This is a genomic window from Rhodanobacter sp. sgz306013 (assembly GCF_057031145.1).
Window position 1 is genome coordinate 612,250 of the sequence record NZ_JBXCIJ010000003.1, and the last position, 115,343, is coordinate 727,592.

The 115,343-nt window shown below is 66.9% G+C and carries 82 protein-coding genes and 2 pseudogenes (2 of these 84 only partly in view); 45 read left to right on the forward strand and 39 right to left on the reverse strand.

The features are described 5' to 3' along the window. Positions 1-91 carry the 5' end (the start) of a hypothetical protein gene (locus AC2EWF_RS12445; RefSeq protein WP_483639679.1) on the reverse strand. It extends 197 nt beyond the left edge of the window, so 91 of the gene's 288 nt are visible here — the first part of the coding sequence; it begins with the start codon at positions 89-91; its stop codon lies off the left edge, out of view. Positions 92-171: 80 nt separating this feature from the next. After that, on the reverse strand, positions 172-2,964 hold the full coding sequence (locus AC2EWF_RS12450; protein WP_483639680.1) for an AMP-binding protein: 2,793 nt from the start codon (positions 2,962-2,964) through the stop codon (positions 172-174). A gap of 276 nt (positions 2,965-3,240) precedes the next feature. Here AC2EWF_RS12450 and groL point away from each other — a divergent pair, with 276 nt between their 5' ends. From groL to AC2EWF_RS12465, 3 genes are all read left to right on the forward strand, one after another. Next, complete coding sequence (gene groL, locus AC2EWF_RS12455) at positions 3,241-4,860, forward strand: chaperonin GroEL (protein ID WP_483639681.1); 1,620 nt, start codon at positions 3,241-3,243, stop codon at positions 4,858-4,860. A 300-nt stretch (positions 4,861-5,160) separates the two neighbouring features. Beyond that, positions 5,161-6,798, forward strand: a complete 1,638-nt coding sequence (locus tag AC2EWF_RS12460; protein ID WP_483639682.1) for a sensor histidine kinase — start codon at positions 5,161-5,163, stop codon at positions 6,796-6,798. Continuing rightward, positions 6,795-7,190, forward strand: a complete 396-nt coding sequence (locus AC2EWF_RS12465) for a response regulator (RefSeq protein ID WP_483639683.1) — start codon at positions 6,795-6,797, stop codon at positions 7,188-7,190. Before AC2EWF_RS12460 ends, AC2EWF_RS12465 begins: the two co-directional genes overlap by 4 nt. Here AC2EWF_RS12465 and glgX read toward each other — a convergent pair. Genes glgX through glgP (AC2EWF_RS12480) form a run of 3 tightly spaced genes read right to left on the reverse strand, consistent with a single transcriptional unit; the run spans position 7,187 to position 15,151 of the window. Next, a complete protein-coding gene (gene glgX, locus AC2EWF_RS12470; RefSeq protein WP_483639684.1) occupies positions 7,187-11,170 on the reverse strand; it encodes a glycogen debranching protein GlgX in 3,984 nt (1,327 codons plus the stop codon). The genes AC2EWF_RS12465 and glgX overlap by 4 nt on opposite strands. A gap of 5 nt (positions 11,171-11,175) precedes the next feature. Further along, the gene (glgB, locus tag AC2EWF_RS12475; protein WP_483639685.1) at positions 11,176-13,398 is read right to left on the reverse strand and encodes a 1,4-alpha-glucan branching protein GlgB; all 2,223 of its coding nucleotides are present in this window, start codon (positions 13,396-13,398) and stop codon (positions 11,176-11,178) included. Further along, positions 13,391-15,151 (reverse strand): alpha-glucan family phosphorylase, encoded by a 1,761-nt coding sequence (glgP, locus tag AC2EWF_RS12480; RefSeq protein WP_483639686.1) that lies wholly within the window; start codon positions 15,149-15,151, stop codon positions 13,391-13,393. The genes glgB and glgP (AC2EWF_RS12480) overlap by 8 nt, the downstream gene beginning before the upstream one ends. A gap of 11 nt (positions 15,152-15,162) precedes the next feature. On the opposite strand from glgP (AC2EWF_RS12480), the gene AC2EWF_RS12485 reads away from it, so the two are divergent. From AC2EWF_RS12485 to glgP (AC2EWF_RS12500), 4 genes are read left to right on the forward strand one after another with little or no spacing between them, the layout of a single operon-like run. Next, entirely contained in the window at positions 15,163-15,303 is a 141-nt protein-coding gene (locus AC2EWF_RS12485) for a hypothetical protein (RefSeq protein ID WP_483639687.1), read from the forward strand. 47 nt (positions 15,304-15,350) lie between these two features. Then, positions 15,351-16,928: a glycogen synthase GlgA gene (gene glgA, locus AC2EWF_RS12490; RefSeq protein WP_483639688.1), complete on the forward strand. Its 1,578-nt coding sequence runs from the start codon at positions 15,351-15,353 to the stop codon at positions 16,926-16,928. A gap of 18 nt (positions 16,929-16,946) precedes the next feature. Then, the gene (locus AC2EWF_RS12495) at positions 16,947-17,162 is read left to right on the forward strand and encodes a DUF2934 domain-containing protein (RefSeq protein ID WP_483639689.1); all 216 of its coding nucleotides are present in this window, start codon (positions 16,947-16,949) and stop codon (positions 17,160-17,162) included. A gap of 13 nt (positions 17,163-17,175) precedes the next feature. After that, entirely contained in the window at positions 17,176-19,671 is a 2,496-nt protein-coding gene (glgP, locus tag AC2EWF_RS12500) for an alpha-glucan family phosphorylase (RefSeq protein ID WP_483639690.1), read from the forward strand. Between the two features lie 20 nt (positions 19,672-19,691). Here glgP (AC2EWF_RS12500) and AC2EWF_RS12505 read toward each other — a convergent pair whose 3' ends face one another. After that, positions 19,692-21,779 (reverse strand): ABC transporter permease, encoded by a 2,088-nt coding sequence (locus AC2EWF_RS12505; protein ID WP_483639691.1) that lies wholly within the window; start codon positions 21,777-21,779, stop codon positions 19,692-19,694. 15 nt (positions 21,780-21,794) lie between these two features. Continuing rightward, entirely contained in the window at positions 21,795-23,036 is a 1,242-nt protein-coding gene (locus AC2EWF_RS12510; protein ID WP_483639692.1) for an efflux RND transporter periplasmic adaptor subunit, read from the reverse strand. A gap of 208 nt (positions 23,037-23,244) precedes the next feature. On the opposite strand from AC2EWF_RS12510, the gene AC2EWF_RS12515 reads away from it, so the two are divergent. The 7 genes from AC2EWF_RS12515 (at position 23,245) to AC2EWF_RS12545 (ending at position 31,828) form a co-directional block, all read left to right on the forward strand. Further along, positions 23,245-24,228 carry an HlyD family secretion protein gene (locus tag AC2EWF_RS12515; protein WP_483639693.1) on the forward strand — a complete coding sequence of 328 codons (984 nt, stop codon included), beginning with the start codon at positions 23,245-23,247 and terminating at the stop codon, positions 24,226-24,228. Then, positions 24,225-25,163, forward strand: coding sequence for an ABC transporter ATP-binding protein (locus AC2EWF_RS12520; protein ID WP_483639694.1), 939 nt, complete (start codon positions 24,225-24,227; stop codon positions 25,161-25,163). Before AC2EWF_RS12515 ends, AC2EWF_RS12520 begins: the two co-directional genes overlap by 4 nt. Then, entirely contained in the window at positions 25,160-26,116 is a 957-nt protein-coding gene (locus AC2EWF_RS12525) for an ABC transporter ATP-binding protein (RefSeq protein WP_483639695.1), read from the forward strand. The genes AC2EWF_RS12520 and AC2EWF_RS12525 overlap by 4 nt, the downstream gene beginning before the upstream one ends. Next, entirely contained in the window at positions 26,113-27,249 is a 1,137-nt protein-coding gene (locus AC2EWF_RS12530; RefSeq protein ID WP_483639696.1) for an ABC transporter permease, read from the forward strand. The genes AC2EWF_RS12525 and AC2EWF_RS12530 overlap by 4 nt, the downstream gene beginning before the upstream one ends. A 5-nt stretch (positions 27,250-27,254) precedes the next feature. Continuing rightward, on the forward strand, positions 27,255-28,388 hold the full coding sequence (locus AC2EWF_RS12535; protein WP_483639697.1) for an ABC transporter permease: 1,134 nt from the start codon (positions 27,255-27,257) through the stop codon (positions 28,386-28,388). A gap of 138 nt (positions 28,389-28,526) precedes the next feature. Next, positions 28,527-31,112, forward strand: coding sequence for a magnesium-translocating P-type ATPase (gene mgtA / locus AC2EWF_RS12540; protein ID WP_483639698.1), 2,586 nt, complete (start codon positions 28,527-28,529; stop codon positions 31,110-31,112). Positions 31,113-31,456: 344 nt separating this feature from the next. Further along, positions 31,457-31,828 (forward strand): YciI family protein, encoded by a 372-nt coding sequence (locus tag AC2EWF_RS12545; protein WP_483639699.1) that lies wholly within the window; start codon positions 31,457-31,459, stop codon positions 31,826-31,828. A gap of 336 nt (positions 31,829-32,164) precedes the next feature. Here the strand turns inward: AC2EWF_RS12545 and AC2EWF_RS12550 are convergent, their stop codons facing one another. The 3 genes from AC2EWF_RS12550 to AC2EWF_RS12560 all read right to left on the reverse strand — a co-directional run bounded on the left by AC2EWF_RS12550 (position 32,165) and on the right by AC2EWF_RS12560 (position 34,812). Beyond that, positions 32,165-33,565 carry a nitrilase-related carbon-nitrogen hydrolase gene (locus AC2EWF_RS12550; RefSeq protein ID WP_483639700.1) on the reverse strand — a complete coding sequence of 467 codons (1,401 nt, stop codon included), beginning with the start codon at positions 33,563-33,565 and terminating at the stop codon, positions 32,165-32,167. After that, the gene (locus tag AC2EWF_RS12555; protein ID WP_483639701.1) at positions 33,562-34,140 is read right to left on the reverse strand and encodes a TetR/AcrR family transcriptional regulator; all 579 of its coding nucleotides are present in this window, start codon (positions 34,138-34,140) and stop codon (positions 33,562-33,564) included. The genes AC2EWF_RS12550 and AC2EWF_RS12555 overlap by 4 nt, the downstream gene beginning before the upstream one ends. A 72-nt stretch (positions 34,141-34,212) precedes the next feature. After that, complete coding sequence (locus AC2EWF_RS12560) at positions 34,213-34,812, reverse strand: class I SAM-dependent methyltransferase (protein WP_483639702.1); 600 nt, start codon at positions 34,810-34,812, stop codon at positions 34,213-34,215. Between the two features lie 194 nt (positions 34,813-35,006). On the opposite strand from AC2EWF_RS12560, the gene AC2EWF_RS12565 reads away from it, so the two are divergent. Next, a complete protein-coding gene (locus tag AC2EWF_RS12565; RefSeq protein ID WP_483639703.1) occupies positions 35,007-35,570 on the forward strand; it encodes a TetR/AcrR family transcriptional regulator in 564 nt (187 codons plus the stop codon). A gap of 248 nt (positions 35,571-35,818) precedes the next feature. Further along, a pseudogene (locus AC2EWF_RS12570) lies at positions 35,819-36,028 on the forward strand (metal-sensing transcriptional repressor); the annotation flags it as partial. Between the two features lie 87 nt (positions 36,029-36,115). On the opposite strand, the gene AC2EWF_RS12575 reads toward AC2EWF_RS12570, so the two are convergent. The 6 genes from AC2EWF_RS12575 to AC2EWF_RS12600 form a co-directional block, all read right to left on the reverse strand. Continuing rightward, on the reverse strand, positions 36,116-37,108 hold the full coding sequence (locus AC2EWF_RS12575) for a YncE family protein (RefSeq protein ID WP_483639704.1): 993 nt from the start codon (positions 37,106-37,108) through the stop codon (positions 36,116-36,118). 161 nt (positions 37,109-37,269) lie between these two features. Next, entirely contained in the window at positions 37,270-38,502 is a 1,233-nt protein-coding gene (locus tag AC2EWF_RS12580; RefSeq protein WP_483639705.1) for a TolC family protein, read from the reverse strand. A 95-nt stretch (positions 38,503-38,597) separates the two neighbouring features. Further along, entirely contained in the window at positions 38,598-41,624 is a 3,027-nt protein-coding gene (locus AC2EWF_RS12585) for an efflux RND transporter permease subunit (RefSeq protein WP_483639706.1), read from the reverse strand. Then, a complete protein-coding gene (locus tag AC2EWF_RS12590) occupies positions 41,624-42,625 on the reverse strand; it encodes an efflux RND transporter periplasmic adaptor subunit (protein WP_483639707.1) in 1,002 nt (333 codons plus the stop codon). The genes AC2EWF_RS12585 and AC2EWF_RS12590 overlap by 1 nt, the downstream gene beginning before the upstream one ends. A gap of 185 nt (positions 42,626-42,810) precedes the next feature. Then, positions 42,811-44,244, reverse strand: a complete 1,434-nt coding sequence (locus AC2EWF_RS12595) for a heavy metal sensor histidine kinase (RefSeq protein ID WP_483639708.1) — start codon at positions 44,242-44,244, stop codon at positions 42,811-42,813. Further along, positions 44,234-44,917 (reverse strand): response regulator, encoded by a 684-nt coding sequence (locus AC2EWF_RS12600; protein ID WP_483639709.1) that lies wholly within the window; start codon positions 44,915-44,917, stop codon positions 44,234-44,236. The genes AC2EWF_RS12595 and AC2EWF_RS12600 overlap by 11 nt, the downstream gene beginning before the upstream one ends. A gap of 774 nt (positions 44,918-45,691) precedes the next feature. Between AC2EWF_RS12600 and AC2EWF_RS12605 the strand changes: the two genes are divergently transcribed. The 6 genes from AC2EWF_RS12605 (at position 45,692) to AC2EWF_RS12630 (ending at position 59,130) form a co-directional block, all read left to right on the forward strand. Then, positions 45,692-48,649: a TonB-dependent receptor gene (locus AC2EWF_RS12605; RefSeq protein ID WP_483639710.1), complete on the forward strand. Its 2,958-nt coding sequence runs from the start codon at positions 45,692-45,694 to the stop codon at positions 48,647-48,649. Positions 48,650-48,804: 155 nt separating this feature from the next. Then, complete coding sequence (locus AC2EWF_RS12610) at positions 48,805-51,045, forward strand: sialidase family protein (RefSeq protein WP_483639711.1); 2,241 nt, start codon at positions 48,805-48,807, stop codon at positions 51,043-51,045. Between the two features lie 88 nt (positions 51,046-51,133). Beyond that, the gene (locus AC2EWF_RS12615) at positions 51,134-52,771 is read left to right on the forward strand and encodes a DUF5597 domain-containing protein (protein ID WP_483639712.1); all 1,638 of its coding nucleotides are present in this window, start codon (positions 51,134-51,136) and stop codon (positions 52,769-52,771) included. 107 nt (positions 52,772-52,878) lie between these two features. Further along, the gene (locus AC2EWF_RS12620; RefSeq protein WP_483639713.1) at positions 52,879-55,419 is read left to right on the forward strand and encodes a glycoside hydrolase family 3 C-terminal domain-containing protein; all 2,541 of its coding nucleotides are present in this window, start codon (positions 52,879-52,881) and stop codon (positions 55,417-55,419) included. 83 nt (positions 55,420-55,502) lie between these two features. Next, the gene (locus AC2EWF_RS12625) at positions 55,503-57,854 is read left to right on the forward strand and encodes a glycoside hydrolase family 31 protein (protein WP_483639714.1); all 2,352 of its coding nucleotides are present in this window, start codon (positions 55,503-55,505) and stop codon (positions 57,852-57,854) included. A gap of 49 nt (positions 57,855-57,903) precedes the next feature. Next, a complete protein-coding gene (locus AC2EWF_RS12630; RefSeq protein WP_483639715.1) occupies positions 57,904-59,130 on the forward strand; it encodes an SGNH/GDSL hydrolase family protein in 1,227 nt (408 codons plus the stop codon). A 154-nt stretch (positions 59,131-59,284) separates the two neighbouring features. Here the strand turns inward: AC2EWF_RS12630 and AC2EWF_RS12635 are convergent, their stop codons facing one another. The 3 genes from AC2EWF_RS12635 to AC2EWF_RS12645 form a co-directional block, all read right to left on the reverse strand. Then, positions 59,285-60,880 (reverse strand): family 43 glycosylhydrolase, encoded by a 1,596-nt coding sequence (locus tag AC2EWF_RS12635; RefSeq protein ID WP_483639814.1) that lies wholly within the window; start codon positions 60,878-60,880, stop codon positions 59,285-59,287. Between the two features lie 86 nt (positions 60,881-60,966). Further along, positions 60,967-62,625 carry an alpha-L-fucosidase gene (locus AC2EWF_RS12640; RefSeq protein ID WP_483639716.1) on the reverse strand — a complete coding sequence of 553 codons (1,659 nt, stop codon included), beginning with the start codon at positions 62,623-62,625 and terminating at the stop codon, positions 60,967-60,969. 515 nt (positions 62,626-63,140) lie between these two features. Continuing rightward, complete coding sequence (locus AC2EWF_RS12645) at positions 63,141-64,382, reverse strand: XylR family transcriptional regulator (protein WP_483639717.1); 1,242 nt, start codon at positions 64,380-64,382, stop codon at positions 63,141-63,143. A gap of 252 nt (positions 64,383-64,634) precedes the next feature. On the opposite strand from AC2EWF_RS12645, the gene xylB reads away from it, so the two are divergent. Genes xylB through AC2EWF_RS12660 form a run of 3 tightly spaced genes read left to right on the forward strand, consistent with a single transcriptional unit; the run spans position 64,635 to position 68,989 of the window. Beyond that, a complete protein-coding gene (xylB, locus tag AC2EWF_RS12650; RefSeq protein WP_483639718.1) occupies positions 64,635-66,134 on the forward strand; it encodes a xylulokinase in 1,500 nt (499 codons plus the stop codon). 39 nt (positions 66,135-66,173) lie between these two features. Next, complete coding sequence (gene xylA, locus AC2EWF_RS12655; RefSeq protein ID WP_483639719.1) at positions 66,174-67,514, forward strand: xylose isomerase; 1,341 nt, start codon at positions 66,174-66,176, stop codon at positions 67,512-67,514. Positions 67,515-67,561: 47 nt separating this feature from the next. Then, complete coding sequence (locus AC2EWF_RS12660) at positions 67,562-68,989, forward strand: sugar porter family MFS transporter (RefSeq protein WP_483639815.1); 1,428 nt, start codon at positions 67,562-67,564, stop codon at positions 68,987-68,989. A gap of 133 nt (positions 68,990-69,122) precedes the next feature. On the opposite strand, the gene AC2EWF_RS12665 is transcribed toward AC2EWF_RS12660, so the two are convergent. After that, positions 69,123-70,463, reverse strand: coding sequence for a glycoside hydrolase family 27 protein (locus AC2EWF_RS12665; RefSeq protein ID WP_483639720.1), 1,341 nt, complete (start codon positions 70,461-70,463; stop codon positions 69,123-69,125). Between the two features lie 340 nt (positions 70,464-70,803). Here AC2EWF_RS12665 and AC2EWF_RS12670 point away from each other — a divergent pair, with 340 nt between their 5' ends. The 4 genes from AC2EWF_RS12670 (at position 70,804) to AC2EWF_RS12685 (ending at position 75,271) form a co-directional block, all read left to right on the forward strand. Beyond that, positions 70,804-73,275 carry a glycoside hydrolase family 31 protein gene (locus AC2EWF_RS12670; RefSeq protein WP_483639721.1) on the forward strand — a complete coding sequence of 824 codons (2,472 nt, stop codon included), beginning with the start codon at positions 70,804-70,806 and terminating at the stop codon, positions 73,273-73,275. Positions 73,276-73,456: 181 nt separating this feature from the next. After that, positions 73,457-73,819, forward strand: a complete 363-nt coding sequence (locus AC2EWF_RS12675; RefSeq protein ID WP_483639722.1) for an ArsR/SmtB family transcription factor — start codon at positions 73,457-73,459, stop codon at positions 73,817-73,819. After that, the gene (locus tag AC2EWF_RS12680) at positions 73,797-74,297 is read left to right on the forward strand and encodes an SRPBCC family protein (RefSeq protein ID WP_483639723.1); all 501 of its coding nucleotides are present in this window, start codon (positions 73,797-73,799) and stop codon (positions 74,295-74,297) included. Before AC2EWF_RS12675 ends, AC2EWF_RS12680 begins: the two co-directional genes overlap by 23 nt. 119 nt (positions 74,298-74,416) lie before the next feature. Beyond that, the gene (locus AC2EWF_RS12685) at positions 74,417-75,271 is read left to right on the forward strand and encodes an alpha/beta fold hydrolase (protein WP_483639724.1); all 855 of its coding nucleotides are present in this window, start codon (positions 74,417-74,419) and stop codon (positions 75,269-75,271) included. Between the two features lie 243 nt (positions 75,272-75,514). Here AC2EWF_RS12685 and AC2EWF_RS12690 read toward each other — a convergent pair whose 3' ends face one another. The 4 genes from AC2EWF_RS12690 to AC2EWF_RS12705 all read right to left on the reverse strand — a co-directional run bounded on the left by AC2EWF_RS12690 (position 75,515) and on the right by AC2EWF_RS12705 (position 83,119). Then, positions 75,515-76,915 carry an MFS transporter gene (locus AC2EWF_RS12690; RefSeq protein ID WP_483639725.1) on the reverse strand — a complete coding sequence of 467 codons (1,401 nt, stop codon included), beginning with the start codon at positions 76,913-76,915 and terminating at the stop codon, positions 75,515-75,517. A 148-nt stretch (positions 76,916-77,063) separates the two neighbouring features. Beyond that, complete coding sequence (locus AC2EWF_RS12695; protein WP_483639726.1) at positions 77,064-80,048, reverse strand: TonB-dependent receptor plug domain-containing protein; 2,985 nt, start codon at positions 80,046-80,048, stop codon at positions 77,064-77,066. Positions 80,049-80,172: 124 nt separating this feature from the next. Beyond that, positions 80,173-81,258: a YncE family protein gene (locus tag AC2EWF_RS12700; protein WP_483639727.1), complete on the reverse strand. Its 1,086-nt coding sequence runs from the start codon at positions 81,256-81,258 to the stop codon at positions 80,173-80,175. A 10-nt stretch (positions 81,259-81,268) separates the two neighbouring features. Next, entirely contained in the window at positions 81,269-83,119 is a 1,851-nt protein-coding gene (locus AC2EWF_RS12705; RefSeq protein ID WP_483639728.1) for a YncE family protein, read from the reverse strand. A 312-nt stretch (positions 83,120-83,431) separates the two neighbouring features. Here AC2EWF_RS12705 and AC2EWF_RS12710 point away from each other — a divergent pair, with 312 nt between their 5' ends. The 3 genes from AC2EWF_RS12710 (at position 83,432) to AC2EWF_RS12720 (ending at position 86,024) form a co-directional block, all read left to right on the forward strand. Then, positions 83,432-84,091, forward strand: coding sequence for a response regulator transcription factor (locus AC2EWF_RS12710; protein ID WP_483639729.1), 660 nt, complete (start codon positions 83,432-83,434; stop codon positions 84,089-84,091). After that, positions 84,088-85,467 carry an ATP-binding protein gene (locus AC2EWF_RS12715; protein WP_483639730.1) on the forward strand — a complete coding sequence of 460 codons (1,380 nt, stop codon included), beginning with the start codon at positions 84,088-84,090 and terminating at the stop codon, positions 85,465-85,467. The genes AC2EWF_RS12710 and AC2EWF_RS12715 overlap by 4 nt, the downstream gene beginning before the upstream one ends. 77 nt (positions 85,468-85,544) lie before the next feature. Then, entirely contained in the window at positions 85,545-86,024 is a 480-nt protein-coding gene (locus tag AC2EWF_RS12720; RefSeq protein ID WP_483639731.1) for a DUF2127 domain-containing protein, read from the forward strand. Positions 86,025-86,155: 131 nt separating this feature from the next. Here the strand turns inward: AC2EWF_RS12720 and AC2EWF_RS12725 are convergent, their stop codons facing one another. The 5 genes from AC2EWF_RS12725 to AC2EWF_RS12745 form a co-directional block, all read right to left on the reverse strand. Continuing rightward, positions 86,156-88,321: a TonB-dependent receptor gene (locus tag AC2EWF_RS12725; RefSeq protein WP_483639732.1), complete on the reverse strand. Its 2,166-nt coding sequence runs from the start codon at positions 88,319-88,321 to the stop codon at positions 86,156-86,158. A gap of 743 nt (positions 88,322-89,064) precedes the next feature. Then, entirely contained in the window at positions 89,065-92,112 is a 3,048-nt protein-coding gene (locus tag AC2EWF_RS12730) for a hypothetical protein (RefSeq protein WP_483639733.1), read from the reverse strand. A 647-nt stretch (positions 92,113-92,759) separates the two neighbouring features. Then, on the reverse strand, positions 92,760-93,749 hold the full coding sequence (locus AC2EWF_RS12735; protein ID WP_483639734.1) for an aldo/keto reductase: 990 nt from the start codon (positions 93,747-93,749) through the stop codon (positions 92,760-92,762). Positions 93,750-93,840: 91 nt separating this feature from the next. Continuing rightward, complete coding sequence (gene mug, locus AC2EWF_RS12740; RefSeq protein WP_483639735.1) at positions 93,841-94,368, reverse strand: G/U mismatch-specific DNA glycosylase; 528 nt, start codon at positions 94,366-94,368, stop codon at positions 93,841-93,843. A gap of 150 nt (positions 94,369-94,518) precedes the next feature. Further along, complete coding sequence (locus AC2EWF_RS12745; protein WP_483639736.1) at positions 94,519-95,439, reverse strand: LysR family transcriptional regulator; 921 nt, start codon at positions 95,437-95,439, stop codon at positions 94,519-94,521. 138 nt (positions 95,440-95,577) lie between these two features. On the opposite strand from AC2EWF_RS12745, the gene AC2EWF_RS12750 reads away from it, so the two are divergent. The 5 genes from AC2EWF_RS12750 (at position 95,578) to AC2EWF_RS12770 (ending at position 99,656) form a co-directional block, all read left to right on the forward strand. Beyond that, complete coding sequence (locus AC2EWF_RS12750; protein WP_483639737.1) at positions 95,578-96,813, forward strand: MFS transporter; 1,236 nt, start codon at positions 95,578-95,580, stop codon at positions 96,811-96,813. A gap of 53 nt (positions 96,814-96,866) precedes the next feature. Then, positions 96,867-97,283 carry a VOC family protein gene (locus AC2EWF_RS12755; protein WP_483639738.1) on the forward strand — a complete coding sequence of 139 codons (417 nt, stop codon included), beginning with the start codon at positions 96,867-96,869 and terminating at the stop codon, positions 97,281-97,283. A gap of 313 nt (positions 97,284-97,596) precedes the next feature. Then, complete coding sequence (locus tag AC2EWF_RS12760) at positions 97,597-98,496, forward strand: LysR family transcriptional regulator (RefSeq protein ID WP_483639739.1); 900 nt, start codon at positions 97,597-97,599, stop codon at positions 98,494-98,496. 160 nt (positions 98,497-98,656) lie between these two features. After that, positions 98,657-99,367, forward strand: a complete 711-nt coding sequence (locus AC2EWF_RS12765) for an SDR family NAD(P)-dependent oxidoreductase (RefSeq protein ID WP_483639740.1) — start codon at positions 98,657-98,659, stop codon at positions 99,365-99,367. 52 nt (positions 99,368-99,419) lie between these two features. Beyond that, a complete protein-coding gene (locus AC2EWF_RS12770) occupies positions 99,420-99,656 on the forward strand; it encodes a tautomerase family protein (protein ID WP_483639741.1) in 237 nt (78 codons plus the stop codon). A 295-nt stretch (positions 99,657-99,951) separates the two neighbouring features. On the opposite strand, the gene AC2EWF_RS12775 is transcribed toward AC2EWF_RS12770, so the two are convergent. Both AC2EWF_RS12775 and AC2EWF_RS12780 read right to left on the reverse strand, forming a co-directional pair. After that, on the reverse strand, positions 99,952-101,736 hold the full coding sequence (locus AC2EWF_RS12775; protein ID WP_483639742.1) for an ABC transporter ATP-binding protein: 1,785 nt from the start codon (positions 101,734-101,736) through the stop codon (positions 99,952-99,954). A gap of 300 nt (positions 101,737-102,036) precedes the next feature. Beyond that, positions 102,037-102,912: an SDR family oxidoreductase gene (locus AC2EWF_RS12780; protein WP_483639743.1), complete on the reverse strand. Its 876-nt coding sequence runs from the start codon at positions 102,910-102,912 to the stop codon at positions 102,037-102,039. A gap of 114 nt (positions 102,913-103,026) precedes the next feature. Between AC2EWF_RS12780 and AC2EWF_RS12785 the strand changes: the two genes are divergently transcribed. Continuing rightward, the gene (locus AC2EWF_RS12785; RefSeq protein ID WP_483639744.1) at positions 103,027-103,914 is read left to right on the forward strand and encodes a LysR family transcriptional regulator; all 888 of its coding nucleotides are present in this window, start codon (positions 103,027-103,029) and stop codon (positions 103,912-103,914) included. A 128-nt stretch (positions 103,915-104,042) separates the two neighbouring features. On the opposite strand, the gene AC2EWF_RS12790 is transcribed toward AC2EWF_RS12785, so the two are convergent. Next, positions 104,043-105,008 carry a GlxA family transcriptional regulator gene (locus AC2EWF_RS12790; RefSeq protein ID WP_483639745.1) on the reverse strand — a complete coding sequence of 322 codons (966 nt, stop codon included), beginning with the start codon at positions 105,006-105,008 and terminating at the stop codon, positions 104,043-104,045. Between the two features lie 122 nt (positions 105,009-105,130). Here AC2EWF_RS12790 and AC2EWF_RS12795 point away from each other — a divergent pair, with 122 nt between their 5' ends. The 6 genes and pseudogenes from AC2EWF_RS12795 to AC2EWF_RS12820 all read left to right on the forward strand — a co-directional run bounded on the left by AC2EWF_RS12795 (position 105,131) and on the right by AC2EWF_RS12820 (position 109,141). After that, positions 105,131-105,814: an alpha/beta hydrolase gene (locus AC2EWF_RS12795; RefSeq protein WP_483639746.1), complete on the forward strand. Its 684-nt coding sequence runs from the start codon at positions 105,131-105,133 to the stop codon at positions 105,812-105,814. A gap of 89 nt (positions 105,815-105,903) precedes the next feature. Then, on the forward strand, positions 105,904-106,776 hold the full coding sequence (locus AC2EWF_RS12800; RefSeq protein ID WP_483639747.1) for an alpha/beta fold hydrolase: 873 nt from the start codon (positions 105,904-105,906) through the stop codon (positions 106,774-106,776). A 144-nt stretch (positions 106,777-106,920) separates the two neighbouring features. Further along, complete coding sequence (locus AC2EWF_RS12805; RefSeq protein ID WP_483639748.1) at positions 106,921-107,679, forward strand: MBL fold metallo-hydrolase; 759 nt, start codon at positions 106,921-106,923, stop codon at positions 107,677-107,679. 437 nt (positions 107,680-108,116) lie between these two features. Continuing rightward, the gene (locus AC2EWF_RS12810; RefSeq protein ID WP_483639749.1) at positions 108,117-108,545 is read left to right on the forward strand and encodes a hypothetical protein; all 429 of its coding nucleotides are present in this window, start codon (positions 108,117-108,119) and stop codon (positions 108,543-108,545) included. 145 nt (positions 108,546-108,690) lie between these two features. Then, positions 108,691-108,855, forward strand: a pseudogene (locus AC2EWF_RS12815) (hypothetical protein); the annotation flags it as partial. A 16-nt stretch (positions 108,856-108,871) separates the two neighbouring features. Further along, complete coding sequence (locus AC2EWF_RS12820; protein ID WP_483639816.1) at positions 108,872-109,141, forward strand: DUF2127 domain-containing protein; 270 nt, start codon at positions 108,872-108,874, stop codon at positions 109,139-109,141. A 91-nt stretch (positions 109,142-109,232) separates the two neighbouring features. Here AC2EWF_RS12820 and AC2EWF_RS12825 read toward each other — a convergent pair whose 3' ends face one another. Then, positions 109,233-109,655 (reverse strand): OsmC family protein, encoded by a 423-nt coding sequence (locus AC2EWF_RS12825; protein ID WP_483639750.1) that lies wholly within the window; start codon positions 109,653-109,655, stop codon positions 109,233-109,235. Between the two features lie 481 nt (positions 109,656-110,136). Here AC2EWF_RS12825 and AC2EWF_RS12830 point away from each other — a divergent pair, with 481 nt between their 5' ends. Continuing rightward, entirely contained in the window at positions 110,137-110,667 is a 531-nt protein-coding gene (locus tag AC2EWF_RS12830) for a substrate binding domain-containing protein (protein WP_483639751.1), read from the forward strand. Between the two features lie 53 nt (positions 110,668-110,720). Here the strand turns inward: AC2EWF_RS12830 and folE2 are convergent, their stop codons facing one another. The 6 genes from folE2 to AC2EWF_RS12860 all read right to left on the reverse strand — a co-directional run. Then, positions 110,721-111,641, reverse strand: a complete 921-nt coding sequence (gene folE2 / locus AC2EWF_RS12835; protein WP_483639752.1) for a GTP cyclohydrolase FolE2 — start codon at positions 111,639-111,641, stop codon at positions 110,721-110,723. A gap of 40 nt (positions 111,642-111,681) precedes the next feature. Continuing rightward, the gene (locus tag AC2EWF_RS12840) at positions 111,682-112,968 is read right to left on the reverse strand and encodes a S8 family serine peptidase (protein WP_483639753.1); all 1,287 of its coding nucleotides are present in this window, start codon (positions 112,966-112,968) and stop codon (positions 111,682-111,684) included. Further along, complete coding sequence (locus AC2EWF_RS12845) at positions 112,965-113,618, reverse strand: zf-HC2 domain-containing protein (RefSeq protein WP_483639754.1); 654 nt, start codon at positions 113,616-113,618, stop codon at positions 112,965-112,967. Before AC2EWF_RS12845 ends, AC2EWF_RS12840 begins: the two co-directional genes overlap by 4 nt. After that, positions 113,615-114,199 (reverse strand): RNA polymerase sigma factor, encoded by a 585-nt coding sequence (locus tag AC2EWF_RS12850; RefSeq protein ID WP_483639755.1) that lies wholly within the window; start codon positions 114,197-114,199, stop codon positions 113,615-113,617. Before AC2EWF_RS12850 ends, AC2EWF_RS12845 begins: the two co-directional genes overlap by 4 nt. A 46-nt stretch (positions 114,200-114,245) precedes the next feature. Continuing rightward, positions 114,246-115,010 carry a TorF family putative porin gene (locus AC2EWF_RS12855; RefSeq protein WP_483639756.1) on the reverse strand — a complete coding sequence of 255 codons (765 nt, stop codon included), beginning with the start codon at positions 115,008-115,010 and terminating at the stop codon, positions 114,246-114,248. A 148-nt stretch (positions 115,011-115,158) separates the two neighbouring features. After that, on the reverse strand, positions 115,159-115,343 hold the final stretch of the coding sequence (locus tag AC2EWF_RS12860) for a c-type cytochrome (RefSeq protein WP_483639757.1). The gene runs 523 nt beyond the window's last position; the window shows 185 of its 708 coding nt (coding positions 524-708); the start codon falls outside the window, past its right edge — the gene reads right to left on this strand; the stop codon is at positions 115,159-115,161.

Below are 115,343 nucleotides of genomic sequence, written 5' to 3' on the forward strand. Positions count from 1 at the left end.
CATCCAGGGCGTGCAGCATGTTCATCAGCGTCTCGGCCCGTGCCTCGTCGCCAATGATGCGGATTCTCATGGTGTGCATGGCTGCGTCCATCGTCGTTCTGCGGGTGTGCGGTCATTCGATGCCCGGCGCAACGCCGGCATATTGATCGTCGTCAACTCGGAGCGGGTCGCTCAGGGCAGCTCCAGGCGCACGTCGGCGGCATCGGGCTCGCCGCAATGCGTGAGCATGCTTGCCCTTGCCGCAGCGGCAAGCCGCAGGGCTTCATGCCAGGAGTCGCCCGTGTCGCCGGGGTGGATCGCCGCGTCCACCGTCACGGCGACGGCACCCGGATGCGGGAGCCATTCGCCGTCAGGGAGCACGGCCCGGGTTCCCCGCAAGGTCACCGGCACCACCGGCATGCCGGTGGCGGCGGCCGCAGCGAAGGCGCCCAGCCGGAAATGCAGCAGGCCTGGCATGTGCCTCAACGTGCCTTCGGGAAAGAACAGCAGGTCACCGGCGACGGTCTGCGCAGCCTCCACCGCATGCGTGCCCGCGAGGACGTCGGACCGCGCCACGAACATGACGCCGAAACGCCGCAGGGCCCAGCCCAGCACGGGCAGCGCGGCCAGTTCCTGCTTGGCCACGAACGTGGCCGGCCTCGGCAGCGCGCACAACAGCACCAGCGCGTCGACGTAGCTGGCGTGATTGCAGACGAAGACGCAAGGGCGATCGGGCAGCGCTTCCGCCAGGCTGGCGTGGATGCCGATGCCCACGGCGGCGGCCACCATCCGCAGGATCTGCCGCAGGGCGCGCCATCGCGCGGCGCGCGACAGCGGCAAGGCCATGCAGGCGAGCATGGGGAGCGCGGCCAGGCCGAGCAGTGTCCATGCGTACGCGCCGTAGGCCCGCAGGGCGGCGTGGCGGCCCAGGCGCCGCAGGCGGTCGCGCTGCGCGCCGGCAAGGACGCGCCACAGCTGCCACCGTCCGGAGGTATCCAGCCGCCCGGTTTCGTAGGCGGAACGGCAGGCGGAACGGCGCAGCTTGCCGCTCGAGGTTTTCAGCACCGCTCCCGGCGCCGCGAGCACGATGTCGTCCGCCGGCGCTCCGGTGCATGCCAGCACCGCCGCGTTGACCGCCTGTCGCAGCGCGTCGCGCCCGGCCGCGTCGGCCACGCGTGTTTCGGCGACGACGATCAGCCGCTCGGTGCCGCCGCCGTGCGTGCCGAAGGCCGCCACGCGGCCGCGCCGCACGCCGGGCACGTCGCCGACCGCCTGCTCGATGCCCTGCGGATGCAGGTGCTGGCCGGCACGGATGATCACGTCTTTCACGCGGCCGCTGAGATACAGCTCGCCGTCCGCGAGAAAGCCCAGGTCGCCGGTGTCCCGCCAGTCGCCGTGCAGCAGTTGCCGGGTCGGCGACGGGTTGCGGAAATACCCCGCGGTGGCGGACGCCCCGCGGAACTGCACATGGCCTTGGCGGCCATCCGGCCGCTCGTGGTCGTTGTCGTCGACGACGCGCAGCTCGTTCCCGGGCAAGGGCGCCCCGCAGGACACGAACCGCAGCGACGGCTCGGCGGGGTCCTCGGTGGCGACGGCGTCGCCGTCGCGCAGGAAACGGTCGCGACGGACGCGAAGCACGCGCAGGCCCCGCCCGGGCGGCGGGAAGGTGAGGCCCAGGCTGTTCTCCGCCAGGCCATAGACGGGCAGCAGCGCGCCCGGCGACAGGCCGAAGCGGCCGAAGCGCGCGACGAAACGTTCCATGGTTTCCGGCACCACCGGTTCGGCGCCGCAGAAGCAGATGCGCAGGCGGCTGAGGTCCAGTCCGTCCAGCGCGCGGTCATCGACCCGGTGCAGGCACAGCTCGTAGGCGAAATTGGGCGCGGCCGACAGGCTGGCGCCGAACCGATGCAGCGCGCGCAGCCATCCGTCCGGATGCAGCAGGAACGACTGCGGCGGCATCAGCACCAGCGAGGCGCCGAAATACAGGCTGCCCAGCCATGCGCCGATCAACCCCATGTCATGGTAGAGCGGCAGCCAGCTCACGCAGACGTCCTTCGCCGACGCGCCGGCCACGCGGCCCATGGCGAGGATGTTGGCGAGCAGGTTGGCGTGGCTGAGCATCACGCCCTTGGGATCGGCCGTGCTGCCGGAGGTGTACTGCAGCATGGCCAGGTCGCCGCCCTGGCGCGGCACCGGTTCGGGCCGCGCCTGCGCCTGCCGCAGCAGCGGCACGGTCAGCAGCCGCTCCACGCTGCCGGCCAGCGCGCCGATCGCGTGGCGACGCTCGTACAGCCCGGGCGCGACCACCATCAGGCGCGCGCCGCAATTGCGCAGGATGCCGCCCTGGCGGCGCCAGTACTCGCCCAGTTCGCCGGGACGCAGCGGCGGATAGAGCGGCACCGGCACGCCGCCGGCCAGCATCACGCCGAAGAAGGCGATCAGCAGGTCGGGATGGGTCGGGAACATCAGCGCCACCGCGTCGCCCGCGCGCAGGCCGGCCCGCTGGAGTCCGCCCGCCGTCTCGCCCGCGGCTGCCTGCAACTGCGCATGGGTCAAGCTGGCGCCATCGACGTCGCCGCCGGCGAAACGCACGTGCACCCGCTCCGGATACCGCGCGGCGTGCCATGCCAGCACTTCCGGAAGCGTGCGGGCGCTGTCCGGCACGGGGATGTCCTGCTCCGCCGGCAGGATCGCGGCTTCCTCGGCGGCCGGCGCGGACTGTAGCGGTGCGCGCGCGATGGCCCGCAACAGGTCGGCGGCCGTCTGCGCCTCGACCGCCAATTGTTCGGGAATAGTGGTGTGCAAGCGCCGCTCCAGTCGCCCCAGCAACTCCATGCGCGACAGGCTGTCCAGGCCCAGGTCGCGGTCCAGCCGCGCGTCGATCCGCACGGCGGGCACCGGTTCGCCGCTGGCGTGCAGCTCGCGCAGCAGGCCGGCGATCTCGTCGAGTACGGCGTCGCGCGAAGACGGCGGTGCATCGTTCATCGTGGCCTGACCTTGGCGGGGCACGGCAGGGCAGCTGCAGGCCGGAACGGATAGATCACCACGCGGTCCCGCGTATTGATCTGGCTCAACCGCGCCGGCCGTGCACGGAGGCGTCCGCCGCATCGCCCGCGAGGGCGCCCATCTGCGGTCGGGTTGACCTGCCTCAATGGATGTCCTGCGGATGCCGGTAGCTTCGGGGCGGTCGCGACGTTCGTGGCGTGGGGCCACGGGCGTTCCCGTCCCGGCGTCTCGACGCGGATGAAGGCGAGGGTGGCCATGGCGCACAAACGCATCCTGTTCCGGTCCGAGGCGCGCGAGCGCATCCTCAGCGGCGCGACGGCCCTTGCCGACGCCGTGCGGATCACCCTCGGGCCGAAGTCGAAATCCGTGCTGATCCAGCGCGCGTGGGGCACGCCGATCGTGTGCAACGACGGCGTCACCATCGCCAAGGAGTTCGACCTGCCCGAGGCGGAACGGAACCTCGGCGCGCAGATGCTGCGGCAGGCGGCGGAAAAGACCGGCGAAGCCGTCGGCGACGGCACCAGCACCTCCACGCTGCTGGCGCAGGCGATGTTCGCCGACGGCGTCCGCAACGTGGTCGCCGGCGCCAGCGCGGTCGACATCCGGCGCGGCTTCGAGCGCGGCCTGCAGGCGGCGGTGAAATGCCTGCGCGAAATGTCGGTGCCGGTGCCCGGCGCACGCGAGCAGGCGCAGGTCGCCGCCATCGCCGCGCACAACGATGCGACCATCGGCGAGATGGTGGCCCAGGCCATGGCCAAGGTCGGCGGCGAGGGTGTCATCACGGTCGAGGAATCCCGGACCACCGACACCGTGCTGGAGGTTGTCGAGGGCATGCGCTTCGACCGCGGCTACATTTCGCCGTACTTCGTCACGCGCCCGGAGAAGATGGAAGCGGTGCTCGAGGATGCCTACGTGCTGGTGTGCGAGCAGCGCATCGGCGCGATGCAAGACCTGGTTCCGCTGCTGGAGCAGGTGGCCAAGAGCGGGCGTTCCATCCTGTTCGTCGCCGAAGACGTGGAGGGCGAGGGCCTGGCGACCCTGGTGGTCAACCAGATCCGCGGTGTGCTCAGGAGCGTCGCAGTCAAGGCGCCGGGCTTCGGCGACCAGCGCCACGAACTGCTGCAGGACATCGCCGTGCTCACCGGCGCCCAGGTGGTATCCGGCCAGACCGGCATCCGCCTGGAGGCCGTGCGGCCGGAACAGCTGGGGCGTGCCTCGCGCGTCGTCGTCGACAAGGACAGCACCACCCTCATCGGTGGCATGGGCGATCGCGTCCTGATCGAAGGGCGGCGGCAGCAGATACGCCACCAACTGGAAAACCCGGCCAGCGACTACGAGCGGGAGAAACTGCAGGAGCGCCTGGCCAGGCTGGCCGGCGGCGTGGCGGTGATCCGCGTCGGCGCGCCGACCGAGGCCGAGATGAAGGCCCGGCGCGAGGCGCTGGACGATGCCATCCACGCCACCAAGGCCGCGGTGGCCGAAGGCATCGTTCCGGGCGGCGGCCTGGCGTTGATCCGCTGTTCGGCCGCGGTGGCGGCGCAGGAGGCGCTGTGCGAGGGAGACGAGCGCACCGGCGTGCAGATCCTCGGCCGCGCGCTGCAGGCGCCCGCACGGCAGATCGCGGAAAACTCGGCCGTCGACGGCGGCGTGGTGGTGGAGCGGATGCTGGCCGGCCAGGGCAGCCTGGGATTCGACGCGGCAAAAAAGTGCTACGTGGACCTGATGGACGCCGGCATCGTGGACGCCACCAAGGTGGTGCGGATCGCGCTGGAAAACGCCGTGTCGGTGTCCAGCGTGCTCCTGCTCACCGAAGCCGTGATGACCGAGCTTCCCGAGCCCAAGCCGGAAAGCCGGGCCGCCGAGGCCGAACCCTGACACGGGCGATGCGTCGGCGACGCGTTGCCCGGTTGCCACGGCATGCGGGCAGGATTTTCACCGGATTTTCTCCCCGCCACGGAAACAGGGACGGGGCGGTGAATCCGTCATTGCCGCAAAGCGTTTCGAGGCTGCTGCAAGAGGCTTTAATTTCCCGTGCCGGGAAAATGCGCGGCGGAAATGTAAAGTAATACCGAATTAACGGAAAAATATCGCGGCGATCATTCGGATCGAAAAGAATATGGTTGTTTTAGTCGCGCTCCATTGCCTGAGAAGAGTCGCCATCTGCGGGGAGGGGAGATGGTCGCCAACCCGGCAAATACCGGTGTTCCGGAGTCGGTGCCGACCTCGTCACCCGCCAGTTACGCCGCGGGGGACGGCGGTGTTGTATTGCCTTCGCAGCCGGGTACCCACGCGGAGCTGCGTTCGCTCAATCGCCTGAACGAGGCAGGCAGGCGCCTGTGGCAGGCGAGAAGCCTGGCGCAAGGGCTGCAGGAGATGCTCGTCGCGACCATCGACCTGCTCGGGGCCGACATGGGCAACGTGCAGGTCTTCGATGCCGAACGCCACGTGTTGCACATCGCCGCCCAGCAGGGCTTCGACGAGGACTTCATCGAATTCTTCCGCGAGGTTTCGGCCGAAGACGACAGCGCCTGCGGCAGGGCGCTGCGAAGTTTGCAGGCGGTGGTCATCGAGGACATCGAACAGGAGGACTCCTACTCGCGTTATCTGGATGCGGCGCGTGACGCGGGATATCGCGCCGTGGTGTCCGTGCCTTTCTGCAGCTTCCGCAGTGAAGTGCTGGGGGTGCTCTCCGCGCATTTCCGATCACCCCGGCGGCCGACGGCATTCGAACTTCACCAGCTGGCCTTGTACGGCCGGCTCGCGGCGGCCTTCGTGGAGCGCTGGCAATCCGACGAGCAGGCATTGCGCGAGAACGAGGAGCGGCTTCGCCTCGCGCTCGACACCGGCGGCCTATCCACCTGGGACTGGCATATCGCCGACGATGCTTCCGTCTGGAATGCGCAGCATTACGAGCTGCTGGGGTACCGGCCCGACGCGGTACCGGCCAGCTATGACGCCTGGGTAGAGCGCCTGCATCCCGACGACCGCGCGATGGTCGTCCGCGACTGGCAGGCGGCGGCGCGTGACCACCGCGAGTTCGCGTTGCCATACCGGATCCTGCGGCCGGACGGCGCCCTGCGCTGGTGCGCGATCCGGGGGCGGTTCTTCTACGGGGCGGAGGGACGCGCGGTGCGCATGATCGCCGTGGTGGACGACATCACCGAACGGCGGTGCGCGGAAGAAGCCCAGCGGGTGCTGGTCGCCGAATTGCAGCACCGCAGCCGCAACCTGTTGACGGTGGTGCAATCGATTGCCGTGCAGACCAGGGAGACGACCGCGACGCGCGACGAGTTCGAGGAAGGTTTCCTGCAGCGGCTGCACAGCCTGGCGCGGGTCCATGGCCTGCTGTCGAACGAGAACCGTGCGCCGGTCACGGTCGGCGACCTGCTGAAGGTGGAGTTCGACGCGTTCTGCTCGGAGTTCGATTACCTGAAGATCGAACTGTCGGGACCCGAGGTGGCCCTGGAATACCGCACGGCCCAGGCGCTGGCGCTGGGCATCCACGAGCTGGCGACGAATGCGCTCAAGCATGGGGCGCTGGCCGCGCATTGCGCGCGGGGCAGGCTTGCCGTCGCCTGGCAGCTGGAGGGCGTGGGTCCCGACCGCCGCCTGGTCTTCGAGTGGCGCGAAGACGGGCTGCTGCCGCCTCGGGGGATGGATGGCAAAGCGCACGGCTACGGCCGCACGCTCATCGAGGAAGACCTGCCCTACAGCCTCTCGGCGCAGACGAAGTTCGAACTGTCTCGCGACGCCCTGTACTGCCGGATCAGCGTCCCGTTCGGGCAGGGGGCGCGGGAAGGGGAGCGCGCATGAACACGGGGGCGTTGCCGCTCGAAGGGTGGCGGATCCTGCTGGTCGAGGACAATTTCGGCATCGCCAAGAGCCTGGCCATGCTCTTCAGGCGCTATGGCGCCAGCGTCGTCGGGCCCGCGGGCACCGTCGAGGACGCCATGGCGCTGGTCGAGGCGGAGCCGCGCATCGACGGTGCCGTGCTCGACGTCAACGTGCGCGACCGGCTGGTCTATCCGGTCGCCGACGCCCTGCGCAGGCGGCAGGTACGCATGGTGTTCGTCACCGGCTACGACCGGGATTACATCGCGCCGGATTTCGCCGATGCCCCTTGCATGCTGAAGCCGTGGAATGCGGAGCGGCTGATGAAAGTGCTTCGCGGTTGCGACGAAGCCGATCCGCCCCCGCTTGCCTAGCGGCACCGCCTCCGCAAAGCGGTGTCCGCGCGGCGGCGCGGCGAAAGCGCCTCCGCCGTGTCGCGCAGCCGCGCATCCGTCGCCAGCGCTTCCAGGTCCACCGTCAGGCGCTGGCGCCAGTTGGGCGCCACGTCGCCCAGGCCCGGCAGGTTCGCTTGGCGCGGCATGCCGATGACGTCCTCGATCTGCACCACGGCCAGGCGGCTGGCGCAGGCGGCGAGGAAGCGGTGCGCGGCGAGCGGTTCCAGCGGATCGCCGTCGCCCTGCGCATACGGAGCGAGGGCCGCCGCCAGCATGTCCACGGCGCGGCGCCGCCCGTCGCGCGCCGCATGCGCCTGCCACGGGGTTTCGTACAGGCCCAGGGCCTCGCGTTCCTCGATGTCCCGGCCCGCGGCGAAGCCGGCCAGGGTCGGCAAGTCGTGGGTCGACACCACGGCCATGCTCAGCGGGGTGTAGTCCCCCGGGGCGGTGAAGCGCCCGGCGCGGTCGCGCTCGAAGTACATCACGCGGTAGCCAAGCATGTTCGCGTCGCGCATGCGCTCGCGCAGGCCGGCCGGCACCACGCCCAGGTCCTCGCCGATCACCGCGCAGCGATGCCGCAGGCTTGCCTGCGCCACCCGGCGCAGCAGCGCATCGAAGGGATAGCCCATATAGGCGCCGTGCGTGGCGTCTTCGCCGCGCGGCACCCAGAACTGGCGCAGCAGGCCCATCACGTGATCCAGCCGCACGGCGCCGGCATGCCGCATCGCCGCGGACAGCAGCGCGTCGAACGGCGCGAAATCCAGCTCGGCCAGGCGCTGCGGGCGCCACGGCGGCACGCCCCAGGTCTGGCCGCGCGCGGCGAAGGCGTCGGGCGGCGCGCCGAGCTCGGCGTCGAGCGCCACCAGGCCGGGCCATTGCCAACACTCGGAGCCGTCCGCCACTGCGCCCAGCGCAAGGTCCGTGATCATGCCCAGCTGCATGCCGGCGGCGCCGGCGCAGGCGGCGGCATGGCGCCACTGCCGGCTGGCGAGCCACTGCAGGTAGATGTGGAAGTCCACTTCGGCGGCATGCTGGTGCGCGAAGCTCGCGACCTCGGCCGAGCCGGGATCGCGCAGCGGCGGCGGCCATTCCGCCCATGGCACGGGCCGGCCGGCGCGCTGTTCAATGTCGCCGCGCAAGGTCTCGAATACCGCGTGCCGCAGCAGGAGTACGCCGCCTTCGCAGCGGAAGCGCTCGAACGCCATGCCTTCCGCGCTGAGCTGCGCCTGCAGGTGCTCGCGGCGGAAGTCCTGGTACAGCAGCTCCAGCGCGTGGTGTTTCAGCGCGCCGGCCGCCGCGCGGTCGACCAGGGAAGCGCTGCGCAGCCGCGCCAGCTCGGCGCGCGTGTCCGCGCGGTCGAGCCAGGCCAGGTAGTCGCGCGGCGGATCGGCGCCCGCCGCCTGCGGCACCGCGATGAACAGCGGATCGAGCCACAGCCGGTTGCAGGGTGCGTAGGGTGAGGCCTGCCGCGGGCGGTGCAGCGACAAGGCATGCAGCGGGCCGAGCTGGATGCCGTCGGCGCCCAGGCCGGCCAGGGTCTCGGCGAGGCGGGCCAGGTCGTCGAAGTCGCCGATCCCCCAGTTCTGTTTCGAGCGCAGGCTGTACAGCTGTACGGACAGCGCCCAGCGGCCGGGCGGCGAGGCCAGCGCGGCGGGCAGCCAGCACGGTTCCGTCGGCGCGGACGGCGCGGGCGGGCCGGCATGCGCCGGAGGTCCGGCGGCGTCCAGCAATCGGCGCAGGCTCGCGGCGGGTGCCTGGCGCAGGCCGCCGAGCGCATCCACATAGGTCTCGGCCAGCCCGGCTGCGGCTGCCTCACCAGCCAGGTCGGCGGGGATGCCGAAGCCGGCGGAGCGACATGGCACCAGCGCCAACAGTCCACCGGGCGGCACCACTACCGGATCGCCCGGTGCATGCAGGCCGCCGGCGCCGTCCTGCGCGGTGGCGTCGCTGTCGAGCACCACCAGCCAGCCGTCCACGCCCCGCGGCGAGGGCAGGCGGAACGGCAGCGGCGAGGCGCCGGCGTTGCAGGCGAGGAACAGGCGGTCCCGCTCCCCACCGTGCAGCGGGCCGGCAACCAGGACGCCCAGCCCCGGCTGCGTGCCGTCGTTCCACGCATCGCCTGCAAGCACGCTGCCGTCCGGCTGCAGCCAGCGGATGTCCTGATCGTCCGGCTCGCCCGACGGCGGAACGCCGGTAAAGAACGCGTCTCCGTCGAGCAGGTGCAGCCCGCGGCGCAAGGCCAGCGCCCGCCTGACGAAGGCGCGCAGGTCGCGCTGGGCGTCGCCGCGCGCCGACCAGTCCAGCCAGCTCAGCTCGTTGTCCTGGCAGAACGCGTTGTTGTTGCCGTGCTGCGTCTGCGAGAGTTCGTCGCCGGCCAGCAGCATCGGCACGCCGCGCGAGAGCAGCAGGGTGCCGAGCAGGGCGCAGCGCCGGCGGCGGCGCCGGGCCAGCACTTCCGCATCGCCGGTGTCGCCTTCCACGCCGAGGTTGTCGCTCCAGTTCGTGTCGCTGCCGTCGCGGTTGTCGTAGCCGTTGGCGCCGTTGTGCTTGTCGGCGTAGGCGGTGAGGTCGGCCAGGGTGAAGCCGTCGTGGCAGGTGACGAAGTTGATGCCGGACAGCGGGCCGCGGCCGCTGCGCGCGAACACGTCGCTGGAGCCGGCCAGGCGCGTCGCCAGTTCGCCGCGCAGGCCGGCGTCGCCGCGCCAGTAGCGCCTGACGCCGTCGCGGTAGCGGTCGTTCCATTCGCGGATGGGGGCGGGAAACTCGCCGAGGGCATGGCCGTGCGCGGTGGCGTCCCAGGGTTCCGCGATCAGCTTCAGGTCGCGCAGCTCCGGGTCGTCGGCGATCGCCCGCCACAAGGGCGCGTCGGCGTCGAACACGCCCGTCCCGCCGCGCCCCAGCACGGTGGCGAGATCGAAGCGGAAGCCGTCCACGCCGATCTCGCAGGCCCAGTAGCGCAGCGCCGCGTGGCACAGCGCCACCACCGCCGGCTGCGCGGCGTCCAGCGTGTTGCCGCAGCCGGAATCGTTCGCATAGAGCTCCGGGTGGCCCGGCTCCAGCCGGTAGTACGAGGCGTTGTCCAGGCCGCGCAGGGAGAGCGTGGGGCCGAACGCGTCGGTCTCGGCCGTGTGGTTGAACACCACGTCGAGGATCACCTCCAGGCCGGCGGCGTGCAGCCGGTCCACCACCTTCGCCAGGCCGAGCGCGTTGCCGCCGGCCAGGTAGGGTTCGTGGACGGCCAGCGGCGCGATCGGGTTGTAGCCCCAGTAGTCAGTGAGCCGGCGGCGCACGAGGTGCAGCTCGTCGAGAAAGGCAGCCACCGGCATCAGCTCCAGCGTGGTGACGCCGAGCCCGCGCCAGTGGTCGATCAGGGCCGGCTCGGCCAGCGCCGCCAGGCTGCCGCGCAGGGACTCGGGCACCTCGGGGTGGCGCATGCTGAAGCCCTTGACGTGCAATTCGCACAACACGGTGTCGCGCCACGGCGTGCGCGGCCGCGGCGGCCGTCGCGACAGCGGCGGCAGCGGCGCGGTGACCAGGCATTTGGGCACGCACGGAGCGCTGTCCTGCGTGTCGGTGGCCGTGGCCTCGTGCGGGGCGCCGTCGGTGTAGCCGAACACGGCGTCGTCCCAGATGAAGCTGCCCTGCAGCGCGCGGGCGCAGGGGTCGATCAGCAGCTTGCGGGGATTGAAGCGATGCCCTTGCCGCGGCGCATAGGGTCCGTAGGCGCGCAGGCCGTACACCAGCCCGGGGCGGGCGCCTTCCAGATAGCCGTGCCAGATGTCGCCACTGCGGGCGGGCAGCGGCAGGCGCGCAGTTTCGCGCGCGCCGCTTTCGTCGAACAGGCACCATTCGATCCGCACGGCGTTGCGCGAATACACCGCGAGGTTGACGCCGTGGCCGTCCCAGTGCGCACCGAGCGGTTGCGGCGTTCCTGCGGCAAGGGCCAGCGGTGCGTGCATGGCGGCTATGCGTCGGGCGCGAGCAGGATCAGCGCGGCCAGCGGCGGCAGCGTCAGCGCGAGCGAGCAGGGCATGCCGTGCCAGGGCATGCCGTCGGAGGAGACGCTGCCGCCGTTGCCCATGCCGCTGCCGCCGTAGTCGCGCGCATCGCTGTTGAACACCTCGCGGTAACGCCCCGCGCGCGGTACGCCGACGCGGTACCCCAGGCGCGGCACCGGTGTAAAGTTGCATGCCACCACGACGGATTCGCGCGGGTCGTCGCCCATCCGCCGCCAGGCGAGCACGCTCTGCTCCTTGTCGCTGCAGTCGATCCATTCGAAGCCGCCACCCTCGCAATCCCTGCGATGCAGGCTGCCCAGCGTGCGATGGAGACGGTTGAGGTCGCGCACCAGGCGCTGCACGCCCCGGTGGTCCGGGTCGGCGAGCAGGTACCAGTCGAGTTCGCCGTCGTGGTTCCACTCGCGCTCCTGCGCGAACTCGCCGCCCATGAACAGCAGCTTCTTGCCGGGCTGGGTGTACTGGAACGCCAGGTACAGGCGCAGGTTGGCCAGCCGCTGCCAGCGGTCGCCCGGCATCTTGTCGAGCAGCGCACCCTTGCCGTGCACTACCTCGTCGTGCGACAGCGGCAGCACGAAGTTCTCGCTGAACGCATACAGCAGGCCGAAGGTGAGCTGGTCGTGGTGATAGCGCCGGTGCACCGGATCGTGCCGAATGTAGGCCAGTGTGTCGTTCATCCAGCCCATGTTCCATTTGAAATCGAAGCCGAGCCCGCCGTCGTGGGGCGGCCGGGTCACCATGGGCCAGGCGGTGGATTCCTCCGCGACGGTCACGGCGCCCGCCGGCGCCTCGGTGTGCACGATCTCGTTGAAACGGCGCAGGAAGGCCTCCGCTTCCAGGTTCTCGCGCCCGCCGTGGCGGTTGGGCAGCCACTGGCCGGGTGCGCGGTCGTAGTCCAGGTAAAGCATGGAGGCGACGGCGTCCACCCGCAGGCCGTCGAAGTGGAAATCCCTGAGCCAGTACAGCGCGTTGGCGACCAGGAAATTGGCCACCTCGCGCCGGCCGTAGTTGTAGGCCGCGGTGCCCCAGGCCGGGTGGTAGCCCAGGCGCGGGTCCTCGTGCTCGTACAGGCAGCTGCCGTCGAAGCGTTCCAGGCCGTGGGCATCGCGCGGGAAATGCGCCGGCACCCAGTCGAGCAGCACGCCCAGGCCCGCCGCGTGGCAGCGGTCGACGAAGCGGCGCAGCCCGTCCGGCGCACCCCAGCGCGCGGAGGGGGCGAACAGCGCAGTGGGCTGGTAGCCCCAGGAGCCGGCGAAGGGGTGCTCGTTCACCGGCAGCAGTTCAAGGTGAGTGAAGCCCAGCTCGCACGCATAGGAGATCAGCGCGTCGGCCAGTTCGTCGTAGTCCAGCGGCGAGCCGTCGGCGTGCCGCCGCCACGAGCCGAGGTGCACTTCGTAGATCGCCATCGGCGCGCTGCGCGGCGTGGCGGATGCGCGCCGCGCCATCCATGCCTGGTCGCTCCAGGCAAATGGCGCGGCGCCGCTGACGCGTGAGGCAGTGCCTGGCGGCAGCTCGGTGGCGAAGGCATAGGGATCGGACTTCAGCACGCCGCCGCCGCTGCGCGTGCGCAGCTCGAACTTGTACAGCTCGCCCGCACCGACGCCGGGAACGAAAATCTCCCACACGCCGCACTCGAACCGCCGCCGCATCGCGTGCACGCGGCCGTCCCAGCGGTTGAACGGACCCACCACGCTGACGCGTTCGGCGTTGGGCGCCCACACCGCGAAGGCCGTGCCGTCGATGCCGTCCATGCGGCGCGGGTGCGCGCCGAGCACCTCGTAGGCGCGCCAGTGGCTGCCCTCGGCCAGCAGGTGGCAGTCCAGTTCGCCCAGCAGTGGCGGGAAGGCGTAAGGGTCGTCCAGCTCGCGCACGCCTTGCGCATCGTGGACGCGCAGGCGGTAGGCGAAACGACCTTCGGCGGCGGCCACCGTGCCGGCGAAGAAGCCCTCCGCGCCTGCCGGGGACAAGGTGCCGCGACGCCGGCCGGAGCCGCGCTCGACCACCTCGACGCGCTGCACGCCTGGCAGGAAGCAGCAGACCTTCACCGCTCCGGGATCGCCGGCCGCATGCATGCCGAGCACGCCCCAGGGATCGGCATGCTCGCCGCGGCCCAGACGGTCGGCGTCGTCGGCCCGTGGCGCTTTCCCGCATCGGATGGCCGGCTCAGACATGCGTGCCGGTCGGCTGCGCGCCGTGGCGCGGGAGATACGCCTCCGCGACGTAGGACAGCATCATGCGGTGCGTGTTGAAGGCGCTGCCGATCTTGCTGATCGACTGCTGCATCATCCAGATCCAGCGTTGCCGGTGCTCGTAGTAGAGGGGAAGCACCACGTGTTCGAGCTTGTCGTAGAGATGCTCCGCGCTGGGCGCGTGCGCGTCGCCGGCGTCGCCGATGGCCCAGCCGGTGACGCCCTCGATGCAGCCCTCGATCCACCAGCCGTCCAGCACGCTGAGGTTGAGCACGCCGTTGATGGCCGCCTTCATCCCGCTGGTGCCGGAGGCTTCCTGCGGCGGTTCGGGCGTGTTGAGCCAGACGTCCGCTCCCGCCACCACGACTGGTGCGATGCTGATGTCGTAATTGGGCATGAAGGCGACGCGCAATTCCGGGGCGAGCGCGCGGATCGCCTGGTGGAGCTGCCGGATCAGGTCCTTGGCCGGCGCGTCGTGTGGATGCGCCTTGCCCGCGAACACCAGCTGGAACGGATGCCTGGCGTGGATGGCCTTGAGCCGCTCCAGGTCGCTGAACAGCAGGCTGGGGCGCTTGTAGGTGGCGACGCGGCGCGCGAAGCCGATGACCGGCAGCTCCGGATCGAGCGTGGTGTTGGCGATGCGCCGGGCGAGCGCGACGAGGTCCGACCTGGCGCAGATGTGCGCCTGCCATACCTCGTCGGGTGGGAGCTGGTCGAAGCGCAGCATGTCCGACGGCAGCTCGCTCCAGCTCCTGGAGTGGCGGTTGAAGAGTTTGGCGAAGGCCGGGTGCGTCCAGCTGGGCACGTGGATGCCGTTGGTGACGGCGCGGATCTGGTAATCGGGAAACATGCGGGTGGTGGTTTCCGCATGTCGCACCGCGACGCCGTTGATGTATCCGCTGAGCGACAGCGCCAGCCGCGTCATGTTGAGGCGGTCGTTGCCCGCCAGCTGGCGCAGCTGGTCCAGCTCGACGTAGCCCTGCAGCAGGTGGCCGAAGAGTTCGTAGGAAAAATGGTCGTGCCCGGCCTCGACCGGAGTGTGCGTGGTGAAGACACAGCGCTCGCGCACGCGCCCCACGTCGTAGCGCAGCTGGCCGGCGTGGACCTGGTCCGGCGGCCGCGGATGGCGGCGCAGCAGGTCCAGCGCGAGCAGGGCCGCATGCCCTTCGTTGAGGTGGTAGCGGGCGATCTGGAAACCCAGCGCCGCCACGGCGCGCAGGCCGCCGATGCCCAGCACGATTTCCTGCTTGAGGCGATAGGCGCTGTCGCCGCCGTAAAGCGCGTCCGTGATGGACCGGTCCCCCGGCTGGTTCTCGGGGAGGTCGGTGTCCAGCAGCAGCACCGGGGCCGACTTGCCCGCGGGATTCCCGAGCACGTACAGCCAGGGGCGCACCCATACCTCGCGGCCCTCGATCAGCAGCGCGACCTTGGCGCGCAGCGGCGTGGCGTGGTCTTCCGGCGTCCACGGGTCGGGATGGTCGACCTGGGCGCCGTCGGCATCGATGTCCTGGCGCAGGTAGCCGCGGCGGTAGAGCAGCGTGACGAACACCATCGGCAGCGCGAGGTCGGCGCTGGTGCGCACGGTATCGCCCGCGAGCACGCCCAGGCCGCCGCTGTAGGTGTGGATCTCCGCGCTCAGCGCGATCTCCATGGAGAAGTACGCCACGCTGGTCCGCCCCAGGTAGGGGCCGATGGTGGCCTTGGCGGTTTGCGGCGCGATACCGGCTGCGTTCATGGCGATTCCGCGTGAGCTTGCGCTGCCTGCCCGGCGGCCTCTCCGCGCGGCTTCGTGCGGTGCGGCGCGGCGGCGCGGCGTGGATGGATCCGGAAACCACTATCGCGCCGCGTTCGCGGCACGCCTTGATCCTGATCAACACCGCGCCGTAGTGCCCACGTAACGTCGAACGCCGACACGGCCGAACGACGGGTGTGCGATGCGTGCGATCCACGACAAGATGTCCGCGGGTGCGGCGATGGCCAGGACGACGGCGCCGAAGGTGCTGTTCGTCGCTTCGGAAATTTTCCCGCTGGCCAAGACCGGCGGCCTGGCCGATGTGTGCGGCGCGCTGCCGCAGGCGCTGGCGGGCCGGGGCATCGACGTGCGCATGCTGATGCCCGGTTACGCGGAGGCGCTCGATCGCGTCGTCGCCCCGCAGGTCATCGCCGACCTGGGCGAGCTCCTGCCCGGGGCGCCGGTGCGCATCGTCGGCGGCTGGATGCCCGATTCCGGCCTGCCGGTATGGCTGGTCGACTGTCCGCCGCTGTATCGGCGCAGCGGCTCGCTGTACCGGGACGCCGACGGCTGCGACTGGCCCGACAACGGCCTGCGCTTTGCGGTGCTGAACCATGCGGCGGCCCGCATCGCGACGGCCGGCCATGCCGTCGGGTGGTGTCCGGACATCGTCCATGCGCATGACTGGCATGCCGGCCTGCTGCCTCTGCTCCTGCACCGCTGCGGCGGCGAGCGGCCGAAGACCGTGTTCACCGTGCACAACATGGCCTTCCAGGGACTGTTCCCGCTGCGCGACGTGCCGGCGCTGGGCCTGCCGCCGTTCGCGGCCACGCTGGACGGCGCCGAGTTCTACGGCCGGCTGTCGTTCCTCAAGGCCGGCATCCGCTTCGCCGACGTCGTCACCACGGTCAGCCGCAACTACGCCCGTGAAATCGCCACGCCGGAGTTCGGCTGCGGCATGGACGGCCTGATCCGGGCGCGGCGCGGCGCCGTGGGCATCCTGAACGGCATCGACGAACACGTGTGGAACCCGGCCACCGACGACTGCCTCGCGCAGCGCTATTCGCGCGACAACATGCTCGGCAAGCACGCCTGCAAGGTGGCGCTGCAGCAACAGCTTGGGCTGGATGCCGATCCCGCGGCGCCGCTGGTCGAATCCGTCTGCCGCCTCACGCGCCAGAAGATGGCCGACGTGGTGCTGGCCCGCCTGCCGGATCTGCTGCAGCGGCATCCGCGCCTGCAGATGGTCGTGCACGGTTGCGGCGACGCTGCGCTGGAGCACGGCTTCGCCGCCATGGCCGCGGCGTTTCCAGGGCGCATGGCGGCGCACATCGGCTACGACGAAAAGCTGGCGCACCAGCTGCACGGCGGCGCCGACATCCTGTTGCACGGGGCCCGCTTCGAGCCCTGCGGCCTGACCCAGCTGTACGCCATGCGCTACGGCGCCATTCCCGTGGTGCGTCGTGTCGGCGGTCTTGCCGACAGCGTGATCGACGTGGCCGCGGCCGACGGGCATGGCGACGGCTTCATCGGATTCGTGTTCGATGCGCCCACCGGCGAGGCGCTGGTGGCGGCGGTGGACCGTTGCCTGGCGGTTTACGAGGAGGCGCCGCAGACCTGGGTGAGGTTCCGCCGTTCGGCGATGTCCGGCGACTACGGTTGGCGACGCTCGGCCGTCAGGTACGCCAGGGTCTATGCGGGCGTGGCGCCGTCGCTGCAGGGCTGGGGCGACGTGTTCGAAGAGCACCGTGGTGATGCGCCGGTGCGCGCCGTCTCCTGAGTCCGCGAGGAATCCGTCATGCCCGCAACGGAGCAGCATCAGCCTGGCGAGGACCGGCCGGAGCCGCGGCCGCCGCATGCGTGGCTGCCCACGCCCATCGACGCCGAGGCGCGCCGCTCGATGATCGCGCAGGCCGCCTACTTCCGCGCCGAGAAGCGCGGCTTCGCCGCGGGTTGCGAGCTGGACGACTGGTTCGAAGCCGAGCGCGAGATCGCCCGCATGCTCGACGAGTGACCCATCGCCGCGCATGTATCCCGTCCCGCCACGTGTCCTTCCTCCTGGCCTCGAAGCGCTGACCGAGCTGGCGCTCGACCTGCGCTGGACCTGGAACCACGCGGTGGACGCGCTGTGGATGGAGGTGGACGCCGGCTTGTGGAACCACACGCACAGCCCATGGGTGGTGTTGCAGAACGCTCCCCTGCACCGGCTCGAGCAACTGGCCGGTGACGAAGCCTTCGTCGCGCAGGTGCAGGCGGCGGCGGAAGACCGGCGCCGCTACCTCGATGCGCCCGGACTGTGCGCGGTCCGCTCGCCGCGCGACATGCCCCGCGGCGTGGCCTACTTCAGCATGGAGTTCGGCCTCAGCGAGGCCTTGCCGCTGTATGCGGGCGGACTGGGCGTGCTGGCCGGCGACTACCTCAAGACGGCCAGCGACCTGGGCCTGCCGATGGTCGGTGTCGGCCTGCTCTACCAGGAGGGCTACTTCCGCCAGACCATCGACACCGGCGGCAGCCAGCGTGAGGCCTTTCCGTACAGCGACCCCACCGGCCTGCCGATCCAGCCCGTGCTCGGCCCGGAGGGCGCCTGGCTGGAACTGGAGCTGCCGCTGCCGGGCAGGGTGCTGCGCCTGCGCGTGTGGCAGGCGAACGTCGGGCGGGTGCGCCTCTATCTGCTGGACAGCAACCATGTGCGCAACGGGCCGGTGGATCGCGGCATCACCTCCAAGCTGTACGGCGGCGGCGCGGAGCTGCGCCTGCTGCAGGAGGTGGTGCTGGGCATCGGCGGGTGGGCGCTGCTGGACACCCTGGACAGCAAGGTGGACGTTTGCCACCTCAACGAGGGGCACGCGGCGCTGGCCGTGCTGGAGCGCGCCAGGCGCTGCATGCGCAGGCAGAACCTGTCCTTCCGCGAGGCCTGGTGGGCGACGCGCGCCGGCAACGTGTTCACCACCCACACGCCCGTAGCCGCGGGTTTCGACGCCTTCGCCCCCTCGCTGATCTACAAGTACGCGCGGGACCTGCTGGCCGACTGCCGGCTGTCGCTGCGCGAGCTGCTGGCGCTGGGGCGCGCCGATCCCGCCGACGACCGTGAACCCTTCAACATGACTTACCTCGCGCTGCGCGGTTGCGCGCAGTCCAGCGCGGTGAGCCGCCTGCATGGCGCGGTGAGCCGCGAGCTGTTCGGCGGCCTGTACCCGCGCTGGCCGATCGACGAGGTGCCGGTGCGGCACGTCACCAACGGCGTGCACGTGCCGTCGTGGGATTCCAGCTGGGCGGATGCGCTGTGGACGACGGCATGCGGCAAGGATCGCTGGCTGGGCGACTCGGCCTGCCTGGCGTCGCCGGTGGCCACCTGCGACGACGCGGTGCTGTGGGAGCTCGCCGCGAACGAGCGGCGCGACCTCGTCCGCTACGCGCGCGACCGCCTGGCCCGGCAGCTCGGGCAACGCGGCGAATCCCCGCAGCGGGTCGCCGTGGCCGGGCAGGTGCTCGATCCAAACATCCTGACCCTGGGCCTCGCCCGCCGGTTCGCCGAATACAAGCGCATGAACCTGCTGCTGCAGGACAAGGAGCGCCTGGCGCGCATGCTGACGGACGCGGCGCGGCCGATGCAGCTCATCATCGCCGGAAAGGCCCATCCCGACGACGAACTGGGCAAGCAGCAGGTGCGCGCCTGGGTGGAGTTCACGCAGCGCCCCGAGCTGCGCGGGCGCGTGGTGTTCCTCGAGGACTACGACCTCGCGCTGGCGCAGCAGCTGGTGCAGGGCGTGGACGTCTGGATCAACACGCCGCGCCGTCCCTGGGAGGCCTGCGGCACCAGCGGCATGAAGGCGCTGGTGAACGGCGGGCTCAATCTCTCCGCGCTGGACGGATGGTGGGCGGAAGCGTACGACCCGGCCTGCGGCTGGGCCATCGACGGGCATGGCGGCGACGCCGAGGATGCGCAGTGCCTGTACCGACTGCTTGAGGAAGAGGTGGCCCCGTGCTTCTACGAGCGCGACATGCAGGACATCCCGCGCCGGTGGATCGAGCGCATGCGCGCCAGCATGGCGCGGCTCGCGCCGCAGTTCAGCAGCAACCGGATGCTGCTGGACTATCTGGACCGGTTCTACGTTCCCGCCACGCGCGCCTTCGGCCGCCGCCAGCTGCAGGGGGCCCGCCTGGGGCGCGACCTGACCGCGTGGAGCGCCGCGGTGTCGGCGCACTGGCACGAAGTGCGCTTCGGCGAAGTCGATGTCCGGGCCGAAGGCGACCAGTGGCGCTTCCATGTGCACGTCTACCTGGGCGACGTACGCCTGGAGCGGGTGAGGGTGGAGCTCTACGCCGAAGCGGGCGACGGCCTGCCCGCGGCGTGCATTCCCATGCACGGCGGCGAACCCATCGTCGGCGCCATCGGCGGCCACGCGTTCGCGGCGCTCGCCCCGGCGACCCGTGCCGCAGACCGCTACACGGCGCGCGTGCGCCCCTGGCACGAGGATGCCTTTCTGCCTGCCGAGCTGCCGCTCGTCCTGTGGCAGCGCTGAACCGGCACGATGCCATCGCCTCACTCGTAGCGCAGCGCCTCGATCGGATTCAGCAGGGACGCCTTGCGCGCGGGATAGTAGCCGAAGAACACGCCGACCGCCACCGAGAAGCTGAAGCCCGCGAGGATCGCGGTGGCGGAGATCAGGGTCGGCCAGTGCGCGATCCATGAAATCACCTGCGAGGCGACCATGCCGCCGAGGATGCCCGCAGCGCCGCCAGTGATGCTGAGGAATACCGCCTCGGCGAGGAACTGCAGCAGCACGTGCAGCCGCCGCGCGCCGATCGCCATGCGCAGGCCGATCTCCCGCGTGCGCTCGGTCACCGACACCAGCAGGATGTTCATGATCCCGATCCCGCCCACGACCAGCGAGATCGAGGCCACCGTGGCCAGCAACAAAGCCATCACCCGGCTGCTGCCCTCGGCCGTCTGCTGGATCTGGCTGAGGTTGCGCACCGCGAAGTCGTTGGGATCGCCGGCGCGGATGCGGTGGCGGCGCGCCAGGGTGGCGGCGACCTGGTCCAGCGCGGCGGGCACGAGCCGGGGATCCTCGGCCTGGACCAGGATCTGGTTGACGTAGCCGGTCAGGCGCGGCGTGACGGCATAGGGATTGACCGGGGGCGGGAAGTAGGGATTGCCCGCCGCCAGCGCGGCGCTCGGCGCGGCCACGCCCAGCACCTTGGTCTCCGCGGTGGTGAACGGGATCATCAACAAGTCGTCCTGGTCCTGGCCAAAGGCGCTCTGCCCCTTGGGGGCCAGCAGGCCGACCACGCGCATCGCCTTGCCTTTCACCAGGATGGTGGCGCCCACCGGATTTTCCGTGGCGCCGAACAGCTGGCTGCGCACCGTGGCCCCCAGCAGCAGCACCATCGCCGAATCGTCGAAGTCCTGCCTGCCGAAGGGGCGGCCCGCGGCGATCTTCCAGTTCGTCACGCCGGCGTAGTCCTCCGACACGCCCATCACCACCGTGCTCCAGTTGTTGTCGCCGTACTGGGTCTGGCCGCCCTGCCGGATCAGGTACGCCACCGTGCCGACGGCGGCGTCCTCGCGCCGGATGGCGGTGGCGTCGGCGACGGTGAGCGTGGATGCGCTGCCGGATCCCGCCCGTGCGCCGCCCGAGGTGACCGCGCCGGGCACGACTACCAGCAGGTTGGTGCCCAGGCTTTCGATCTGCCGCTTCACCGCCTCGTTGGCGCCTTCGCCCACCGCCACCATCGCGATCAGCGCCGCCACGCCGATGAAGATGCCGAGCATGGTGAGGGCGGAGCGCACCCGGTTGCGCGCGATCGCCTGGGCCGCGGTGGTCGCGATCATGCGGGCGAACCCCCGGGTCACCACCGTGGCCGCGGGCGCGGCCGATGGCAGGGAGGCAAGGGCCGGCACCCGCGCGTCGCCCGCATCGGCGACGCGCGCATTCGGCGCATCCGAGACGATGCGTCCGTCGCGCATGGTGATGATGCGGTCGGCGTAGGCGGCGATGTCGGCCTCGTGCGTCACCACCACCACGGTCACGCCGCGTTCCAGGTTGAGCGCGCGCAGCGTGCGCATGATCTCGTGCGAGGTGCGGGTGTCGAGGTTGCCGGTGGGCTCGTCCGCCAGCAGCAGGCCGGGTTGGTTGATCAGCGCCCTGGCGATGGCCACGCGTTGCTGCTGGCCGCCGGACAATTGTCCGGGGCTGTTGCCGCTGCGGCCCTGCAGTCCAAGATCCTCCAGCATCTTCGCGGCCCGCGAAAGACGCTCGGCATGCCTTGCCGCACCGGCCCCGGCGTAGAACAGGGGCAGGGCGACGTTCTCCACTGCGCTGGTGCGCGGCAGCAGGTTGAAGCTCTGGAACACGAAGCCGATCCGGTCGCTGCGGATCCGGGCCAGCGCAGTCTCGCCCAGCCCCGCCACGTCGGTACCCTGGAACAGGTAGCGCCCGGCGGTGGGGCTGTCCAGGCAGCCCAGCAGGTGCATCAGGGTGGATTTCCCCGAACCCGAGGCGCCGACGATGGCGACGAACTCTCCCGCGTCGATGCGCAGCGAGACGTCGTCGAGGGCGCGCACCTCGGTGTCCCCGGCCCGGTAGGTCCGCGACACGTGCTGGAGGTCGATGACCGGCGGTGCCATGGGGATGCCGCCGCGTCACGGGTGGAATCGCGGCGCGGCGCCGGCAGCCGGCGGTCCGGCGGCACTGCGTTCGCCGACGATGACGGTCTGCCCGGGCTTCAACGCACCGCCGGTGACTTCGCTGTAGCTGTCGTCGTCGAGCCCGAGGACGACCGGGACGGCGACGGGGCGGCCGTCGACCAGCGTCCAGACCTGCTTCCCGCCGGCGCCCCGCGCCGATGCGGCAGCTCCGGAGGGGCTGTAGCGCAAGGCCTGGTCGGGAACGCGAAGCACGCGCGGGCGCGCGTCGACGACGATCCTGGCGGTGGCGGTCATGCCCGGCTTGAGCAATTGGCTGCGGTTGTCCACGCCGAGCACCACGTCGTAGGTGACGACGTTCTGGATCGTCTGCGGCGCCTGGCGGACCTGGACCACGGTGGCGTCGAACGTGCGGTCGGCATAGCTCTCGACGTGGAAGCTGGCCTTCTGCCCTTCGCGGATGGCGCCGATGTCGGTCTCGCTGACGTTGGTGTCCACCTGCATGCGGGTCATGTCGGTGGCGATCAGGAACAGCGTGGGCGTCTGGAAGCTCGCCGCCACGGTCTGGCCGATGGTCACGTTGCGCGACACCACCGTGCCGTCGACCGGCGAGACGATGTCGGTGTAGCCCAGGTTGACCTGCGCGGTGTCGAGCGCGGCCTGGCGGCTGGCGATGTCGGTGCGGTCCAGTGCGATCTGGGCGACGGCTTCGTCGTAGGCACTGTGCGCCGCGTCGAGCGCATCCCTGGAGATGTAACCGGTGCGGGCGAGCGTGGCGTCGCGCAGATAGGTCGCCTTCGCATAGGCCAGCGCGGCCTGGTCTTTGCCCAGCTGCGCCCTGGCATTGGCGAGGTTGGCCGATGCCGACGCGACGACGCTCTGGTACGGCCGGGGATCGATCCTGGCGCAGACCTGCCCTTTCTTCACCTGCGTGTTGAAGTCGCAGGAGATCGACTGGATCACGCCGGACACGTACGAGCCGACGATGATGGTGAGCACCGGGTTGATGGTGCCGGTGGTGGTCACGGTGCGGGCGATGGGGCCGACGGTCACGGTGGCGGTCGCATAGGCCGGTGCGCGGGCGGCGACGCGCGACCGGTAGGCGGCCCAGCCTGCCGCCGCGAGGGCCAGGGCGGCCAGGACAGCGGCGGCGATCGCCATCCGGCGGCGCGGGGGCTTGCCGGCGGGTGGGGCCGCGGCCGGGGCCGGTGGCGTCGTCAGGGTCGTGTCGTCATACATGCGAAGGGTTGTTTCCCTTGCCGGTCGACGCATCTTCGCCCCGGGTACGGCAGGCGCGTTGATGCACGTCAACACCTTGCATGGAACCCATCCCGATACTGCGTGCGCCATCCATGTCGCCGGGTCGCCGCATGAAACGTCGAGGCCGAGAGTCCTGCGCTGCCGGGCGCGTGCGTCGCCGCGACAGCGGTGGCGGCAGGAGGCGCGCGTGAACCGGCGCGTGGCCGTGATCGGCGTGCTCGCCCTCGTCCTGGCAGGGGCGGGCTACGCGGTGGTCCGGCATGGCTGGGCAGCGCGGTGGTTCGGGCGCGGCGGCGCGTCATCCACGCTCATGCTTTCCGGCAACATCGAGGCGCACGAAAGCGTGCTCAGTTTCAAGACCGTGCAGTCGCGCATCGTCGCCTTGCCCTTCGACGAAGGGCAGTGGGTCAAGAAAGGGACGCTGATCGCACGGGTGGATGACGCGGACTATCGCCAGCAGGTCGCGATCGCCGAGTCCGGCGTCGCCACGCGGGAACGCGCACTGGCGGCCGCCGGGAGCAACCTGTCGGCCGCGCGCAGGGTGCTGGCCGCCGACTCGGCGGACCTGCACTACAAGACGCTCAACGAGGCGCGCCTGCGCAAGCTGGCGGCCAGCGGCTACGTGTCCCGTGACAGCCTGGACCTTGCCGATGCGGCCATGCGCGGCGCGCAGGCCGGGCTGGAACGCGACCGCGCATTGGCGAAGGCGGCGGACGACAACCTGCAGCTGGCGATGGCCAGCGTCAACGACGCCAAGGCCAGCCTGAGGCTGGCGCAGATCACCGAGGGCTACACCGCGCTGCGGGCACCCATCGACGGCGTGATCCTGGTCAGGCAGGCGGAACTCGGCGAGGTCGTGGTGCCGGGCACGCCGGTGGTGACGATCGCCGACCTCGACCACGTGTGGCTGCGCGCCTACATCAACGAGCCGGACGTGGGCCGGGTGCGCCTGGGCCAGGCCGTGGAAGTGACCACCGACAGTCACCCCGGGCACCACTATCCCGCGCGGATATCGTTCATCAGCGACCAGGCGGAATTCACCCCCAAGAGCGTGGAGACCCACGCCGAGCGCATCACGTTGGTGTATCGCATGCGCATCGACGTGGCCAACCCCTCGCACGAGCTGGTGCCGGGCATGCCGGCCGACGCCACCGTGCAGCTGTCGCCATGAGCGCGAACCCGGTCACCGTGGCCGTGGCGGGCTTGTGCAAGCGGTTCGGTGCGGTGGTGGCTGTGGACGGGCTCGACCTTGAGGTCAGGGGCGGCGAGATCTTCGGGCTGGTGGGGCCGGACGGCGCCGGCAAGACGACGACCTTGCGCATGCTCGCGGCCGTGATGGCGCCGGACGAAGGCAGGGTGGAGGTGGGCGGCGTCGACGTGGTGGCCACGCCCGAGCAGGTGCGCGCGCGGATCAGCTACATGCCCCAGCGCTTCGGCCTGTACGAAGACCTGACCGTCGACGAGAACATCCGCTTCTACGCCGACCTGTTTGCGGTGCCGCCGAAGCTGCGCGAGGAACGCGCCGCGCGCCTGCTGGAGGCCTCGTCGATGGGGCGGTTCCGCAAGCGGCTGGCCGGCCAGCTGTCCGGCGGCATGAAGCAGAAGCTCGGCTTGGCCTGCTCGCTGGTGCATGCGCCGCGCATCGTGCTGCTGGACGAGCCGACCACCGGCGTGGACCCGCTGTCCCGCCGCGAGTTCTGGCAGATCCTCTACGACCTGCGCGGCGAGGGCGTGACGCTGCTGATCTCCACCGCCTACCTGGACGAGGCGGAGCGTTGCGACCGGCTGGCCCTGCTGCATGCCGGGCGCCTGCTCTACTGCGACACGCCGGCCGCGCTGCGCGGCCGCATGCCGGGCGCGCTGGCAGAGTTCGCCTCCGCCATGCCACGGCTGCTGCGCGACGCGCTCCTCCACGCGCCGGGGGTGCAGGGCGTGCTCTTGATCGGCAACGGCATCCACGTGCATATGGACGGGGCTGAACGCCTGCCGGCGCTGCAGGCGCAGCTGCGCGACAGCGGCCTCGCCTGCGACGACGCGCGTATCGTCGCGCCCTCGATCGAGGACCTGTTCGTCGCCCTGCTCGGCGACGGGGGAGCGCAGCCGTGAATGCGAGCCCCGCCGTCATCGCGGTGCGCGAGCTGCACAAGCGCTTCGGCGGCTTCGAGGCGGTGGCGGGCGTGAGCTTCGACGTCGGCCAGGGGGAGATACTCGGCTTCCTCGGGCCCAACGGCGCCGGCAAGTCGACGGTGATCCGCATGCTGTGCGGCCTGCTGCGGCCGAGCTCGGGGTCGCTCCTGGTTGATGGCATCGATGTGGTCCGCGCACCGGAAGCAGCACGACGGCGCATCGGCTACATGTCGCAGAAGTTCTCCCTCTACGGCGACCTCACCGTGCTGGAGAACCTGCGCTTCTTCGGCGGGGTATACGGCGTGGGTCGCGGGCTGATCGGCGAGCGCATCGGGGAGGCGCTAAAGATGGCGGGGCTGGCCGGGCACGCCGACACGCTGGTGCGGGAGCTGGCCAGCGGTTGGAAGCAGCGGCTGGCGCTGGCTTGCGCAATCCTGCACCGGCCCAGGGTGCTGGTGCTGGACGAGCCCACCTCCGGGGTCGATCCGATTTCGCGGCGCCGCTTCTGGGATCTCATCCACGACATGTCCTCGCAGGGCGTGACCGTGCTGGTCTCCACCCACCACATGGACGAGGCGGAGTACTGCAACCGGGTGGCGCTGATCAACCGCGGCAGCATCGTGGCGCTGGACACGCCGGAGCGGATCCGCCATCGCGCGCTGGACGGCGAGCTGGTGGAGATCCGCGGCGCGCCGCTGGGACGCATGCTGGAGCTGCTCTCGACCTACGCGCGGGCGCGCGACGTGGCGGTGTTCGGCAGCGTGCTGCACGCCTTGCTCGGCCATGCTGCGCAGGAGAGGGGGCCGCTGGTGGAATTCCTCGTCGCACACGGCATCGCCGACGCCGCGGTGGAGCGCATCGAGCCCACGCTGGAAGACGCCTTCGTACGCATGATAGGCGCGCAGGCGGAGCCTGCCGGAGCCACGCCATGAAGCTTCGCCGCATCCGCGCGCTCGCCGTGAAGGAGTTGCTGCAAGTGGTGCGCGACCCGCGCAGCCTGATGCTGGCCCTGCTGATGCCGGTGATGCAGCTGTTCCTGCTTGGCTACGGCGTGAACCTTGACATCTCCCACGTACCGGTCTGCGCCTACGACCAGGAGGGCAGCCAGTTCAGCCAGAGCCTGTTCAAGCACTTCCAGGCTTCGCCGTATTTCCGCATCGTCGGCAGCATCCACAGCGACCGCGGCGTACGGCGCGCCATGGACGACGGCACCTGCCGCATGGTGCTGGTGGTGCCGGCGGACTTCTCGCGGCAGGTCTACGGGCAGCGGCACGCCTCCGTGCAGGCCATCGTCGACGCCACCGACGACAACACGGCGACGCTGGCCGCCGCCTACGCGCAGGCGGTGGTCGCGGGGTTCTCCAGCGAGGTGCAGCTGAACATGGTGGAGCGCACCCGCGGCATGCCGCTGCTGCCCGCGGCAGTGGCCCTGCACTCGCGCGTGTGGTTCAACGAGGATCTGGAAAGCCGCAATTTCATCATCCCCGGCGTAGTGGCGCTGGTGCTTGCCCTGGTCGGCGCGCAGCTCACTTCGCTGACCATCGCGCGCGAATGGGAACGCGGCACGATGGAGTTGCTGATCTCCACCCCGGTGACGCCGATGGAGCTGCTGATCGGCAAGATGCTGCCGTATTTCGGCATTGGTCTGGTGGACGCGCTGATATGCCTGCTGTTCGCGGTGCTGTGGTTCGACGTGCCGTTCCGCGGCGGGCTGGCGGCGCTGCTGTTTACCACGTCGCTGTTCCTGGTGGTTGTGCTCAGCGTGGGCTACTTCATCTCGGTGGTGATTCCCAACCAGATCGGCGCCAGCCAGATCGCGCTGGTGATCACCATCATGCCGATCACCATGCTGTCGGGCTACACCTTTCCGATCGACCAGATGCCGGCGGTCATCCGCGGCGTCACCTACGGCATCTACGCGCGCTATTACGTCACGATCCTGAAATCGCTGTTCCTGAAAGGCTCCAGCCTGTACGCACTGTGGTTTCCCGTGCTGGCGCTTGCGGCCTACGCGGCGGTCGCCGCAGTGCTGGCCGCGCGCGCCTTCCACAAGCGCATCGGGTGACGACCATGCTCGAGCGCATCTGGCACGTGCTGGTCAAGGAGTTCCTGGAGCTGCGCCGCGATCGCTGGGCGCGCTTCCGCCTGCTGGTCCCGCCGCTGCTGCAGGTACTGGTGTTCGGCTACGCGGCCACGTTCGAGGTGTTCGGCGTGTCCACCGCCGTGCTGGACCTGGACCATTCGCAGGAGAGCAGGGCGCTGGTCGCGGAGTTCGCCAGCAACCCGCACTTCAAGATCGTGCGCATCGCCGGCTCGCAGCGCGAAGCGGAAGCGGCCATCGACAACAGCGGCGCCGCGGTGGCGATCATCGTGCATGCGGGGTTCGCACAATGGCTTCGCAAGGGCCAGCCGGCGCCGGTGCAGGTGCTGGTTGACGGCACGAATTCCAATTCCGCGCTGATCGCGCTCGGCTACGTCGGCGCGATCGCCAGCGACTACTCGCAGCGCTACCGCAGCGACCTGATCGAGCGCATCGACCCGCACGTGGCCGGCACCCTGGTGCGGATCACGCTGGACGACCGGCCCTGGTACAACACCAGCCTCAACAGCCGCTGGTTCTTCGTGCCGGGTGTGATCGCCACCATCACCCTGATCATGGTGGTCAACCTCACCGCCTTCGCCATCGTGCGCGAGCGCGAGGTGGGCACGCTGGAGCAGTTGATGGTGACGCCGATCCGGCCGTTCGAGCTGATCATCGGCAAGACCATTCCGTTCTTCTTCGTCGGCCTGGGCCTGATGGCGGCGGTGACCCTGATGGGCACGCTGTGGTTCCGCGTACCGTTCCGCGGCAGCGTGCCGGTGCTGCTGTTAGGCACCTCGCTGTACCTGCTGAGCACGCTTTCGCTGGGGCTGCTGATCTCCACCGTGTGCAAGACCCAGCAGCAGGCGTTTGCCACCAATTTCTTCCTGGTGAACCCGCTGTTCATACTCTCCGGCTTCGCCTTTCCCATCTCCAGCATGCCGCCGTTCCTGCAGTGGCTGACCTACGCCAACCCGGTGCGCTACTTCATCGTCATCATCCGCTCAGTGTTCCTCAAGGGCGTGGGCGTGACGGTGCTCGCGCCGCAGCTGCTCGCGCTGGCGGCGATCGGCGCCGTCCTCATGGGGGCGGCGACGCTGCGGTTCCGCAAGTCGATCGATTGAGCGGGGCGGGTGGCCGCGGCGCGGCGACACCAGCCGCCTGCATGGTATCTGGGTTGTTTCAGGCGCCAGGTTCGGGTGGGCTCCCGGTTGACTGTCGTCAATATCGGCGCGTGAAGCGGATGCCATGGTCGCCTCGCCATGAACGACGTCCCGCACCCGCCCGGACCAACCGCGGATCCACGGCAGGCACCGCTGGAATCGCTGTTCGGCCTGCTCGACAGCACGCCCGCGGGACTGTCCGAAACCGAGTCTGCACGCCGCCTGGCTGCGCACGGTCCCAACGAGGCGCAGGCCAACGGCCGCAGCAGCCACCTCCGGACCTTGCTCGGGCTGCTGGGCGATCCCCTGGTCCTGATGCTGCTTGCCGCGGCGACGATCTCCGGGGTGCTGGGCGACCATGTCGGCGCGACGATCATCCTGGTGATGGTCCTGCTCAGCGTGGCGCTCAATTTCGTCCTGAGCTACCGCTCGCAGCGCGCGGCCGAACGGTTGCGCGAGGAGATCGCCCCCACGGCCAGCGCATGCCGTGACGGCACCTGGCGGGAGGTACCGCGCCGGAACCTGGTGCCGGGTGATCTGATCCGTCTTGCAGCCGGCGACCGGGTGCCCGCGGATGCACGCCTGCTCGAAACGCGGGACCTGCACGTGCAGCAGTCGGCATTGACGGGGGAGTCCGCGCCGGCGCAAAAGACCGCCAGCGATCGTCCGCAAGGCGGCGCCGGGGCCGACGCGCCGCACCTGGTGTTCCTGGGCACCTCGGTGGCCGCTGGCACCGCCACGGCGATCGTGCTCGCCACCGGCAGGGACACTGCGTTTGGGGATGTCGCCGCGCGCTTGTCTGAGCGCCCCCCTCCCACCGAATTCGAACGCGGCCTGGCAGGTTTTGCGCGGCTGATCTTGCGAACCGTGTTCGCGCTGGTACTGATCGTGGTGCTGGCCGGCATCGCCATGCACCGGCCGATGCTCGAGACCTTGCTGTTCGCGCTCGCGTTGGCGGTGGGGCTGACCCCCGAGTTCATGCCCATGATCACCACTGTCACGTTAGCGCGCGGCGCGGTGCGCATGGCGCGCCACCGTGTGGTGGTAAAGCACCTTGCCGCCATCGAGGACTTCGGGAGCATGACCGTGCTGCTGAGCGACAAGACCGGCACGCTCACGCGCAGCGAAACCGAGGTGGCGGCGATGGCCGACCCGCTGGGCGCGCCATCCGAACGCGCCGGTGTCCTTGCGCGCCTCAACAGCGCCTTTCAGACGGGTATCCGTAGCCCGCTGGACGAAGCGATCCTGAAGCAATGCCCGCCATCGCGGGACGCCTTCCGTAAGCTGGACGAGATTCCCTTCGACTTCGAGCGTCGTCGCCTCGGCGTCGTGATCGAGCACGACGGCGAAACCTTGCTGATTGCCAAGGGCGCACCGGAATCGGTGCTCGGGCAATGCACCAGCTATGAGACGGATGGCGTACCGCTCTCCCTGGACGCCGATGCGCTGGCAGCCGTCCAGCGCACCGGCGATGCGTTCGGCCAGCGGGGACAGCGCGTGCTGGCGATCGCGTGGCGCAAGGTCGGGCGACGGCAGCAGTACACGGCGGCCGACGAGGCGGACATGGTGCTCGCTGGCTTCGTCGCATTCGCCGACCCCGTGCTGCCGGGGGCGGCGGACAGCCTGGCCGCACTGGCGCGTGACGGCGTGACGGTGAAGATCCTGTCCGGTGACAACGAACTCGTCGTCCGGCATGTCTGCGGACAGGTCGGACTGGATACGCGCGAAGTGGTCACGGGCACCCAAATCGATGCGCTCGATCAGGATGCCCTGGGCGTCGTGGCGACGCGCGTCAACGTGTTTGCCCGTGTCAGCCCCGCACAGAAGCACCGGATCGTGCTGGCACTGAAATCCCGCAACGCGGTGGTGGGCTTTCTCGGCGACGGCATCAACGACGCTCCCTCGCTGCACGCGGCGGATGTCGGCATTTCGGTGGTGAACGCGGTGGACGTGGCGCGCGATGCGGCCGACATCGTGCTGGGCGACCGCGACCTCGGGGCATTGCACGCCGGGGTGATCGAGGGTCGCACGGCGTTCGCCAACGTCACCAAGTACCTGCTGATGGGGACCAGTTCCAACTTCGGCAACATGCTCAGCATGGCGGTGGCGGCGCTGGTGCTTCCGTTCCTGCCGATGTTGCCCACCCAGATCCTGCTCAACAACTTCCTCTATGACATGGCGCAGATCACCATCCCGGGCGACAACGTGGACACCTCGCAACTGACTGCGCCGCGCCGCTGGAGCGTCGGCCTGATCCGCCGCTTCATGCTGGGTGTGGGGCCGATCAGCTCGCTTTACGATTTCCTCACCTTCTATGCACTGCTGGCCTGGCTGCATGCCTCGCCGTCCGAATTCCACACCGGCTGGTTCGTGGAATCGCTGGCCACGCAGACGCTGGTGCTGTTCGTGATCCGCACCACCGGCAACCCGTTGCGCAGCCGGCCGAGCAATGCCTTGATCGTCAGCGTGGTTGCGACGGTCGTGGTCGGCATGGTGATTCCGGTGACTCCGCTGGCCGCGGATCTGGGCTTTGTTCCTTTGCCGCCGGCCTTCTTCGCGTTCCTGATGGTGGCCACGGCCACCTACCTGGCGCTGGTCGAACTGGTGAAGCGCCGCTTCATGGGGCGCGAATCCCTGGCGGGACCCGCCACGGCATCTGCCCGGTCATCGGCACGAGGCGCCTGACCGCCTTGCCGGCCGGCGGATCCGGATTGGCCCTGCGCGTCTGCGCCGGCGTCCGGCCATTTCCTTGCCGGGCACGACTCTGTCAGGCAACTGGGTGCTGCCGAAGTGAGATCAGTCAACCGTACCGGTGCAACGTGATAGTGCATGTCCCTCCACGGAGCCGGCAGCGGCTCATGCCGCACAGTTCGGGAGGTGATCGGGGTAGATTGTCGGCGAGCAGGGCAGGCGCGTGCTTTTGATCCGGGGGCAGGCGGCGCGGGACCCGCCTTAGGCTTTTCCCGTGCATTGTCGATTTTCCATCGCCTGCTTCGTCGCCAGTGCATTCCCACCCACAAGGATCTCCCATGAAATACCTCGGCCTGGCCTACTTCACCCCCGAAAAATTCGCCGCGCTGGCGCCAGGCGACGTCAAGGCGCTGGTAAGCCAATGTCCGCCACTGGATGAGAAGATGCGCGCCACCGGCAAGGTCCTGGTTTCCGCGTCGCTAGGCGATCTGGACGGCTGGAGGACGCTGCGCCCGCGCAGCGGCAAGACGCACGTCACCGATGGGCCTTACATCGAGTCGAAGGAGGTGGTGGGCGGCCTGTTCATCATCGAGGCCGACAGCCACGACGAGGCGCTGCGCATCGCGTCCATGCATCCGGCCGCCACGCTGGGCGAGGACGTCGGATGGGTCGTCGAGCTTATCCCCATGGACTTCTACCTAGCCCGATGAGGGCCCGGGCGCCTGCCCCAGGATCACTTTGGCGCTCCGTTCCCCGCCGACGCCTTCACGTCTATGCAAGGTATCGCGGCAAAGCCTGCCTCTGGCCGACAGCTGATTCCCGGACAAGGCGACTAGGCCAGGTTATCGGGCATGGGCATACAAGAAGGAGCGAACGAAGCGATCACCGGGCAGCGCTGGCCCGCTGCCTTGGCGAAGCCGTCGACGTCGCATCTACGCGACACAAGGCTCAGAAGCAGGCGCCCAGCGGCAGCCACGAGCCATGGTTTCGTGTCAGCCATCGCGCTGCCTGGGGCGATCCCGACAGGTCGCGAAGGCCTGCAAGGACTAAAGGGCGGCGCGGCGCAGCCGTCGCCAGGCCGGCAGCCCTGCACCTAGCGCGAGAGCGAAAAGCCCGCAGAGCCACGGGAATACGTTGCCGATCCGCGTATAGAGCGTTGGACCGGGTCCCAGCGGCAGGTCGGCGACGATTATGGTCAGGCCCGCCGGCGCATCCTTCTTGACGGCGAGCAGACGCCCCTGCGCGTCGCTGGCGTACACCAGGCCGTTGTTGGCAGCCCGCACAATCGAAAATCCGCCTTCGACGCCGCGCATCACGGACATGATTCCGTGCTGCCAGCCATCGATGCCCATGTCGCCCGCGGGCACGCCCATCAGGCGTATGCCCCTGGCGGCATCGGAACGGATGGTGTCGGGGAAATCCATGTCCTTGCAGATCTCCATGGCGCGGCCATCGCCCAACCAGCCCGAGACATGCCCCGGTGTCAAATCGGCCTCCAGGCCCGGCACCGGGTGGCGCTTGTCGTAGCGCCGGGTCCTGCCATCGGGCGTGATCGCCAGCGTGAAGTCGGCGGCCGGCGTCACGGAATGGAAGCCGGCGATGATCTGCACGCCCGTCTCCTCGGCGGCGGCAACGAGCGGCGCGACGACCGTGTCCTGTCCGGCAGGGGACGATGCCATGCCACCTTCCGGTGTAACCACGAACCTGGCGCCTTCCCGGGCGGCCGCACGGATCTCGCGCGCATAGGTTTCGGTCACCGCCGTCTGGGCGGACACGGTCTTCGCCCGCCAGGCATCCGCCACGGCCGTCTCATCGACGATGCCCGCCACCCGCAGCACGTCGGGCTGCGGGCGCGCGAGCCGGACGATACCGAACACCAGATTGGCCGCGCAGATCGTCAGCCCCAGGACGACTGCGGCCGTGTTCCGTCTGAGCCGCAGCGCCATGGCGAGCGTATTGGCGAAGAGGCAGATCAGGAACGTAACGGCATACATTCCCAGGAGCGACGCGCTCTGGATCAGGACGGGCGCCGACATCGTGCTGTAGGCGAGTGATCCGTAGGTGCCGTTCGGGGACTGCAGTTCGATCAGGAACTCGAAGGCTGTCCAGCAAGCCGGAAACGCAAACAGCGTGAGGAGCGGTGACGCCCGGCGCTGCACGAAGCGCGCGAACCATACCGCGACGCAGAAGAGCCCGATGTCGACCACCAGAGCCGACGCGAGGACGAGCGGCGGTATCAGGTGGAGGTAGGGCGATTGCAGCATGTAGCCTGCGCCGCCGAGGAGCGCGATGGCGCTTGCCCCCATCACTTGCCACGTGCGTGCATTGCCATAGGCGAGCCACAACAGCGGCACGGGCGCGAGCCAGGCCAGGGCCCAGACAGGGACGTACCCCTGTGAGAGATAGAACATGATGCCGCTCAACACGGCGGCCAGCAGGGCGGTCATGCGTTTTTCCCGGACGGTTTGAGGGAATCGAGGAACTGGCGCTGCGCCGAGCGGTACAGCGCCTTGAACTGTTGGTCGCTGGCGAAACGCCTGGCGCGCTGCATGGACACGAATCCCTGTCCGTAAGCCACCAGCGCCATGGCGATCCCGAATGTAGGCTCGTCGCGGAACCGGCCATCGGCCTTCGCCTGATCGATTCGTGCCATCACGAGCGCAATCGCCGGCGAGCGGCCCGCGGCGAAATCATCGGGGAACCGGCGCGCCGCGGGCGCGGGCAGGAAGAACGCCGCGTCGAACCTGTGCGGCTGCGAGAGCGCGAAATCCAGGTAGGCCTCCATCAGCGCCTTCAGCCACTTCACCGGATCCTTGGCGCGGATGCGGTGAACGATCGCCTCCCAGGCGGAGATGCCGTCCTGCATGAGGGCGTTGATCAGCTCGTCCTTGTTCTTGAAATGGCGGTAGAGCGCCATCGGCGAGAGGCCCGCCCGCTGGGCGACCCTGCGGACGGTCAGCCCCTCGAAGCCGCTGGATTCGAGCACGGCCTTCGCGGCCGAAAGTATGCGGTTCCTGGTCATGTGTACAAAGTACACTGACGAGTACTAAGTACACAAGCCAATTCTGCAGGCCAAGTTCTACTGCGATCAACGTCAGGCTCGCACCGCGAGAGTGAAGTGCATGCCGGCACCCTGGACGGTGCCGCCGTCGCGTAGGTGGAGGCCGGCGTCCGTGAGCAGCGATTGCACCTCTCCGGCGGCCACGGCGCCATGGCGATGGAGGCGCGCCAGCCAACTCTCCTGCTGGACGGAGGGAGCCGCGTAGTCCACCACCAGCACACGGCCGCCCGGTGCCAGTACCCGGGCCATTTCGCTCACGCACTGGCCCCGTACCGGACGCGGCAGGTGGTGGAGCATCAGGGTGCTGCATGCCACGTCAAAGCTGCCGCCAGCAAAAGGCAATGCCTCGGCTGCAACACGCCGGAAGTCAATCGGCACGCCCAGGCGGTGCGCTTTCCGCAGGGCCCGTTCGATCATTGGTGCGGAGGCGTCGATGCCGCACACCATGCCTGCCATACCGACCAGCGCCTGCGCGGCGACCGCCAGCGAGCCTGTGCCGCACCCCACGTCCAGTACCCGCTCGCCCGGCGCAATCCGCGCCAGTTGGGCAAGCCGTGCGTAGGGTACGCGTCCATGGCCGAAGGACAGCAAGCCAGTCACCAGATCGTAGTAACGTGCATGCGAGCGCAGCACGTGGCCTTTCGCGGCCGGCGTAGAGTGTTGAGCCATGACGTGATCCCGGCATGCCAAGAACTTGGCGTTGCGTCACTGTGGCGCTCGCCCGTTGATCTGCGAAGAACGCCTCGGCCGTCTTTGTTCGATACTGGACAAGATGACCGGCGATGTACGGAAACCCACGCATCGCGTTGCTACACTCTTGAAGGCCCATGGGCAAGTCCGACACCCGCACACACAGGACCGAACGCCGACTGCACGCGTCTCTGGCCTCGCTGATCCACGAGAAGGACTATGAGTCCATAGTGGTGAAGGAGATCCTTGCACGCGCCGAGGTGGCGCGGTCTACCTTCTATACGCACTTCGATGACAAGGAAGGCTTGCTGCTGAGCTGCATCGAGGGGATGCTGGACGATGCACGGGCAGAGACGCGGGGTGTCACCGACCACGTCGACCGGTTGCTGAGCTTCAGTCTTCCCTTGCTGCGGCACATCCAGGCCAACCGCGGGCGCGTGCCCACCGACTTGGACATGTCATCGCAGCAACCGGTACACCGGCGGCTGAAGCAGGTACTGGTCACTCTGCTGGAGGCAGACCTGCGACGCTTGCGGGGCAAGCCGGGCGCTCCTGCCCTGGCGCCGGAACTGCTAGCACGAATCCTGGTCACTGCGTTCTTCGAGGTCACAGCTTGGTGGGGACAAAGCATGCCCAAGCTTGAACCTGAAGCGGTGCACGCAACCTACTGCCGGCTGGTGGAGGCGAGCCTGCGCGGGTGACGCCGGTGTCGCAACACGATGGGAGGCGTGCACCGGGTGATCGGACCTCCCCTGATCAGGGGTTCGAACGGTTTGTTGTCCTTTTCTTCTGCACGCGGGGCTGCCTGCCGTGCCGCGAGGGCCGCCAGCCAGATGTCGAGCGAGGTCCCCCACTTTTGTGTAGCGCCGGGGTCTGGAGTCCCATGCCCCCTTGGTAACTGGATGGTGAAGTCGGGGCAATATCCCATGCGGCGGCGGGCAAGAAGCAGTTGACCGCCCCCGTCTGCCGCATTGGCGGGCAGCTCTCTGCGCTCGAACGCAATCCCGGGGCCGACGCAGGATGGGCGGTCGTACCAGGTCAGGTCGCTGCTGCGCGTGGGGCCATCCAGGGCCTTGGGCCCCAGATCCTCGAAGACCATCGCCGCCGACACGTGGCCGCGAGCAGATCCAAGGGACAAGCCGAGCTGCAGACGATCCTCGACGTTCTCAAGACCTATCCGAAATGCCCCGGACCTGGCCGCGTCCGCCGCTGTCCATTCGTCGCGCCTTCCAAAGGACGAACAAGCCTAAAGCTGGGGCCGCGTAATCCGCAGCCTGGATTTGCCCAACATGGGTTTCAGCGGAAAATAAGCTTGGTGTGTGGTGCCATCCACGGCGACAACATGGGCATTCGGGCCAAGCATCGCGGTAGCAAGCGGTCGGACGGCTTGCCCGGTGAGTTTGAAGATGGACACTTCACCGGATTCGCCGGCCACGTAGAGCCAGCCGAGCGAGGCGTCGAAGGCCAGGACATCCGGATCGTCGGCGACGTCGAAAGTGGCTCGCACCTTTCGAGTGGCCAGATCCAGCACCAACAGCTTGCTGTTGTCTTCACACGCGATGAAGGCCAGCCGGGAGGCGGCATCGATGTAGAGGCCGTGGTTGCCAGCGGCACCCGGCAAGCGGGTCCGGCGAACCACCTTGTCAGTGACGGGGTCGATTTCTGCCAGCTGCTGGCGAGTCTGCACGTTCGCGAAGATGTGCTTGGTGGCTGGATCGTATTGGGTGTTGCCCACTTCGCCGCCAAGCGGGATCGTGGCCACCCGGGCATTTGTTCGCACGTCGATCGCCGTGTCGGTGCCGCCGTGCTCGTCGGAGACGTACAGCTTGTGCACGTCAGGGGCATAGGCCATGCCGTCTGGATAGTCCCCGGCGGGAGTGCGCGCGATGATCTTGAAGGTCCTGGGGTCGATCGCGACTACCTCGTTGGTACCGGTTGCCGAGGCATACACCCGGTCCAGCTCGGGCACATACAGCACGCCGTGGACATGGCTGACACCAGGAATGGTCGCCACCACCTTGCGCCCGGCGGTATCGAATACGACGACGGCGCTGTCGCCCAGGTGCGCCAGGAAAAGCAGATGGCTCCGCTCGTCGAGGCTGGCATAGTCCCAGCGCGTGGCCCTGCCGGGCAACGGCACGTCCGCGAGCGTGGTCAGCGGCAGTCGGCTGCCGGGATCGCTGGAGGCACTGAAGACAGGGGGGGCGACCATGAGCGCCGCAAACGCCACCAGGGCCATCGGGACTCGACGGCATATCCGACCTGCCTTGTGGTTCATTCGTATGCCCCCTGCCCAAAATGGGCATCCTACGCGAGTTGCCATGAAGCAGCTGTGCGGGCAATGGCTGCGACAGCGTGGCTAGCAGCCACGCTTGCCCACGAGGCGAGCATCCCTATCTTTCATTCCGCGCCGATGTCCGCCAACAATGCCCTGAGCGCCGCTTGCTGTTCCAGCATGACTTGCTCGACGCCGAGCCGGTCCAGGTGTTGGTCATCCTGCCGCAAGCGGAGTTCGAGGCGCTGTGCTTTGGACAAGTCGCCTAGCATCGCCGATTGTTCCAGCTTTGCAGAGACGTTCGCCTGAACAGCTTCGCTGGTGGTCAGCTCGTCGCGCTGCTTCCGCAGGATCGCGCGGTCCTTCAACAGGCGGCCGATGTCGGACCTCGCCTGGGCGAGCCGCAGCGCGTACTCGTCGTGCAATGTCTGGCGCGTTGCCTTTTCAATGGCCACGTTGCCGCGGTTGCGATTGAAGATCGGCAGGGTCAGCGAGACCCGGAAATTTCGCGAGCTGATGGCGTCGGTGTCGCGGCTTCGGGAAAAGCCGATGTCGATCGATGGGAACTGCTGCCAGATCGCGCGGCGGTAGCGAGCGTCCTCGCTCTCGTAGCCCGCCTGCAGCGCCAGCAGGTCCGGGCGACGCTGGGCGAGCGTGGCCAGGTCGCGGTCGATTTCCACTGTACCGGGGCCGGCCGGAACGGCGGGTTCCAGCAGCGTCAGATTCGCTTCCGGCGACAGGCCCAGCAAGGCATCGAACGCCTGTCGGCTGGCGAGCAGCTGCCGCGTCATGCGCTCGCGGCGGGACTGCACGGCTTGCAACGCGGATTGGTCGAGGCCGAGGTCCGCAAGCGACACGTCGCCGCGTGACTGGGCACGCGCCAGTTGCTCGTGGAAGCGCTTGCGCTGCCGGGTTTCGTCGCGCAGCACGTCCAGCATCTTCGCCTGGTAGACGCAGCGCACGAACAGCTGCCGGGAGGCGACGATCACCTGCCACTCCTGCCAGAGCAGGTTGAGGTCCACCTGCCTCGACGACGCCTTGGCGATGCGCACATCCAGGGCACGGGAAAGCAGGCCCGTGAGATCGTAAGACAGGCCTGCGCTGTAGGCCGTGCTCTCGGAAGGGCCGGCGGAGGGGTAGCCGCGCGAGAAATCCAGTACGGGATCGGGCAGCAGCCCGGCGGCGAAGGCCTGTGCGTGGGCGATGCCGCGCTGGTCCCGCGCTGCCTTCAGCATCGGGTTGTTGGCGACGGCCAGCATCGCCACGTCGGCCATGTCCAGGCCGCGGGAGGGATCGAAAACATGTTTGCGCAGTGCAGGGATCGGCATCGTTGCCGCGTCGATCTTCAGGTCCGCCACGCTCTCCGGCAGGCGGGAGTCCTGCGCCAGCGGCAGCGGCCTGTACGTGGCGCAGGCCACCAACGCCAGGCAAAGAACGCATGCCAGTGCACGCCTCATGCCCGCGCTCCCCAGCGGAGATAGAGCGCTGGCAGCAGGTTGGTGGACAGCACGGCGCTCCACAGCACGCCGCCCAGCACCACGATGGCCAGGCCTTGTTCCGGCGCGGCGCCCGTGCCCAGGCCCAGCGCAGTCGGCAACATGCCCAGCACCGCCGTGAGCGTGGTCAACACGATGGGGCGCAGGCGCTCGCGCACGGCGCGGCGTACGGCGCCCTCGCGCGGCATGCCCTGTCTTTCATGGGAGCGCACGTACGCCAGCAGCACGATGCCGTGGTTGAGGCTGACGCCGACCAGGGTGAGCAGGCCGATCAGGCCGGTGGCGTTGAGTCCCACGCCGGAAATGGCCAGCGCCAGCGCGGCGCCGGTGAAGGCAAGCGGCGCCTGCAGCAGCAGGATCACCGGCAGGCGCCAGCCGCCGAACTGCAGGGACAGGATGCCCAGGGTGAGCAGCATGGCCAGCAGCACCGCCACTCCCAGCGCTTCGACCGTGTGGATCAGCTCCGGATACATGCCGCCGAATTCGATGCGGTATCCGGCCGGCCATCGTACCGACGACAGCGCGGCCCTGGCGGCGGCGGTGGTGCTGCCCAGCGGGCCGGTGGGCGTGGCCATGATGCTGAGGGCGCGTTCGCCGTCCAGGTGTTCCAGTTGGTTGGGCTGCACTTGCAGGGTCAGCCGCGCCACGTGCGACAACGGCATCCAGCCCCGGGAGCTGGAGATCGGTTCGCGCCCAAGCTGGGCAAGGTCGAGATACGGCGCGTCGGCCTGGCGGATGTACAGCTCGCGCTGGCTGGCGCCATACGGCAGGCTCGCCAGCACGCGGCCGCGCAGCAGCAGACCAAGCTGGTCGCCGAGCGCGGCGGGCGTCAGCCCGGCACTGCGCAGCGCATCCGTGCGCGGTGCGATCTGCAGCTGGGTTACCGGGTAGGCATCGTTGTTGAAGATGTCGGTGAGCGCAGGCACGGTGCGCAGCCTGGCCGCCACGGTCTCCGACAGGCTGCGCAAGGTGTCGATGCGATCGCCGTAGAGCAGCACCTCGAACGGCTGCGGCAGGCCCGACAGGCTTTCCCCCACGCGCTCGATGGTGGGCGTGTCGATGCTCTGCACCACGCCCGGCTGCTCGGCGACGTCGTGCAGGTGCTGGGCGATCTGGTCGAGGCTGTTGGCGTTGAAGCCTGGCTTGAGCACGATCTGCATCTCGCCGGCGAAACTGTGCTCGGTGTAGGCGGATTGCTCCGGCGAGCCGTTGCGCACGAAGACGTGCGCCACGGCCGGGTCCGCCTGCAAGGCATCGCTCATGCGTCGCGATACGGCGACGGCGTCGTCCAGCGAGGTGCCCGGCGCGAAGGTGAAGCTGTCGAGCAGCACGCCCTCGTTGGGCAGCGGCAGGAAGTTCACCGGCACGATGGCCAGCGCCCCGACGGCAACCACGAAGGCCACCGCGGCGACGGCGAGGCTGGCGCCGGGGCGGCGCAGGGTCACGTCCAGCAGTTTGCCGTTGGAGCGCGCTAGGGCATCCATGAAGCGGCGGCCGCCCTGAAACACGTGTCCCGGGTGCGTGCCGCGGTATCCCAGCACTGCGGGGACCATGGTCAGCGACACGGCCAGGGACGCGAGCAGCGCCAGGCTTATCGCCAGCGCGAAGGGCCGCATGAACAGTCCCGCCAGCCCCGACACCGCCAGCAGGGGCAGGTAGGCCGCCACCGTGGTGAGCGTGCCGGTGGTGTCGGCGACGGCGATGTCCTTGACGCCGGCCTGCACGCCCTCCCATCCGGCCATGCCGTTTTCCCAGCGGTGCTGGATGGCTTCGAGCACGATGATGCCGTCGTCCGCCAGCAGGCCCACCGCCAGCGTCAGTGCGCCCAGCGTCAGCAGGTTGAGGCTTTGTCCCAGGACATACAGGCCGCCGATGGCAAGCAGCAGGCTGGTGGGGATGCTGAGCGCCAGCACGCCCACGCCGTGCTGGCGGCCGAGTATCCAGACCAGCACCAGGATCGCCAGCACGCCGCCGATCAAGAGATTACGCAGCAGGTCGTGCCCGATCAGCGACACCAGGTAGGACTGGCGATAGATCGGCACCCAGGCCACGCCCTGCGGCAGCTGCCCCTGCAGCGCTGCCAGGGTGTGCATCACCGCCATGTCCACCGGGATCGTCGATGCCCCCGGCTGCTTGAACACGATCAGGCCAAGGCCCGACTGGCCGTCGATCTGCACCGCGTAATGGACGTCGGGCGGGCCGTTGACCACATGGGCCAGCGCGCCGAGCGGCACCGCGCCGCCGGGCGCAGGCACAGGTATGGCCAGCACGTCGCCGGCCTCGACCGGCAGGTGCCGCACTTCCAGCAGCACGTCCTGGTGCCCGAGCGTGGTGCGGCCGGCCGGCGCGAGCACGGCGGCATGGCCGACCGCGGCCGCCAGGGCGTCCACGTCGACATGGTGCTGGATCAGTGCCGCGGGATCGGGCTGGATCCAGATCGTGGGCGGCCCCGCGCCGAACAGTTCCACGCGCTGCACGCCGGGCACGGCACGCAGCGCCGGCAGCACGTGGGTACGGATCGCATCTTCCGCCTGCCACAGGGGAACGCCGGCCGGCACGCGCACTCCGGCGTCCAGCACCTCGTTCATCGCGTTGCCCATGATTTCGGCATACGGCGCGACCTGGGGCGGCAGGCTGGCGCGTGCGCGGTCGATCGCGCTGTAGACCGCCTGCAGATCCAGCTGCGGATCGCTGCCCTGGGTGAAGCGCACCGCGAACTGCGCGCTGCCCTGGGCGATGCTGGTGCGCAGGTTGTCCAGGCCCTGCAGCCCGAGCAATTGCCCTTCGACGGGCCGCGCGACCAGCGACTCCATTTCCAGCGTGGCGTAGCCTGGCGCGTGCACCACCACGCCGATCTGCGGGAAATCAAAACGCGGCAGCACCTCGGCCGGGATGCGCCACAGCGCATAGGCGCCGTAGCCGAGCAGCAGGCCGAAGGCCATCACCCAGGGCAGCGGACGGCGGAGGAGGGCGATCCATCGCATCAGTCGGGCGGCGTGTATTGCGCGGCGAAGTTGCGGTGGTAGAGCAGGTAGGCGTCACGCACCACCACCGGCACGCCGGGTTTCAAGCCCGCCGTGATCACGACGTCGTTGCCCCGCGAAGGGCCGGGCGTCACGGCCTGTGCCGCCAGCTTGCCTCCGATCTCGGTGAGCACGTACCACTTTCCGGCATCGAGGATCAGCGACTGCGCCGGCACGGCTACCGCGGACTCTGTACCGCTGCGCCAGGACACCTCGCCGGTTTCGCCCGCTTGCCAGGCAGCCGGAGCGACGGGCACGAAATTCAGCACGCGTGCGCCATTGGCGGCGCGCGCCGGCAGCTCGGCGACCAGCCTCACCTTGATGGGCGGGCCGCCATCCGACGGCGTGAAGCTGCCGATCGACCCGACTGGCCGCGTGTTGCCGAACCATTCTGCGCGCAGCCACAGCTGGCCTTGCGGCAGCAGGGTCAACACTGCTGTGCCAGCCTGCACGTCGGAGCCAGGGGCGACTTCGACGGTGCCAACGGTCGCGTCGGCGGGGCTGTCCACGGAGCCCTCTGCTTCCAGCGTGGCCAATGTGGCGTGCGCGGCGGCCCACTGGCCCTGGGCCGCGCCCAGCGCCGATTGCGCCGCATCCAGTGACTGGCGGTTGCTGGTCAACGGGTAGGTGCGCTGCACGGATTCGACGGTGCGCCTGGCCGATGCCAGGGCCTGCTGCGCGGACTGCATCCGCCCGCGCGCCGCGGCGAGTTCGCCATCGAACTGCGGGCCGCCAAGGGTGACCAGCGTCTGTCCTGCCATCACCGCCTGCCCGGGCGTCACCCGCACATGGACGATGCGCGCCGCGGTCACCGCACGCAGTACCAGTGGTGCGGTGGTTTCCACGCTGGCCCAGGCACGGTTTTCCGGACGGTAGCTCACGGCCCGCGCGGACATGGTCGCCGGCCCGGCCACGACCGGGGTGGCCAAAGCGAGCAGCAAAGCCGCGCGCGACCAGGGCATGCTGCGCTTCCTCCAAAGTGCCTCACCTGCAAGGCGGTGACGGCAAAGAGTGTAGGAAAGGCGGCCCGGCAGTCCGCGATCAATCACATGACAAAAATGTCATGGCGCACATCCATGTGTGCAACCCTGCGGGCGCCCTTCGGGCGTGCAAAACGGCAGTCCTGCCGTTTTGTCATGGCGCCGTGTCAGGTGTTGCGATGTGGCTGCGGCGATGATGGGAACCGGAGCGATACCGTGGTGCCTTCACCCGGCTGGCTGTGCAAGGCGACGGAGCCGCCGTGTGCCTCCACGATGGTCTTGGTGATGGCGAGCCCCAGGCCCGTACCTTCGCCGTCGGCGTGCTTGCGCGAGGGACTCACCTGATAGAAGCGGTCGAACAGATGCGGCTGATGGGCCGTGTCGATGCCGACACCGCGGTCCACCACCCGTACCTCCGTGCTGCCGTCCGCCTGCATGTGAAGTTCGACGCGGATTTCCTCGCGCGCCTTCGAATGCTGGATGGCATTGGCCAGCACGTTGGTCAGCGCCTGCCGGAACAGCACAGGGTCGGCGAGTATCAAGGCATTCCCCTCCAGCTGGATGTCCAGCCCGCGGGACCTGGCGCCGGGGAGCTGCTGCGCAACGACCCAATGGCAGGCTTCCCCGCCATCGAACGCCTCGACCTGGAGCGCGGCTTCGGCACGCTCGGCGCGCGCCATGAACAAAAGATTGTCTACCAGTGCGTGCAGGCGCCGGCATTCTTCCAGGTTCGACTCCAGCGCTTCGCGGTATTCGTCGCCGCCGCGGTCGCGCAGCAGGCACACGTCCAGCGAACTGCGCATGTTGCTCAACGGCGTGCGAAGCTCATGCGCGAGGTCGGACGAGAAGCGCGACAAGCGCCCGAAGGCTTCTTCCAGGCGGCTCAGCATCGAGTTGAACACCGTGACCAGTTCGTCCAGTTCGCGGGGCCACGGCGGCTCGCCCGGAATGCGCGCCGACAGATGCTTCGGGGTCACTTCGCGCGCGGCATTGGTGATGCGCTTGAGTGGCGCCAGGCCGTGTTCGGCCACGAAATATCCGGCCGCCACCAGCAACGGGGTCAGCAGCGCGAAGGCCAGCCAGATGGCACGGCGCAGTTCGGTCAGCAGATTGGCGTCGCGGGTCGCGTCCATGGCGATCTGCACGTGCAGCGGCGTCGTCGCGTCCGACGACCGCAGGTTCGCCGTCGCAAGCGCATACACATGCGGGCCGGTCTTCAGCATGCGGATGGCATCGGGCGCAGATTGCGATCGGGGGAATGCGTCGGGTGGCAGCGCATCGTGCATGCCAGGCGTTTCGCCCAGGATACGGCCGGCGCCGGACAGCACCCTGGCCTGGTACTGGCGCACGTCGCCTTCATCTGTTTCCCTCGCGATTTCCTTCAGCAGGCTGCCCGGTTGACCGTGGCCGTCATCCAGGTCCGTCTGCAGTTCCGCCGTCTTCGCGCGCAGGAAGCGCTGATGCTCTGCATCAAACGTGGCGGACAACTGCCACATGACCATGCTCGCGAGCAGCGCCATCGCAATCAGTACCGCCAGGGTGTAGAGAAGCGTGAGGCGACCGCCGATCGAGGACAGGCGACGGGCGCGCTCAGTCGTCATGGGCATCGAGCATGTAGCCCACGCCACGCACGGTCTGCAGCATGGGCGACGGGTAGGGCGTGTCGACCTTGGCACGCAGCCGGCGGATCACGACATCCACGACATTGGTCTGCGTATCGAAGCACGGTCCCCACACGCTTTCGGCGATCAGCGTCCGCGACAGGACCCGCCCCCGATGGCGAGCCAGAAGGAGCAGCAGGGCATACTCCTTGGGCGTCAACTGCAAAGACAGGCCGGCGCGTTCGACGCGGTGGCGGAGCAGGTCGAACACGAGATCTCCGACGCGCAGGCTGCTGTCGCCGGCCATGGACGTCGCCGCCTGCCTGGTGATATTGCGCACCCGCGCCACCAGTTCGGCAAAGGCGAACGGCTTGACCAGGTAGTCATTCGCCCCGAGCTCAAACCCGCGCACGCGGTCCTCGACGTGGTCGCGCGCAGTGAGGAACAGGATGGGAGTCCGGTTGTTCTCTCCGCGCAAGGTCTTGATCAGGGTCCAGCCGTCCAGGCCCGGCAGCATGACATCCAGCACGGCGGCATCGAACGCGTGCCCGCGCAGCAGGCTCAGCGCAGTCTGCCCGTCTTCAACGGCTTCGACCGCAAATCCGAGTTCACGGAGCCCCTGGGCGACATAGCGCCGCGTCTTGGCTTCGTCCTCGGCGATGAGAATCCGCATGGAGCTGCATCCTTCGTCCGGTCGCTTCAATGCGCAACAGGCTGACACCAAACCATGCTATCGGTCAGCGACATGCGGCAGCTAGTTGACCGCTGTTCCCGCCCTGAAAGTCCGATCGGCTAACCCATTGATTTAGATGCGGTGCGTGAGGGCTTGTCGACCCCATTTTGCAATGACTGCTTCAGAGAGGCCTCCGCGGTCAGGGCGAGCCTTCCGGCTATCCCCGCGGCGTCGAAGGCATTTGCTCGGCCCCCGACTCGCTTGACGGATGCCGGCCTGGGGCGAGGTTGAGGGAGCGCTCCTCTATCCGGGTTTTTCCATGGCGACGCCGGCTGCGCATTCGCCGGCGTCGTCGACCTTCCGCGTGAAAGGACTCCATCGGTTCCCGGCCATCGGCATGTCCGGACCGCGACTGCCGCGGAACGCTGCGGCAAAGGGCGCTCCGACGAACATGCAGGGCGGCGAGGCGCGTGTGCCTGTCGACCGCGACGGCGCCGGTCTGCGCGTAGTTCTGGCCCGGTAACCCGGCAATCCGCATGCTGCGGGCGCACATGGAGAAACGTTAGTCGCGGCTTTCGATTTCGCAATTGTACGACTTTAGTACGTCGCGACAGCATCAATACACGCCAGCATCACCGGGGGAGGGACTCGGGAATGCCGTGCAAGGTAGCGGGAGAGAGCCGACGGACATTCGAACAGGTCGGCCATGTCAATTCTTGGGGAGGGCTCATCATGCCGGACAAGTTCACGTTTGATGCAGGGCGTCGCCGTTCGATGAACAGGTTGCCGATGGCGCGGTTGTCGGGAGCGATCGTCCTGGCGCTGCTGTGCTGCGGGTCGCTGGAGCTGCATGCGCAGCCGGCTGCCGAAGCTGCCCGGGGACAGGCGCAGGACCAGGCCACGCCGGCGGCATCCGCCGCCGATACCAAATCGCCGAAGAAGCCGGCAGCGAAGAGCGGCGGCAAGCAGGCCAAGGATCTCTCAGCCGTCGTGGTGACCGGCATCCGCGCATCGGTCGAGAAGGCGCAGGACATCAAGCGCGACGCCGACACCTTCGTCGATTCGTTGTCCGCGACGGACATCGGCGCGCTGCCGGATCGCAGCGTCACGGAAACCCTGTCGCGCATCCCCGGCGTCACCATCGACCACTTCCTCTCCCAGGGCGATCCGGAGCACTTCTCGGCCGAAGGCACGGGCGTGCAGGTGCGCGGCCTCACGCAGGTGCGTTCCGAATTGAACGGCCGCGACATTTTCTCCGCCAACGGCGGGCACGCCCTCAGCTTCCAGGACGTGCCGTCGGAATTGATGTCCGGCGTCGACGTCTACAAGAACCAGACGGCCAAGATGATCGAGGGCGGCCTGGGCGGCACGGTGAACCTGCGCACCTTCATGCCCTTCGACTTCCAGGGCCAGAAGATCGCCGCCTCGGCCAGCGAGAACTACGGCGACTTCAGCAAGAAGTACAAGCCGTCAGCCTCCGTGCTGTACAGCAATCGCTGGAACACCAGCCTCGGCGAAATGGGCGTCCTCGTCGATGTCGCCGATTCCCGCTTGACGACGCGCACGGATGGTCTGTTCGTGCGTCCATTCTTCAAGAACGCGGCAGGCATCTGGGTGCCGCGCGGTGCCGACTGGCGCACATTGCAGTACAACCGCAAGCGCGACGGCTATTACCTGGCCTTCCAGTGGCGTCCCAACAACGATCTCGACCTTTACGCCACCGCGTTCCAGAGCAAGTACCACGAAGTCTGGGACGAGGACGCGATCTTCGTGAGCAACGATCCGACGCAGGTGGTGGTGGACGCCAGCCAGCCGAGCCAGATCAACGGCGGCGTATTCCAGTCCGGTCGTCTCACGCAGCCCGGCGGCGTGCCGATGGGTACCGACATCCGCGCATCCAACAGCCACTCCAAGACCACGGACTTCTCCACCGGCATGCGGTGGCGGCTGGGCACGAGCACCGAGCTCACGAGCGAGTTGCAGTTGGTCAAGGCTTCTACCAACAGCCTGGATTCCACGGTGGCGCTGGGCACCAACGTGCCGTACATCGACGTCGCCCTGAACGGCAGCAACCCGCCGCGCATCGGCGTCGATACCGGCTACACCACCAACCCCGCGAATTACTACTGGGGGTTCACCATGGACCACCAGGACCAGAACTACGCAAGGGAGCTGTCCTGGCGCGCCGACATCGACCACAGCTTCGTCGATGGGTTCGTGCAGGGGGTGAAGGCGGGCGTGCGCCTCACCAACCGCTATGCCAACAACATCGACACCGGCTACAACTGGATGCCGGTGTTCCAGACCTGGATGCAAGGCTGGGCGCTGCCCAGCGGGGCTTTGCCCGGCCTGGACTTGAACGGCAAGGTCAATACCAGCCTGGTGCACCTGGACACGTTCAGCAATTTCTACCGTGGCGGCGCCGGGGTACCCGGTGCGTTCTATGCGCCGGTGTTGTCGACTGCGCTGGGCTACCCGGGCAGCTACGCGGCCATCCACGACGCCGCCATCCCGTATTACATCGGCGGCGGCTACAACGTCCCGTACCAGCCCACGCTGCTCGATGCCGCGCACACCAACCTTCAGCACGAAAAAACCTATGCGGCGTACGCGATGCTCGACTTCGGCGTGGACGATGCCAACCTGAGCGGCAATATCGGCGTGCGTGCGGTGAAGACCCGGAACTCCGCGGATGGATTCCTGGTGTACCCCGACCAGGCGTTTGCGCCGTATCTGGGCGCGGGCCAGTCCACCCCGATCAGCGCCCGCAACGAGTACACCGACATCCTGCCCAGCTTGAACGTGAAGTGGGAGTTCGCCCCGAACTGGATCACGCGCTTCGCCTTCTCCAAGGCGATCGCGCGGCCGGACTTCAGCCAGATGCAGGCCTACCAGATCCTCAATGCCGCCGTGCTGTCCGGCTATACGCCGCCACCCGGCACCACCACCTTGCCGATCGACAAGCTGACGCTGACCGGCACGTCCAACAGCAACCCGTACCTGACGCCGATGAAGGCCAACCAGTTCGATCTGTCGCTGGAGTGGTATTTCGACCAGGACCGCGGCGGCATGGCCTGGGTCAACCTGTTCCACAAGGGGATCAGTGACTATTTCCGCAACGAGTCCCGGTTCGTTTCATATCCGGGTGTCGACGGCAACAACTATCAGTACCTGATCACCCGTCCGGTGAACGTCGGCAAGGCGACCATCGACGGCGCGGAAATCGGCTGGAACCAGTTCTTCGATTTCCTGCCGGTCAAGGGCTTCGGCATGTCGGCGAACTACACCTATATCCGCAGCCGCACCCATGTACCGAACGACACCACCGCGGTGCCGATCGATACGGACGGCTCCAGCTACGGCAGCCTCCCGGCGGACGGACTGTCGAGGGATTCGCTCAACGTCGCCGGCTTCTACGAGCACGGTCCGTGGCAGATCCGGCTGGCCTACAACTGGCGCAGCCAGTACCTGCTGTCGATCGGTCCGAACGGCTACAACGGCACCGACAACAACATTCCGTGGAAGCTGCCGGTGTTCGCCGACGCCTACGGACAGCTGGACGGATCGATCTTCTACGCGTTCAACGAGCACGTGAAGCTCGGCGTGGAGATGAACAACCTCAACAACGCCGAACAGCGCACGATCATGGATCAGAACGCATCCGGCAAGCACGTCACTTCCTGGTACGTGAACGACACACGCTATGCGCTGACGCTGCGCATGACGTTCTGATCGTGCGCTGCCTGAGTACTCGAAGGGGCTTGCGGCAGCGGGCAAGGCATCCTGCACTGGGTGCCTTGCCGAACGCCGGAAAAAGCCCGCGGCGTTCCAGTACCTTCGACGCCGAGGCCGGGATGGCGGCAAGCTTGCGAAAGAGCTTACTCGACATGTCCAGAAACATCGGCGTCATTGCCTGCACTTTGTTGCTGGCGCTGAATGTCCACGCCAGCCAACCTGCCGCCACTCCCTACCGCTTCGCCAGCGTGCGCATCGGTGGCGGTGGCTATGTCTCCGGCCTGCTCTTCCACCCGTCGGTGCGCGGCCTGTATTACGCGCGCACCGATGTGGGTGGCGCCTATCGCTGGGATCAGGAACATGGACGCTGGCAGCCGCTGACCGACTGGATCACGGCGAAGGACGAAAACCTGCTTGGCATCGACAGTCTCGCGGTCGATCCGTCCGATCCGCAGTGGTTGTACCTCGCCGCGGGCATGTACACCACCCCCCAGGCGAGCTATGCCGCGATCCTGCGCTCGCACGACCAGGGTCGCAGGTTCCAGCGTGTCGACCTGCCGTTCAAGCTGGGCGGCAACGAGCTGGGGCGCGGCAACGGCGAGCGGCTGGCGGTGGATCCGAACGACGGCCGCGTGCTGTTCCTCGGATCCCGCGATGCTGGCCTGTGGCGCAGCGCTGACCATGGCGCGCACTGGACACGGGTGACCAGCTTCCCGGCCGTGGCCACCTCGCCGTCGGCCAGCGCAAGCAACGCCTGGCGCACCCAGCCCATCGGCATCGTGTTCGTGGTGTTCGACCCGGCCAGCGGCCACCGCGGCCAGCCCACGCCGGTGGTCTACGCTGGAGTGTCCACCCGGCAGACCAGTCTGTTCCGTTCCACTGACGGCGGCCGCAGCTGGAGCGCGGTGCCGGGCCAGCCCGAGGGCCTGCGGCCCAGCCACATGCACCGCGCCAACGACGGCAACTATTACCTGAGCTACGGCGACGAGCCCGGCCCGGACACCATGAACGATGGCGCCCTCTGGCGCTGGCAGCCGAACGGCAACCATTGGACCGACATCACGCCGATCCCGGGCCACGGCAAGCCCGCGGGCTTCGGCTGGGGCGATGTCGCGGTGGCGCCCTCCGACCCGGCAGTGCTGGTCGCCAGCACCCACCATCACTACACGCCGCACGACCTGTTGTTCCGCAGCACCGACCGCGGTGCGCACTGGACCGAGGTGTTCGCGCATTCGGCATTCGACCGACGTGGCGCGCCCTGGACGGTCGAGCACACGCCGCACTGGATGACCACCGTGGCGATCGATCCGTTCGATCCCGACCACGTGATCTTCGTCACCGGCTATGGCTTGTGGTCCACGCGCGACATGGGGCGCCTCGATGCGGGCGGCGAGGTGCACTGGACGTTCGCGGACCGCGGGCTGGAGGAAACCGTGGCGCTGGATCTGATCAGCCCGCCACAGGGCGCGCATCTGCTTAGCGCGCTGGGCGACCTGGACGGCTACAAGCACGACGATCTCGACGTGGCGCAGCTGCAATTTGCCGCGCCGCCGCGTTACGCGAATTCCGAGAGTATCGACTTTGCGCAGAACAAGCCGGCGTTGATGGTGCGCAGCGGCTATTTGCGCGAACCGTTCGGGCCGGCGGTCCGCGCGGCGTATTCGCAAGACGGCGGCGCGCACTGGCATGCGTTCGCCAGCGAGCCAGAGTCGTCCGGGGAGGGCGCGGGCAGCATCGCCATAGCCGCTGACGGTTCGGCCGTGCTGTGGTCGCCGCGAGGGGCCGCGGACGCCTATCTCACGCACGATTTCGGCAAGCACTGGCAGCCAGTCGACGGCTTGCCGGCGAATGCGCGTGTGCTGAGCGACCGTGTCGACCCCGGGCGCTTCTACGCCTATGAAGGCCACTTCTTCGGCCACGGCGGACAGGTTACGCAGGTGCTGGCCAGTCGCGATGGCGGCGCGCATTTCCAGGCGATTGGCGGTGCGCTGGGCGAACAGTTGAAACACGGCGCCGTCGCGTGGGTGCGCGCGGCGCCGGATGCGGCAGGCGTGGTCTATGTCGGCGGCGAAGGATTTGGGCTTGTGCGCGCGCACGCCGACGGCACAGATCTGCACAAGCTGGGTGCGCTGGCCAACGTGCGCGATTTCGGCTTTGGCAAAGCGGCGCCGGGCAGTACGTTGCCGACGGTGTTTGCCGTTGGGCAGCTTGGCGACGTGGATGGATTGTACCGCTCGACCGATGACGGCAAGCATTGGCTGCGTATCGATGACGATGCGCACCGTTATGGCGGGGAGCGATTGGTGACGGGTGATCCGCGCGTGTTCGGGCGGGTGTATTTCGCGACGAGCGGGCGTGGGGTGTTCTATGGGGATCCTGCGAAGGGGCCATGAGCAAGCGGGAAACTTTGATCCCGTCACGCCGGCGTTCGCCGGAATGACGGGAAACAGTATTGACGTAGACGTGCCTTCGGAGCATCCCATGCACATCGCTATACGCCGCCGAGACGTGTACGTATGGATGGCCCTTGCGGCTCTCCTCGCACTCGGCCTCTCCACGCCATCCCTGGCCGCCGAAACCCCCAGCAACCTCCCGCACTTCGTCACCGAGAACGGTCGCCACGCGTTCATCGTCGACGGCAAGCCGTTCCTGCTGCTCGGCGCGCAGGTCAACAACTCCAGTAACTATCCGGCCATGCTCGATGAAGTATGGCCGGCGATCGGTCACGTACAGGCCAATACCGTGATGGTGCCGATCGCGTGGGAGCAGATCGAGCCCACCGAGGGCCATTTCGATTTCAGCTTCCTGGACACGCTGCTGGCGCAGGCACGCGAGCACAAGGTGCGCCTGGCGCTCCTATGGTTCGGTACCTGGAAAAACAACAGCCCCAGCTACGCGCCTGCCTGGGTGAAGCTGGACAACAAGCGCTTTCCGCGCGTGATCACGCAAGGCGGCAGGCAACTGAACTCCTTGTCGCCGCTCGCCGTCGCCACGCTGGATGCCGACCGCAAAGCGTTCGTGCAACTGATGACGCACCTGCGTGACGTCGACGGCACGCAGCACACCGTGATCCTTGTGCAGGTCGAGAACGAATCGGGCAGCTACGGCACGGACCGCGATTATTCGCCGGCCGCCAATGCGGCCTTCGCGGAGCAAGTGCCGGCGGCGGTGCTCAAGGCAGGCCACAAGCGGGCGGGTACGTGGACGCAGGTGTTCGGCAAGGATGCGGCGGAAGACTTCGAGGCCTGGTCCGTATCGCGTTTCATCGGCCGGGTGGCTGCGGCGGGCAAGGCGGTCTATCCGCTGCCGATGTACGTGAACGCCGTGCTGAGCGATCCGGTGCGTCCGAGCCCGCCGGCGAGCCATTCCAGCGGCGGTCCTTCGCAGAACGTGCTCTTCATCTGGAAGGCGGGTGCACCGGCGATAGACATGATCGGTCCCGATCTCTATTGGCGCGACTATGAGCGCTATACGGACGCGCTTGGGTTTTACTCGCGGGCCGACAACCCGCTGGTGGTCACCGAGACCGGCAACGACCAGCCGTATGCACGCTACATCTTCGCCACGCTGGGCCATCAAGGCATGGGTTTTTCGGTGTTCGGCATCGACTACACCGGTTTCGTCAACTGGCCGCTGGGTTCGAAGACGGCCGATGACAAAGCCTTCGAACCGTTTGCGATGAACAACCGCCTGTTGCGGCCGATGGGTGAATTGATTGCATCGCTGAGCCTGGCCGGCAAGGTGTGGGGCGTTTCCGAACCGGAGCACACGCACGAGCAGACGGTCGACCTTGGCGATTGGCAGGCCAAGGTTTCCTACGGCCTGCCGCAGTTCGGCAACGACACGCCACCGGGCAATACGCCGCCCAAGGGCGGCGTGCTGATCGCGCAGCTTGGCAAGAACGAATACCTGGTCACCGGCCATTTCGCGCGCGTCGATTTCATGCCCGGCAAGGGCAGGGAGCACGAACACTTCATGATGAAGCGCGTGGAGGAAGGGCGCTACGACGGCAAGGGCCGCTGGAACTTCCTGCGCGTGTGGAATGGTGACCAGACGGACTGGGGACTCAACTTCACCGGCCAGCCGCAGGTGTTGCACGTGAAGCTGGCGACGTATTGATACAGACACTCATGAGCATCGTTCCCCCACACCGTCATCCCAGCTTTCAGGGAACGACGGCCAAGAGGGTACGAGGCTTCGCTATCAGCCAAGGAAAACCTCGCTCGATGCAACACCTCACTTTGAAATACCTCGCCTTGTCGCTCTGCATCGCTGTCGGCGTGTGCACCACCGCCTACGCAGGCAACGCCATGCCAGCCGCCGACACGCCTGCTGTAGAACATCGCGTCGACGCCATGCTCGCCAAGCTCACGCTGGAGCAGAAGGTGGCGCTGATCGGCGGCGTGGACAACTTCGGCATCCGCGCGGAACCGTCGATCGGCCTGCCCGAGCTGGGCATGTCGGACGGACCCTACGGCGTGCGCCTGGGCGGTGACTCCACCGCCTACGCCGCCGGCATCGCGCTGGCGGCGAGCTGGGACCCCGCACTCGCCCGGCGCGTCGGCGCGGCGATGGGGCGCGACGCGCGCGCCCGCGGCATCAGCTTCCTGCTCGGCCCCGGCGTGAACATCTACCGCGCGCCGCAGAACGGCCGCAACATGGAGTACTACGGCGAGGATCCCTACCTCGCCGGCCGCACCGCGGTGGGCCTGATCGAAGGCGTCCAGAGCCAGGGCGTGGTGGCCACGATCAAGCACTTCGCCGCCAACAACTCCGAGTACGACCGGCGCCACCTCAACTCGGTGATCGCGCCGCGGCCGCTGCACGAGATCTACCTGCGCGCATTCGAGATGGCGGTGAAGCAGGGCCACGTCGGCGCGGTGATGAGCAGCTACAACCAGCTCGACGGCGAGTACACCGCCGAGAACAACAGCCTGGTCAGTGGCGTCCTCAAGCACGACTGGGGGTTCGATGGCATCTTCATGTCCGACTGGGGCGCGGTGAACGATGGTCTCAAGGCCTTCAAGGCCGGCCTTGACCTGGAGATGCCGGCGGCCGACAAGATGCAGCCCGCGCTGGTGTTGTCGGGTTTGCGCGAGGGCACGCTATCCCGGGCCGCGCTGGACGACAAGGTGCGGCGCATCCTGCGCACCGCGGTGCGCTTCGGCTTCCTCGACCGGCCGCAGCAGGACGTGGCGCAGCCGCTGTTCAGCGCCGCCAACGACCAGGTGGCGCTGGACTCGGCGCGCGAGTCGCTGGTGTTGCTGAAGAACGCACACCATCTGCTGCCGCTCGACGCGGGCGCGATCAAGACCATCGCGGTGATCGGCCCCGATGCATATCCTGGCTACGCCACCGCCGGCGGCAGCTCGCACATCGAGACCTTCCGCACCGAGAGCATCCTCGGCGGCATCGTCGATTATCTTGGTAAGCGCGTGCGCGTGCTGTACGACCGCGGCCTGCCGGCGCCGGATGCGGTTTTCAAGCGCGATGGCTTCGCCACCGCCGACGGCAAGCCCGGCCTGCGCCGCGAGAACTTCGACAACCCCGACTTCCGCGGCGCGCCGGCGGCGACCACGGTGGACGCCCACATCGACCAGTGGAAGCCGGAGCTGTGGACCACGCCCGCCGTGCAGCGGCGCAGCATCCGCTGGAGCGGGCGTTACGTGGCGCCGCATGCGGGACGGTATCTGTTCCTCACCGCGGCGGCGAGCGCCGACAGCTACACGCTGTACGTGGACGGCAAGCCGGTGATCGTGCAGCCCAAGCGCGAGGGCCAGGCGCCGCTGTACGCCGCGCTGGATCTCAGGGCCGGGCAGACGGTGTCGGTGCGGCTCGACTATCTGCCCGATGTGGACTACAGCCGGATGGGCCTGGGCGTGGTGCCCGTGGACGAGCTGATCTCGCCGGCGGCGCTGAAGATGGCGGCGATGGCCGACGCCGCGGTGGTGGCGGTCGGCTTCGACCCGACCTCGGAGAGCGAGGCCTACGACCGCACGTTCGGGCTGCCCTGGGGCCAGGAGGCGCTGATCGAGGCGGTGGCCAGGGCGAATCCGAAGACGGTGGTGACGGTGACCTCGGGCGGCGCCTATGCCACCGCGGACTGGCTGGACCAGGTGCCCGCGCTGCTGCAGAACTGGTATCCGGGGCAGGAGGGCGGCCGCGCGGTAGCCGAGGTGCTGTTTGGCGCGCGTTCGCCGGAAGGCCGCCTGCCGATGAGCTTCGAGCGCCGCTGGGAAGACAACCCCACCCACGACTACTACTACGCGCCGCCGCATCCGCCAGGCACGCACCCCACGGTGCATTACGGTGAAGGCCTGTTCGTCGGCTACCGCTGGTATACCAGCCATCCGGACAAGCCGCAGCCGCTGTTCCCGTTCGGCTACGGCCTCTCGTACACCACGTTCGCGTTCTCCGGGCTGGAGGTGAAGCCGGCCAAGGCGCACGAGGGCGACACCGTGCAGGTGTCGTTCGAGGTGCGCAACACTGGCTCGCGCGCAGGCGCGGAGGTGGCCCAGGTCTACGTGAGCGATCCCTCCGCCACCGTGGTGCGGCCGGAGCGCGAGCTGAAAGCGTTCCAGAAGCTGGATCTGGCGCCGGGGCAGAGTCGGCGAGTCACCCTCACGCTCGACCGGCGCGCGTTCGCCTACTACGACCCCGATCACAACGACTGGAAGGTCGACCCGGGCCGCTTCGTGATCCGTGTGGGCGACGCTTCCGACCACACGCCGCTGGCCGCCGACCTGACCATGGAGAAAGCGCGATGAGCGGCATGCGGCGGCGCCCTTTGCGGACGGATCTCGACCGCGTGCCTGATGCCGCAGTCTTCGTTCAACGCCGGGGGAATGCCGTGCGGGCTGCTGAAATTGCATCGCTGGGCGTGCTCCTGCTCCTGTCCTGCGCCACGGCGGTTGCCGCCGCCGCGCCGATGGCCACGCTCGACCGGCATGGCGCGTGGGTCAGCGTCGAGGCGTATGGCCCGAACGTGGTCCACGTGACGATTGCCGCCGACAAGGCCCTGGTGCTGAAGGGACCGGGTTACGGGATCATCGCCGACCACGCCGACAATTCGGCGTTCCACGAGACCCGCGACCGCAGCGGCGATACCTTCGCATCCCAGGCGCTGACCCTGCATGTGGACGCGCCACCGCCGCCGCACGTGCCGGGGGTCATGGAGCGTTATTTTGCGCCGGACCTGGCGCCGGTTCGCCTGCAGGTGAAGAACGCCAAGGGCGCAACGCTCGTCGACATGACCGACTGGAACATGTCGCCGCACGAGGTGGCGGGCGAAGCCACCTATCAAGTGGGCGCCACTTTCTCGGCGCCTGCCGGCGAGCACTATTACGGCATGGGCCAGAACCAGGGCAGCCTTGGCCCGCTCGACCTGCGCGGCCGCGTCATCGACTGCAAGCAGTGGTATGACGCACCCAGCGGCGAAACCGTCTGCGTGCCCTTCATGGTGTCGTCCAGGGGCTACGGCATCATCTGGGACAACCCCTCGGATACGCACTTCGTCGCCGGCATCCGTGGCCACACCAGCTTCGAGTCGAAAGTCGGCGAGCGCGTCAGTTTCTTCGTGATCGTCGGCAACACGCCGGAAGCCATCTATTCGGCCTATGCGCGGGTGACCGGCAAAACGCCGATCCCGCCCAAGGCGGCCTTCGGCCTGATCCAGTCCAAGGCACGCTATGACAGCCAGGCCGAGGTGTTGCGCGTCGCGCACACCTACCGCGAAAAGCGCTACCCGCTCGACGTGATGGTCATCGACTGGTTCTACTGGACGCACATGGGCCAGCTGGACATCAACCCGGCGGAATTCCCGGACCCGGACGGCATGAACCGGCAACTGCATGCCATGGGCATGAAGTCGATCATATCGATCTGGCCGCGCTTCGAGCGCTCCGGGCGCTACTACAAGGAACTCGACGCCAAGGGCTATTTCCTCAAGGACAAGAACGGCAAGACGGTCGACGGCCTGCCGTTCCGTTCGGATCGCGCCGGCGCCCTGATCGACTCGACCAACCCGGCGGCGCGCAAGTGGTTCTGGGATCACGTGCGCGACAACATCCTTTCGCACGGCTTCGACTATCCGTGGCTGGACGAGACCGAACCGGACCTCGTGCCGGACGGCTTCTTCTTCTCGATCGGCTCCGGCGACCGCTACCACAATGTGTACCCGCTGTTGCACGTGGAAGGCGTCGCGCAGGGCATGCGCGCCTGGAAACCGGACGAACGCGTGCTGATCCTTGCCCGCGCGGCCTATCTTGGCTCACAGCGGACTGGCGCGCTGTTCTGGTCCTCGGACATCGACCCGACCTGGGAAGCCTTGCAACGCCAGATCCCCACCGGCCTCAACATGACCGCCTCGGGCATCGCCTACTGGGGCAACGACATCGGCGGCTGGCAGTGGTTGCCACAGACGACCAGCGCCACCAGGCCACCGCTGCTCGACCCTTCCGATGCACGCGACACGGTGGGCCAGAACAACGATTACCCGGAACTGCTCACGCGCTGGTTCGAATACGGCACCTTCCTGCCCACCCTGCGCTTGCATGGCATGCGCAAGCACACGGAAATCTGGGCCTACGGCCATCAGGCCGAGGCGATCATGGCGAAGTACGACAAGCTCCGTTACCGCCTGATTCCCTACATCTACAGCCAGGCCAAGAAGACCTACGACACCGGCGCGCCCTTCATGCGTCCATTGTGGATGGATTTCCCCGACGACCCCAACGTCGCCAACCTGGGCACGCAATACATGTTCGGCCCGGCCTTCCTGGTGGCGCCGGTCACCACGCAGGGCCAGACGGAAAAGGACGTCTACCTGCCTGCCGGCAGCGACTGGTACAACTTCTGGACCAACGAAAAGCTGGCCGGCGGACGCTGGGTCAAGGTGGCGGCGCCCATCGACCAGATTCCTGTCTTCGTCCGTGCCGGCTCGATCGTACCGCTGGGTTCGGACATCCAGTCGACCGCATCGAAACAGGCCATTGCCGAGATCCGCGTCTACCCGGGCAACGATGCCGAATTCGCGCTTTACGACGACGACGGCACCTCGTACGGCTACGAAGCGGGCAGCGGCACGACCACCCGGCTGCATTGGAACAATGCGGCCGGTGTCCTCAGCGCCACCGGCGGCGACGCAGCGTTCGACGAGAAGGTCGGCGGGCTGGCCAGGGTGATGGGCCAGCCGGGGAAGTGACGCCCCCGATGCGCCGGTCATACGACAAAAACAACGCAGGAGGAACGACATGCAGCATCGGATAGTGAAGTGGGCATTCGCCGGAGCGATCTCGGCGCTGGCGGCCGGCGCCATGGCGGCCGAGGGCGGTGGGCACCCCGCCTGGGCGGACGGCTGGGCCGCCGCCCCGGACACCGCCGGCCCGGTACTGGATGCCCAGACGGTGCGCCAGGTCGTTCGCACCAGCATCGGCGGTTCGCAGTTGCGCATGCGCCTCTCCAACCTGTTCGGCAGCGTGCCGGTCACGCTGGGCCCGGTGCACGTGGCGCAGAGCGCCGGTGCCGCGGACACGGTGCCCGGCAGCGACCATGTGCTGCTGTTCCACGGCAAGCCCACCGTCACCATCGCCAAGGGCGAAAGCGTGCTCAGCGATCCGCTGAAGATGGACGTGAAGCCGCTTCAGCAGCTGGCGGTGAGCATCTATGTGCCGGCCGACACGCACAACCACCCGGCCACCATCCACAACGCCGGGCTCGCCACCGCGTACGTCACCGAACACGGCGATGCCACCGCGGCGGTGCGTTTCCCGCGCGAGGAAACCAGCGGCAGCCGCTTCTATCTCACCGACGTGGAAGTGGCCGGGCCGGCCCCGCGCCATACGCTCGTCGCCTTCGGCGATTCCATCACCGACGGCGTGGGTTCCAAGCAGGATGCAAACGAGCGCTGGCCGGACTACCTCGCCGCGCGCCTGCAGGCCGATCCGCACCTGTCTTCCATCGCCGTCGCCGACGCCGGCATCGGCGGCAACCGCATCCTGCACGACAGCTACGGGCCCAGCGCGCTGGCGCGCTTCGACCGCGACGCGCTGGACAAGCCCGGCGTGCGCTGGGTCGTGCTGCTGGAAGGCATCAACGACATCGGCGGCTCGGGTTACGCCTGGGAGGCCAAGGACAAGATCAGCGCGCAGCAGCTGATCGACGGCATGAAGACGCTGATCGCGCGCGCGCACGCCAGGCACGTGAAGATCTATGGCGCCACCCTCACGCCCTACGGCGGCAGCGGCTGGCCTTACCACTCTGCTGCGGGCGAAAAGACGCGCGAGCAGGTGAATGCATGGATCCGCGGTTCCGGCGCCTTCGACGGCGTGGTGGATTTCGACAAGGCGGTGCGCGACCCGGCTGCGCCGAAGAAGATGCTTGCCGCCTACGACAGCGGGGACCACCTGCATCCGAACAGTGCGGGTTACCGGGCGATGGCCGCCGCGGTGGACCTCAAGCTGTTCGCCGGCAAGCCGTGAGGGGCTAGGCCCCCGCGCGGGACCTGTCCTGTCCGCAACCTTCACCTGGTCGGGGTCGCCATGACGACGCTGCCGGGTGAGGTTGCCGGCGCCGGCCCGGCTGCCGGACAAGGGCATGCGCCTGCCGCGTGGCGACAGGGCGGCGGATGCACGATCACGCCAGCGGATTGCCCACGATCGTGTGGTAGCGGAAATCGCCAAGCCGCACCGCCCCTTTCCCCGCGGCGTAGATACCCGGCTTGAGGCTCAGGAAGTCGCCGAACACGTTGTGGTGGATGCCGGACACTTCCATGCGCAAAGTGTGCAATTGCCAGCTATGCCCATCGTCGTGCGAGTACTCGAGGGTGACCACGTTGTGGTCGTTGGTCAGACGCACCCGCACCCGGCGGTTTGCCCGCTTGATGCGGGCCCACGTCAGCTCTTGCGCGTATTCGAAGGTCTTGATCGTGTCCGGCGTGAAGCCGACACCGACGAACGCTTTGTGGTTGTAGAACAGCAGCAGCCCCGCCTCCGCCTCATCGGACGGTTCCAGCGTGAGTTCGACCACATAGGCTCGGTCGCCCGCACTGCAGACCATGGGAGCGCTATCCGCCGGCGAGCTGCCGGCACCGGCCAGCAGCATGCCGTGGCCGTCGCGGCTGACCCGCTGCATCTCAGTGGGCCGTGGTTCGTGGAACGACCACTGCACGCCGAACCGGTCGCTGGAGAAGTCATCCGACAGCGGGAAACCGGACGGCCCCGGGTTGCCGCGCGCCGGCTTGCGCAGCGGCGTTGAAAGATCGCCGCCGGTGGCCACCGGCCAGCCCTCCGCCGTCCATGCCATCGGCTCCAGCAGGGTTTGCCGGCCCAGCGTGCGGAAGCCGTTCTCGTAGCCGTGGTAGATCATCCACCAGTCGCCGGCCGGCCCTTCGACGAAGGTCGCGTGGCCGCGCGACCACCAGGGTTCGGCCGCCGATCGCGTGTGCACGATGGGATTGTGCGGGCAGTTCTGCCACGGGCCATGGACCGATCGCGAGCGCGCCACGATGACCATGTGGCTGGTCGGCGGCCCCGCCGTGCCACCCACTGCGCTGACCAGGTAGAACCAGTCGCCGCGACGCAGCAGCTTCGGTCCTTCCGGCGCGAAATCCTCGACCACCCAGTCTTGCGGGTATCGCCAGGGCGTGTAGGCATGCACGAGTTTGCCGTCGGTGGCCATGCCGTCGTTAGTCAGGCGGATCATGCGGATGCCGTTGACGAACAGGTAGCGGCGGCCGTCCTCGCCGACCACATGCGCCGGATCGATGCAGCCGGGGACGCCGAGGTCGACCGGTTCGCTCCACGGGCCGGCGATGCGTTCGGCGGTGATCACGAAGATCGACCAGTTGCCGCCGGACTGCTGCGCCGGCAGGTAGATGTAGTAGCGGTCTCCGTGCTTGCACAGGTTGACCGCGAAGACGTTGCCCATCGGCTTGTGCAGGGCGGTCGCGATCGGCGTCCAGTTGACCAGGTCGGTCGAATGCCAGATCGCCAGCCCCGGCGTGGTGGCGAACGGCGTGAACGTCATGTAGTAGTCGTCGCCGTCCTTGAGTACGGCGGGATCGGGATGGTCGCCGGCCACGATGGGATTGCGGTAGGTGCCGTCGCCGAGGTCGGCCATGCGCTGGCCCTCGATACCCTGGCGCCAGCCCGGTGCGAGGCTGGGGCATGGCCGGCCGGTATCCGCCTTGGCCATCCGGGCCAACGGCATGGCGGCCGCCCCCGTAGCCATGGCCTTGAAAAGATTTCGCCGCGCGAGGTTCGTCGTGACCGAGGATGCGCCGTCGGTTGCGTCGTCGGGGCGGTCGATGGTTTTCTTCATGGGGTGTCCGTGGCGGTGCGGATGGCGAAGACAAAGGCCGCGGGGCCGGCAGGTCGGGGACCGGCATGCAGCACCAATCCCTGTGCGGTGCTTTGCCAGCGAACCGGCGTCGGCGAACCCAGCAGGTGCACGTCCTGTACGCGGTCGGTGGGCTTGACGCTGTGGACGACCACCGTGCCGTCGTCGGGCCAGGCCAGTTCGATGGCGTACAACGTGTCCTTGTTGCGGGTGAAGCGGAAATCGTCGGCGGTATAGGACGCGGCCAGTTGTTCGTTGAAGGCGCCGGCGGCCAGCGCGGTGGGGCCTTCGCCCGGCACGCGCCACGGACGACTGCCGTAGATCGCCGCTCCGTTGGTCGCCAGCCACCGGCCGATCTCCAGCAGCACGGCCTGTTGCTGCGGCACGATGCTGCCGTCGGGCCGCGGGCCGACATCCAGCAGCAGGTTGCCGTTCTTGCTCACCACGTCGGCCAGCAGCTGGATGATCGAGGTGGCGGAGCGGTAGGTGTCGTGCGCCACGTAGCCCCAGGAGCCGTTGCTGATGGTGGTGTCGGTCTGCCATGGCGAGGCCTGGATGCCGCCGAGCTGGCCGCGCTCCACGTCCAGCACGCCGGCGCCGTGGGGCAGGGTGTGCAGCTTGTAGTTGAGCACCACGCCGCCGCGTTGCGCGCCGCGGTTGTAGTAGTAGGCGAGGAACTCGGCCAGCGCGCCGCGGAACGCGGGATGGCCCACCCACCAGTCGAGGTAGATCAGGTCGGGCTTGTAATACGCCTCCAGCTCGGTGGTGCGCGCCAGCCAGTCGGCCACGTAGGCCGGCGAAACGTAGGTCCAGTCCTGTTCCAGATCCTGGTTGCCGTCCTGCAGGAAGTGCGGCACCGCGGGGCCGTAGAGATCCGCGTAGGCAGGATCGTTCACGTCGGAGGCGAGCTCGCGGCCCTGGTCGAAGAACCAGTCGTGTTCGGCGCGGTGCGAGGACAGACCGAAGCGCAGGCCTTCGGCACGGACCGCCCGTTCCAGCGCAGCCACCACGTCGCGTTTCGGCCCCATCTTCGCGGCGGTCCAGCGCGACAGCCGCGAGTCGTACATGGCGAAACCATCCGAATGCTCGGCCACCTGGACGACGTAGCGCGCACCGGCCTGCCTGAACAGCCGCGCCCAGGCCGCCGGGTCCCAGTGCTGCGCCTTGAAGCCGGCGGTGAAATCCTTGTAGCCGCGATGCGTGAGCGGGCCATAGGTATCGAGCTGATGGGCGTGTTCGCGCGCCGTGCCGTCGTACATGTTGCGCGGATACCACTCGTTCGCGAACGCCGGCACGGCGTAGACGCCCCAGTGGATGAAGATGCCGAACTTCGCGGCACCGAACCAGGCCGGCGTCCGGTAGCGCGCCAGGGAAATCCAGTCGGGGCGGAACGGGCCCGTCGCGTCTCCTTGCGCGACTTTGGCCAGCAGTGCCTTGCGTTCGGGCTCGTAGCGGGCCGAGGCGCGTTGCCACACCTGGTCCATCTGCTCGGGACTGAGCTTCTTCGCGGTGGGGTCGACCGGGGCGTGCGCGGCGAACGACGGGAAGCAGGCCAGGGCCAGTGCTGTCAGCAGCCAGGGATGGCGCGACGCAGGCCGGTTTCGATGGCTGGTGCGAGCAGCGTGCCGGAGGACCATGGAATACCCCGATGCCTGGATCGCTTGCACGCTAGCAGCAAGCGCACGCGACGGAACGGCATGTGCGAATGCATACGAATAAACGTTAGCGGCGCTTGGCGATTTCGCAATTGTTCTGCCGGGGCGCCTCTCCGGCGTCGACCCGGGGCAGGCAAGAGCGCGGATGGCAGGCGCCCCTGCGGTCGTTCCGGATGGTCCGCGTCGTGCGCGAACGAACGTGGCTCCCCGCACGTGCCGTGGCGCGTGGCTGCCCGAAACCGCGCGTGCGTGGACCCCTCACGCGCATGGCTTCATGGCGACCCGCGCATCCTGGCCTGCGCACGCCGTCTTGCATCGGTACTGGCGTCACTCCCCGCGTGTGCCGACCGTTTTTGCGCAATATGCCGAAGCCACATCAGTAACCCACGCGGCGCAGACGCTGGCTTCGGCAGGCCCAGGGAAGGCGAGCAACGCGGGAGATATGCCGGCCATTGCCTGCCGGCGAACGGCCGGCAGGCAATGGCCGGCACCACGTATTAGTCGGTAAGCGGAGCCGTTCGCAGGCCGGGGGAAAGCTTGCCTGCGGATGCCGCGGCATCCGGCTTGGCCGGTGTGCGCGGCTCTTCGGCGTACTGGCGTGGCGTGCAACCCAGCTCGCGACGGAACACTGCGTACATGTACTGCAACGAGGTAAAGCCGCTGCGCACGGCCACGTCGGCCAGCGGCACGCTGGCGTCGGACAGCATCGCCTGCGCCGTATCCAGCTTGTGCCTGAGAATGGCCTGGTGCACCGTCAGCTTCACTTCGCGCTTGAAGTGTTCCTCCAGCAGGGTGCGCGACACCCCCACGTAGTCGGCGACCTGGTCGGTCTTGATGCCCAGGCAGGCGTAGTGGCGGATGTAGTGCAGTGCCCGCATCACGTGTGGGTTGTTCATCGGCACGTGGCGGCTGCTGGCCTGCACGTTGATGCCCTTGGGCGGCACGATGATGCGCTGCTCGGCCACCCGGCCGCCGTGCAGCATCTGATGCAGCAGGCGCGCCGCGGTGTGGCCCATTTCCTCCGCGCCCTGGATTACCGAAGTCAGCGGGATGCGGCTCAACAGCTGCGCCATCGGGTCGTTGTCGATGCCCACTACCGCGATCTCGGCCGGCACCGGCACGTCGGCCACGATGCAGGCCTGCAACAGGTGGCGTGCGCGCGCATCGGTGACCGCGATGATGCCGATCGGCTTGGGCAGCGAGCGCACCCAGTCCACCATCGCCTCCTGCGCCACACCCCAGCCGCCGGCGCTGGTGGGCGAACCACGGAATACGATGCCCTCGAGGTGGTCGCTGCGCGTCATGGCGAGGAACGCCTGTTCGCGCTCCAGCGCCCAGCGGTTGCCAGGCGTGGGCGGAAGGCCGTAGAAGGCGAAGCGCTGCAGGCCCTGGTCGATCAGGTGGTCGTAGGCCAACCGCACCAGCTTGGCGTTGTCCGTGCCCACGTACGGAATACCCCTCGGGTACTGGCTGGCGTCGGCATACGAACCGCCCACCGCGACCACCGGCATGGACATGCCGGCCAGCGTTTCGCCCACGACCGGGTCGTCAAAGTCCGCGATGATGCCGTCGCCGCGCCAGTTGTGTATGCCCACGGTGCGGCTGAGGAAATCCTCCTCCATGAAGAGGTCCCATTCCACGCGCGTGGATGTCAGGTACTGGCCGATGCCGGTGATCACATGACGGTCATAGACCTTGTTCGCATTGAACAGCAGCGCGATGCGGTGAGGGGATGGCATGGTTTTCGTCGATGTCCGCAGGACTCCTTCCGAAGATACCTGTTGCCACCTGGCCCGCGCATGCGGCGTTGCGGCACGCAAAATGAATGCACGGCGTGGTGGATTTCGCAATTGCGGCCCGGCTGCGCCGACCGCAGCATCCAGGGCGAGACGGGACGTGGTGGCCTGTGGCCGGGCCTGCGATCGGCGTTCCGAAATGGGTTCCGGCACAGCCTCGCGGCGTGCCGCGGGTCGCCGGATGCAGGTAGGGACATGAGCGTCGTCGTTGGGCTGGATATCGGCACACAGAGCGTGAAACTGCTTGCCCGCGACGTCGGCAGCCGCCGTACGCTTGCGCTGCGCAGCCGGCCGCTGGCGTTGATCGAAGGTGCCGACGGCAGCCGCGAGCAGCACGCCGAATGGTGGATAGAAGCCGTGCGCCAATGCTTGGCCGATCTCGATGCCGGGCTGCGCGCCCGCATCGTGGCCATCGGGGTTTCCGGCCAGCAGCATGGCTTCGTCCCGCTGGACGCGGCGGGCGAGGTGCTCGCTCCGGCGAAACTGTGGTGCGACACCAGCAGCTGGCGCGAGTGCGAGGAAATCACGGCCGCGGCCGGTGGTTACCGGCGCTGCATCGCGCTGGCGGGCAATCCGGTCCTGGCGGGCTACACCGCGTCCAAGCTGCCGTGGACGCGCAAGCATCGTCCAGACGCCTATCGCCGGCTGGCGACCATCCTGTTGCCGCACGACTACATCAATTTCTGGCTCACCGGGGAACGCTGGATGGAATGCGGCGACGCCTCGGGGACGGGCTGGCTGGACGTGCGCACGCGCCGCTGGTCGGCTGCGATGCTCGCGGCCACCGACGCGGATCGCGACCTGTCGCTTTGCCTCCCGCCTCTGGTCGATGCGCATTTCAGTGCGCCGATCGCGTCCGCCACCGCCGACGCGCTGGGCCTGTCGCGCGAGGTACGCGTGTCGGCCGGGGGCGGCGACAACATGATGGCCGCGATCGGCACCGGCAACGTGGCGCCCGGAACCCTCAGCGTGAGCCTGGGTACCTCGGGCACGCTGTTCGCATACGCGGACCACGCCGTGGTCAGCGGCGACGGCCTGTGGGCGGCGTTCTGTTCGTCCACCGGCGGCTGGTTGCCGCTGGTCTGCACGATGAACTGCACGGTGGCCACCCGTTGCGTCGCCGATGCCTTCGGCTTCGCGGCGGGCGAGGGCGATCTGCTGGTCGAACGTACGACACCGGGGGCCGACGGCTTGCTGATGCTGCCGTTCTTCAACGGCGAACGCACGCCCGACCTGCCCTCGGCGCGCGCCAGCCTGCACGGGATGAACCCAGGCAACTTCACGCGCGGCAACGTCTATCGCGCAGCGATGGAGGGCGCGACCTACGCCTTGCGCCACGGCCTGGACGCCTTGCGTCGCGCCGGCCTGGAATTCAAGGCGGTCCGGCTGACCGGTGGCGGGGCGAACAGCGCGCCGTGGCGACAGCTGGTGGCCGATGTGTTCGATCTGCCGGTGGAGATGCCCGTGGAAACCGAGGGCGCCGCCTTCGGCGCCGCCCTGCAGGCCCTGTGGGCGTGGCGCCATCACGCCGGCGACACCGCAGGCCTCGAAGGGATCGCAGGCGAACACGTGGCGCTGGACGAGGCACGGGCCGCGCGGCCGGACGCCGGTCGCGCGCAGTCGTACCGCGAACCCTACCGGCAGTTTCTCGGACAGCTGGCTTCCCTGCAGCAGGCCCACGCGGCGCCTGGCTGATCCGTCCCCCGCAATGCACCCGCACAGGAAACGCACCCCATGAACACTCCCTTCGTCGGCAAGCGCGAATATTTCGGCGGCATCGGCCGCATCCCCTACGAGGGTGTCGCATCCGACAATCCGCTGGCGTTCAAGCACTACGACGCGAACCGGAAAATCGGCGACAAGACCATGGCCGAGCACCTGCGCTTCGCGGTGTGCTACTGGCACAGCTTCTGCAACGCCGGACACGATCCGTTCGGGCCCGGCACCCGCGCGTATCCATGGGATGCGGGCGATGCACCGCTGACGCGCGCCGAGGCGAAGATGGACGCCGCATTCGAGTTCTTCACCAAGCTGGGCGTGCCGTATTACTGTTTCCACGATACCGACATGGCGCCCGATGCCGACGATGTCGGCGAGTACGAAAGAAACCTCAAGCACATGGTCGCGCTCGCCAAGGAGCGCCAGCAGGCCACCGGCATGAAGCTGCTGTGGGGCACGGCGAACCTGTTCAGCCACCCGCGCTACATGAACGGTGCGGCCACCAATCCCGATTTCGACGTCGTCGCGCGCGCCGGCGTGCAGGTCAAGGCCGCGCTGGACGCCACGGTGGAGCTGGGCGGTGGCAACTACGTGTTCTGGGGCGGGCGCGAGGGTTACGCCTCGCTGCACAACACGCAGATGAAGCGCGAGCTGGACCACTTCGCGCGCTTCCTGACGATGGCACGCGACTACGGACGCAGCATCGGCTTCAAGGGCAACTTCCTGATCGAGCCGAAGCCGATGGAGCCGATGAAGCACCAGTACGACTTCGATTCGTCGACGGTGGCGGGCTTCCTGAGGGAGCATGGGCTGGAGCGGGACTTCAAGCTCAACATCGAGGCGAACCATGCCACCCTGGCAGGTCACACCTTCGAGCACGACCTGCAGGTGGCCTCCGACCAAGGCCTGCTCGGCAGCATCGACGCCAACCGCGGCAATGCGCAGAACGGCTGGGACACCGACCAGTTTCCCAGCGACCTTTACGATACGGTGGGGGCGATGCTGGTGGTGTTGCGCCAGGGTGGGCTGGCGCCCGGCGGCTTCAACTTCGATGCCAAGGTACGTCGCGAATCGACCGACGCCGAAGATCTCTTCATCGCCCACATCGGCGGCATGGACGCCTTCGCGCACGGCCTCGAAGTCGCGCACACGCTGCTCACGCAATCGCCTCTGGAGCAATGGCGTGCGGAGCGCTACGCGAGCTTCGACACCGGCAACGGCCACGCGTTTGCGCAAGGCAAATTGAGCATGGATGATCTGCGCTCGCATGCGGTTGCGCGCGGCGAGCCGGCGCAACGCAGCGGCAAGCAGGAGCGCTACGAAAACCTCGTCAACCAGTACCTGGTACGGGTCTAGGCGATTCGACGCTGCGAAGTGACATGCGAGGGGATCCAATCGTGGAAATGTACAGTGCGACACTCGATGCCGAAGGTTCGCTGGAGCGGGCGGAAAACACGCGGCTGATCGTGCAGATCAGTTGTGTGGCCACCCTCGGCGGCTTCCTGTTCGGCTTCGACAGCGGCGTCATCAACGGTACGGTGGACGGGCTGAAACAGGCCTTCCACTCCACCGCCGCCGGCATAGGCTTCGAGGTGGCCTCGATGCTGCTGGGGTGCGCGGTGGGCGCATTCTTCGCGGGACGCGCGGCCGATTATCAGGGGCGGCGCACGGTGCTGATCGCTGCGGCGATCCTGTTTCTGCTGTCGGCGCTGGGCGCCGGAGCCGCGCCCGGCGTGGCGTTCTTTGTCGCGGCGCGGCTTGCCGGCGGCTTCGCGGTGGGGGCGGCCAGCGTGATCGCGCCGGCCTACATCGCCGAGGTGGCGCCGGCGCGCTATCGCGGTCGGCTCGCCACCCTGCAGCAGGTGGCCATCATCAGCGGCCTGTTCTGCGCGTTCCTCAGCAATTACCTGCTGGCGAGGGCGGCGGGTTCGTCTACCGAAGCGCTGTGGCTGGGCCAGGACGCCTGGCGCTGGATGTTCTGGATGCAGGTGCTGCCGGCCACGTTGTTCCTGGTCTCGCTGACGTTCATCCCGGAGAGCCCGCGTTTCCTCGTGATGCGCAAGCGCGAGGCGGAGGCGCGGGCTGTGCTGGTGCGCCTGTACGGCGAGGAGACTGCCCGCACCAAACTCGGTGAGATCGGCAGCTCGCTGGCGCAGGACCGCCATCGCCCAAGGCTTTCCGACCTCGTGGACAAAGCCACGCAGCGCCTGCGCCCGATCGTGTGGGTAGGCATCGGACTGGCGGTGCTGCAGCAGCTGGTGGGCATCAACGTGGTGTTTTACTACGGCGCCGTGCTGTGGCAGGCGGTGGGGTTCTCCGAGAGCGACGCCCTGCTCATCAACGTCGTATCCGGAGCGTTGAGCATCGCAGCGTGCCTGGTGACGGTGGCCCTGGTGGATCGCATCGGCCGCAAGCCGCTGCTTTGGATCGGCTCGTTGGGCATGGCGGTCTCGCTGGCGCTGGTTGTCTGGGCCTTTGCGCAGGCGCACATCGATGCGGCGGGGAAGCTCGCGCTGCCGCCGTCGGCGGGAACGCTGGCGCTGGTGGCGGCCAACGTCTACGTCGTGTTCTTCAACATGTCGTGGGGGCCGGTGATGTGGGTGATGCTGGGCGAGATGTTCCCGAACCAGATCCGCGGTTCCAGCCTGGCCGTTTCCGGCGCCGCGCAGTGGATCGCCAACTTCGCCATCACCATCAGTTTCCCGCTGCTGCTGGTCGGCATCGGCCTCGCGCCCACCTATGCGATCTATGCGGTGGCGGCCGCGCTATCGACGGTGTTCGTGCTGTGCTGCGTCAAGGAGACGCGGGGCAGGGAGCTGGAACAGATGTGAGTGACGGAAAACGCCGATAGGTGGATCACGGGGATTCAATAGCACGGCGAATCCTGTCCATATGCGCTGACGATGCAAAAGCGGGTATTTTCGAGACGGGGGACGTTTCGCGCCTGGCAGCCGCGATCAGGCGCTATTCGACCGAGTAAAGCACGCATCCATGCGCCGGCAGCCGGATCGGCAGGCGGTCGGATGCCTGCAGGTGACGGCCGCTCCACAGCTCGCGCGCGGCATGCTTGCCCGCAGCCAGGCCAAGCTGCTGCCACGTCGCCCGCAAACGCACTGGCTTGTCGTCCAGGTTGAACACGGCCAGGTAGCGTTCGCCGGCCTTGCCGGACGCCGTCCATGCGCGCACTTGTTGGAAGCCTGTCGGTAGATGTTCGAGCGGATGGTTGTCGTGGCTGCGCTGATCGACCGCGATGACTTCCTTGTTGGTGATCAACGCACGCGTGGCGTCGTCCAGCCTGGTGAGGTTGGCGCCGAGGATCAGCGGTGAACGCGCGATGGCGAGCAGGGTCAGCTGCGTGCGCTCCTCGTCCAGCGTCAGGCGGGAATGGCGTGGCCGGCCCCATCCCGGGTGCGGCGCAAGCACGCCGAAGGGCAATATGTCGGCATCGGGCCACCGGCCATCGCGGGCTTGCCCTGCCCACCGGGGTAGGCGATCGAAAATATTGCGGACGCCCATGGGGAAGTCCTCATAGGGACGCTCGTGCGCGAACGTCCAGCCATCCCACACGTCGTTGGAGATGCGCCACATCTGGCCGTACTGGCGGATCTCCGCGGCATGCGAAAGCCGGGTAGGGCCGGGCGACAGGCTGAGCACGATGGGGCGGCCGGTCTTCTTGATCGCCGCCGCGATCTGGCGAATCTCGCTGATGCGGTAAGGGTGATCGGCAATGCAGTCGACCTTGAGGAAATCCACGCCCCAGTGCGCGTACAGCGCCAGCATCGAGTCGTAATAGGCCTGGCCTGCCGCGTTGTCGCGCACGCCGTAGTCGCCGTCGTCCCACGGGCAGGTGTCGGCCGTATCGGCGGCGTCTTGTGCATGGAAGCTGGACCCGGCGATCGGCAGATTCGCTTCTACCGCCTGCCTGGGAATGCCGCGCACGATGTGGATGCCGAACTTCAGGCCTTGCGCATGCACCCAGTCGGCGATGGCCTTGAAGCCCTGGCCGTCGGCGGAGGACGGAAAGCGCTTCACGGAGGGAACCAGCAGGCCGTGCGCACCCACGGCGTAATCCCGATGCTGCAAGGTGTCGCCGAACGGGTTGCCCATGTACCAGCCTTCGTCGATCACCGCGTACGTCCAGCCGTAAGCGTGCAGCTTGGCCAGTTCTGTGGCGTTGGCCTTGAAGTCGGCTTCGTCGATGGTGAGGCCGTAAGCGTCCCAGCTGTTCCAACCCATGGGCGGCGTAGGAGCGACCTCTTGCGCGCCGGCTGTCGCGACAGCCGCGAGCAGGATCGGCAGCAGCATTGCGGTTCTCAGCCAGTGTGTCATGCGGTTCGCTCTTTTCGGGCGGATTGTTCATTGGATGCAGACCGGGATGACATCGGTCTCTGCGCGAATCATTCACCGCATCCACGGTGCGCTTCATTGCGATATTGACCATCCTGGATTGCGATTATTTGCCTGCTTGTGCCCATGGGCGGGATGGTGCTGCCAGGCGGTGACAGAATGCGCCGGCGACGGTGAATTGCCCGGGGCATCACTGTGCGGCGCGCGGGAGGAACATCGCCGATAGAAGCGCGGTGGAAAGCTCCCGCATGGCGGATTTCCAGAGCGGCATCGACCAAATGATCGGGGCGCGACAACCATGATGCGGAAACTGTTTTCCGGTGGACTTTGCGCGCTGCTCCTGGGCGCGTCGTTGAGCGGCACTGCGATGGCGCAGGACGCCCCCCTCGTGCTGCAGCGGGACGGGAGGATCATTTCGCTCCAACCTTATGCGCCGAACATCGTGCGGGTGACGTTCGGCGTCGGCCGGGCGGCCGTGATGAATCCGCCCGGCTACGGATTCGTGGCTCAACCCTCGGCCCGAGGTTGGACGCATACGCGCGACGCGGCAGGCGACGACGTGTTCCGCTCGTCGAAAATGGTGGTGCGGGTGGCCCCCGGGGCGCTTGCGCCTGACCAACTCCCGCTGGGCTTGCCCCTGGATGCGTTGAACCGCCAGTTGCGCGAAAAATACTTCGGGCACTGGAAAGATCCGCATACCTTCAACGACGCGCTACAGATCACCGACGCCGCGGGCAAGACGCTCTTGCGCATGCGCACGTGGACGATGGTGCCCGAGCCGGCGGAGGCGGCGCGGGCAAACGCAGGTGCAACGGACTTTCGCGTTGCCGCCACGTTCGAATCGCCCGCCGACGAGCATTACTACGGGCTCGGACAGCAACAGCAGGGATGGATGGACCTGCGCGACCATGAGATCCGCTGCTGGCACGACTATGCCGCGCTGGGCGGCGAGAGCGTCTGCGTTCCCTTCATGGTGTCGAGCCTCGGCTATGGCCTGGTCTGGGACAACCCCTCGAAAACCACCGTACGGCTTGGCTTCAATGGCCGGAACGTCTGGTCGTCGGAAGTGGGCGATCGGGTGTCCTATTTCGTCATCGCGGGAAGCAGCGCCGACGAGATCTACGAAGGCTATCGCCGGCTGACGGGCGTGACGCACCTGCTGCCCTGGAAGGTCTACGGCTACATCCAGAGCAAGGCGATCTACCCGACGCAAAAACAGGTCCTGGCCGTTGCCGGCGAGTACCGCCGCAAGCATCTGCCGCTGGGTGTGATGGTGGTCGACTTTCTCAACATGACCAGGCAGGGAAACCTGGACCTGGACCCGGCCCGCTGGCCGGACCCTGCCGCCATGAACCGTAGCCTGCATGCGATGGGCGTGGACACGCTGCTGAGCGTGTGGCCGCACTTCTCGAAGGGATCGCTGTTCTACGACATGCTCGCCCGCAAAGGCTGGCTGGTGCATACGCGGGACGGCGTGCCGGACCCGGGCGGCTTCAAGGCGGTCATCGGACCGAACATCGACACCACGAATCCGGCGGCGGCCAAGTGGTTCTGGCAGCAAATCCGCGATCGCTACATCAAGCCGTACGGCTTCGATTACGTATGGCTCGATGAAACGGAGCCGGACATCGACCCGGCGAAGGACGTGTTCTGGATCGGCTCGGGCAGGCGCTTCTACAACGTGTACCCGCTGTTTCATACCGCCTCGGTATACGACGGATTCCGGCGCGATTTCGGCGACAGCCGAAGGGTGATGATCCTCGCGCGCGCGGCGTACCTGGGTGCGCAACGCAACGGCACCGTGTTCTGGTCGAGCGACATCGTCGCTACCTGGGACATGCTCAAGCGATCCATCCCGGCGGGGCTCAATTTCACCGCGACGGGATTGCCGTACTGGGACACCGACATCGCGGGTTTTCTGTCGCCCATGATCCCCGCCGACTACCGCGCGGCGCACAAGCCCTTGATCGATGGCTCCGACGTGCGTGGCACGATAGGAAACTACGAGGACTATCCCGAACTGTTCGTGCGCTGGTTTGAATGGGGCGCCTTTCAGCCGGTCATGCGGGCGCACGGCGAAAGGAACCACAACGAAGTGTGGTCCTACGGCAAGCAGGCCGAACCGATCCTGGCGAAATACCTGAAGCTCCGCTACCAGCTCTTGCCGTACACGTATTCGGCGGCCTACCGCAGCTACCAGACCGGCGCGCCGTACATGCGCGCGCTGTTCATGGATTTTCCGCACGATCCGAAAGTTGCGGACATCCCTGACGAATACATGTACGGGCCGGCTTTCCTGGTGGCTCCGGTCACGGAGCAGGGCGCCACCCGCCGAACGGTGTATCTGCCGGCGGGCAGCGATTGGTACAACTACTGGACGGACCAGCGCCTACACGGCGGGCAGACGGTCGAAGTGGATGCGCCCATCGATACGCTGCCGCTGTTCGTAAAGGCAGGAAGTATCGTGCCGCTGGGTGCGGGCGAAGCGGGCGTCGGGCAAGCGCAGAAGATTGCATCGGTAAAGGTGTATCCCGGAGCGGACGGCAACTTCACGCTTTTCCGGGACGACGGGACGTCCTACCGCTACGAGCGGGGCAGGTATTCGGTCACCCGGCTGACATGGAATGACGCCGCGCATCGGCTGGAGCATGCGGGAGCGCCAGCATGGAGCGGACCGGATTCGGCCGTCATCTCCGTGATTGGCGACGTTCGTGCGGCGCCCGCCAACCAGCACGACATCAGCAGATTGCCAGTGCAGGATCCTGATTAGCCGTTGTTGTCGCAGGCAGGGCGTCTGGTTTCCTCCCTTTGTGGTCCCGGCCTCAGTCACTTCAGTGACATCGGTCCAATGGTTGGTGGCATGAGGAAGAGCCTGCGCACGCTGCACGCCGCCGGGCATCCGGCTGGCCGGTCACTTGCAAACCGTCCATGCGGGTTATACTGTGAACCACATGGTTCACTATCAAGCCCGCCTTGACGCGACGTTTGCCGCGCTTTCCGATGTCACCCGACGTGGCGTGCTGGAGCAGCTCGGGAGCTCGGACGCCTCAATCAGCGACCTTGCCCAAAGGTTCCACATGACCCTTACGGGCATGAAGAAGCATGTCAGCGTCCTGGAGCAGGCGGGGCTCGTGGTCACCGAGAAGGTCGGGCGCGTGCGAACCTGCAAGCTCGGGCGGCGCCGGCTGGAAGAAGAGGCCGCCTGGATCGATCGGCACCGCCAACTCTGGAGCGCGCGCTTCGACGCGCTGGACGAACTTGTCGAACACCTGAAAAGCAAGGAGAAGGCAAATGGCAGAGGCAGGAAAAAGTAGCCCCGTCGCCAAGAACCCCACCGTCGTGGAACGCAAGTCCGATCACGAACTCGTCGTGACGCGAACGTTCGATGCCCCCGTGCATATCGTCTTCGAAGCGTGGAGCAAGCCTGAGTTGTTCAAGCTTTGGTGGGTTCCGAAATCGGTGGGCATGTCATTGGTTTCATGCGACATGGATATTCGCACCGGGGGCACGTATCGCCTCATGTTCAGCCATCCGGACTTCGATCAGCCGATGGCATTCTTCGGCACGTACATAGAAGTAACGCCGCACAAGCGCATCACATGGACAAACGAAGACAGCGATCAGGGCGCCGTGACCACGGTGACGTTCGAGGAAAATGCCGGCAAGACGCTGGTCACCTTCCACGAAAGCTACCCGACAACGGAGGCCCTCGACGAAGCCCTCGCCGGTTCGGCCCAAGGCCTGCCCGAACAGTTCGCGCAGCTGGACGAGTTGCTCGCAGCCGGATCGTGACCGCACCGTGACCATCGGCGCATGGAAGGGACAACGATGAAACACGCGATCAGCACTGCGCCGACCCGTTGGCGCCATGTGAGGACGATATGCTCAGACGCGATTTCCTTAAGACCGCCATGGCGACCGCCGTGCTGACTGCGGCGCTTCCCATTCAAGCCAGGAAGACGCTCACCACATCGATCGGGCATTTTGCCGACGTCAATGGCCAGCACATCTTTTACAGCGTGCATGGCGCCGGCAAGCCGCTCATTCTTCTACACGGCGGCATCGACCCGGACAGCTTCGGGAGCAATCTGGCCGAACTGGCCAAGCGCCGTAAGGTGATCGCCCCTCATCTGCAGGCACATGGACGCACGCCAGACACCGACAGGCCACTGCGCAGCGAAACGATGGGCGACGACATCGCCGCCCTGATCGGCCATCTGAACCTCGGCAAGACCGACGTCATGGGCTACTCGCTGGGTTCCAGCGTCGCGCTGCAGACTGCCATCCGCCATCCGGACGTGGTCGACCGGCTCGTGCTGGTATCCGCGGCGATGAAGCAGGACGGCTTTTATCCGGAGGTGGTGGCCGCCTTCAAACAGCTGGAAGCCAACGCTGCCACGTTGGGCCCTGGCGTCAAGACATCGCCGCTGGGGCAGACCTATCGCGATGTCGATTGGACAAACCTCTTCAGGAAGGTCGGTGACCTCACCAAACGCCCCTTTGACTGGAGCGCCGGGGTCGCCAGGCTTCGGGTGCGCACACTGCTGGTCTATGCCGACGCCGATGCCATCCGGCCCGAACACTTGGTCGCCTTCTGGAAGGCGCTGGGCGGCGGCCAGCGCGATGCCGGGATCGATGGCTCCCTGCGGCCCGCAAACCAGCTCGCCATCGTGCCGGACACCACCCACTACACGATTCCCGTCGATCCCATGCTGCCGGAGATAGTCGACCGCTTCCTCGGATCTGCATTGAAGGCAGCAGGCTAGGGGCCGCGAAACACCCACAGGGCTGCCAGGACCCGGGGGAGTTGCGCTTGTCCTCCGATGCGAGCGATCGGAGAAGCGGACGGCGGACAGGACAAGGGCGCATTATTGGAGGTAGGCAGGCGCCAGCACTTGAATCGTGACGAAATTCTGCGGCTCGAGGCGGGGAGTCCGAGTGAGATTGCGCGCAAGGCTGATCTGAGAATGAGACTGCGCTGGATTCTCAACCATCGCCCTCATCAAGCGTCAGCGGCTGATTTCTTCCAGCGCCACGCCTTTGGTCCGCGGGCCGAAAATGCCGATCATCGCGATGCCCACGACCATCGCAATGGCAATGAACACGGCAACGGCCAGCGCCCCGCCGGCATGGAGCAGATAGCCCACGGCGAGACCGGCGAACGCGGCCGCGATGCGGCTCCACGAATAGACGAAGCCCACCGCCCTGGAGCGTATGCGGGTCGGATAGAGCTCGGCCTGGTAGTTGTGGTAGGCATACGACATCACGTTGGCCGCCAGCGTGAACACCACGCCGAGCGCTATCAGCACGATCGGGTTGTCCGCCATCGCAAAAGCCAACATGCTCAGGCCCATCACTACCAGCCCCAGCATGATTTGCAGCTTGCGTTCGATGCGGTCGGCGAAGAGCACACCGAGCAGCGGTCCCAGCGGATTGGCGATGGCGATGATGAAGGAGTACTCCAGGCTGTGCGTGACGGTGATGCCGCGCGCGATCAGCAGGGTCGGCACCCAGGCCGCGAAGCCGTAGAAGCCGATTACCTGGGCCATGTTGAATACCGACAGCATCAGCGTGCGCTCGCGGTATTGGCGCGAAAAGATTTCCGTGAAGCGGCCGCGGCCGGTCTCCTTGGCATGTGCCAGTGCGGGTGGCGGCAGCGGCTTGCCGCTCTCCGTCACTATGCGCTGCTCGATCGCCGCCATGATGGCTTCCGCCTCGTCGGTGCGCCCCTGCAGGGCCAGCCAGCGCGGACTTTCCGGAATGCCCTGCACCAGCAGCCACACCAGCACGGCGCCCATTGAACCGATCAGCACCACCCAGCGCCAGCCGTCGATGCCGAGCGGACTGAGCGGTACCAGCACCCAAGCCAGCAACGCCACCAGCGGGACCACGGCGAAGGTAATGAACTGGTTGACGGAAAACGCGCGTCCGCGCTCGGCGCTTGGAATCAGCTCGGAGATGTAGGTGTCGATGGTGACCAGCTGCACCGCGAAACCCACGCCGGCGATGAAGCGCCAGATGTTGAGCATCTCGCCGGTGTGCTGGAACGCCATCACGGCGCTGCAGGCCACGTACCACACCAGTGACCAGGTGAACACCGGCCGCCGGCCGAAGCGGTCGGCCAGGTGGCCGAACAGCACCACGCCGACCCACAGGCCGGCAAAGGTGCAGAATACGAAGGTGCCGAAGCCGGCGATCTTGATCGAATCCAGGCTGGCGAAGAAGCCCAGCGACTGCGGCGTGAAAAGCCCCGACTTCATCATGCCCGGCGCCACGTAGGCAGTGAAGAACAGGTCGTAGAACTCGAACACGCCGCCCAGCGAAATCCACAACACGATCTTCCATATCGTGTGCGACGGCGGCAGCCGGTCGAGGCGGGCAGCGATCCTGGCGGAAGCAATTTCGGACACGTGATTCACCTGTCAGCAGCTGGGATGATCCCTGTCGGTGCGGTGCGCCGCACCGGCAGGGATCGCGGGGAAATTCGACATCAGGACTCGGCCGTAGCGAAAGACGGAACCGGGGCGAGCGGCCACGTCGCCCGGGAGTCGGGCATCCTCAGAACGTCACCTTCACGTCTCCATAGATCAGCCGGCCGATGGGCGAGTACGTACCGATGTCGCTGGTGGTGAACTGGTTGCTGAAGGCCCGCGGGAAGATCGGTGGCATCGTGTTGTCGAGGTTGTTCACGCCAAGCGACAGCGTGATGCTCTTGTCGCTGGTCAGGCCCCCGGGTGTCCAGGTGTACGAGCCGTGCAGGTCCCACACGCTGTAGCTTGGCACCCGGATGCCGGGCAGCGTGCCGGCGGCACCCGCGTCGTTGACGTAGGAGATGTAGGTGTTGCCCAGCATGAGGTCCAGGTTTCCGTAGGACCAGTCCAGCGTCGAGTAGAAGCTCGCCTTCGGCAGCGTTCCGGCGAACACGCCGATGTTGCTGGCGTTGCCCGCGTACTGCTGGTACGAACCGCCGGCGAAGCGCTGGAACTTGTACGAATTGAACAGCATCCCCTTGCTGGAAAACTCCCAGGTGCCGTAGCGCGTCGTGGGCAGCACGTAGTCAAGCCCCAGCATCCAGGAGTGCTCGATCAGGGTGCTCTGGTTGCGGAAGCGGTCGATGACGTAGAGCTGCGAATATTTGCCGGGGTCGGGCAGGCCGGTGGCCGGGTTGGTCAGGAAAGCCTTCAGCGATCCCGGGGTTCCGAACGGATCGGTACCGCCGAGGTTGGTGAAGTTGCCGGTGCTGACGCTGTCGAAGTAGGGCGAGGCCGAACCCAGCGCGTTGACGGATTGCATGATGGTGGTGAAGTCCGCGCCACCCGGAAAACCGTGCACGGTGATCGACGAATAGTCCGCAGTGAGCGTCAGGCCTTTGATGAACTTCGGATAGAACGCGAAACCGATAGAGCGCGAGGTCGAGGTGGACGGCTTGAGCGAGGGATTGACGCCGTCTTCGCCGTTGAAGGTATTCCCGACGCCGTACTGACTTCCGAACACGATGCCGATGAGCTTGTCGGTAACCGGACGGGTGTCGAACGGCCCGTAGGCTTGGTACAGCGGTGGCGCGGCAAACGACTTCGTGTAGGTGCCATGAAGCACAAACTGGTTGTCGAAGGGCTCCCAGCGAAACCCGAGCTTCGGCGAGTTTTTGCTGCCGGCGTCGCTGTAGCGCTCGAAGCGGCTTGCGGCGGTGAGATCGAACTGGTGCAGGCCGGGAATGCCCATGCTGCTCGAAGTGATCGGTATCAGCGTCTCGGCGTACGCCGCGCTCACGTTGCGGCCGTGGCTGAAGGGATCGGTGAACATGCCGCCGCTCCAGTTCTGGTCGTTGCCGGCGGTGGATCCGGTAGCCGGATCGGTGACGCGGCCATTCGGGTCGGCGTAGCCGGAAACCTCTTCGTGCCGCCAGCTGACGCCGACCGCGAGGTTCACCGGCCCTGCGGGCAGCTCGAACAGCTTGCCGACGGCATGCGCATCCCAGGAGTAGAGCTTGCTGTCGCCATGCAGCACCTCGGTGCCGAGCACGTTGGCCAGTGCGGCGGCCGGATTGCCGGACACCGCGAACGGATTGAGCGCCGGCTGCAGCACCAGCGGGTTGCCGATCGAATAGCCGCCATAGACCTCGCTGTAGGCGCCGCCGGCCATCGCGCTGCCGCCGGCGTCGTATCCGCCGGCGACGGCCCGTGCCAGATTGGGCAGAAAAATTAGGTTGGTGTCACGCTCCGTCAGCTTGCTCTCGCTGTAATCGACGCTGGTATGCCAGGTCCAGGCGTAGGGCAGCTTGCCCTTGAGTCCGAAGGAGAAGCGATAGGAGTCGGTGGTGTCGAACACCTGCTTGGGCCGCGACATGTCGGCGAAGGTCACGCCTGCCGCGGCGGTGGTCAGCGGGTTGTAGGGCGCGCCGTCCGGCACGGACAGCGTGACGTGGGAGAAGGGCTGGCCTGCGGCCGCCCAGGCGGTGGACTGGACCTTGTTCTGCGAGATCAACAGGTCACCGGAGGCCTCGATCTGGTCGTCGGTGAAGGGCTGCGAGGTCATGTTCACGACGAGGTTCTTGTGCTCCTGCCGCTGCAGGAGCATCGCGTATTTGGAATAGTCGAATCCCTTGGACAGTTGCGCCGCGCTGGTCGCGCTATAGACGCTTGGCGACAAGGCCGCATAGCTGCCGGCGGTCGCGGCGGTGCCGGTCGGCACGGGCGGCGTGAGCAGCCCGGGCGCCAGCACGTAGTTGCCGCCGGCGACGACGCCCGGTAGGCCGGTGCCCGGAACCACGCCGAACATCGGGCTCGTGAACGAGCGCGCATTCTGGTAGAGCGGGCTCGTCTTGGCGTCGCTGACGGTGGCCGTGATGTTCACCGGGCCGATGTCACCGCCGAGCGTCACGAAGGCCGAGCGATCCTTGTAGCCACCATCCGCCACTCCGTAGTGCCCACCCACGGTCACGCCGTGGTAGTCGTGCTTGAGGATGAAGTTCACCACGCCGCCGACGGCGTCGGCGCCGTAGAGCGAGGACGCGCCGTCGGTGAGCACGTCGACCCGTTCCAGCGCAGCGGCCGGGATCTGGCTGATGTCGACGAAGTTCTTGCTGCCGCTCAGGCCGGCAACCCCATCCAGCGCCATGCGCCGGCCGTTGACCAGCACCAACGTCGGCAGGTTGCGCAGCTCGACCTGCGAACCGCCGGCGGTGAACTGGTTGCGGTTCTGCGCGTTGCTCGCACCCGCGTTGCTGCGGCCGGCGAAGGCAGGAATGGTCTTGCGCAGGGCGTCGAGCATGTTGCTCGAGACGCCGGTCTGGCGAAGATCGCCGGCTTCGAGCGTCGTGACGGGAACAGCCGCGGCGTTCGGATCGATCGGCAGCAGGGTGCCCGTCACCGTGACCTGGCTGAAGTTGGTGACCTTGGGCGTCTTGGTGGTCGTGGCGGTCGCCTGCTTCTGCTTGGCCGGCTTGCCCGCGTCGCCGCCGGGCGTTGCCGCCATGGCGTGGCCGGTCAGGCCCAGGCCGAGCAGCAGCGCGCCGAACAACGCCTTGCGTGGATACTCGTGCATGTGATGTCTCCCCCACAGTGATGTCGCGTCTGGTCCCCGGCAATGCACGCTGCAAGTCCCCATTCTCCGTTCATGTTCTCCGTTTCCCCCTGGACTTTGCGACGGACGCCATTCGTTGTCTGCTTCAGTTCTCTTGGTAGGTCAGTACGGTGAAACTGTTGTCGAAATAGAAGTTCGGATAGAACGGCGCCACCGCCGTATTCACCTTCCTGGCCGGATCGACGCCCCCCTCGGCGGCCACCAGGTACACACTGTGCCTCTGCGGATCGAGCGCCAGCGTGCGCGCCATCGGGCGGGTGGTGACGGCCTGCTCGAGGCGATAGCGGTCGGGGCCTTGCTGGTCGATCACCATCAGGTCGGCGTCCAGCCCGTTGGAGGCGAAGATGCGCCGCGTGGCCGGATCGAAGGCCACGCCATCGTTGCCGCGACCGATCGGCAGGCTGGCCACTACGGCGCCGCTATCGGCGTCCAGTACGGCCAGCAGCGGCCGGTCGCTGCGGCAGCCGACAAAGATGCGCCGGCTCGCCGGGTCGTAGTCGAGGCCGGTGGGCTGGTGGCACGGTGCAGTCGACCAGGTGGCAGTGACCGCATGCGTGCTGGCGTCGATGCGCACCACGGCATCGCGGTCGCGCTCCGCCACGAACAGGTGGCCGTGCCCGTCCGGCGCCGAGGCCTCGATGTGGTGGCTGGGCATCGGCAGTGTCGCCACCAGCTTGCCGCTGCGGGCATCCATGAAGGCGACCTTGCCGCTGTCGCCCATGGTGAACATCAGCTGCCCGGTCACCGGCTCGTAACTGCCGGCATCGGCATCACTGCCGAAGCGGATGCGCCGTATCGTCTTCAGCGAGGCCAGGTCGAACTCGGTGGTCGAGCCGTCGCCGTTGACGGTGTAGCCCAGGCCGAGCGACGGCACCAGGATGGCCTTGTTGGCGCCGGTCGAATCGGCGATCGTGGCGACCACCTTGCGGGTCGACACATCGAACACGCTGACGCCGTCATGGCGGCGGCCGATGAACAGGTACGAGCGCGAGGGATCGTAGCTGAGGTAGTCCCAGGCCGGCGCCTTGCCCGGCAGGGTCACTGCCGAGCGCAGCCGGTAGAAGGAGGCGGCGCGGCCTGGGGCGGGCAGCGCGGCCAGGCACAGCAGCGCGGTCGCCAGGGCCTGGAGGCCGCGCTGTCGCGGGCGGCTGGAGGGGGTGGAGGAGGGCATTGGCCAGCCCCTACTTGCCCAGTGCGAACCACAGCACTTCGCCGCCCTTGCCGTGCTCGCCCGGCGACGCAGCCAGGTAGAGCCGGTTCAACTCCGGCACCACGATGCCGGACTTGGCGCCGATGGCGCTGGGAATGCGCGGCCGCGCGGCATAGAGATCGGGGGTCACCTGCTGGTACACGCCGAGGTAGCCGTCGCCGCCGGGGAGGTACACGCGCTTCCGGACGCTGTCCCAGAATAGCCCGTCGGAGGTGGCCGGCGCGTCCAGGGTGGCCACGGTGGCGCCGGTGTCGGTGTTCAGTACGAACAGCTTGCTGGGATTACGGGTGCCCACGAACAGGCGGTGGTCGGCCTCGTCCAGCGCCATGCTCAGGTTGGTCTGGGCGCCGCTCAGTGGCCAGCGCGCGATCACCTTGAAGCTCTTCTTGTCCACCACATCCACTTCGTTGTGGTCAGCGACGTTCACGAACAGGCGGTCGCCATGCTGCTCGGCCTTCACCGCCTCGGTGTGGTCGGAGTCGAAGCGCAGCTTGTTGTAGACATGGCCGGTAAGCGGATCGACTTCGTTGAGGAAGCAGTCCTTCATGCCCACGTCCTTGCCGCCGGTGACGATGTACAGGTGGCCGGTGGAGGGGTCGTACTCGGCCGAATCCGCACCCGGCTCCAGGTTGATGTGACCGACCACCTTGTAGGTGGTGGCGTCGAACACCTTGGTCATGCTCTTGCCGCTGTCGGTGACGATAAGGCGGTTGGCCTTGGGCAGGTAGATGATGGCGTGCGGCGTCTCGACGCCGGTGAGGGTGCGCTCGTGCTGGCCGGTGCGCAGGTTGAACAGCTCCAGCGTGCCGTGGTCCTCCGCCGCCAGCCACAGGCGGTTGCCCTTGAGGTCGTAGCCAAAGTGGTCGAAATCGCCGGAGTAGCCTGGCTTCCAGGCGGTGCTGCGGCCGATCAGCGTGGCGGTGGGGTGGGGGTCGACCACCGTGGGCGCCGCCACCGGCTGCATCAGCTTGGGCAGCGATGGGATCTTCTTGCGCAGTTCATCGCGGATCGCAAAGCCTTCGCGCTTCAGGGCATCTTTGTCGTCGCCCGGCTTGTACGGGAACACGATGCCCACCGCGCCTATCGTCTTGCCGCTGGCGTCCAGCAGGCGTGTTTCCACCTCGAAGCGGTTGCCGTTGACCTCCAGGTTTGGGATGCCGGTGTTGATGGCGCGCATGTCGTCGGAGTCGGCCTGCTTGCCGATGCGGCCGATGCTCGAACCCACCACCATATTGACGCTCTTGCCCGGCGGCACGATGTGCAGCATCAGGATCAGCAGTTTCGGATGCGCGGCCATGGTCCGGTCCACCAGCGCCTGCGCATAGGTATGGGTGGGTACGCTGGGATCGAACGCGTAGGGCTGGGTCAGGTTAGCGGTGTTGGAGATGCGTCGCCGCAGCTGGTCGCGCACCGCCTCGGCCTTCTTCGCCAGCGCGGCCTTGTCGTCGCCCTTGGCGTAGGGGTAGACGATGCTCAGCGCCCCCACCGTGTCGTCGGTGACGTCCTTCAGCGGCATCTCCACTTCGAAGTGGTCGCCTTCCTTGTTCACTTCCAGCACCGGCTTGCCGGTGTTGACCACGCCCATGTCGTCGGCGTCGGCCGGCTTGCCGATGCGACCGATGTTGGAGGCGATGATGACGTTGATCTTCTGGTTGGGCGGCGTCACGTGCATCGCCATGATGGCGATGTCCGGATGCGTGGCGAGCGTCTCGTCCACCAGATGCTGGGCGTAATTCGGCGCGGCTGCATTCGGTGCCGCTGTCTGCGCCAGCAGCGGCGGCGCCAGCAGGGTAGTGGCCAGGAGCATTGCGTAACGAACCATGGATTGCGTCCTCGACGATGGGTGCGGAATGAAGCGGGTGCCGGCGTGTCATACGCGTGGCGCGGGCGGGGGTGGGCGGCGATGGGCGCAGCGACCATCGATGGATCCCGTCCCCTCCCACCCGACCCCGGGGCTGCGTGGCATGCACCCTAGGACAGGCACCTGACGGGTTCCTGTAACGATCCTTAAAAGTTTTTCAGGTCGCCATCGTGGCGAGGCGCTGTTGCGCAGCGTGTGCTTTGTGCATCGCGTCACCGGTTGCGTTCGACGCTGGCATACACTCGCCGCGCAACGCCGACAGACAGGTGCGCCATGAAGATTCTCGTCGTCGAAGACCAGCAGCGCCTAGGTCAGTTTCTCAAGCAGGGGCTCAGCGAATGCGCCTATACCGTGTCCTGGGTCGGCACCTGCAGGGAGGCCAGCGACGCGCTGGCCGACACCAACTACGACGTGATCATCCTCGACCTGAGCCTGCCGGACGGCGACGGCCTGCAGCTGCTTGCGGAGTGGCGACGCGCAGGCTTCAACGAGGCGGTACTTATCCTCAGCGCGCGCGACACGGTGGAAGATCGCATCAAGGGCCTGGACATCGGTGCCGACGACTACCTGCCCAAGCCTTTCAGCTTCGATGAATTGCTGGCCCACGTGCGTTCGCTGCTGCGCCGCCAGTCGGCGGTCAAGCAGACGGTCATCACCCACCGCTGCGTGCGGCTCGACCTGCTTGGCCACACGGTCAAGCTGAAGGAGCAACCGGTGGACCTGACCAGCCGCGAGTTCGCCCTGCTCGAGATCTTCATGCAGAACGTGGGGCGCACGCTCACGCGTTCCTACATCTCCGAGCGCATCTGGCCCGGGTTGACCGACACCAACCTGCTGGACGTCTACATGAGCCGGCTGCGCAACAAGCTGGAAGCCGGCCTGGGCGAGCCGCTGTTCAAGACACTACGGGGCGTCGGCTATCAGCTGGTATGAAGTCGATCGGGGCGCGCATCACGTTCTGGTTCGTGCTGAGCGTCACGCTCACCCTGGCCTGCCTGTTCACCGCCGGCTACCACCTGCTGAAGAACTACATGATCCATGACCTGGATCTATTGAACGCCACCGAATTCCGGCAGATCAAGGCACGCCTGGGGCCTGATTATGCAGCGCTGAACCCGGCGACCATCGACGAGCGCATCCGCCAGACGACGGAGTACGCCTCGGTGCTGTTCTACATCAGCATCGATTCGCACGGGCGCGGCAACCTGTTCCGCTCCAAGAACCTGGCCGGCAACCCGCTACCCGACGTGAAGGGCAAGCGCGTCTTCGACGGCAGCTTGCCCGGCGTCGGCGATCTGCGCATCGCGGAGTTCCTGCTGCCGCCATTCGACGTCAGCATCGGCACGCCGGTGGGCCAGATGCGGCGTGCCATGGTGGCCTACACCGAGGTCAGTCTGGCGCTTCTGCTTGGGATGATCCTGGCCAGCATGGCCATCGGGCTGGGGCTTTCCCGCCTGATGCTGCGCCCGGTGCGGCTGATCGGCGAAACCGCCAATCGCATCCGCTCAGACAACCTCACCGAGCGCATCAGCGTCACCGGCATCGACGACGAGATTTCCGACCTGGCGCGGCTGCTCAACCAGATGTTCGACCGCCTTGAATCCTCCTTCAACCAGGTGCGCCAGTTCAGCGCCGAGGTATCGCACGAGCTCAAGACCCCGCTGTCGCTGGTGCGGCTGCATGCGGAGAAGCTGCTGGCGGACGGCAACCTGAGCCCGGTGCAGGAGGATGCCGTGCAGGTGCAGCTGGAGGAGCTGGCGCGCATCAACCAGATGGTGGATGAGCTGCTGTTTCTCTCGCGCGCCGAAGCCCAGGGCATCCACATGGACCTGGTGGTGCAGGACCCGCACCGCTTCGTGCAGAACTTCGAACAGGACGTCTGCGCCCTGGCGGAACACCAGGGACGGCGTCTGCTGTGCAGCTGCCGCGGCCAGGGACGGGTGGCGTTCGAGGAGCGCTGGCTGCGGCAGGTTGTGCTCAACATCCTCACCAACGCCCTGCGCGCCTCGCCGCCGGGTGGCCTGATCACGCTGCGTTCGGAATTTGTGCCCCGCTACTGGCGGGTCAGCATTGAGGACGAGGGGCCGGGCCTGACCCGGCAGCAGTGCGAAGGCGCCTTCGAGCGCTTCGTGCGCTTCCACCAGGGCGGAGAGGGAGACCGCGGCAGCGGCCTGGGCCTGGCCATCTGCCGCAGCATCATCCAGTTGCACAACGGGCGCATCTACGCCGAACCGCGTGCAGAGGGCAGGGGGCTGCGGGTGGTGTTCGAACTGCCGACCAGCGACGAGCGTGCGCAGAACGGCGTGTAATCCGCGCCGGTGCGCGCCATGGGCATGACACTACCTGCCTCACTCGGCCCTGTATCCCATCGCCAGGTATCCGAACCATGAAAGCCCGGCTCGATCAGGAACTGCACCGTGCGTTCGAAGTCAGCCTGCTTGTCAAGGCCGTCTTTGAAGTCTGCGAAATCCTGGCCGGTGTTCTCGTTGCTTTCGTAAACGAGGCCACAGTTCTTCGCGTGGTCCACGCCGTCACGCAGGTCGAGCTAAGCGAAGACCCCAGGGATGTTGTCGCGACCTATCTGCTCCATGCCGCGCAGCACTTTTCGGCGAGTCGCCAACACTTCATGGTCTTTTTCCTGTTGAGCCACGGGATCGTCAAGCTATGGCTGATCGTGGAACTCTGGCGGAAAAAGCTTCGGTACTACCCGTTGGCGTTGATGGTGTTCGGCGGCTTTATCCTCTACCAGCTCTACCGCTTCAGCCTTTCCCATTCGGCACTGCTGCTTGTGATCACTGCCGTGGATGGGGCAGTGATCTGGCTGACCTGGATGGAATACCGCCACTTGCGACGCAATGGGCCATAAGGTCAGAACACGATTTCCACCTTACGATCATCCAATGGCGCAATGACTGGGCCCATGCCTAAGCGCGTGCGCAGGACCGTCCCCTGCGCGTGCTGTTTCCGCTGCCGGGTGCGACTAGCCTTCTGCCATCTTCAAAAATCGACTGTTGCAGATGCGAAGTATGCCCTGGGCTCTTCGTAGATCGCACGGACGAAGGGCGTGCCATCGAAGGCGGTGTCGCCGTAGCCGAAGGTGTAGTAGTGCCGGTCGAGCACGTTATCCACGTACAGCGCGAGCTTCAGGTCTTTCCACATGCCATCGCCGATGTGCACCGTGTCGCGCACGGTGAGGTTGGTCACCGCGTAGCTCGGAATGGTCTCGGCGGTGGGCAGGCCGGCGCTGTATTCGTTGACGTACTGCGAACCGGAGTAATGCTCGCTCACGTTGACGCGCCAGCCATGCCACTTCCAGCCTACGCCGAGGTTGGCCAGGTGCTTCGGTACGCCGGCCAGCGCCTGCCCGGAGTGGACGGTCTGGCCGGCCGTGGCGGACACACCGGAACTGTTGGACACGGTGAAGTCGGAGGTGAAGTAGGCCTTGTTCTCGGCGATGTTGCCATAGATGCTGAAACCGCCGATGGATGTGCGCAGGCTGTCCTGCAGGTCGAGCTCCGCACCCTCGTAGCGCGAGCTTCCGCCATTGGTGGTGCTCGACAGCCCGGTGCTGGGGTCGGTGGTCTGGATGAAAGTGTTGGCGAAGTTTTCGCGGTAGACGTTGAGCGCGCCCTGGAAGCCGCCCTGCTCGTAGCGCACGCCTGCCTCGATGTCGCGCACGTATTCGGGGGATACGTGCAGGGGAACCACCACCGGCTGGCCGGCCGCGTTGGTCTGCCCGACGTTGTTGTAGTACGCGGCGATGCCGGGGAACTTGGCCGTCTTGCCCCATGCGGCGTAGACGCTGACATGATCCACCGGCCGCCAGTTCAGGCCGACGGTCGGCGAGGTGTAGTGCTCCTTGTCGGATACCGTGCCACTGATCGGATAGAAGAAACCGACGTTGTCGAAGTCGCGGGTTCGCGCGAACAGGTACTTCACGCCTGGCGTGACGTGCAAGGTGTCGTCGAGCAGGCTGATCTCGTCCTGCGCGAAGAGCGAACCCAGGTTGCGGCTGTCGTGCTCGTCCCAGGCGTCGTTGTAGCCGGTGGTCAGCGGCATCGCACGGGCGCCGTACCAGTACTCGGCCGAATGCAGCTTGGTATGCGAGTAGTCGGCGCCGATCTTCACCTCGTTGTCGGGCAGTTCCAGGGTGAAATGCGGCATGACCCCGTACTGCTGGGTGGAGTAGAGATATCTGTGGTAGGCGTTGCCCAGCACGTTGCTGCCGAAGGTCGCCGCGGGGTCGTAGGTCGGGCCGGACGGGTTGCCCAGCCAGAACGAGTAATCGCCAGCCTGGTTCGGCAACGCGTAGGGCTGCGTCGCGCTTTGCGCAAAGGCGGGATTGGAGTAGGACACGCGCTGGTAGTTCACGTTGCGCGCATAGACGCGCACGTTGAACGACAGCACATCGTTGATCCACATGCGGTCGCCCAGGATGAAGGTGCTACCGTGGTCCTTGTTGTAGCTGTTGCTCCAGTCCAGCGGCCAGCCGTAGTGGTAGCCGTATTGCTGGATCAGCGGCAGCGGCACCGTGTGCGGGGTGAAGCCGGTGTTGGCGTTGTAGATGGCATAGGCGTACAGCTTGCCCTTGTTGTCGTCGTAGGGCAGCGTGCCGGCGTAGTACAGGTTGGTGTTGCGGTTGCCGGAATTGTCCTGCCAGCCGCTGCTGGAATTGTGCGAGATGCTGAGCAGGTTGCGCACGCCGCCGATGTCGCCGGTATTCGCCGTCAGCCCGTAGAACCACGTGCCGAAACTGCCGCCGCCCACCGTGGCCGAGCCGCCGGCCCTGGCCTCCGGGTCGCGCGGCTGGAAGGCGATGGTGCCGCCCAGCGAGTTGTACGAGGTGACCGCGGGATTGTTGATGCCGCGGTAAAGGTTGACGCTGTTGACGTCATTCAGGGTCAACGGGATGTTGTTGCGCGTCGACGCGGAATTGGTGGTGCCGCCGTTGAAGGGGTCGTTGATCGACACGCCGTCGAAGGTTTCCGAGAACTGGCCGCTGCTGAAGGCGCGGAAGGTGATGTTGGTGCGCACGCTGTTCGCCGCCGGGGTGCGCACGTTGATCGAAGGCGTGCGCTCCAGCAGGCTCTGCACGCTCAGCATCGGCGAGGCGAAGCGGATCGCCGAAGGCCCGATGACCGAAGCGCTGAAGGCGGAACTCATCGGGATTCGGGTCAGCGTCAGTTCCTGGGCGATGACCTGGACCGCCGAAAGGTTCTTGACGTCCTTTTTTTTGCCGCTGGCCTGGCCAGCGGTCTTGGCGTCGTGTTGGTCCGGACGTGTTGTTGCGACCGATTGTGCCTGCGCGCCAGTCGCCGCGAAAGCCAGCAAGCCAGCGCCAAGCAACGCGCAATAGAGTGGCACGCGCTTCAAAGCATCCATCGGTATCCCCTTCGGTGATAGCAATCGAGACCATTGGCTTGCGCCAATAGCGTGCATTTATTCGAGGCAAAAATAAAGGCGAAGCATGACGGCTCCTTGACACGAGAACGTTCCGGCGGGGCTCGCGTCCCGCTGTTGCGGCCTGGCCTGTCTGGCCACTCGCGATGAGAGGCGCTCTGATACGCGTGCAGGTGGAGCGGACTTCTTCGATATAGCGGCAGTTCGCCGCTCCTTATACCCATGAGGAAGTGGTCGCCGAAGCCTAGCGCCTCTTGGCAATCCTGCGCCGCTTTGCTCCGCGCAGCCCCGGGGGTGAAGCAAGCGAGTTATGCAACTGCGCACAGCAACTGGCTGCAAGTCCGCCCGGTCAAGTTCAGGTTATCGTGGCCAGGAGGGGCGTCGCAGCATGGCACGCCGGATGGAGGCGATGGTGGGCCGGATCCGGCAGCGGCTGGCACAAAGCTCTCGCCCGCGATGGCCAGGCTGGCGCTGTCGAGACGCCAGGGTGCGCGGGCCACGGTCATCTATCTGTTGCAGCTCAACGCGGGGACCGCTTCTGCTGCGTCATACCGGTCCGTATCCTGCAGCCCGGTGCTCGATTGCAGTGCATTCCAGGCGGCGGCGGTGGCGTTGAAGTCCCCGCACAGCTCCTGGTAGGTGCGGTACAGCGATGCGGTGGGGGCGCCCTGGCCGGTGTAGTTGATCATGCCCAGCAACGCGGCTGATTGCCCGTTGATCCGGCTGAAGCTGGTATTGCCCTTGACCTGCGGTACGGCGTAGGGTCCGCCGGAAAGGCCGATGGTCGCGTCGGACAGGGTGCCGGTGAGCCCAGCGATCTGCTGCGCCAATGTTTTTGCTTCGTGGCCAGTCGACATCAGCAGGGTGCCGCGGTCATACGCACGCCGGCTGGCGGCGATGACGGTGATGACTTCCTGTGCGAGCGCCAGCTGCTTGCGCATGCCCGCCTCGTCGACCGGCGACAGCTTGACCCGCGGGTCCGGCCCGAGCGTCAGCGGCTGCGTATAGGACCGGCCATCGACGGTCAGTTTCGCCAGGTAATGGCCGGGCAGGGCCATCGGGCCCTGCGGCACGAAAGGTGTCTCGTGCGGGACTGCACCCATCGACTGGTCGAAGTACAGCGCCGGTGGTGTCGCGTAGCGCAGGTTCCAGGTCACCCGGTGCGCGCCGGCAGCCGTCGGCAAGGGAAGGTGCCGGCCGATCCAGAATGCCGGTGCCGGAGGCGCGGGCTGATCGAGCCGGGGAGTCGGGGCGTTCGAATATGTACGCACCACCGTACCCTTGTCATCGAGGATCTGCAGTTGCACGCGCTGCGCCGGCTGTTTGAGGTAGTAGTCGATGACGGCGCCATGAGGCGGGTTCTTCGCGTGCGGAACCTCGGGCGGGAACGGCGTGTCCTGGTTGACGTTCGCCTGTACCAGCACTGCCGGCCTGGGGCGGAACAGGTGTACGCCCTGATCGGCGGTGGCGGCGGTCATCTGTTCGAGCGGCGTGATGTCGTCGAGGATCCAGATGGCACGGCCGTAGGTCGCGGCGATCAGGTCGCCGTCGTGGATCTTGAGGTCCGTGTACGCGGTCGTCGGCAGATTGAGCCGCAGTGACTGCCAGTGGTCGCCGTCGTCGAACGACACGTACACCGACGTTTCGGTGCCGGCGAAAAGCAGGGCGTGCGCGTGCGGATCGTCCCGCACCACCAGCACGAAGCTGCCGGCGGCCTGGTCCGTGGGCAGGCCGGTCACGATGGGCTGCCAGGACTTGCCGTAGTCGCGGGTGCGATAGATGTGCGGTGCGTCGTCTCCCGTCGCCGAGGCGTCCACGGCGGCATAGGCTTCGGCCGGGTCGACCCGGGACGCCTGGATGTTGACGATGCCGTGGATGGAAATTCCGGGTGGCGTCACGTCCTGCCAGTGCTGCCCGTCGTCGCGCGTCAGGTAGATCACGCCGTTGTTGCTGCCGGTCCAGATCAGCCCATCCCGCAGGCGCGAAGGCGACAGCGACACGATGGCGTCGCCGTGATGCACGCCCTCTGGCGGCGGCACCGGCGCCTTGCCGGGATGCGCGGTGAGGTCCGGGCTGGTCTTCGACCAGTGGTCGCCACCATCACGGCTGCTCCAGACGTTCTGTGTGCCGTAGTACAAGGTGTGCGGGTGCTGGCGCGAGAACACGATGGGGGGCGATATGGCCCGCCGGTAGTCGGTATCGCTGACGGCACTGATCGCGCCGACACCCGGGTCGACGATCCGCGCGCCCCATGTCCTGCGATCAAGCTTCTGCAGGAAGCCCATGTTGCCGCTGCTGAAAATGACATTCGGGTCGGATGGATCGAGAGTTACGAACCCGGTTTCCCAGCCCGGCAGCGGAAACCAGTCCAGGTTCGAGATCTCGCCCATCGGGCCACGGCTGGCCACGGCGACCGCACCGCTGTCCTGCTTGGTGGCATAGACCCAGTAGGGAAAGCGATTGTCAGTGGCGATGCGGTAGATCTCCGCCGTTGGCTGGTTGTACCAGAGGCTCCAGGTGTTGCCGCTGTCGAGACTGACCGAAGCGCCCTGGTCGCCGCCGTACACGATGTGCCTGGGGTCGGACGGGTCGATCCACCACTGGTTCGGATCGTCGCCTCCCGGCGCGCCCTTGAACGCCACCAGGGTATGTCCGCCATCGGTGGAGCGGTAGACGCAGGTACCCATGGTGTAGACCACGTCCGGATTTGCCGGATCGACCAGCACCTGCTTGCTGGATGTGTAGATGGTCCGGGTGGCGAGCGACCAATGGTCGCCGCCGTCGTTCGAGCGGTACAGCCCGGTGCGGTTCAACAAGTAGACGCGTTGCGAGTCCGTGCCGTCCGCGACGGCCGTGGGCCCGGCCATCGCCGGCAGGCCATGGCCTTGCAGCTTCGTCCAGGTCGTGCCCTCATCCGTCGATTTGTAGAGCGTGCGCGGCGCCGGGTGCTTGTTCCGCGCGTATCCCGTGACGCCAGGCGCGTGATAGGTCTGCGCCACCGTGGCAAAGACCACGCGAGGGTTGTCGCTGGCCCAGGAGAGGTAGGTGGCCCCCGAGGCCGGCCCAGCGGCCAGCGCCAGTCGCCAGGTGCGTCCACCGTCGGTGCTGCGGAAGACACCGCGCTGGCCGCCTTGCCGGTGCTGCGTGCCGCGCACCGCGGCCAGTAGCAGGTCGGGGTCGTGCGGATCGACCAGCAGCCAGCTGATGGCACCGACATGGTTCAGGCCAGTGTCCTGCCAGTGCGCACCGGCGTCGGTCGACTTCCACAGCCCGCTACCGTATTGCACACCGAAGACGCTGCCGGTGCCCGCATAAATGACCGCCGGCTTCGACTGCGCCACGGCCAGCGCGGTGACACCGCGGATCGCGTGCTCGGCATCGGTCAGCGGGTGCCAGGTCACGCCAGCATTTTCGGTCTTCCAGACGCCGCCGTTGTCGGTGCCCACGTAGCCGAGCGCCGGTTGCCCGCGCACGCCGGCGACTGAGTCCACCTTGCCTGCGATGAACGGACCGATGTTGCGCCATTGCATGCCCTGCAGCAGTGAAGGGCTCACCTGGGCCTGCGCCACGGAGGCAAACCACAAAGTCGTGGCAATCAACGCCGCGTGTCCGACGGCGCGGCCCGCATTCACTCCAAACCGCAGGATCATGGCAGGCAGGCTCCTGATTCAATATGTAACTGTATGTGGCCGGCTTGCCCGGCACGCGAGAGGTGGATCACGTCGAGTATAAGCGTGCCGCGACACGGGCATGCTGGTGCGGCAGCAGATCGTGCCGGGTTGCGCCGATGCGCGACACGTCAAGACGAAGTGATTAGGACGGATTGTCGGCGACAGGGGAGTGGCAAAGCCGAATCGTGGTGGACGCATGTGGTGCGCAGCCAAAGAGCCCCAGGTGCTCTACCCAACGCGCTGGATGAAGACCAACCGCTTGCATGGCAGTCTTGCCTCGCCTCGACGCGCGGGGACTGCGCAAGGCGGCGGATGATATGGCGGACGCCGGTGTCGGGCGGCCGATCGTGCTTGAAACGTGTGATCCGGCACAGATGACGCGCTTCCTGGCACGAGAGGAATTTGCTCAAGGTGCATGGTCGTAGCCTGCGCGAGGTGCATGGGTTCGGTCGGTGCTGCGCCGTGGTAGGGATGCCAGGCGCGGCTGACTAGTGCAGGGACGCAGCTTCAGCCGGATTTGCTTACGCCCATCACCGATTGGTCTGCCTTTCCATGTGCTCGGGATAACGCGCGCCCTGCACGATGACCTTGTCCAGGGCGTGCTGGATGTCCTGCAGATCCGTCGTGGTCAGCGTGATTTCGGTGGCAGCCAGGTTTTCTTCCAGGCGGTACAACTTGGTGGTACCCGGAATGGGCACAATCCAGGGCTTCTGTGCCAACAACCAGGCGAGCGCAATCTGTGCCGTAGTGGCGGCCTTCCCGCGCGCGATGTTGGCAAGTGCGTCGATGAGCACCTGGTTGGCCCGGCGGGCGTCCGCACTGAAGCGCGGCAGGCGGTTGCGGAAATCGTTCTCGGTGAAGTCCGTGCTGGCGTCGATGGCGCCGGTAAGAAAGCCACGGCCCAGTGGACTGAAAGGCACGAACCCGACACCGAGTTCCTCCAGCGTGGGCAGGATCTCGCGCTCGGGTTCGCGCCACCACAGGGAGTATTCGCTTTGCAGGACGGCAACCGGCTGCACCGCGTGCGCGCGGCGCAGGGTTTCGACGCTGGCCTCCGACAGCCCGAAATGCTTCACCTTTCCTTCGGCAATCAGCTCCCTGACGGTTCCGGCTACATCCTCGATCGGCACCTCGGGGTCCACGCGATGCTGGTAGAACAGGTCGATGCGATCGGTCTTCAGGCGAGTCAACGAGGCTTCGGCAACCTGCCGTATGTGCTCGGGACGGCTATTCAAGTTGCTCCGCCTTCCACCGTCGCCAATGGCAAACCCGAACTTGGTCGCAATCACCACCTGATCCCGTACGGGTTCCAGCGCCTCGCCTAGGAGTTCCTCGTTTGTATATGGGCCGTAAATCTCGGCGGTGTCGAACAAAGTGACACCTCGGTCCACGGCCGCGCGGATCAGCGCGATGCCGGCCTGCGCTTCGACAGGATGCTCGTATGCGTGGGTCAGCCCCATGCAGCCCAGACCCATGGCCGAAACTTCGAGGCCACTTTTGCCGAGAGTTCGCTTTTTCATGGGGTTTTCCTCTGGGTGAGAAACATCCGCCGAAGCCGGCTTCGGCTTTTGGTGGGGCAGGGCAGCGCTTCCACGGGGAAGCTTCGCGAGGTCATGGGAACGCGGTGCCCTGGCATGCGGCCAGATGAAGTTGATGGTAGGCCTCGACAAGACGGTCGAGCGTGAAGGATCGATTGCGTCCACTTGGATTCGGCAGCAGCCAGACGGCGGAACCTCCAAGGCGGGCGCCGGGTTGCAGCCCCCAGCTGATCTCTCGCCGGCCCGACAACGCTGCGTAGGCAGCCTTGCCTAGAAACGCGACAAAACGGGGTCGGTAGCGATCCACCTTCCGCTCCAGTTCGGCTGCGGCGCCGGTGAAGTCTTCGCGCGACAGTTCATCTGCTCGCGCTGTCGGCCGCGTGACCACCGTCGTCAGGCCGCATCGGTAGCCGAGGATCTGTCGATCGTGCTCGGGCCGGATCTCCTCCGTCGTGAAGCCGGCAAGGTGGATGACGCGCCAGAAGCGATTGGCCCGGCCTGCAAAGTGGTGTCCGGTCCCAGCGGCCAACATCCCCGGGTTGATTCCGCAGAACAGCACGGCCAGGTTCGGTGCAATCAGGTCAGGCAGGGCATCGGACACGAATCACCTCATCGGGCGGAATGGATCGCCATGGCAAGCAGCTGCCCACGGTTTGTCGACGCCAGTCATTTGCAGCAGTTCAACGTTGTGCTGGCCTGCAAGGAATGGCTGGAGAAGTACTGCCCGAATCAGCTTGCCGAGCACATGAGGTCAATGCGCGCCGATTCCAGCGAGTTCCTCGGGTATCCGGGCACGAAGGCGCGGTATCGCGAAGTCGAGGAAGGCGCGCAGCTTCAGCGGAATGGGTGCCTGTCCGCCATGCAGGAGATTTATCGGCAAGGGCGGCGGTTCAAATTCTTCGAGTACGACACGCAGCGCACCCTCGGTTAGCGCATCGGCCACCTGGTAAGCCAGCACGTTGATCAGACCGACGCCAAGCTTGGCCGCTGCAATCGCCGCTTCCGCGGTATTGATGGCGAGGCGCGAGTGAACAGGCACGGACAGGGTGCTCTTCCCGGAGCCAAACAGCCACGCGCGCCGTGACGCGAGGACTTCGAAGGAGATGCACTCGTGCTCAACCAGGTCGCCTGGCTTGGTCGGCACTCCATGCGCGGCCAGATAGGCGGGGCTTGCACAGATGACCCGTCGGATGGAGCCGACGCGGATGCCGACCAGGGTGCTGTCAGGCAACTCGCCGATGCGGATCGCAACATCGGTGTGCTCATCCAGCAGATGCACGACGCGGTCCGTGAGCACAAAATCGATGCCGATCTCCGGGTACTCCACCAGGAACGCGGCGATCACCGGGATGACGTGCAGGCGCCCAAAGGCGACCGATGCGGTCACCACGAGCTTGCCCTTCGGCGAGGCGTGCTCGCCGATGGCCAGGCGTTCGGCCTCGTCGACCTCCTCAAGAATGCGCCGGCAGGCGGCGACGTACGAGCTTCCCGCTTCGGTCAATGAAAGCTGGCGCGTGGTCCGGTGGAGCAGGCGCGTGTTCAGGTGCGACTCGAGCTCCCCGATTTTACGGCTGACGGTGGCCAGCGGCATGCCAAGGTGGCGTGCGGCGGCGGAGAGGCTGCCCGAGTCGACGACAGCGACGAGGATGGCCATCGAGTCGAGGCGATTCATTCGAATCTACCGGATTTCGGAAGGATGAATTGCAAAACTAGTGGATTCTCTTTCCGCATGCAAAGGCTCAACCTGCCTGGGCAAACCCCTGGCGGCGACAGCCTGCCGCCGCCGCGGAGCAGACAACTGGAGAATCCCATGAGTGAGCCAGGTACCAGACAACAACATGCAGCGACGCCTGCAGTGGTGTCGCGCGGCAAGATCGTCGCGATGGCGATCGTCGCCGGCGCGGTGATCACCAATGTCTATTGCATCCAGCCGATCTTGCCGCTGATCAAGGGAAGCCTGGGCGTCGATGTGACCACGGTCGATCTGGTGGCCGCCGCCGCGTTGCTCGGCTTTTCGACCGGCCTCGCGCTGTTGCTCCCGCTCGGTGACCGGTTTGATCGGCGCAAGCTCGTACTCGGCCAGATTGGACTGGCTTTTTCGTTCGCGCTGCTGGCCGTGTTCGCACCAAGTATCCGGCTGCTGATCGCGGCGTCGTTCGGCCTCGGTATGGTCAGCTGCGTGCCGCAACAGCTCGTGCCGTTCGCGGCCGTCATGTCGCGACCCGAGGACCGGGGGCGTTCGGTCGGAACGGTGGCCAGCGGCATCATGGTCGGCATCCTGCTGGGACGCACCGTTGCTGGTTTGGTAGGTGCGGCCTTTGGATGGCGGGCGGTCTATGGCGTGGAAGCGGCTTTCATGGTGCCGGTGTTCGTCGCCGCGGCGGCGCTGTTGCCGCGCGGCGTTCCTTCCACAGATCTGTCCTACGGCCGTCTGCTCGCTTCACTCTGGCCGCTGGCGCGTGACAATCGTCCGATTCGCGAGTCGATGCTTGTCCAGGCGCTGCTATGGGCCTGCTTCAACGCTTTCTGGGTCAACCTGGCTGCCCTTCTTGCGACGGGGCCGTGGCACCTCGGCAGCGCCTGGGCCGGAGGCTTCGGCATTGTCGGTGCTGCCGGCGCGTTCGCCGCTTCGCTGGGCGGGCGCGCTTCCGATCGGTTCGGCACACGCACCGTCATCGGCGTGAGCATCGGGACCGTCACGTTGGCGTATCTGCTCCTGTCCGGAGCGAGCACCTCGCTGACCGCGCTCGTGATCGGCGTCGTGGTGCTCGATATCGGCGTGCAGGCCGGGCTGGTCTCCAACCAGACGCGCGCGTTCGCGGTCGACCCGAAGGCGCAGGGGCGCATCAACAGCCTGTACATGACCGCGACCTTCTTCGGCGGTGCCGTCGGTACGGTGATCAGCGGCTGGCTGATGGCACGGTACGGATGGGAAGGCATCGTCGCCTTCGGTATTGCGCTGGGCGTTGTCGCTTCCGCCGCCCACTGGGCCGGGGCACGTCGCAACTCCAAGAGGGGCCTGGGTGTCGCCCCGGCCCAGTCGTGACACTCGGGCTCCGCCAGACCCGACCGTCTCCGATCTAAAGAAAGAGGTGACACATGCAACATCGAAAAGCTCGGACAGTGGGCATCGACCACGTCGGTCTCAGCGTAGGCGATCTCGAGCGCTCCCGCCGGTTCTTCGTGGAGTGCCTTGGATGGGAGGTCGTCGGCGCGAAGCCTGACTATCCGGCGGTGTTCGTGTCGGACGGCGCCACGCGACTGACGCTGTGGGAGGTCGACAAGTCGGGCGGCTACGTTCTATTCGATCGCCGCAAGAACATCGGCCTCCACCACATCGCGCTCAAGGTGACGGACCTGGACGCCCTGCAGGAGACTTTCTTGCGCGTATCCAACTGGCCTGGGGCGGAGGTTGAGTTCGCACCGGAGTCGGCGCCGGGCGGAACGCGCGTGCACTGCATGGTGCGGGAACCCGGAGGTGCCCGCGTGGAATTCGTCTGCTCGGCAGGGGCCTGATGCTGTTGGCCCAGCTCGCTTTCAGCACGAACGATCTTGGCAAGCGCATGTAGGCCGGCGTTTGGCGTGCATAGAGATGTGGCGCCTGCGACCATGGACGCAACCAGCGCGACAGTGAACGCGCCGGGTGCGAATCGAACCTCCCTCCGGAGGGATCGTTCATTGGGCGGAGGCGAGACAGCTGCGGATCCGATCCCGCAGCGCAGCAGCGCCGGCATCGACGCGACCTCCGTCATGGTGGTCAAATCGAGCATCCTGCATCCCATGTTGGCTGCACGCTCGCGAGGCACACGCTATGGATCGTCTTGATGCCATGAAAGTCTTCATCGCGGCGCTGGATGAAGGCAGCCTCGCCGGAGCCAGTCGAAAGACCGGGCGTTCCGCCGCGGCTGTGAGCCGTGCCGTCGCCTTTCTTGAAGCCCATGTCGGCGTGCCGTTGCTGCACCGGACGACGCGGTCGATCAAGCTGAGTGAAGCGGGCGAGCGTTATGCGCAGTCCTGCCGAAAGATCCTGGCCGACATGGAGGAGGCAGACCGGCAGGCGGCTGGCGAGCGCTCGGTGCCTCGCGGCACGCTGACGATCACCTCGACCGTGTTCTCCGGGGTAGAGGTTCTGCGGCCTATCGTCGATGCTTTCATGGACGAATACCCGACCGTCAACGTGCGCATGCATACGTTGGAGCGCCAGGTCAACCTGATCGACGAAGGCATGGATCTCGCCCTGCGCATCACGCATCTGGCCGATTCCACCCTGGTTGCGCATCACGTCGGCGTAGTGCGCAGGGTCGTGGTGGCGTCACCCCGCTACCTGGCGACACACCCGCGCATCGTGGAGCCGGCGGACCTCGCGAAGCACCGGATAATCGCGCTGGCGCATTCGGGGCTGGACTCGTGGAGCTTTCCGGCGTTGAAGGGCACGTCGGTCCCTCGTTCCGTTTCATTTGCGCCGCGTCTGGTGATCAACAACGTGCGGGCTTCCGTCGCGTCGGCCGTCGAGGGACACGGAGTGACGCGCCTGCTCTCCTATCACGTTGCCCGCGAGATTGATCAGCGGCTGCTCGACGTCGTGCTTGCCGACGCGGAGCCGGCGCCGATCCCCGTCAGTCTCGTGTCGCCGTATGGACGTCTTTCCGTACCGAAGGTTCGTGCCTTCGTAGACTTCGCGCTCCCGCGGCTGCGGGCCCATTTTTCAGGCCTGATGCGTCAGTCGTAGACGCTCGACAGATCGCCGATTCCGTCGCGCCGCGGAAGGATGTCTGCCGAATGACAGGGATTCGCTAATCCATGGTGCGCGCCTAGATTGTGGGCTGCCGGGAGCCTCGAACTCATCGACGGTTCCCGCACTCGCCCCCCATCTTCGAGGTATCGGCATCATGAGCAACCAGCGGAAAGTAGCCATCATCACCGGCGCATCCCAGGGAATCGGCGCAGGTCTGGTCAAGGCTTTCCTTGATCGCGACTATCGCGTCGTCGCCAATTCGCGCTCCATCCGGCCACCCGGCAATCCCGATGTCCTGGCGGTCGCCGGCGACATTTCCGATCGCGCGGTGGCGCAGCGCATCGTCGAGGGAGCGATCGCGCACTTCGGCCGCATCGACACGTTGGTGAACAACGCAGGCATCTTTACGGCCAAGCCCTTCACTGCCTTCACCCCCGAGGAATATGCCAAGAACCTGGCCGTCAACCTCAACGGGTTCTTCCATATCACCCAGCTGGCTATCGGCGAGATGGAGAAACAGGGTAGCGGGCACGTGGTCAGCATCACCACTACGCTGGCCGAGCATGCGATTGACGGAGTCCCGTCGGTACTGGCGGCGCTGACCAAGGGTGGACTGAACGCCGCGACCAGGTCACTGGCGACCGAGTACGCCAAGCGCGGCATTCGCGTGAATGCGGTCGCACCAGGCGTGATCAAGACCCCGATGCACGGGCCTGAGACCTACGCCGCTCTGGCCTCGCTGCACCCGGTCGGGCGCATGGGCGAGATCAGCGACGTCGTCGGTGGCGTGCTGTACCTGGAGTCCGCCGGCTTCGTGACGGGCGAGATCCTGCACGTCGATGGCGGCCAGAGCGCGGGTCACTGACCTTGGCCAGGGCCGCCCTGCCGTCCTTTCCATTCCATCGAGGAGAATTCTTATGCCTATGGTCACGATTCAGATTACCCGCGAGGGCTCCGCACCCAACGGGCGGGCTGTCACCGCCGGAGAGAAGGCTGCCCTGATCAAAGGAACCAGCCAGCTGCTGTTGGACGTCCTCAACAAGCCACTCGAATCGACCTTTGTCGTGATCGAAGAGGTCGAGATCGAAAACTGGGGGCGCGGAGGCTTGCCCCTGGTCGAATTCCGCGCGCAGCAGCGGGCGAATCGCGAGTAGCCCGGAAGGGCAGGGTGGCAGCGTGCGACGCCATCCTGCCCTTCCGGCGTGATGGGACGCTCCCATTGCCAGCTTCACCAAAAGCTGGCGTTCGAGGAGGATGATCAGGGTTGGATATCGGCAATAGGAAACGCATCTGCCTCCAACGCGGATGCTCGCCAACCACTTCATTGTCCCAGGTCAGCTATCTACGAAAGTGGTGGCGCACCAGACACTATCGGGTGTCGACGAAAGCCGGGGCGCACCAGCCAGACCGTCGATCGTTACGGATTGCCGTGGCTTGCCAAGTGACAGCTCACCGATATCCCTGCGCCTGCAACGAGAACAGATGTGCGTAGTGGCCATCCTCGGCCATCAGCTGCTCGTGATTGCCGCGCTCGATGATGCGGCCGTCCTGGATCACGATGATCTGGTCGGCCATGCGCACGGTGGAGAAGCGGTGCGATATGAGGATGGCGATGCGGCCGCCGGAGAGCTCGCGGAAGTGTTCGAATATGGTGGCTTCGGCTTGCGCGTCCATCGCGGCGGTGGGTTCATCCAGCACCAGGATGTCGGCGCGTGAGCGCATGAAGGCGCGGGCCAGGGCGATCTTCTGCCATTGCCCTCCGGACAGCTCGCGCCCGTCGTTGAACCATTTGCCCAGTGGCGTCTCGAAGCCGGCCGGCAGGCTGTCGATGAAGTCGCTGGCCATGCCCTTGTCGCTGGCTTCGCGCCAGCGCGCCTCGTCATTGAAATGGATGACATCGCCGGCACCGACGTTCTCACCCACGCGCATCTGATAGCGGGCGAAGTCCTGGAAGATCACCCCGATGCGCTGCAGCAGGACGGATTCATCCCACTCGCGCAGATCGGTGCCATCGAGCAGGATGCGGCCACTGTCAGGCGGGTACAGGCGCGTGAGCAGCTTGATCAGGGTGGTCTTGCCCGAACCGTTCTGGCCTACCAGGGCCAATGATTCACCGGGACGGATATGCAGGTCGATGTCGCGCAGTGCCGGTTCGCCGGCGCCGGGGTAGGTGAAACTGACCCGCTCGAACCGGATGCCGTCCTCTGGCGTGGCGCCATGCTGCGTGGTGCCGGTGGCTGCGGGCACGGGTGTTTCCAGATACTCGTACAGCGTGGACAGGTAGAGGTTGTCTTCGTACATGCCGCCGATCGCCGACAGCATTGCGGACACCGCCGACTGGCCCTGACGGAACAGCGACAGATACATTGTCATCTGGCCCAGGGTGATGCGCGCCATCACGGTGCTGGCGGCGATCCACGCGTAGGCGCCGTATAGCGCCAACGTGCCCAGCAGGCCCAGGCCGAAGCCCCAACTGTCGCGACGCACGGCCAGATCGCGATCGGCGCGATACAACATGTGGAAGATGTCGCGATAGCGCTGCAGGAACAAGGGGCCAAGGCCGAACAGCTTCACTTCCTTGGCATGGTCCTCGCGTGCCAGCACGGTTTCCAGATACAGCTGCATGCGTGTTTCCGGAGAGCGCCAGCGGAACAGCCGGAATGCGTCGCCGGAGAATTTCGTCTCGGCGAAGAATGAGGGCAAGCCCGCCAGCAGCAGCACCGCTACCGCCCATGGCGAAAACTGAAACAGCAGGCTACCGTAGCTGAGCAGCGAGATCGCGTTCTGGCCCAGGCCGAATGTTCGGGTGATCAGCGACAGCGGCCGGCTCGACGCCTCGCGTCGGGCGCGAGTGAGCTTGTCGTAGAACTCCGAATCCTCGAAGTGCGCCAGTTCGAGCGTCAGTGCTTTTTCCAGGATCAACACATTGACGCGTTGGCCCAGTTGCGCACGCAGCAGCGACTGGCACAACGACAGGCCGCGCTGTGTACCGGCCATCGCCGCCACCAGCACACCCTCCAGCACCACCCATTCGAATACCGCTCGCAGCGGGGCTGTTCCGTGCGCCGCCCACAACTTGCTGGCACCGAGCACGGCGTCGACGATGTGCGCACCGACATAGGCAATGCCAGCCGGCAGCAGGCCGGCGATGAGAGTGAGCAGGGCCAGCGCGATGGTCAGCGTGCGGCTGGTGCTCCAGACCAGTTCCAGCGCCCGCCCGCTGTACCGGAACACACCCAGAAAACTGCGGGCGAGTTCTTTCGGTGGAGCGGGAGGGGCTGCATGAGGCGGCACAGGGGAGGTGTGGTGAAGCGCGTGACGAGACGCGAAGCTTTCGAGATGGGGGCCGTGTCACCTCATGCAAGCTTGGCGTGTGATTGAACAGGCGGTAGGGCCACTGCCTGGCCATGTGCCGAAGAGTTCGTAGTCGGGTATGTCTTGCGATTGGCCTGGGTTATTCGGAGCAGTGGGAACTTGGAAGTTACAAAGTGCTCCGAGTGCCGCGCGTCGCGGCACTCGGAAGACTCTACCTGCCTAGCGGCTCCATATTGACGCGGCTTCGTGCGCAAAGGCACGGTACGAGCGCGGAGGGCGACCGAGGGCCCGGGTGAATTTCGCGACCTCTTGGTCCGTTGCGGCTGCGCCGTCCGACTGATAACGGTCCAGCATCAGGCGCATGTCCAGCGCGTGCCAGGCGGGCATGAGGGTCTTCATGCGTTGCTCGACGCTGGCGGTATCGTTGCCGCCGTAGCGGATGGGCTTGCCCAGCACCTCGCTCCAGAGGTCGGCGATGGCCGCGCCCGTGAGCACATCCGGACCGACGACATCGAAGGTCTCTCGCGGGAGGGGCTTGGCGGCGCGCTCGCGACGCAGCAACTCGCGGGCAGCGATATCGCCGATATCGCGGACATCCACCATGGAGATGCCCTTGTCGCCAATGGGCATGGCGTAGACGCCTGCGGTTGTCAGCACCTCCTTCTGATGCAGATCGTTCTGGATGAAATACGCGGGACGCAGCACGGTCGCCGGCAGGGCGAGCGCGTCAATCATGCTTTCTACGGTGTTCTTGCTCGCAAAGTGGGGCACATCGGCATAGGCCGCGCCCTTGTATACGGAGAGGTAGACGATGCCCTTGAGGCCGGCCTCCTTGGCGACGATGAGTGCCTGCATGACCTGCGTCAGCTCGTCGGCGACGTTGGGGGCCAGCAGGAACAACGTGGAGACACCTTCCAGCGCCGCACGGAAGCTGTCGAGGTCGCCCAGATCGCCAGGCACGGCCGTGACACCTGCGGGCAACCGGGCCTGGGCGACCGACCGCGTCAACCCACGGACATCGACACCTGATGCGCTCAACTGCGCCAGGACCTGGGAACCCACGGTTCCCGTACTACCAGTGACCAAGATGCTCATGATGCAAATCCTCGTGATAGGGCGCGGAAGAACGCCGGGGATCACGGTAAGGGGTTCCATCCTTGCTCGGAAGCCACCAAGATTTGGACATCTCGTCTCAAAAACGGAACAACCATGGACCTGAAAGCCCTGACCGATTTCGCCCTGGTGGCTTCGCACGGTGGGTTTGGGCGGGCCAGTCGCGTCAGCGGGCGCTCGAAGGCCACCTTGTCGCGTCGCGTGACAGAGCTGGAACAAAGCCTGGGCGTGCGCCTGATCGAGCGCGGCACCCAAAGCCTGCGACTGACCGAAGAAGGTCGCGCGCTGTTCGAACGCGCGCAGGGGCCGCTTGCGGAAATCGCCGAAGCAGCAGAGGTCGTCACGGTGGGCGCATCAACGCCACGCGGGCGGCTTCGTGTCAGCGCGCCAGTGGTGCTGGCACATGTCGCTTTGGGGCGCGTGGCAGCGCGTTTCGCGCTGGCTTACCCCGACGTGCAACTGGAAATCGACGCCGACGACCGAAAAAGAGATCCCGTCGAAGATGGCTTTGATCTCGTGATACGCGTCAATCCATCGCCTGACGAACGGCTCGTGGGCCGGCGCATCCTGGATGACCAGCGCTGGGTCGTGGCTCATCCGCAGATCATCATGCCCGCCGCCGACGCGGACGCTCCGGTGGCCGGCGTCATCTACTCGCGTACCCCCGAAGATCTTGCATGGCCAATCCTTACGCCCGACGGAGAACACCTGGATTTGCGCGTGCGTGAAGCCTTGCGGCTTTCGTCCTTGCTGATGGTTCACGACGCCGTGCGGGCTGGCGTGGGCGTCGCCATCTTGCCAAAGCTGTTGGTCGAAGACGACGTCCATTCGGGCAGATTGATCCAGTGGGGAACCGATGAACGTCCACCGGTGGAAATCTGGGTGCTGCGAAACTCGCGTCGCCTGGTCGGTGCCAAAGTGCGCGCATTTCTTGATGTGCTGGAGGAGGCCTTTCCGGGGCGTGCGTTTGTGCAATCTCAGTAGTGCGCTTCAATAATTGGGGCGAAACAACGCGGTGCGGCCTCGGCCGGCTGAATCCGATACTCGGTGCGCCCGCGCATTGTCCGAGATCCCCCGATACCGGTGAGACAACGTGCTTCCCGCGCCCTGCGCTAGCCTTGCAAGCCGCGGCTGCGGCGGCGCAAGGCCTGGGGTGAGAGCCCATAGATGCGCAGGCAGGCTCGCCGCATGCGCTCCATGTCGAAGCCGACCTGCCTTGCGATCTGCTCCAGCGGCTCGCTGGCTTCCTCGATCCGCGGCAAGGCCGTTTCGCAGCGCAGGCGCTCGATGGCGCGGGCAGGGGTCTCGCCGGTCTCGGCGGTGAACTGGCGTGCGAACTGGCGTGGACTGATGTTGGCCACTTCGGCCAGCCGCTCGACGGAAAGATGTTCCCTGAGATGCTGGCGGGCGTAGCCCAGCGCGTCGCGGATACGACCCGGGGTCGGCTCGAGATCGAGCATGGTCGAAAACTGCGACTGTCCTCCGCTGCGGCGGTGGTAGACCACCAGGTCGCGCGCGATGGCCTTGGATGTTTCGGCGCCGCAGTCTTCCTCGATCATCGCCAGCGCGAGGTCGATCCCGGCGGTGATGCCGGCGGAGGTCCAGATGTCGTCTTCGCGGGTGAATATCCGGTCCGACTCGACCTTGATGGCGGGGTAACGTCGTTGCAGCTCGGGTGCACAGCGCCAATGCGTGGTGGCCCGGCGGCCGTCCAACAGATCGGCCGCCGCGAGCAGGAAAGCCCCGGTGCAGACGCTCGCCTTGCGTCGGGCACGCGGGGCGATGGCACGAACGAGGTCCACCGTCTCCGCTTGTGTATCGAATACGTCCGGCGTCGGCGCACCCACCACCATCAAGGTGTCGACATGCCCTCGAGGCGATGGCGCCGTGGTGTCGATGGCGATCCCGGAGCTTCCGCGGACCAGGCCGCCCTCAGCGGAGATGACGCGGATGTCGTAGCCGGCCTGATGAAAGTCTCTCGCCAGCGTGAAGGCGCAGAGCGGGCCGCCAAGGTCGAGCAACTCGAACCCGGGGAATACGACAAACCAGAGCGTTCTCGCTGTTTTCGGACGCGGCATGCCGGATTTCCACGGTTGGCAGGATAAGTGGCAATTATGTCCTTTCTGCCATCCGCGCGGGGGCCAAGATTTCTCCGTCAAACCACCCACGGCCACGGCCGACTACCGACGGAGAAAAACTGATGAACACTTCCATCCCCAATGTGATCCTGGTCCACGGTGCCTGGGCCGATGGCTCGAGCTGGTCGAAGGTGATCCCGCTGCTGGCCAGCAAGGGCCTCGCCGCCACCGCCGTGCAGCTTCCGTTGACCGGCTTCGAGGCCGACGTGGCCGCCGTGCAGCGCGCCATCGCGCTGGCGGAAGGCGACGTGGTGCTGGTCGGCCACAGCTATGCCGGCGCGGTGATCGGCGAAGCGGGCAACGACCCGAAGGTGGCCCGCATGGTCTACATCGACGCGTTCGCACCGGACGCGGGCGAGTCAGCGGGTACATTGTTCGAGAAGTTCGAGGCGGCGCCGCTCAACGACGAAATCCGCCCGGATGCGCAGGGATACCTGAAGCTCACCCGTGACGGCGTCTTCAAGCTGTTCGCACAGGATCTGGACGACACCGATAAGGCCGTCATTTACGCCACGCAAGGACCGCTGCACGCCTCCGCACTGGGCGGCACGCTGACCGAGGCGGCATGGCGCAGTCGGCCCACGTACTACTTCATCGGCAACCAGGATCACGCGATTCCCCGCGTCGAGCAGGAGCGCATGGCTGCGCGCATGAACGCCACCGTGGCGCACGTCGATAGCAGCCACGTTCCGATGCTTTCCCAGCCGCAGGCTGTGGCTGACTTCATCGTTTCGGCAGCGGTTTGATCCGCCAACCCTGGACGCGACAGCGGTATGGCGTGGCGCCCGATCCCGGATGGGCGCCACGCCCTGACGACACGCAGGAGTGATATCCCATGATGATCAAGGCAAATGATCTCGAGCTACATGTCGAGCAACGCGGCGCGGGCGGACCGGCGCTGGTGTTCCTGCACTACTGGGGCGGTTCCTCGCGCACCTGGCAACACGTGGTCGACGCGCTGTCCCCCGACTACCGCACCGTCGCCATCGACCAGCGCGGCTGGGGCAAGTCCGCGGCGCCGGAGGCCGGCTATGCGTTGAGCGATCTGGCCGACGACGTGCTCGCCGTGGTCGACGCACTGGCGCTGGAGAGCTACATCCTGGTCGGCCACTCGATGGGGGGCAAGGTCGCACAGCTGGCGGCATCGCGGCGCCCGCGCGGGCTGCGCGGGTTGGTACTGGTAGCTCCGGCGCCGCCGACGCCGTTGGCGCTTCCGCCCGAGGCTCGCCAGAGCATGGTGCATGCCTACGATTCGCGCGAGAGCATCGTCGCGACCGTGCAGCAGGTGCTCGCACCCGGCGGCTTGTCCGACGGCGATCTCGACACGGTCATCGCGGACAGTCTGGCCGGCGCCAGCCCAGCCAAGGCGGCCTGGCCGCTGGCGACCAGCCAGGAAGACATCACCGCAGTCGTACCGAAGATCGATGTGCCAGTGATCGTGATTTCCGGTGAGCACGATCGGGTCGACCCACCTGAGGTATTGCGGCGTGAGCTGCTGCCACACATTCCCCAGGCCAGGCTGGTGGTGATCCCGGGCATCGGACACCTGTCGCCGCTGGAGGCACCGTCGGATCTCCCCAGCATCATCAAGGCATTCGTGCTGGCGCAAACCAAGGGCGGCTTCTTCGCGCTGCCCGAATCCCAGCGCGAAGTTGCGCTGACCCGTTGCGGTGACTGCGGCATGGCCCGCCTGACCGCAGACGCATGAGACGCATCGCGTCATCCGTAACCGCACCGGCGCCCGCCAGATGACGCCAATGCTTCTCACCGCAAGCGACGCATGCGTGGTGGCGAAGAACCCGCTACCAAGGCGGCTTGCCTCAACACCTCCACACTTCACCAGGACACGTCCATGGCCAACCAAGAGATCATCCAGATCCCCATCCTGCCGTTCAACATGGTCAACGCCCACCTGATCAAAACCGACGAAGGCAGCATCCTCGTCGACACCGGCATCCCCGGCTCCGAACGCAAGGTCGAGCGCGTGCTGCACAAGCATGGGCTGACCTTCAGGGACATCAAGCTGATCGTGGTGACCCATGCGCATACCGACCACGCCGGCAGCGCCGCACGCATCCGCGAGCTGTCCGGTGCGCCGATCCTGGCGCACAAGGACGACACCGACTACTACAGCCGCAAAGTGCCGATGACCTACTGCACCACCGGCTGGGTGGGCAAGCTCTTCGTCAAGACACCGGTACCGCACGAGCCCTACGTGGGCTTCGCGCCCGACCTGCTGATGGAAGACGCCGAGACGATTTCGCTCAAGGATTTCGGCGTCGACGGCATCGTGCGTCACACTGCAGGGCATACCCCCGGCTCGATCGGCGTCGAACTGGCCTCGCAGGATGCGCTGGTCGGCGACCTGATTGCCTCGGGCATCCTGATCGGTGGCATCGCGTTCAATGGCCGCGCCATCCGTCCGCCGTTCGAGGACGACCCGCAGACCGTCGCTCGTGAGCTCGAGCGGCTCGTCAATAGCGGTGCCAAGCGCTTCCACATGGGTCATGGCGGCCCGCTGGAGGCTCCCGAGGTGCTCCGCCACGCCAAGGTGCTGGCCAAGCTGCATCCGGATCATTGTGTATGCGGCCAGCACGCGGCGGCACAGTAAGGCAGCAACAGGTCAAGGTTTGGGAACGGACAGGATCTTTCCTGCCAGGCCTACTGAAACGCGCGTGGGCAAAGTATCCGGTCGGCAAAAAATGGTCCCGGGCAGGGCAATTAGGGATGGTTATCGGGGGTAAGTGGACCAGCAACGGTCGGCACTGGAGGCGAGCAAGATGTGCCAAGCGACCACATGCGATGCGGACTCGCTCTGCAGGGAAGGGCAGCGCGTCTGGTTATACGGTGACTGCCAGCTGTACAACGCCGGTCGGTCCGCACACAGCTAAGTGACCCATAAGATACTGGACGTATCTAGGAACCATGCGAAATGAGGCGAATGGTGATGTCGATCATTCGCTCGGCGTGGTGGATCGACCGGCTGGATCCTCTGCTCGCATGACGTACGAAAGCCGGACATCGAGACAAAGCCGACGGAGGTTCGTCATGGTCAAGCACTTGGCTGCGAAGAAAATGTTGATCGGACTGGCAGTTGCCACCGTGTGCGCCATGCCGCTGGGCGCATCGGCCCATGATCACTGGGATCACGGCGATCGGTATCAGCATGGTTGGCAGCATGGTGATCGCGGCGACTGGCATGGCGATCGTGATGAATGGCATCGCGATGGCGACAGATGGCGTCGCGGCGACGACAGGGACGGTGGCCAGTGGATAGCAGGCGCGATAGTCGCCGGTGCGGTGGATGGCCTCATCGACGGTGCCGTTGCTCCAGCCCCCCGTTACTACGAAGTTTCGCCGAGGGTGGTCTATCGTCGGCCCACTAGGGTGATCTACGAAGATTCGCCAGTGGTCACGCGAGCGGTCGTGTACGGCGCACCATACGGACGACGTTACGACGACGATGATGGCGACTGAGCTTGAACGGTTGGTTCGGACAGGAGCCCGGTCCCCCGGGCTCTTCAGTTGCAGGATTGACGAGCGGCGCATGCGATACCTATCCACGCAAACAGCGACCGACAAGGCATTCGCAATCGCTCTCGTGCTCTAGGCCATCGATGCCCTGGGCGAAGTGGTGGGCGGCTTGTGGCTGCTGCTGATCGATCCGCAATGGTTGCAGGGCAGGGGCGCTGCTCTCGTGGCTCCCGAGCTCCGCGAGGATCCGCACGATTTTTTCGCCGTGCATATCCTGCGCTGGGCAATCCACTTTCAGCAGCACGCCATGCTGTTCGCGACCTTGGTATCTGCTTTCGCATGGGGTGACGAGGCTGATCGTGTTGGTGGAGATCGTGCGCGGCCGACTGTGGGCCTACCCAGGACTGATCGTGCTGACCGCACTGTTCGCGGCGCACCAGATCTACTACATGGCCGCGACGAGTCTATCAGCCAGCTATCTCGCGCTGACGCTGTGTGATCTGCTGATCATTGCCCTAACCACCGTGGAGTACGCAAAGCTCCGCTCTCGCAGCGAGACCATCTCTCATTTTGGCCACAACGGATCCGAAGGGGAGTGATTAGGTCAAGTCATCGGGGGTAGGGTGGACCGAGGCTGTGCGAAATCGAATGGCTGGCACTCGACGGATAACCGATGGTCGTAGATGCAGATCAACAGGCCCGTCGCAGGACTCCGGTCAGCACTGTGCCGGGCGCGACCGTGTTGAACACGGTGCCGTACTTCTTGACGTTCTCGTGCAGCAGTTCGAGCCGGTGTTCGCTCTCATCGGTATCGATCAGAATCTCGTAATCGATGGATTCCATACGTGGCGGCGCATCCTGACGTACACCGCGTACTCGAACCTCCACACCGCGCAGGTGAAACTTCAGGATTGGCGTAACACGCTCGATGCCCTTGATGATGCACGCAGAAAGTGCCGCCAGTAGCAACTCGGCCGGGTTGAAGGCATCGCGACGACCGGCCAGATCGGTGTCCAGCGTGATGTCGGCATCCTTGCAGTGCGCCGTGCCGCCGTGCGCATCAACGCGCCTCGCGCTGACACTGAAGGTCATCTTTTTCGAAATCTCAGCCATGGCTTTTCCTCAGAAAACCCTCTCAGCGGCGAATCTCGCCATGTCCAGCGTCTACTTTCGCCCAAGGTGTCACCTGACGCAGGGCCAGCGAACGCATGGCCTGGTCGATCTGGGCCGCGGCCTGGGCGGCGAATTCCGGTCCCTGGGAATGTGCGGTCCTGCGGTCGTCTCGACCAGGAATCCCGTGCTTGGATTCTAGTCCGGCAGGGGCAAACACGCGCGGTGGGCAGACGGGTATTTCGCGAGGCCAATTTTGGCCATGACCCAGCCCCAGATATCCGGGCCAATCTAAAGTAGAGACTTCGTGACGCATGGGTCCCGTACCACGTTTTACGTCTCGGCAAGAAATACGTTGGGCTGGGACCGTCCGAGCTCAAGCGCAGTTCTCGGGAGGGGAACAAGCATTTGCCTTCCGTGTGGCTTCCGGTGAGGCGTCAGGATTCCTACATTCATCCCATCGAACGATTCTTGAGAGATTGCGATGAATGAGCTGGAACGCTTCACCTCCCTGGAAGACATCGTGAGTGAGGGCTTCGATCTGGCGATCCGGCTTGGCCAGCTGGACGATTCCAGCCTGGTTGCACGCCGCCTGGCTCCGCTGACGCGCATCGCCTGCGCGGCACCGTCGTATCTTGCCAGGAAGGGCACGCCACGGCACCCGGAAGAGTTGGTGGATCACGATGGCCTGGTCTCCAGCAACGTTCCCGAATCGCTTTACTGGTCTTTTCGATTGGATAGCGGCCAGCTTTACCGCGCCAAGCCAATTTTCCGACTTCGGGCGAACAACGCTGAATGCATCGTCGAGGCGGCAGTGGCGGGATTGGGGATCGCAGCGGTCCCCACTTTTGCCACCGACGCGGCGCTGGCGAGCGGGCTGCTCGTGCCGGTCCTGTCCGACTATCCCCTTCTGAGCTCTGGGATCCACGCCGTGTATAGGCAGAACCGGCACCTGTCACACCGCGTCCGCGTGTTGATCGATTTCCTCACCGAAGGACTGGCCGCCTCTCCTTGACCTTCACCTATAGGTGGATTTCGCCGGGCCGATTAGGTCAAGTTATCGGGGGTCTAGCCAGCTTCCCCGCGCATCGACTTGCTCACCTGCGCCACGGCGTCATGTGGATGCAAGCTTTCCCGGTGCTCCAGGTGGACACGGAAATCCGCAATGGTGTCGTCGTCATCCAGGACGCGGAAGATGCGGCGCGCGGCGTCCTCGCAGAACATCGGGTTCGCGCCGTTGGCGCGCGCGAAAGCCTGTTCGTCCTCCCGCTTCACGGCCGTTTGCACCGGCGTGCCAAGCGCCCGTTCGACGCGATCGACCAGGCTGATCAGGTTCAGCGGCACGCCATCAATGAAGCGCACTGCGAGCCTCGCCACGCTGCGTTGTGCGTGCGGCGTGGCGACGATGCCGCGCTCGCTGCCCAGCCAGGCCAGCACGGCTGCATGCTCCAGCGGTTCGGCACCGTCGAAATCGCGTGCGAACTGCTGCTGTATCAGCTGGCGCGACAGTGCTGCCGAGGCAGGGCAGGTGGAGGAATACGTCACTTCCGTGCCCAGCTCCAGGTGGAAGCCGTCGCTGTCCAGGCGGGCGTCGATGGACACAGGATAGGCGCGCCAACCCGCATTGTCGCTGCGCAATGCGGTGCGACGCACGAACGCATCGAAGCGCAGGCTGGCTCGGGCACGTCGGGCCAGCCCTTGCTGCGAGACGAGGAAGGCGCGCAGCAGGGACTCGAGCAGAGGCGCATCCAGCGGTTGCGCGGACAGGTATTCGTCCGCCAGCAGATACAGGCGGGACATGTGGATGCCGCGCCTGTCTGGCTGCGCGAGATCAACGAAGAGGCCGAGCCGGGCGTTGGCACGCTGGGTCTCGCCGTTGCCGGCATCGAAATGCACCGGCATCCCGATGCCGTCCATGCCCACCCAGTCCAGGACGGCACCCGCGTGCGAACGAGCGAGGGTGGCGACGTCGGGCAGCGGCGAACTCACGCGGTCTTCCGTGGCCGTGGGGCGATGCAGGCTGCCAGACTCAATGCGTGCTTCGCCGCGTGCCACGCAATTGCTCCACCGCCGCGGCGGCATTCACCTGCAGCATGCCGCCCGATACCCTGCTGCTGTCCAGCAGCAGGGTATGGATGCTGCGCGCGTCGAGTCTCGGGGCAAGTGCGAGCAGCAAGGCGACGATGCCGCTCACGTGCGCGGCAGCCATGGACGATCCGGTGGTGAAGTCGTAGCCGTCGCCAGGCTGGGTGGTGAGGATGTCCGTCCCGGGGGCGCTCAATATCCCGGGCGGGGCCGCCGACGTGTCGGCCGTGCGTACCACGATGACGCCGGGGACGTCGTTGGGGAAGCCGTCGGGCACCCCGGCCGGGGGCATGGCGGCCACCACGATGCGCCCGTCTTCAAGCAGGCGCGTCAGCAACATGTGCAGCAATGGGTCGACCGGGCCACCCAGGCTCAGATTGACGATGCGGACCCGGGTGTCGAGGATCGCCGCCAGCGCCTTGGCCAGGGTGAAGGAGTTGCAGCGTGCGCCGGTGTCCGGCACCGGTGGATACCAGCAGGTCTTGTAGACGCTGAGCATGGCGTCGGGGGCGATGCCGACGATGCCCTGGCGGTTGTTGCCATCGGCCGCGATGATGCCGGCCACTTCGGTACCGTGGGGATCGGTATCGAACGTGCGGCCGCCGTCGTCCACCAGGTCGTGCACGTCGCGGATGCGCCCCTGCAGTTCGGGATGGTGCACGTCGACGCCGGTGTCGACGATCGCGACGTCCACCCCGTTGCCTTGGCTGAGTGCATGGGCACGGGCAGCATCGGTGTCGACGAAGCCGCGCTGGAGATCCACATAGGGATCGTTGTATCGGCGCGTGGATGCGGCCTGCTGCGCGTAGACGGCGAAATCCTGCAACGGTTGCGCAAGACGCACCCGCTTGTCCGCGGCGAGCGTCTTGAGCAGGTCGTCCCGCGTCGTGCCGGGCGGAGGTTCGAACACGGCGCAGTACAGCCCGAGCGGCTTGATCGGCCAGCCGGTGATCTCGCGCAGGCCATACTGCCGCTTCAGCGCATCCATGATGGACAGCGCGCGCTGCCCGGCGCCGTAACGCGCAGGCGGTGTGTAGCCCAGCAGGCTGGAGCCGGCGCGCGTCGAGGGCGGTTCCAGCAGGTTGGCGACCGCCAAAACGATGTCGCGGCGTGCATCCATCGACGCCGCCGTCGTAGTCGGTGCACCTAGGGCATCGCTGGCCATCGCCCGGTGCACGGATGCGCCCATGACGGCGGCCAGCGCCACGAGGATGAACGCCCGGACGTTCATGGCGTGGCGCTGATGGGCTCGGCCAGGCGGATGCCGTGCGCGGAACGCAGCTTCGGCAGGATCTGTCCGGTCGCCGCCGCGGCATCTGTCGGCACCACCGTGTAGGCTCCGACGCTATTGGGGCCATGCACCACCTGCAGGTGGAGTGCATGCAGCAAGGCGTTCCAGTCAGCCAGCGTCATGGCCGCATCGGGCACCACGCGGATCGCGCCGGGGGGCATGGGCGTTGGCGCCTCGCTGAGCGTGCGGTAGGGCGAGATTTCGACGGAGGCCAGCTTGACGCCAAGCGCGCCGAGGCCGACCGCCTGGACGAGCACCGCGGCAGCCAGCGCCCGCACCAGCCAGACCCTCGATCGTGGTTGCCGGGGAGTTTCCTGGAGTTCGAGCGGAGTCCGCTGGGGATCGGACACATCGAGTCGGGCCAGCAGGCGCTTCAACCCGGCCTCCGCGTCGAGTGGCAGGTTCGGAGGCAGTGACAGCGCGAGCCGCAGGCGACCCTGTTGCGCGAACTCGGCGCGGCAGGACGCACAGCCAGCGAGGTGGTTTTCCAGCCAGGCAGCCTGTTCCTTTGAGGTGCCATTCTGCAGCACCCAGGGCATCAGTTCCCAGGCGTGCGGGCAATCCATGCCGGGGGGCGCAGTGGGCTTCATGACGCACCCTCCTTACAGGCGACCGGGTTGCCGGCCAGGGCGGGCAGCACGTTGCGGAGCTTGACCCGGGCATAGAACAGCCGTGCCTTCACCGTACCCAGGGGACACTGCATGATGGCCGCGACATCGTCCAGAGAATGCCCCACGCCGTAAACCAGCTCGATCACCACGCGCTGGTCCGCCGACAGGTGTTCGAGTCCCTTGCCCAGCCAGTCGCGCAACTCGCGGTCTTCGTCCGGGTCGTTGGACATGGCGAGCTCGTCCGTCGGCATCTCGTATTCGACGGGTTCGTCGCCGTGCTGCCGCAACGCTTTGAGGCCGCAGCGGTAGGCGATACCCATGATCCAGGTGGAAACGCGCGAATCGCCGCGGAATTCGCCCGCCTTCTGCCAGGTGATCCAGAAGCAATCATTGACGACCTCTTCGATGACGTCGCTGCGTCGGGTGAGACGGGACAGGAAGCGGCACAACCGGCCGTGGTAACTGCGGTACAACGCGGCCAACGCGGCACGGTCGCCCGTCGCCATGCGCTGCAGCAGCATGCGGTCGATGACATCAGCGTCGGTGTCGGCTTCGTTCATGGGTTGCCAGTTTGGTGCCCTTTGGACGCGAAAAGGTTGCCCCGGATCAAAAAGACCATGAAACCGTCGCCACCCACGGCGCAACGCTGGGAACGCCCCGCTGCCGGTACACGCGCGGGTCGGTCACGATACGCTGGAGTTCCGCACGCCAGTTCCCCACGGCCCATATCAGACCGGCATGTCCATAGCGGTAGGAGTCCGGGGATTCGCGGTCGTAGTAAGGGCCTGCGTGCCCCTCGTGGTAAGGACCTGCGTGCCCGTAGCCTCGGTAGGGCGTGGCGGGGGTCTGGGCGATGCCCGCACCGGCGGAAAGATAGAAATGCCATGGCAACGGCCAATGGAAATCGAGATCGGCGGCCCCCAGCGTCCGGCGGTCCCTCGCGTCCAGTACGCGGGCGGCCGACAGACCGAAAGTCAGGACGTCACGGTACATCCAGTGGATGCCCGCCTCGGCCCGATCGAAAGCGCGTGCGCGGGCCGAGCCGGAGTAGCGGTAATACAGCAGGTCCGTCTGCATCTGCCAGGCATTGGACAGTGGCCAGTAGTGCGAAACCCGGGCGGAGGCTTCGGCAAGATGGCTGGGCGTGCGCAGCTCAGTGCCTGCCGACAGGTCCAGCGACCAGCCGGTTGGCAAGGTCCAGGAGGCTGCTCCCTGCAGGATCGGTGTCTGGTTGGTAACCGCCTGGCCGCGATCGACCAGTTGCGAACTGAGTGCCACGGCGCCGTGGAAGCCCGTCGACTGCGCATGCAATCCCCAGGAAAGGCAGGTGCCCAGCACCAGCGATGCCAAGCCAGGTACGGATCGATTCATGGGGTGAATGGTCCGCACCAAATCGCCTGTATGGTTCCCGAGTTTGCGGAGCCTAACGCGAATCCGGGACTGCGGCGGCGTTGCGGGCGATGCCCATCATTCCTCCGGTAGGCGACAGTCTGGCGGGGGCTGGATGAGGGGTGCATGGTCATTGTGTCGCGATGTAGTCCGACAGTGTCTGTATGTCCGCGTCGTCGAGTGTCTGTGCTATGCCATGCATGATCCGCGCATTGCTGGTGCCGCTGCGCGCACCGCTCCTGAAATCGTCCAGTTCTTTTGTCACGTAGACAGCGGAAAGGCCGTGCAATCGCGGGAAGGTCGCCCAAGGGGGCT

What these genes read in the sequence shown, in the direction of transcription:
- AC2EWF_RS12715 (WP_483639730.1), top strand. Translation starts at nt 84,088, where the DNA reads ATGAAGTCGATCGGGGCGCGCATCACGTTCTGGTTCGTGCTGAGCGTC.
- AC2EWF_RS12535 (WP_483639697.1), top strand. Translation starts at nt 27,255, where the DNA reads ATGCTCGAGCGCATCTGGCACGTGCTGGTCAAGGAGTTCCTGGAGCTG.
- AC2EWF_RS12770 (WP_483639741.1), top strand. Translation starts at nt 99,420, where the DNA reads ATGCCTATGGTCACGATTCAGATTACCCGCGAGGGCTCCGCACCCAAC.
- AC2EWF_RS12845 (WP_483639754.1), bottom strand. Translation starts at nt 113,618, where the DNA reads ATGAAGCCCACTGCGCCCCCCGGCATGGATTGCCCGCACGCCTGGGAA.
- AC2EWF_RS12810 (WP_483639749.1), top strand. Translation starts at nt 108,117, where the DNA reads ATGGTCAAGCACTTGGCTGCGAAGAAAATGTTGATCGGACTGGCAGTT.
- AC2EWF_RS12675 (WP_483639722.1), top strand. Translation starts at nt 73,457, where the DNA reads ATGGTTCACTATCAAGCCCGCCTTGACGCGACGTTTGCCGCGCTTTCC.
- AC2EWF_RS12460 (WP_483639682.1), top strand. Translation starts at nt 5,161, where the DNA reads ATGGTCGCCAACCCGGCAAATACCGGTGTTCCGGAGTCGGTGCCGACC.
- AC2EWF_RS12635 (WP_483639814.1), bottom strand. Translation starts at nt 60,880, where the DNA reads ATGGCTACGGGGGCGGCCGCCATGCCGTTGGCCCGGATGGCCAAGGCG.
- AC2EWF_RS12645 (WP_483639717.1), bottom strand. Translation starts at nt 64,382, where the DNA reads ATGCCATCCCCTCACCGCATCGCGCTGCTGTTCAATGCGAACAAGGTC.
- AC2EWF_RS12720 (WP_483639731.1), top strand. Translation starts at nt 85,545, where the DNA reads ATGAAAGCCCGGCTCGATCAGGAACTGCACCGTGCGTTCGAAGTCAGC.
- AC2EWF_RS12725 (WP_483639732.1), bottom strand. Translation starts at nt 88,321, where the DNA reads ATGAGTTCCGCCTTCAGCGCTTCGGTCATCGGGCCTTCGGCGATCCGC.
- AC2EWF_RS12705 (WP_483639728.1), bottom strand. Translation starts at nt 83,119, where the DNA reads ATGGTTCGTTACGCAATGCTCCTGGCCACTACCCTGCTGGCGCCGCCG.
- AC2EWF_RS12850 (WP_483639755.1), bottom strand. Translation starts at nt 114,199, where the DNA reads ATGAACGAAGCCGACACCGACGCTGATGTCATCGACCGCATGCTGCTG.
- AC2EWF_RS12565 (WP_483639703.1), top strand. Translation starts at nt 35,007, where the DNA reads ATGGGCAAGTCCGACACCCGCACACACAGGACCGAACGCCGACTGCAC.
- mgtA (WP_483639698.1), top strand. Translation starts at nt 28,527, where the DNA reads ATGAACGACGTCCCGCACCCGCCCGGACCAACCGCGGATCCACGGCAG.
- AC2EWF_RS12825 (WP_483639750.1), bottom strand. Translation starts at nt 109,655, where the DNA reads ATGGCTGAGATTTCGAAAAAGATGACCTTCAGTGTCAGCGCGAGGCGC.
- AC2EWF_RS12585 (WP_483639706.1), bottom strand. Translation starts at nt 41,624, where the DNA reads ATGCGATGGATCGCCCTCCTCCGCCGTCCGCTGCCCTGGGTGATGGCC.
- AC2EWF_RS12575 (WP_483639704.1), bottom strand. Translation starts at nt 37,108, where the DNA reads ATGGCCCTGGTGGCGTTTGCGGCGCTCATGGTCGCCCCCCCTGTCTTC.
- AC2EWF_RS12510 (WP_483639692.1), bottom strand. Translation starts at nt 23,036, where the DNA reads ATGTATGACGACACGACCCTGACGACGCCACCGGCCCCGGCCGCGGCC.
- AC2EWF_RS12545 (WP_483639699.1), top strand. Translation starts at nt 31,457, where the DNA reads ATGAAATACCTCGGCCTGGCCTACTTCACCCCCGAAAAATTCGCCGCG.
- AC2EWF_RS12530 (WP_483639696.1), top strand. Translation starts at nt 26,113, where the DNA reads ATGAAGCTTCGCCGCATCCGCGCGCTCGCCGTGAAGGAGTTGCTGCAA.
- AC2EWF_RS12735 (WP_483639734.1), bottom strand. Translation starts at nt 93,749, where the DNA reads ATGAAAAAGCGAACTCTCGGCAAAAGTGGCCTCGAAGTTTCGGCCATG.
- AC2EWF_RS12750 (WP_483639737.1), top strand. Translation starts at nt 95,578, where the DNA reads ATGAGTGAGCCAGGTACCAGACAACAACATGCAGCGACGCCTGCAGTG.
- glgA (WP_483639688.1), top strand. Translation starts at nt 15,351, where the DNA reads ATGCGTGCGATCCACGACAAGATGTCCGCGGGTGCGGCGATGGCCAGG.
- AC2EWF_RS12785 (WP_483639744.1), top strand. Translation starts at nt 103,027, where the DNA reads ATGGACCTGAAAGCCCTGACCGATTTCGCCCTGGTGGCTTCGCACGGT.
- AC2EWF_RS12590 (WP_483639707.1), bottom strand. Translation starts at nt 42,625, where the DNA reads ATGCCCTGGTCGCGCGCGGCTTTGCTGCTCGCTTTGGCCACCCCGGTC.
- xylA (WP_483639719.1), top strand. Translation starts at nt 66,174, where the DNA reads ATGAACACTCCCTTCGTCGGCAAGCGCGAATATTTCGGCGGCATCGGC.
- AC2EWF_RS12465 (WP_483639683.1), top strand. Translation starts at nt 6,795, where the DNA reads ATGAACACGGGGGCGTTGCCGCTCGAAGGGTGGCGGATCCTGCTGGTC.
- AC2EWF_RS12520 (WP_483639694.1), top strand. Translation starts at nt 24,225, where the DNA reads ATGAGCGCGAACCCGGTCACCGTGGCCGTGGCGGGCTTGTGCAAGCGG.
- AC2EWF_RS12780 (WP_483639743.1), bottom strand. Translation starts at nt 102,912, where the DNA reads ATGAGCATCTTGGTCACTGGTAGTACGGGAACCGTGGGTTCCCAGGTC.
- AC2EWF_RS12495 (WP_483639689.1), top strand. Translation starts at nt 16,947, where the DNA reads ATGCCCGCAACGGAGCAGCATCAGCCTGGCGAGGACCGGCCGGAGCCG.
- AC2EWF_RS12685 (WP_483639724.1), top strand. Translation starts at nt 74,417, where the DNA reads ATGGCGACCGCCGTGCTGACTGCGGCGCTTCCCATTCAAGCCAGGAAG.
- glgP (WP_483639686.1), bottom strand. Translation starts at nt 15,151, where the DNA reads ATGAACGCAGCCGGTATCGCGCCGCAAACCGCCAAGGCCACCATCGGC.
- glgX (WP_483639684.1), bottom strand. Translation starts at nt 11,170, where the DNA reads ATGCACGCACCGCTGGCCCTTGCCGCAGGAACGCCGCAACCGCTCGGT.
- AC2EWF_RS12505 (WP_483639691.1), bottom strand. Translation starts at nt 21,779, where the DNA reads ATGGCACCGCCGGTCATCGACCTCCAGCACGTGTCGCGGACCTACCGG.
- AC2EWF_RS12660 (WP_483639815.1), top strand. Translation starts at nt 67,562, where the DNA reads ATGTACAGTGCGACACTCGATGCCGAAGGTTCGCTGGAGCGGGCGGAA.
- AC2EWF_RS12745 (WP_483639736.1), bottom strand. Translation starts at nt 95,439, where the DNA reads ATGAATCGCCTCGACTCGATGGCCATCCTCGTCGCTGTCGTCGACTCG.
- AC2EWF_RS12790 (WP_483639745.1), bottom strand. Translation starts at nt 105,008, where the DNA reads ATGCCGCGTCCGAAAACAGCGAGAACGCTCTGGTTTGTCGTATTCCCC.
- AC2EWF_RS12695 (WP_483639726.1), bottom strand. Translation starts at nt 80,048, where the DNA reads ATGCACGAGTATCCACGCAAGGCGTTGTTCGGCGCGCTGCTGCTCGGC.
- AC2EWF_RS12610 (WP_483639711.1), top strand. Translation starts at nt 48,805, where the DNA reads ATGTCCAGAAACATCGGCGTCATTGCCTGCACTTTGTTGCTGGCGCTG.
- groL (WP_483639681.1), top strand. Translation starts at nt 3,241, where the DNA reads ATGGCGCACAAACGCATCCTGTTCCGGTCCGAGGCGCGCGAGCGCATC.
- AC2EWF_RS12800 (WP_483639747.1), top strand. Translation starts at nt 105,904, where the DNA reads ATGATGATCAAGGCAAATGATCTCGAGCTACATGTCGAGCAACGCGGC.
- AC2EWF_RS12795 (WP_483639746.1), top strand. Translation starts at nt 105,131, where the DNA reads ATGAACACTTCCATCCCCAATGTGATCCTGGTCCACGGTGCCTGGGCC.
- AC2EWF_RS12755 (WP_483639738.1), top strand. Translation starts at nt 96,867, where the DNA reads ATGCAACATCGAAAAGCTCGGACAGTGGGCATCGACCACGTCGGTCTC.
- AC2EWF_RS12600 (WP_483639709.1), bottom strand. Translation starts at nt 44,917, where the DNA reads ATGCGGATTCTCATCGCCGAGGACGAAGCCAAGACGCGGCGCTATGTC.
- AC2EWF_RS12670 (WP_483639721.1), top strand. Translation starts at nt 70,804, where the DNA reads ATGATGCGGAAACTGTTTTCCGGTGGACTTTGCGCGCTGCTCCTGGGC.
- AC2EWF_RS12830 (WP_483639751.1), top strand. Translation starts at nt 110,137, where the DNA reads ATGAATGAGCTGGAACGCTTCACCTCCCTGGAAGACATCGTGAGTGAG.
- glgP (WP_483639690.1), top strand. Translation starts at nt 17,176, where the DNA reads ATGTATCCCGTCCCGCCACGTGTCCTTCCTCCTGGCCTCGAAGCGCTG.
- AC2EWF_RS12805 (WP_483639748.1), top strand. Translation starts at nt 106,921, where the DNA reads ATGGCCAACCAAGAGATCATCCAGATCCCCATCCTGCCGTTCAACATG.
- AC2EWF_RS12680 (WP_483639723.1), top strand. Translation starts at nt 73,797, where the DNA reads ATGGCAGAGGCAGGAAAAAGTAGCCCCGTCGCCAAGAACCCCACCGTC.
- AC2EWF_RS12615 (WP_483639712.1), top strand. Translation starts at nt 51,134, where the DNA reads ATGCACATCGCTATACGCCGCCGAGACGTGTACGTATGGATGGCCCTT.
- glgB (WP_483639685.1), bottom strand. Translation starts at nt 13,398, where the DNA reads ATGTCTGAGCCGGCCATCCGATGCGGGAAAGCGCCACGGGCCGACGAC.
- AC2EWF_RS12605 (WP_483639710.1), top strand. Translation starts at nt 45,692, where the DNA reads ATGAACAGGTTGCCGATGGCGCGGTTGTCGGGAGCGATCGTCCTGGCG.
- AC2EWF_RS12450 (WP_483639680.1), bottom strand. Translation starts at nt 2,964, where the DNA reads ATGAACGATGCACCGCCGTCTTCGCGCGACGCCGTACTCGACGAGATC.
- AC2EWF_RS12550 (WP_483639700.1), bottom strand. Translation starts at nt 33,565, where the DNA reads ATGACCGCCCTGCTGGCCGCCGTGTTGAGCGGCATCATGTTCTATCTC.
- AC2EWF_RS12855 (WP_483639756.1), bottom strand. Translation starts at nt 115,010, where the DNA reads ATGAATCGATCCGTACCTGGCTTGGCATCGCTGGTGCTGGGCACCTGC.
- AC2EWF_RS12760 (WP_483639739.1), top strand. Translation starts at nt 97,597, where the DNA reads ATGAAAGTCTTCATCGCGGCGCTGGATGAAGGCAGCCTCGCCGGAGCC.
- AC2EWF_RS12840 (WP_483639753.1), bottom strand. Translation starts at nt 112,968, where the DNA reads ATGAACGTCCGGGCGTTCATCCTCGTGGCGCTGGCCGCCGTCATGGGC.
- AC2EWF_RS12710 (WP_483639729.1), top strand. Translation starts at nt 83,432, where the DNA reads ATGAAGATTCTCGTCGTCGAAGACCAGCAGCGCCTAGGTCAGTTTCTC.
- AC2EWF_RS12640 (WP_483639716.1), bottom strand. Translation starts at nt 62,625, where the DNA reads ATGGTCCTCCGGCACGCTGCTCGCACCAGCCATCGAAACCGGCCTGCG.
- AC2EWF_RS12700 (WP_483639727.1), bottom strand. Translation starts at nt 81,258, where the DNA reads ATGCCCTCCTCCACCCCCTCCAGCCGCCCGCGACAGCGCGGCCTCCAG.
- AC2EWF_RS12630 (WP_483639715.1), top strand. Translation starts at nt 57,904, where the DNA reads ATGCAGCATCGGATAGTGAAGTGGGCATTCGCCGGAGCGATCTCGGCG.
- xylB (WP_483639718.1), top strand. Translation starts at nt 64,635, where the DNA reads ATGAGCGTCGTCGTTGGGCTGGATATCGGCACACAGAGCGTGAAACTG.
- AC2EWF_RS12595 (WP_483639708.1), bottom strand. Translation starts at nt 44,244, where the DNA reads ATGACGACTGAGCGCGCCCGTCGCCTGTCCTCGATCGGCGGTCGCCTC.
- AC2EWF_RS12555 (WP_483639701.1), bottom strand. Translation starts at nt 34,140, where the DNA reads ATGACCAGGAACCGCATACTTTCGGCCGCGAAGGCCGTGCTCGAATCC.
- AC2EWF_RS12765 (WP_483639740.1), top strand. Translation starts at nt 98,657, where the DNA reads ATGAGCAACCAGCGGAAAGTAGCCATCATCACCGGCGCATCCCAGGGA.
- AC2EWF_RS12665 (WP_483639720.1), bottom strand. Translation starts at nt 70,463, where the DNA reads ATGCTGCTGCCGATCCTGCTCGCGGCTGTCGCGACAGCCGGCGCGCAA.
- AC2EWF_RS12620 (WP_483639713.1), top strand. Translation starts at nt 52,879, where the DNA reads ATGCAACACCTCACTTTGAAATACCTCGCCTTGTCGCTCTGCATCGCT.